Origin of the sequence: Candidatus Methanoperedens sp. BLZ2 (assembly GCF_002487355.1) — an archaeon.
Lineage (GTDB): Archaea > Halobacteriota > Methanosarcinia > Methanosarcinales > Methanoperedenaceae > Methanoperedens.
In genome coordinates this window covers 1-115,343 of record NZ_NTMG01000019.1, presented here as the reverse complement: position 1 = coordinate 115,343, position 115,343 = coordinate 1, and the positions used below count along the sequence as shown (strand labels likewise).

Genomic DNA, 115,343 nt, shown 5'->3' with positions numbered 1-115,343 from the left:
AAATATTTCATGCGGAGAATGTTCTGATATATATGAGTTTCAATCCTCATTTTGCGAGGAAGCGCTCTGAAATGTAAAAACCACTATATCAAGCAAGGATTATCTATCCAGTTTCAATCCTCATTTTGCGAGGAAGCGCTCTGAAATAATGATTCTCTTCCAGCAAGTACCAATCATTCAGCAGGTTTCAATCCTCATTTTGCGAGGAAGCGCTCTGAAATCGATATTTCTTGACTCTTGCACAGTGTGGACACTTCCAGTTTCAATCCTCATTTTGCGAGGAAGCGCTCTGAAATCATCAATCGTTTTGGTGGGACTGGTGGGAAGCCTGCGTTTCAATCCTCATTTTGCGAGGAAGCGCTCTGAAATAGTCACTGAGGATTGATGATTTATGAACAAGACTGACAGTTTCAATCCTCATTTTGCGAGGAAGCGCTCTGAAATTGCAATCAAGAAGAGACCATTGTAAGAAAAAGAGCAGTTTCAATCCTCATTTTGCGAGGAAGCGCTCTGAAATTTTCTGGCCCGGGCACTCAAAACCCCGGATTCGGAGTTTCAATCCTCATTTTGCGAGGAAGCGCTCTGAAATTCTTACATATTTGTCTTTACAAACAATTATAATTTTGTTTCAATCCTCATTTTGCGAGGAAGCGCTCTGAAATCATCTTTAATTTTATTGTGTCATAATTGTCATACAATGTTTCAATCCTCATTTTGCGAGGAAGCGCTCTGAAATTGTGCGCTATCATCATGAGCGCCTCCGGTTCCTCCAGTTTCAATCCTCATTTTGCGAGGAAGCGCTCTGAAATCTCCGGCTGCATTCACAAAAACACAATATACTTGCCCCGTTTCAATCCTCATTTTGCGAGGAAGCGCTCTGAAATTCCATCAAAATTCTCAGTTTCTGGTCCTTGAAATCTGTTTCAATCCTCATTTTGCGAGGAAGCGCTCTGAAATTGCAGCGTATTGAACCCAGCTCAACGAGAATGTAGTTTCAATCCTCATTTTGCGAGGAAGCGCTCTGAAATACTGAGTACACATATGATAAGGACATTTCAAAGCTATCGTTTCAATCCTCATTTTGCGAGGAAGCGCTCTGAAATAAGCACAAACAAGGAGAATAAATTATGAGCAATATGTTTCAATCCTCATTTTGCGAGGAAGCGCTCTGAAATTATGTCAAAAACAATGTCCTCAGCCACAAATCTTTCGTTTCAATCCTCATTTTGCGAGGAAGCGCTCTGAAATAGAACAAAAACAGGAAGGAAAAACTAAAGGTGACAATAGTTTCAATCCTCATTTTGCGAGGAAGCGCTCTGAAATCGTATTTCCTGGGTCAGGTCTTCAGGCAGTTACCCAAGTTTCAATCCTCATTTTGCGAGGAAGCGCTCTGAAATCTGTCATATCAAAGACAAATCTTCCCAAAAAGACCGTTTCAATCCTCATTTTGCGAGGAAGCGCTCTGAAATAATAACATCAAAAGACTTAAAGAAAGTACAATCAAGTTTCAATCCTCATTTTGCGAGGAAGCGCTCTGAAATGTTGGGCGTGTTACCGTTGTATCTAAGCTCACCGTGTTTCAATCCTCATTTTGCGAGGAAGCGCTCTGAAATTAAATCGAGAGGGCAATTCCAGGTAACTCAACGGTGCTGTTTCAATCCTCATTTTGCGAGGAAGCGCTCTGAAATCTTAAATGTTCATCCTGCTGATTGGGTGTATTGTTAGTTTCAATCCTCATTTTGCGAGGAAGCGCTCTGAAATCCGGAGAGATCTTGCGGCAAGAGTCGAGGCGTTCAGTTTCAATCCTCATTTTGCGAGGAAGCGCTCTGAAATCAAAATTCACAAATGGCGCATGGATTCCAATTCTGAGGTTTCAATCCTCATTTTGCGAGGAAGCGCTCTGAAATTGGCCGCAAATGAACGTCGATTCAACCTGCGTACTCGTTTCAATCCTCATTTTGCGAGGAAGCGCTCTGAAATAAGAAAATCATGCTGAAACGCAAAGAGAAACTCGATCGTTTCAATCCTCATTTTGCGAGGAAGCGCTCTGAAATGGTAGTTCAAGATGTTGGCACAGGAAGCCAATTTGGTTTCAATCCTCATTTTGCGAGGAAGCGCTCTGAAATTGGATCTTGCGCGATATTGTGCATATCCGATGATGTAGTTTCAATCCTCATTTTGCGAGGAAGCGCTCTGAAATTTAGTTTTGGCTATCCCATACATCTTGAAACAGCTAGGTTTCAATCCTCATTTTGCGAGGAAGCGCTCTGAAATGAAACAGCTAGTGAAATCAAGCTATGAGGCGGGAAAGTTTCAATCCTCATTTTGCGAGGAAGCGCTCTGAAATGTTATTGGCTGGTAGAAGAAGGTAGCCAAGAAGAAATGTTTCAATCCTCATTTTGCGAGGAAGCGCTCTGAAATAAAAGATCTAAAGAAGTGTTTACACACATAATATCGTTTCAATCCTCATTTTGCGAGGAAGCGCTCTGAAATAATGGAGAATGCCCGCATCGTGGTTGCTCAGTAAAGGTTTCAATCCTCATTTTGCGAGGAAGCGCTCTGAAATCGCATTCACAATAATAATGTATTCAAAAGAAGTGTTTCAATCCTCATTTTGCGAGGAAGCGCTCTGAAATTTCACAATTCCTTACGCATGGAGATAATTATATATCGTTTCAATCCTCATTTTGCGAGGAAGCGCTCTGAAATTAAATGCTACGGAAAAGAATTTGTAGATCGTGGGTATGTTTCAATCCTCATTTTGCGAGGAAGCGCTCTGAAATGATACAGCATCATCCCCGACAAGTACAAGCAAAACGTTTCAATCCTCATTTTGCGAGGAAGCGCTCTGAAATCGTTGAAGATCATAAAAAGAAAGTGGTACATCTTTTGTTTCAATCCTCATTTTGCGAGGAAGCGCTCTGAAATAGCCAATAAAAGAAGGCTTTATTGAGGTTTAAAGCTTCCTATTGCCTCGAATTCCAGGGTCATTTGTGAAGGTCTAAAAGTCGTAAGGGTATTTATCAAGGTCTGCACAATCTCAGGTACAGAATTTCTTCATCTCGCAGTAACTACACTGATTTCCCTTCGAAACATGTGGCATCTTTTCGCTATCGATCAGAGCTTTTATCCTGATTATATCCTGTTTTAATACGGCCTTGGCTTCATCGGGAATATTAACCTGTATTTGCCGGTGTTTTGCGGGTAAATAAACAAATCCTCTTCTTACTATTGTCTCAAATCTGGAGTCCAGGAGGATGGCATAAGCTATTAATTGTTTTTTCCAATTTGTTCTAACGCTCTCTGCATTTGTATATTTAACATCTACTGGAACTACCTCTCCACTTTTCATTATGATCGTCGTATCCACCATACCGTAAAGACCTGTTTTAATATCCTCCACAGCAAGGTCATGGATAACCTGAGCTATTTCCTCTTCTGGAAAGCCATATACTGTGTTTCTCTCTTTGACGCGGCGATGCTCCTTTTCATGTTCTTCTTTGCCCATATCCATCTTTGGTTTAGCTTTGATCTTAATGCCAAGCGTTTTCATAAAATACACCTTGCGGGGACAATAAAAATACTGGGTAATATCGCTTACTGCAAGCATCTCCTCTACCATCGCAGCCAGAACCCCTTATATGTTTTAGAATCTCCTCTCAGGAATTGAGCAATATCCCGGGCCTGGTTAAGGATAAGATCAGTCCATTTAAGGTTCTTATCCTCATATCTCACCTGGCTCTCAAGCTTGGTCAAAAGTTCATTCAATAGCAGCTTGCGTGCGCCATCAGCCATTTTGCATATCCCATTTTCGATGGTGAAATCATCAGGCTTTACCTGTCCAAGTGAAAAAATCTTTATAACCGACTTATCTACTATCTGCTGCCTGAACTCTTCCATGATATCATAGACAAGGCTGGCTTTGCCCGGCCGGTCCACATGCAGGAAACCGCCATAGGGATCAAGACCTGAGTAATGGACTGCGCGCCAGCATTCGCCTTCAAGCACTCCATAGCCATAGTTCAGCATGGCATTGACAGGATCAGCAGCGTATCTTCCGCTCCTGTCTTTAAAACCGAATTCATCCGGGATTATCGCCAGGATAGACTTCCAGTAGGAAGCAGATGCATTGCCCTCATAACCCATGATGGTCTCTCTCATATCACTGCATGATTTGCCTTTGATATTTAGCTTTTCAAGTTTATCTATCCAGACATTGGCCGCATCCCTGGCTATTTTTAGCGCTTCTGCTGAATCCGGGAATGTATCTTTTCTGGATTTTGAAAGTGTACCAAGAGTAGCGGACATGTTGTGCAGCTTTGCATTAATGAACTCCTTTGCAAGCACTGCGCCAGCAGGAGTATCGAAAGCACGGTACTGCTCGCGCCGGGTGTTCACAGTCCTCATCTGAGGAGGGGAAATATAGGCTGTGACCTGGCCGCGCCAGTCTATCAGAACCACATCCACGCCGTGTTCAGCCAGAAGCTCGATGGCATCGGTGCTTATGCTGCCCCTGCCTGAGATCACTACCTGGCGCAGGTTCTGGGGGATGCATCTATGGATGACGGTATTTACACCATCCTTTTTTTCTTTTACGATTATCTGTTCATGGTCCGTGCCGATGAACTTTCCCCAGCCGTCGATTACGAGGCGATCCATGATTTCAGGTTAACCTCCTTTCATACTTGAAAGTTCTTTTATGGCTTCCTTTACCATCCCAAGAAACCGTTCCGAATACTCAATTACACTCTCGGCTTCTTCGTGTGTGAATTCATACCCTATCCCATAGTCAGCCCTTTCACGTATCTCTCTTGCAGTGCTAATTGCTTTCAGATAGTATTCCTCAATAATACCTTCTTTTACAAATTCCAGACCAAGCTGTGCAATGACCCCTTTGTGGGTTTTTGGGAAAATATTCCTGGTACTCAGCAGTGCCCGCGCTGAGTAGTGCATGCTGTAGTATGCCCTGCTAATGGCATCGCTATACATTCTTTTTTCAAATAAGAATGTTGCAGAAATGAGTTTTGATTCCGCTTCTTTTATGAGAAGCCCGGCTTCATCCAATCGCCACACCCTCTCTTGCAATGTTCTGGTAAAATCCGGTGTTTATTTTTTTCATGAAAGAATACTCTTCAACTGATACGGCTTTTGCCGAGATATACACTCCAGTCCGAAGCAAAATCCCGACTGTTATTTCTGAAAGGTTTTTCTGCATTTCAAACCTGTTCCCGCTCGTAATAACAAGCACATCTATATCGCTTTCTTCTGTGGCTTCTCTTCTTGCATAGCTGCCGAAAAGGATGATCTCTTTAGTTTGATCGCTGTATTTTTTCTTTACTGAGGAAATGAATTGTTGTAAGATTGGTTCTTTGTTAATGGGATTTTTAGGGAGGGCACTAGCATCTATCATAGCGGTATTGCCTCCTTCAGGATGCTGTTGCGGATTCGTTCGCGGAGTCCTTTCTCTGTTACAACATCAACTTTACAGTGCAATAATTCCTGCAGGTCCATTAAAAGCCCGCCCAGGTCAAAGAGGCTGCGTCCGGGCTCCATATCTACCAGAAAGTCGATATCGCTGTCCTTATCCGCTTCTTTGCGGGCGACTGAGCCGAAGATGCGGACATTGCGAGCGCCGTGCTTCCTGGCGATGCGGAGGATGGCAGGGCGGTATAGAGAGAGGGGGGGTGTTGCGTGGGGCATAAGTTTGGTCAATGTGGATTGTTCAAATTATTGATCTTAAATTGACATCTTTGAATATGTTTACTTCCAAAATCCAATAGAAATTTTTCCAGAATGTCATCAACAAATATCTTATGGAATTCTTCATATTGCTCTTTCAAAATCGGAGTTAGGCCGTGTGCATACAGTGAATTATTTCTGACATTCAATGAGTTCCACAGATATTTTTCTTTTTCAGTATATATTTTAGCCAGAGGATCTTCACGGTTCTTTTTTACAAGTAATTCATAGCTTTCTTTTAGACCGATTTTGATTTTGTTATCTTTTTTATCTCTTTTTGCTTCATATTCATTTTTATAAACATCAGGAAGTTTTTCCACATCAATATTGGCAGTAAGGATTGAATACTCTAACCGTAATCTCAATTGTATCAACAGCTCTAACGCCCTGTAAAGCCTTCCAGTGGCATCATCATATTTACCCTGTTTTGCTCTCCTTTGGGCATTTAAAACAATATCTTCAACAATCTCATAACCACATCCCTTTTGCGATAGACTCAAGCCTTCTATTGCAGTTTTATCAAAATCTTCATCAAACTTTTTATGGCTCCATAGTACAGCCTCCAAAAACATCACATTTTTTACATACCACCTGCGATAATTATGCAGTAATCTCCATGCTTCAAAATGATCGAAACGATCCCATGCAAGATATGCTTTTGAGATATTAAGATATTTACCAATCTGTGCATCGATTTCATCAGGTATATTTGGAATCTTTGCAGTATCTTCAAGAATACTTATGGCGCCGTCATAATCATATCTGTCCATTAGATTTTCAGCAATTTCTACCTGTCTTTTCAGAAAAACCATGTTCATTTGAGTGAGCCGTATCCTTTGAGTTCCATTTTGAACTTTTATCAAATCAGTTCGTGTTCCTTTAACAAGACAGACAGTTATTCCACTTATATCCATAGCAGCTGCCCCAAGTCCAACGCTCATGGATTTTGTTCCGCCTGTATAATCAATAATGATTTCTGCACCGGGATTCTTATCTTTAATAGTTTTGAGTAAGCTCAGACTTTCAATATAGCACTCATTAAGATCGTCAAAATTCTTTATTTTATGTATGTGCTCCTTCTCCCATTCGTTATCCTTATTTAATCCGACTTGTTTAAGAATATTTACTTCATCCGGATTTTTTGGGTCTTTTCCACATACTTTTCCATCACCAACCACTGTATTATAGCTGCCTTTGACTATATCTAAATCATCAGAACAGATAAAATATACATCATCCGGAAAATTCTGATTGATTGATGTAATTATTGGTGCACAGGAGCCGCCGACGGTAAGAACGAGGATTTTCATTTTTCCTCCATAACTTTCACTTTCACCCATCCCGGTGGGAATTCTCCTTTAATGAGACGGCGAGATATTTTATTATCAGGTCGTTCTTTTGCTAAATTTATGGTCACAGAATTATATCCTGAACCCCATCCAAGCCTTAAAATAAATGAATTTGCATTTTTTAAGGATCCCATATCTTTTGCCAGTTGTTCATATTTTTCATAAGCATAACTTGTTTTTGAGCTTCCATAAAATTCTAATTCTTTATTTATGACCATTCCATAAAATTCGTTACATGATGAAATTATTTTTTTTATGTTAATATCAATGAATTCACTTTTCTTCTTCAGATCTTCATCTATCCAAATATCATGAGATGCAACTGCTGCCCTGTCAAAATAATATGATTTTGTTCCTTCAAACATCATATTATACCCTGATGCAGAAAATATATCCTTTTTTGAAAATGTTTTTACATTATAAATCTTCATATCGTCAAAAGCTAAAGGTAAAGAATCAGAAATTTTCAAAACTCTGAAAGGGTCATCCTGTGGATTTCTATATCCGAAAACATCCTTTTCGATATTTTCGCTTCCTGTCAGCGGTTTAGGAGTCATTGAATAAAGTAATGCAGTCCTTATTGCACCCTTTACGGAACTCCCTGGAATAAACGGTCTGCTTGATGTCTTTATGAACGTCTGTATAGATAACTGATTATTCGGATCGTTCTTTTTATCCTCATATACTTCCAGCACATCAGAATCAATTTCCATTGAATATTCCTGAACTTTTGAAGTATCTGCCATCTCTTTAATGAAATTACGTGTTTTTATCATATCAGAGGTTGAGATTTTTAAAAACTCCTCTTTATTCGCTTTATCAAGAGATAAAATAAATTTTGGAAGATTTATTCGATAAAACCTGTCTTTAATAAAATATTCATATGGTTCAATGGTTTCGCCATTTCCTATAAACACCGGGGTCAGAGTCTCCAATATCATTTTCATATTTTCATTCCCACCGCAAAAGCATAGCCATATTGTTTGATCTTCTCGTCAGAATGGACATTAGAAACCAATTTGCCATAATATTCCTTAACATTATTTGTTTTGAAAACAGAACCTGCCTGAAACATACGAACCGGTTTCTTAAAAGGTGTTCTTGAATTCCCGGAAGCATAATGTCCTCCAAGTTTTCCATATTTCACCTGCATATCATACCATCCTTCGACAGGATCATTTTCGGATGGAACAAATGAAGAAAGAGAAACAAAAGTATTCGGATTTTCAGGAGAATTAAACTTATATTCTTTAATATCAATTAATTTGAAATGACCTTTTCCAGTAGTTTTCTTCTTTCCAAATCCATTCAATGAAATGAATTTGAATATCTTTTCGATAAATTCTTTATCGATCCCATTAATTTTTATGAAAAATGAAATGTTTGTTTCATTTGAATAAAAAGTTTCATCCTGTGTAAAAAGACCTCCTTCTTCATTAGTATGAGAAGTTACACGATTGATAGCATTTTTATAAAGTGTAATGTTTTTTTCTGGATAATAAACTTCATGTTTTTCGTCTATCTTTCGTTTCAAATAATCATTTTCAGATAAACCATTTATTATTTCTTCAAACACATCTTTATTGATCAGCTTTTCTTTCTTGAATTTTTTTAATTTTTTCAGGATATCAATTATTTCTTTTTTCGAATCATTTTTGATTTTTCCTGATTGTTTTACGATTTCAATAAGCTGTTCTCTGGCAACAGGTTCACGTAATGGCTTAGGAAAAAATCCTGTGGGAAAACCATTTGAGATTATCAACGGTGGTGAAGTTTGATATTTTGAGAGAAAATCTTCAAGTTCTTTTTCCCCATCCATGTACCTTATCGCCCAGCAAATTGAACCGAATATAGTATCTGCTTGAAAGGGTGTCAAGAATGATGATTCAGGATGAAGAATTATTTCATATGTTTTCATATATTAAAATCCACTTCTGATGTAAGACCTGAGCTATCATACATTTTAATATTGTTGAACTTCACTTTTCCTGAGCCTCTACTTCCAGAACCGCCAAGAGCGTCATTTTCTATTAATTTCAACCCTTCTTTGACATATTGAAGCAAATCAAGATCAGTCTTGCCTGCATCATCCATATCGAATACACGATATACAAGTTCGAAATTAAATATAATTCCGGCAGGGACACGCTCAATTGACCTTGGAGTTGCACTTGCATTAATTCGTTTTATAGTGTTTTCAAATTTTTCTTCAGAATAAGGCAGTCCTTTATCTATTTTCAATTTCTTTAATTTCTCAACAGATTCAGGGTCAAGATGTGCATCTCGAACTAACAGCCTTCCAGGTCCAATATCAGATGTATTGGCAGATGTCCCAAAGATTCTGCAAACAGGACAGGTTGTTACTTTACAATTATGTCCCTTAAAGCGATGCACTTCACCCCCATTTTCATACATTTCATATTTCAATTCCAATAGCGAGCGCATCCGCCCCTTAATAGATGAACCTGGAATATAAGGAAAACCTGTAATAGGATGTTTTATGATTGGATTGTCCATTCCACCTATTTCAATAGTTTCAGACGAACCGCCTATGTGAAGACCGGTCATACACTCGATTTCTCCCCTGATTATTTTATGGGTAATCAATTTCATCTATGTTCCTCCTGGTTTATAATAATAATAAAAATAACCAACAACCGCTTCAAAAAATTTTACAAACCCCTTGAAATCCTTTTCATCAATGATTTTGTCAATACATGCATCAATAAAATCTTTAAATTCAGCAGGGGTTCTACTTGTTTTTTTTCCAACAGAATAAGCAACCTTGGATTTTAGCATTAAAATCAAAGCTTTTTGTTCATCAAATTTTCCATCTATTTGTGCTTCAATGGAACGAACTTCATTGAAAAATTTTCTTAATTGTGAACTGGTTAATTTCAAATCTGCAAATTTTTTCCCTAATGTTTCTGCTTCAACTGTAATTAGTACATCTTTGATTTTTTTCTTTTCTCCATCTTGATAATATCCGGTGGAAAGAAAACTCATATTCAAAGGTTGCGAAGGCGGTCTCTGATTAAAATTTCGTCCTCTATCATTTCTGAAATTTGTCCTGTCATAATCTCTCATTTCTTCTCCTCCCTGTTTTTGTATAATGCATAAGATACTGGAATTATCATATCTGACATTTCATCCCTCATTTTCAAAAGCCTCCGAATTATTTCATTTTCATTTGTTCCCATATTTTTATTTATAATATTTCGCCCAATATCGTATTTTATTCTTGAAAGATACATTATATCCCCTTCCTCAGCCATCCTGCAATATTTCAAGAGCCTGTTTACAAACGACGAATTGATTGGAGACTCACCGTTTTTGTTTTTCTTTAGTTCTGCATCAAGAAAATTGCCATAATCTATTAATTCAGAAAATTTTTGCCATTGGACAGTTTTATTAAACAAAGTTATCTGATTTTTATCCCCTTTTTTGGATTTCTCCAATTCTTCATCAGCAAGGTTTGAACTTCTTGCGATTGGAAACTTTGATTTTGACAGGAATATCCCGGCAGATAACGTGATATTTTGATTATTGCAGGTATAGCTCCTGAAATCCTGGTTTATTTTTTTAGATAATTCTATTATTTCATTCCAGGGACCTGCTATCAGGAGGTCGTCTCCCCCTGAATAGACAATGTAGCAATGAGGATAAAGCGTTTCCACCACATGATGTATCCACCCTGTAAAAAATAAATCAAGCATTCTGCTAAGCATGGTGACTCTGGAAATTGTGTCCCTGTCGCTATCATCTTTGTTATTTTTCTTAAGCCCCATACTAAATATGAGACCAAGATTATCAACATCGGCTTTTAAAATACCTAACAAAGATTTGCCCTCACTCAATCGAACTACACAATCAAAACTTGCTGTTTTGGGAAAACTGCCTTCTTGTATGAGACTACAATCATCTATTTTCTGGCAAGTTGCACATTGAGTGTTGCGATCTTTCAATTGATAAACATAATTTGCAATAATTTTGAATCCATCAGCTTTTCTGTCTAAATCCAGATTATTCAATCTGAGAATCAAATAGTAATCAGAGTCATCTAATTTATTCCGGACTGAAACATAATATGGAACATCAGAGAAAAATGAAAGACAATCCTGATGTTTTGGTTTTATTTTTGAGAAAGCAATATATTTAGCATCAAGCAGAGAATTGCCGATTTTTGCATCGAATTCACATTTTTTACACAATTCCTGATTTTCATTTACAGGTATTTTGACGCAGCTTTTACAGACATTATTTATTTCAATATCCGATAAGAAACTATCATTCCATTTGTTTTCTGAAACAAGATTTTCGTTGAATTTATGCAACTTTGCGCTGTCAAGTTTATCGCTTATTCTATCAAACACTCTTGAAAAACCTAAATCGTCGCCACTTTTCTCTATTTCCAATCCTTTTCCTGAGAATTCAATGTATTCCAGATTTAAAGATAAATTTCCCTGAAACTCATTTAGCAGCCATTCAGATACATTTTTCTTGATATTTATGAATTTATCTCTGGTTGCTTCTGTATTTGGAGCAATAATGAAAAATCTGCCGCCAGAAGAAATAATATTGCATACTGAAGGTAGATTTAACCCATCCAGAAGTCTTTGTGGAACGACTTCAGAGATCATACTGATATAAAAAGACCTTGCACGCAATCTTTTTGCAACTCCGCCGACTCCCACTGATGCTATATCGTAGATATATTTCTGGATTCCGGAAATATCTCCCCCTATTAATAAAAATTTTTGTGTATTTCTGTCATTAATAGATTTACCATCCCATTGATTAATCGAATCATGGAATTTGTATAAACATGCTGAAATTGCACAAGTTGTTTTCAAATGGTCAAACAATGAAATATCCGGTGTATTTTTATAAACCGCAGAGGGGATGCACCACGCATATTTTTGGAGAATATAATATAAACTATTAAAATATTTATTAAAATCCGATATTCCCTTTATTGTATCTACTTCGCCAATGAACTTATTCCAGAGATTTCTGTAATCAGATTTTAAATCCACCTTTCCATCTTCGATTTTAGGGAATAGACTATTTTCATCAAGAGATAATGTTGTTAGAGGTATGCGCCATTTATTATTTTGTTGGTCAATACCAAGATTGATTTCTGAAAATATCGATATCAAAGGTTCGTTGATCCTTTTCCCCAAATCATCTTCATCCCGATCATCTCGTTCTCCTGAAGAAAGCCAATCGCTGACCATTAAAATCTTTAATAATTCGTATCCTCCCGAACCAAGTTTGCCAGTTTCATGATGCATTGAAATAATTCCGGCTGCATCCTGCCACTGCTCTGGAATATGTTTCCTTAGAAATTTAGCTCCAAGCTCTTGATGCGTTCTCTTCTCCCCTGTCCCCTGCCAGAACTTCCCAACATCATGCACCACCGCCGCCAGCATCAGTTTCTCATAATCCTTATTATCACCCATACCGTTATTCATGTGACATTTCTTTATATATTTTTCTCAATATTTTCAACTTCAGTAAAAGCATCCTTTCACAAAACCACTTTGAACTCCTTCCTCACCATCTCTATCAGCTTCTTCTTACTCTTATTCTCAGCAGCGAACTTCCTGATGAACTCCTGCCATTCAGGCTCATTTCCTGCATAGATTTCCCTCACAGCAGATAGAAGACTGACCGCTTTATCATAATGAACGTGCGACTGCAAAATATCCTGATTGATGCGCAATCTGCAAAGCAAAGCCCCCTCATCAGGTGACTTCTGCGCTACTGAAAGTGCGACTTTAATCACCATCTCCACTGGAATATCCTTCATGAAGTTCTTTGCAAGCAAAGCCGAAAGCTCGGGTGATTTTTTCAAAAGATATGGCATCAATAAGAGTGCAGTTCCTCGATCTTTATTTTTCAAAATGCGATCACAAAGAGATTGCAGAACGGGCACCTCAGAAACATCTATCATAACCTTAAGCAGTTCTCCCACCTTCAGTAAGTCATTGATCCTTCCACGCTCAAGCGCCGTTCGCATGAGCATGGCTGATTCCTGTTTCATACCCTTATCCAGCGCTGCTCTTGAAACCGCAATTGTAGTCCCCTGAGAAATATTTGGCTCTGTGCGGACTGTATCTATTGCAGCCTGTAATTCGCCATCCTTCAACATTGCAAGAACAGCACTGCTCCTGTTCTTGATGGTTTTATAAAATGCTGATCTGAAAGCCCCGGAATTTCCGATCGCTTCGAATACCTCTTTTGCTGCTATGTATTTTTCTTCATCAAAACATCCTGACATAAGGTCAAGAGCCACATTAAGAGAGATATTGAAATCTATTATCTCAGGTCTCAAACCGATCAGCGCGCGGGCAATATCAAAATAGAGATCATTCAAATAATGCGATTCACCCGGCATAAGCAGTCCTTTTTTGGCAGCATCAAAGGCTTCCTCGAATCTCTTTTTCTCAAACAGTATTTTTGCCAGCCTGTAATAGTCCTCTTTATCCACAAGCGCATACATGGCAAGGCGCAGCCTCTCATCTGGCTTTCCAAGTTTTTCATAAAGCCCGTTAAGTATCCCCAGCGACTTTTCTTTATGATACCTGTAACTTGAATCTGATGCGATCTTCCTTGTCTCTTCCAATTTTTCAAGAAAATATTCTTCTACCCTTTTGATATTCTCATCATTGATCAAAAAAAGTAGCATGTCGCTTGCTTCCAGACCGTAATCCTCGATACGGGCAAGATTCATTATCTTGCCAAGGAGTGTGTTTTTATAAGCAGGATCGTTTATCTGCTCCACACATTCATTAAAATCTTTTATGCAGCTTATTGCAAAATCTCCCATGCTGCCGTTAGAATCGTCAGCGCCTTCATCAAATGCATCGACGCATCCTTCAACCAAGACAAAATATATATCAGCAGCATCTTTAAAAGATTTCTCTTCTTTCAGCCTGTCAGCGATATTTTTAATCTCATCAAGTTTGTCTATGGCATCGTCGATATGGTAGTAGTCAAGTTCTCCACTTGTTATCCAGGCTATCTTTTTGGAAATAGCATCTATATTAATTCTGGGTTTTTCTCTTTCCTCTCTGGTAAATTCAATGACAAGAGACGGATGTTGTTTTATTGCTCTCCCAATCATATTGATTATTTCATCTTTGCTTATCCCATCCAGAGATTCCAAGAATCTATCAGCATCAATAAATGAAGAAGGTTCAAACACCCATTTCAGGAGAAGCGCTGTTCCATGTTTGCACATATTTCCTACAGGGCATGTACATTTTGTGCTTATCTCTGAATCTTTGATCAAAGCTCTCACTTCATATGGTTCGTGAGAACTTCCCATCACCTGAGCAAAAAGAGTGTCCTCTAATTTTACAGTTCCCCGGGCATGACCGTTTTTATAATAATCCTGTCCCTTGAAGAACGTTGTATTTCCAAAAATTTGTTTAATTGTATCTTCTGTCAACTCTTTCATATTTCACCGGAATATTCTTCTGCCATGCCTCAAATCAGACCGTCATGCACTCTGCCGCATACATGCACCTTCTCTCGCATTCAGCCATTCCAGGGTCTTTCTCCTCGTAGACCATTTCTAACTTTTTATCCCTTTCCTCAATCCACCAGCTTCGCAGGTCGTCGCTTATATGGAAAAGGTCGCGCTCAATCAGAAGGCGGTCATCTTTAAAATTAAGGAAAACCGTGCATCCTATATCAACAGGAACCTCGTATATGCTTTCAAAAACAAGAGCATAGCCTGTTGCGTAGAGCTTGTAGGGGTTCACTTCTTCTTTTTTTATACCGGTTTTAACATCGAACATGATATTGTGCAAATAGTCGTAGCAGTCCACGCTGAGGATGCCGCTGCATCCTATCAGTTCACCGCTGATCTTATGTTCGATAAGGAAGGGCGCTGAAGTTGCGATCATATCTTCCTCTGTAGAATACGGCTGGCTGCTTGAGGCATCTGTGAATTTCGATTCGGCGTTAGTGAGAACATGCTTCCAGACCATTCCTGCATATTTTTTTATAAGTTCAAGGTTTCCCTGGATATGCGTCTCAAACTTCTGCGCATTATACCACTCTTCAAAAGCTGGATTGAAGTTTTTCCGCCGCACCTGCCTGTATGCTTCATTTATTGAGGCATGTGTGACAGAACCCAGAGATACAGGGTATGTCATCTCGCCTTTCTTTTTAAGCACATGCCTCAAATAAACATCCCTTGACGTTGGGCAGTACTTGCTGCATATAGAATACATTGGCAGCTTTACATCGTAATAGGGTTTCAATGGGGAATTGTCCCAGCTCCAGCCACGAAGTTCCTCTGTTACGCCGACACTCCTTGAAAGCGGGCGGAGCTTCTTTAAGAGCTGCTTATGTTCGATATCGTTTAAGTAGTATACCATAATATCACACTCATCACACTATCTGTACGCTTGAGTCCTTAACGAGACATGCGCCGCTGTTACTGATAATCTCAGCTGTGCCTGTACACCGGTCACACAGGGGAATGATAAAGATGCTGTCATGTCCATCGTTCACGAACTGGCTCACTCTTCTGGCAAGTACGGCCCTGTCATTAGCATTTAACTCACCCCTGAAAGCGCTGTACTGGATGCGGGCAAGACCAAAGGTCTGGAGCATGGTAGCAAGTCTTTTTCGCTGCCCGTCATCAGTTATATCGTACACTACGAGGCAATTCATATTATTGCGATCCTCCCCGCGCTGGTTATTTTGAAGCCGTTCCCCTCGCTCACATAACCCATTGCTCTGAGTTCCCTGAGATGGCTGTAAGCCATCCCCTTTGAGATGCCGATCTTTACAGCAATCTTGCTTACAGAGGTCTCACCGCCCTCAAGCCGTTCAAGTACCGCGCGCTTTGTATCCGAAATACCGAATCCAAGCAGAGGGAACTCGATCAAGAACTGGTCTTCCTCTGTAACATAGACCACCTGCTCTACCATTTCTTTCCTTGCATAGGATCCAAAGAGTGCGCCAAATGCCTGGGGCTTCCTGCCTCCAGAGACGTTCACGATTACCCGCTGCCCTTTTGCGTTCTCTTCTTCGATTATTGCAGCAACGTCCCTGGCAACTTTTACAACATCGTAGAGAGAGGTATATTTTTTCTCTACCTTAAGGACCGAGCCGAGGGTGTCAGTGATCATCTTCTCCGCACGCTCCTTCTCTTCGGGCGCCTTCTCCTCGGTCAGCAAGAGGATGCGTGAGGGTGAGAAGCGGGTGGCACAGACGATAACAGGCTCGATGGAATAGATGGTTGAGATGAGAGTGAGGGTGGTTGTCATTGATATGTATTTTGAATATAAATGTATATATTCTTTACTGAGTTATGAATATATATGATGTATTTGTGAGGAGTTGAGGTGTACAAATAGAACCTTCACGTTCATATCAGCAATAAGAAAAGCCATATCGGAATAAACAATACCCGGCGTCCTCCGGATTCTCCTTTCTTAAAGGTATCTTTTGTCACGACTATCCCGGTGTTCAGATCTTCCATCTTCATGAATTCTATGAGTCCTTTCAGGTCGGTATTTGTAGGATGCTCTCTGTACTTTATTTCGATTGGGATTACTTTTTTCGAGTCATCATATACGAAATCAACCTCATGTTTATTCTTCCAGTAGTAAGGCTCAAAGAACGGTTTTGACTCACGACCTTTTTTAATCAGGTGCCATGCCGCTATATTTTCTGCAGCTTTACCATCGTCCCTGTCCAGGGTTAGCGCTCTCCTGAGACCTTCTTCCCAGAAATATAGTTTCTTTGCCCGCTTCTCAGCCGCTTTCTTAGAGGGCGCAAAAACATCTGCTACGAACACCATCATTGAACTCTGCAGGTAATAAAGGTAGAGTTTCAAGGTCTCCCGGTCAATATCGAGCCTTTCGGATAATCCTTTGTAGGTGAACCTGTTGGTGGAAACGGCAGCAATATCCCGTACCATCTTTTCAAGAAGTATGGGGTCCTTCACTTTGAACACGCTTACGATGTCCTTGAACAGGATGAGGGCGAAATAATCCTCCACAATAGTTCTGTACCACTGCTCCATATCTCTGATCTTGAACCATTCAGGATACCCTCCCGTATCGAAGTACTGGCTAAGAAAATACAATATGCTCTGTTTATGTTCTATAATGCTGTGGTATGCTTTTTCAATATCTTCAAAACCCTCAAGGTCGGGTTTTTGCGGAAGCATCCCGGAAAGATCAATATTATTGAATTCCAGGAACTCCCGGAACGTCAGAGGAAAAACGTCCAGGAACCTTATCCGCCCTGCCAGGCTTTCTGAAGCGTCCAGATACAGGAGGGTTTTAGATGACCCTGATATTATGAACCTGCACTTTGCATGTGCATCTATGTAATATTTCAACTGCAACTGCCACTCTTTCATGACATGTATCTCATCAAGCAGGAAGTATGTTGATTCCCTGGACGGGTCTATGCCTGTAAGTTCATGGTATGTGTTCAGGATATCGTGGACGCTATCTATTTTTCCGATGAGGTCATCTATTTTCGCATAGACGATCTCTTCGGGTTTTTTGGTTTTGAGAAGAAGGTCTATGTACTGGTATAGTATGGTTGTTTTTCCGCTCCGCCTGATCCCTGAGAGGCAGATGATCCTTTCAAGTTTGTCGGATTGCTGTATCTTTTTGATATAATCCTGTCTCTCTGTTCCTCTGTCCAAAGGTGCGACGTTTTTTGTTTGCCACCAGTAGTTTCTTTTTTTGAGATAGCTTATCAGGAACTCTTTATCCATGTGCAAGTATAGTCAGCAGAATAAATATAAATGTTGCGGTTTATGTTTGCATCTAACAGTTTCAGCTAATAAAATCTTCTATCTGTTTGATGTTTACCTCTCTGATTAAAACCGAGCCAACGCCAATTTCTTCTGCGTGAAAGTGCTGTCCCCCATCATCCGTAAGTAATACAGCATTCCTTATCCGTGCTAATGCAATAAATTATGAATTCCTTAAGACCCCGTTGATGTCTTCCTTGGGTTCTAATTCACCCAGTTCATCGAGCAATTTACTGAAGCTTTTCCTGATTGTTATCTGTACTTCAGTTTTTTCTTTTAAGTTCAATTTTTTTAAGGGCTTCAATACGTTATCTTCGTATACTGCTTTTATTTGCATACTGAGATTAAGTTGTTTCTTAAACTTAAAAAGATATTGTTCCGGGTTTTACTGCATAAACACAGCCGCTTAAGCTGCAATCTCTTACGTATTTTAGAACAGATTACAAACATTTACGAAAAGCGGCGCTGTAAATAGCGATTTGTGTGCTGATTGATAGTATCAGTGAGGGGTTATGGTGCACAGGTGCATAGTAAAACAAAAGTATTATATATACAGTCTTACATTGAAACAATCATGAACCAGGGGAATTTATATGGAAGGATAGCGGCTGGCGCAGGGATGAGGAGGGAAGGGAGCGAAAAGAAAAATTATGTTAGTTTCAGCTTCAACACCAGATTTTTCGAGTAGTAAAATATCGAATTTTCCTTATGAAAATGCATTTAAACATCAATATGAGTTTTATGAAAAGCGTCGCTCAGACATTATTTTGAAATCTCCAACATCGTCTGGTAAAACTGATGCCTTTCTTTTTAGTTTTATAAACGATTATCTGGATGCAAAGAGCAAGGGGAAAAGGTTAAAAACGCTCTATCTGGTCCCCACGCGCCTCCTGATGCATTCCCAACTTGAGAATATAACCCCGCATTTAGATAAATTCAAAATTCCATATAAGATTTTAGAGAGCGGCTATACGTATGCTGAATTATTTAAATATTTATTAGAGAATGATTTCATAATTTCCTCTCCTGATATTATTTTTTATATTCTTCTCAGAAGGAAAAATACTCAACATATTAACTTTCTATACCAAGAATTTATTAAGTCCCTACATAGCATAATCTTCGATGAACTTCACTTATTCGATACATATATACTTTTCAATATTAATAATCTGATTAAAATAATGAAAAATATTAAAATAGACACTTATATCTATCTTTTAAGCGCAACCATAGAACTGAAAGACGTTATCAACCCCTCTGAATATGTCATAATTGATGGAGTAAGCAAAACAAGAGAAATACAGGTTTCTGGGCAAGAACTCGATTATTTTAATTACAAAAATGTCATAGATTTTTTAGAGAAGAATAATTTAACGAAAGATGTTATTTATGTCTGCAATTCTGTCGATCGTGCAATTAGATTACATAAATTTTTTGAAAACTCAGCAATTCTAATTGGTAAAACATGGTATGAAGAAGAGGATGATTTATCGCGAGAGGAAAAGATAAAAGAAAATTTAGATAAGTGTAAAAAAGGGGCGCTAACCTTTACAACCTCTGTTTTTAGGCAAGGTATCGATATCGGAATAAAGACATTGGTAACTGAAGAACCGCCAAATCTCCAAGATGCTATACAAACATTTGGTCGCTGTGGTCGGAGAGAAAATAGTACTTTCATTATGCTAACAAATAGAAGTCCTTTACTTGTGGAGTTGAATTCGAAGACCAGTGTTTCGCGAAAAGAATTCGAAGAGCTTTTCTCAAAATATTTCACACCACATGAATATGAGAATCTTAAAAAAATGATGAATGCCATGTGGTATAAGCTTTACAATACTACCAGACTAAAAGAGTATGTTGAGTTTTTACTTAACGATATAATGAAAAACGATTTCGAAGAATTTAAAGAATATTTACCGGATTTGAGTTTCAGAGAACCTGTTCCAGCGGTGCAATATGATGACTTAGCAATAAACCTTTTCGAAATACTCAGATTTAAAGATGCTTACAAAAACATTTATCCCAGCAACGATTCATTTATGGTGGGTGAATTGAAGGATGGAGGGAGATTTATAAAGAGAGAATATAAAAAAGCTGCCAAGAAAGACTTTCCTACGTTTACATTAATAGAATCCAAACGATACAAGGAAACTGGATTATATAATTTAACCCTAAAATTAATAAACATAAAATTTAAAGTAAACGCAAAAGTAGGGAAAGTAGGAGAGTTTCCTTATACATTTTTTGATCCACATAAGTTAATCCCGATTCAAAAATCATTTGAGTTAAAAACATTTTTTGAGTGATAACATGGAAGAAAATTTGTTATTTAAGCCAGTAAAAGATGATGGAATAAACAAAGAGACTTTTATTGAGCATGCAATCAAAACGTATCATGTAGGAAATTTTTTATTCGATAAATTGAAATTAAATATTGATATGAAAAAATACCTCTACGCTTGCTTTTTTCATGACGCAGGTAAATTGGTAATAGAATTGGGAAAAGTAGGGCATACTCCAAAGTCCAAAGACGGATTAGATTTATTAAAAAATTTGAATGAATATCAAATTTTGTTAAAAAACTTTGAGTTGGGCGATTATTCAGATGATAAAGAAGTATTACATGCTATTGAAAAACACCACGATTCTGATAATGAATTAAGTGCTTTTACTTCAATTGCTGATCAAATAGCATCATCTTCAAGTAATGATGACCTTAAAAACCGATTGAAAATGCTGCCAATTTCTTCTTTGATTACTTATTTAAATGAAATGCATGGATTTAATAAATATAATTTTTATAGTATAACTATTCAATCATTCTCAAAAAACGAGCTGAACGCGATTGGAAAATTAATTCTATTGAAATTACTTTATGAATCAATCGGAGAATTAAATGATATTAAGCTGCTGTATGAGACTTTGAACGGATGCAGAGTTGTAACAACATTAGAATGGGGAGAATTACGTTTAAAGATTTCAGAAAAGTTTTATAACAATATCGTATCATTCATACAAGAACAAGACCTGAGTCAACTTCTACGTGGTGCGCCAGATGCTTATTGGCAGTGCAATGTTTTACCTGAAGAAGTTTTATCTAAAATAAATCTATTCACTGTCGATAAGTATATTAGTGACATTCTAAGAGACATTAAAGATAAAAGTATCCAGAAGATCGAAGATGTAGGATTTACTAAACAGAATCTCATTGATTTTACGGAACTACGTGAACTTAAAAAATATAAATCAAATATCAATAATACAAAGAAAAAACTGTTAGCTGATGAAAATGGTAAATTTCCCGAATGGATAGTTTTAACTTTATATAAGGATAAAGAGAAAATCCAATCATCGCCAGAAGCTGGAGAACCTATTTTAGAGAATCTACTTAAAAAGGTGGGGGTAAATACAGATGCGATAACTAATAAAAAAATTGTCTACGAAAAATTGGTTTCTTTAGCAGTCGCAATCAACTCATTAAAATCATATAAATCAACTTTTAGTCTCAATTTGAATAATTTTATCACAATAGATGGTAGAGTATCAATAGATGCGATTGCAAAAAATCAGGATTATGTATGTGCAAATTGTGGTACTTTTGCAGGCAAAATTCCTCTTTCCACTTTTACACTTGAAGAAAAGAAACACTATCGTGAAGTGTTATTCAGAAAAAATAACGCAGAGATAAGAAATGAGAAAATTTTAATATGTGAAATGTGTCATGTAGAGACATTACTAAATGCATTTTTATGCGGTGTAACTTATGACCGCCGACAAGCAAGAGTAGACACAAAAACGCATCTTGTATTATATGGTTTAGATATCGATAAAGACCTTATTAATAGTATAACTGATAAAAAATTGATTGATAGACTTCTTAAGGACTTTAAAATCACGAGCGAATCCATTTATGTAAAAAATCGGACCGATTTACAGATTATTTTGTTATCATTATCAGAGTTTAATGTTGGTATCAAAAATGAAATTTATAGGCAACTTCTTTTTTCACTGTTGGCGTTTAGATTAAAAGAAAGGAATCCACTGATAACATCGTTCAGCATTAATTCACTACCTAAGAGCCTAAATAACGAAATTGTACAATTTGCAGAAGGCGATTTGAATATCAAGCATGGAAAACCTATTGATTATTTTGAGTATGTTTACGCTTATGTTAACGCTAAGTACGATCAGAAAAGAGACTATATTCTGGAATACTATAATAATCCATTCATCGGTATTGCACAAATTTTCAAGCGAGAGTTTTTGCTATACGATGAACAAACTGAAAAGGTGGTGAAAAAATTGGCTGAGAACGATATATTGCATGAAATAACAGATCAAATATGGGAAATGGCAAAACTCGGAGGTGGACTGGAAACAGGAAAAAACGTGGGTTCTTTTTTGGGAATGTTCAAGGGAAGAGCCGAAGATGTTGATAAGCTCGTAAACAAGCTACTGAAAAATGAAAAACTTTCAGCAGAGCAAAGAACGAAAATTATTGAAATCCACCAAAGAACGAGAGAGATATTAATAAATTTGACCGAAGAAAAAAGGAAAGAATTAAAAGATTATGTCCAAAAAACAAAGTATCTTTTTAATTCTAAAAAATTTTATGAAATAAAGAAAGGTAAGGAGGCAATTTAATGACAGGAAACGAAATAAAAATTTTGAACAGTTTATCTGAATTTGAAAATTTTGGGAAAATAATAAAAACCGCAGTTGGTGCAGAAATAGAAAAAGTATATCTAAGAAATAATAGGTATCTGGCAATTATAGGATACAAGGTACTAAAAGATTTTGCACGGTTTACAAGCCATGAAGATTTCAGCATGGACAAAATAGACTACAATGGAAAAACAAGGATATACTTAACTGGCCTGAAAAGAAGAGCTGTAATGCGGAGAGCGAGTGAGGCAATTTTAAGAGAGTACAACCAAAATTATGTTTGTGCAACGCCTGATCATCAATGCATGGAGTGCTATAATTGCTATGCATATGGAGGAGTTATTGCAATTAAAGATAAAACAAAAGCAATAAAATCAAGAATCAAAACAACTACTTCGTTTTCCATTCAGACTGATGAGGAAGCTACTATTGATGAGCCGGAATTTCATAATATAATTCGTAAGGATTTGAAAATGGAACAGGCTCCTACAGGTGAACAGAAAAAAGCAAGCTTATATGAAATGGTTTTGATTAAACCAGGTACAGTATTTCCCTTTATAGATATTATATTCAATCCCACAAAGTTTGATCTATCCATGTATTTGGAAACTTTAAAAAGGGCTGATGCTGAAGGCTATGGTTCACGAAGTTCTCTACTTGGGACGATGGAATCCAAAATACTGACTGTTACGGATAATTTAAATATTTCGCAAAAAGAATTGCTTGAGGGGATAAAAGTAGATGAGAAAGGGAACATCAATGAGAATCAGATAAATAGTTTGCTAAAAGAAAATTTGGTGGATGAAGATAAGTTAGAAGCATTACGTAAAGAACTACCGACTCTAATCGAAGCGCATAAAAATGAACTTTATGGCAAAACTACGTGATTTCAATGGAACTTTTCGCGTTGGAATTCGAATTAGAGGAGTTTGGACAGAATGTTTCACATCTGATTAGAAAAACATACTATACGCATGATTTTTTCACAGATAGACAAGTCCATGCCTCTATAACTAAGGAATTTGATCTGCTTGGAAGGGACAAATATGAATATAAAATAGTTCCCTGTACATTGGCAATTCCCTTGAAGGTTGATAAAAAGAGAATCTGGTTTTCTACAGTAAATGCGGATTTTCAAAAAGAAAAAACGGGTGGGCTAACATATATTACAGAAGGTTATCAGGAATATTTAGCGCCTGGTTCTAGATTTTTAGCATTTTCTTTTATTAAACCCGAACATAAAGCCATTTTTATAGGTAAAAAAGGAGCCTTAGCAATCATAGATAAGGTAAGCAAAGTAAATTATAAAATAGTAAATAATTCGTGGACATCATTAGACCTTGTATACCTAAATGATTACGAAAAGTTTTCAGGGTCAGATATTCTTGAAGTGAAGCTAAAGGATGCATCTCAAAGATTTTTAATCGGACAATTTAGATGCGCAAAAACGTTAGAAATCGAGTATAATGACCAAAAGTTTAGCTTTTATACCATTCTGAAATCCCTTGAATAGGGATAATCTTTGATATTGAGTTGCTTAGTTTGGGTGAGTCTTGTTTGACTCTTAAATCCTCATTTTACGAGGATTTCTGAAATTTTAGAAGACTTCCAGATCTATCTTTCAATCCTCATTTTATAAGGATAATATAACAATGTTTTAGTAAGCATTCATTATAGATAAAAGCTTTGTTCTATAGAACTGGAAGTCCAAAAACTTAAGTACAAAGAAAACAATTTTACCTGTAGCTGGGCTGGGCAGGTTTCCGGCAAGAAATCACATGCCTCAGTCCAATACAGGAGGTATTATGTATGTATTAAAACCGCAAATAACTTGCGGTCGTTTGATGAAGATCATCAAAATAGGAGGAGAAAGGACGCACAGATCTTTCCCAGTTTTATGTACTGAACAAGATAAAATATATAAAGTTAGGACTTGGGATATTGATATCGCCATGAGCATTCAAGTCGGAGATCATGTGCTCGTGAACCAGGATGAAATAATAAAATTATATGACAATAAAATTGCGGCGGTGGTGTAATGACGAAACCCTCCCGAATAGTCTTTGAATCGTTTTGTGATATGGCGGTAATGCTGGGTTTTAAAATTGAACGGCACCGCAATAAACTGACAATTTTATTTAATAGCGACAATGAACCCGCTGATATACTGCGATAATTTTATCTTAAAAAATCATTTTCAAAGGCTATCGATGTAAAGACCTAAGCAGGTACTTGCAGATTAACTCTCATGCTCCCCCTCGCCAAACCCCCCGCACGCCTCTCCTTCCCCACTTCGGTCACCTTCCCCTACTGGATGGGCAACACCTTCCGGGGCGGCTTCGGCATACACCTGCGCCGCGCCTGCTGTCCTGCCTTTGCTGCGATCCCCCCGCATCGGTTCAACCAGCGGCGCCTGTGTGAAAGAGAAGGCTGCCCGGGATTTTGTGGAAGCGCCACAGATTTATCGCTTCCGCCCCTATTTCTTCGGATCCATAATGACAAACTTTAACTTGTTATAAACATAAAAAGTACATCATGCCTTTTGAAGAGTCTGGTTCAACGGTTGCGGTAGAGCTTAGCCATGCACTTGGCTTACCTGAGGATGAGCTTATCCACAGAGGCTTGATTTCTTTCATCGAGAAGGAGATGCGGCTTGCTGAGATGGATATAGCTGACATGAGGGACAGGTATAACGTAGCCTCAAAAGAGGAGCTGTATGAGGCGATAAAGTCAAAAAAGATACCGAGCCATCCGGCGTGGGAAGATTATATCGTCTGGAAAAATAAGGAAAAATACATAGAAGACCTGAAGACGCGCCTCAGCAGGGTGCTGTAGATGTTTTTGACCTATCAGACGCTTAAACAGATTTCTGAGGATGAGTTTTCGCATATTGTAAGGAAAACGAGATTTATTGGAGGCAGATCGGCAGAGCCTAACAAGTTAAGGATGTATTTTATTGATGGCAGTTTCCTCGATGTCTGGTTAAGCGAGGAGAGTGACTATTCGTATCACTGGGAACAGAGGGCTCAGCGAGGATTGATTCACCGCTGGGATAACGCGCCCGATCATCCTGAAATCGAATCGTTTCCAGACCATTTTCATGATGGCACAGAGAATAACATTCTGAGCAGCGAACTGGATAGGGATAGCACACATGCTTTCAGGCAAGTTCTTGGATTTATTGAGAAGAAATTAAAAGAGCTTAAAACTAGCGGCGACTGAAGTTAGCTTCTTTTTTTGTAGAAGATCACAGACTTAATGCAAAGACTTGAGGATTTACCTGCATATCTGCTCAATATGCTTACCCCCCGCCCGCCTATCCTTCCCCACTTCGGTCACCTTCCCCTGCTGGATGGGCAGCACCTGCCGGGGCGGCGTGCACCTGCGCCGCGCCCCATCATTGCTGCGCCTGAGCGCCAATAAGAACAAAGGCTGGATGCGATTTGCGAACACACCGGCGCATTAAATCTGCTTTCATCTGTGTTTATCTGCGGTTTTATTTTTTCTGCACTCATCACACACAAAATATACCATCGTCTCTGCCATCGTACCGCAAACACCCGCAGCGACATCATGCCTGGTAATTTCCTTGATCAACTCAACCTCATCGTCTGAGATTTCACCCTTTCCGCACTTGAAGCATTTGTACAGAGAACCCTCCACCTTTACGTCAGCCATGTCGCCGAGGATATACCCGTACTCTTCAAATTCCCTGGGGATGCGTGTCTTAACTTCTTTCGCTATCCTGAGCCCGTATTTAACAGTCCACAGCGCTTCAGCCAGGCTTATTTCAGCAAAAATGCTGAGATTACCCCACATTTTTATGATTTTCCTTTGAAAATCCTGCTTCGTGATGCTGTGGCTCCCAAAGCAGTCTTTAAGCCCCATCTTCCAGACGTCTATCAGCAGGGTGATGTACTGGAGTTTACCATTCGTTCTTTCCCGCGACACAACAATGGCATAACTTCCCTCGCTCTTTGATTTCAGCACCTTATATACAGGCAGTGCTTCGTTCACTTCCTTTCTCACAGTCACTGGTCTGTAATAATCACAGTTCTCATCACATCCATCTGATGCTCTATTCAAACCGCAGCACTTAGAACATATCTCTTCTCCCCGGACAGGACAGATCCTGTTCGGCAATCTTCTATTACAGAGCGGGCATAATTTTTTCTTTGTCATCAGCCACCTTAAAGTACTGCAATCTCTATGGTTTAAGTAAACTGTCGCCTATTAAACATATCGATGATAGAAGACGTCAAAATCTCAGCTTAAAGATATGAATAAAGAACCGTATCTCAACGAAAGAAGGAAGCAAATACAGCTTGCTGTCGAAAAATTTGTATCATTGATTCGGGATGTTAACGGGGTTATCGAAGTCGCTCTTTTTGGCTCAGCAGCTTCAGATAAAGCTGTTCCAGGGGACTTTGATCTGATGGTTTTCATAGAGAATACAGACTGCATATCGCAGGTCTCAAAAAGCATAAGAAAGACCTCTCATATATTCCATGCCCATGATGTGTTTGTTTTTGATAAGAACAGGAACTATCTTGGAAGGATATGCCAGCGGGGCACCTGCCCGACATCTTCTGTGGAATGTTATGTCAGAGATTGTGGAAAGATCCAGTACCTGAAGCAGATAGATGGATTCGTGTTCAAAGAGAAGGAGGCATTTATCGGAAAGCCGGTCATTGTCTGGCTCAATCCGGGACAGAATGAAAGTATAAGTCAGCAGTGGTTCAACGAGTTAGTGAAAATGCAAAAGACTTAAGGATTCACTTGCATATCTACATTCATGCTCCCCCTTGCCAAACTCACCGCCCGCCTCTCCTTCCCCACTTCGGTCACTTTCCCCTACTGGATGGGCAACACCTTCCGGGGCGGCTTCGGCGTGCACCTGCGCCGCGCCTGTTGCCCTGATCTAAAGAGGGATTGTTACTCATGCGATGCCAGGGAGGACTGTATCTTTTATTATACTCACATGAAAAAAGACTCAAAGGTGGGTTACGGTGCTCCTCCCAAGCCCATTGTTTTTATTCCCCCGTTTTTCGGGAAAAGCTTCATCGTTCCTGAAAACGGTTTCCTTGATGTGGGTATTCTTCTGTTTGGCAGGTTTACCCGTTTCCTTCCCCATGTGGCACTTGGGCTCTCCATGCTCGGACAGAGCGGCATCGGTTCTGAGAGACATTATGACATTAATAAGTTCAGGCTGGATGAAATGAGATGCAGCTTCTCTGGAGATGTTGTTTATGATGGCAATACGATAAATATCGGTGCAATGAGAACAATTGATCTGGCTGATTATACCAGTGATGGCATTTCTGTTACTGACAGACTTTCCATCGGCTTTGAGACACCCATTATGGTTAAGACCGGCAAATTCCCGCCTGGATTGGAGAAGCTACTTGGCATGATTCGCCAGCGACTGATTCTTTACGTTAATGAATATGGTGATGGCGCAAAGATTCCTGATTTTGAATGCAGCGCATCCATAAAATCTTCAAGTATCCATTTTCATAACATTAAGAGCAGATCGCAAAGGGAGGGTAAAAGGGACTTCTTTACATATACAGGGACTGCCGAATATTCCATTCAGAAAATAGACGAGAATGCGATTCAATTACTCCGCATTGGTTTACTCATAGGTGCTGGCCCTAAACCATCATTTGGGCTTGGATTTATAAAAATGATTGATTAAAAGGAAGTCTTACAGGATAACCATGTGCTTCCAACCGACAAACCCCTTATAACTTAGTCTGGTCTTTGGGTCTGCCCAAACTTAATTTTCTTCGCATTGACTCAAAGCTTATCTTATTCTTTGTAGTCAGCAGATAGATAGCGATTATCCCTAAAACTGTAACTATTACTACTATCAGGATCAATCTCCAGATAAGAGGCGCCGGTTTTACTTCTAATAAGCCTTTCTGTCCAAGGATCTCTACAGTATAGTTCCCTGCCCTGGCTTCTTTTCGCGTGAAATTAATTTCTTTTATTTCTCCCGGAGCCAGAGTAACAGACCCGTTATCCACGGCAGTGCCATTAATTATAAGCTCTACAGGGAGCGTATCTTTTTTCGTACCTGCATTTGTGATATTGGATTTAATTATAGCATCTTCGCCTGTAAAAACCACATTGGGGGTGATATTTATATCAAGCGCCTTATACTCGGAGAAAGGCGCCCTGATGTTAATTTCCCTGGCAGCAGTGATATACCCGGTCTTTGATGCGGATAAGTTATGAATGCCGCTTGTATTCAGCGTGTAATTCAGGGCACCATTAATATTGGTAAATCCGATTGTCGCATTATCAAAGCTCACAGTAGCGTTGCTGAAATTTGTGTTATTTGAGGTGACTATTATTGTTATGGTTTCAGACTGATTAGCCATGATTGGGGCATCTATGTTCAGCTTGCGTTCGATATATTCCAGTACTTCTATATTCTTGATTGCATTATCATACCCGGACCTGGTTGCAGTTATATTGTAAGTACCTTTCATAGTTCTTGGGAGAGTGTAATTAAGAGTACCATTGATGGAAGTCTGACCAATACCAGAAGAATTAATTGCCAGGGCTGCGCCATCTACCGGGTTCCCTCCGGCAGTAACACGTATCATTATATTATCACCAGCGGTTGCCCTGGCCGGAGCATCTATTATAAGCTGGCTGGCAATCATCTCCGAAGTCACGTCGACAGCAAAGTAAAATCTCAAAGAATTATCAGTAGTATCGCCAACCTTCACTGTGATATTGCCCATAAGGCTTTCATTTGTACCTTTAGAAAGGCTGATACTTCCATCATTACTCATCTGTATGTTATCAGTTCCCACACTCCGGACTACCATCTTGCCGAACCTGTTTCCAGCATTAATAGTAACATAACTCTCAGATATCTGGAACAAGCCTTTAATAAATGCAGATTGTATTTCCTGTCCTGAAAATACATTATCAAACCTCACCAATATTAAAGGAATATCTGAGCCGCCTGTATCCTTTGTGTAGACATAGGTCTGGCCTGCTGAAAGCGGAGCTACATCCACCTCGGCGCCATCTTTTAACAGGGATAAGAGTATTGTCCTTGCATTAAGATCTATATCTGTTGCTTTCAGGACATATCCCTCTTTCAGAGCTATATTACCACCTACAGAGAAAGTGCGCTGGGCATCATCGTCGATCAGTATCTTATGTAATTGACCACTCGCAATAATACTTATCGGGTCAATACTTGTGGTCGGACCAGGCGGTCTGCTATTGGTAGTGTAGCCTGCAAAATATTTGTCTGCCATGAACCCGATCACATCATAGCTTCCAAACCCATCGTATCCGAAGCTTACTTCCTGAGGTGTGGTCCTGTACAGCAAGCCTCCATCAGGGATGGTTCTGCTGCCAGCCAGCGGCGCTGCAAGCTGTAAAGTTTCCTCCCCGATACCCTTGTCCAGGTCATAATAAAACCCTAAGACTGTCTTCCCTATGTTCATTCCGAAATTATAGGGAGTCCATGTATCAATAGGATCGCTTTCTTTGTAAACACTGCTTCGTACTTCAAATTCTCCTGTTCTTTGAACAGATAAAGCAAAACGGACATCCGGGTCATCTGCTACGATTATCTTTAGATCTCCCATCAAATCTATTGTGTTCCCGGCACCGAGGCTTAGAGACGCACGGTTTCTCATCATTATATTTTTATCGCTGATACTGGTTATTTCCATAATGCCAAAGTCATTCCCGGTACTGACCGTATCATAGTTCTCAGATATCTGGAATAATCCTCTCAGGAACGCAGTTTGTATTTCCTGTCCTGAGAATACATTTTCAAATCTCAGCATTATTAAAGGAAGGTCATCTTTTGTGTATACATAGGTCTGACCTGCAGATAGCGGAGTTGAGTCCACCTCTGTCCCATCTTTTAAAAGAGATATTAACATTGTTCTGGCATTGAGGTCGATATCTTTTGCCTTTATAACATAACCGTCCTTAAGAGCAAGAGTGCTTCCAAGGGATATTGTACGTCGTGTATCATCATCAATAAGCACCCTGTAGAGATGCCCCTGGGAAATTGTATTAACGGGATCAATGCCTGTGGTCGGTTCCGGAGGTTTTGTATTTGCGGTGTATCCTGCAAAGTACTTATCTGCCATGAACCCTACGACATTATATCTCCCAAAACCGGAGTACCCAAAGACTACTTCCTGGGAAGATGTAGTGTAACTGATGTTGCTGCTGCTTATTGTTCTATCTCTATAACCATTCATTGACATCGTAATACTTTCATCACCAACATCTTCGTTAATATCATAATAGAACCCGGAAAAACTCATAGAATCCCAGGTATAGTTAAGGGAGAATTCATCCGGTTTGCTTCCATCCCAGATGCGATTTCCTTTAAAGAATGTTACCGGATGTACTGTAACGTTCCATGATCTTGAGCTTGTCCCATTTATGTTTTCAGCCTCTGCTGCTATTGAGTAATTTCCCATCGCAGTTGAATTAAAAGTGAAGTTGGAAACTCCTCCTGCAGGAACAACCAGGGGACCCAATGACGTATTTCCATTAACAGTCCAGTTAACAGTAGCGGCCTGATCAATACTTATATTGAAGACGATAGAGTCCCTTACAGTGATCTCTGTAGAAGGCTCCCGGATTATTGTAATATTTGGTGGCGGATATATCCCGGCGACGACAAGCGGAAGACCGGATACAACTCCAGTTACGATATTCTCGTTCATGTTAGTGGTCATGTCTTCCCAGGCAGAGTTGTTCAAACTATACAGGCGAACGTTGCTCCTATTAAACCCATCAGGAGGTTGTGTATAGTTCAGGGTTATAGTTACAGGACCTGTGAAGTTTGCAGTTGTTGTTATGTTTATGTATGGCCCGAGTGGCATAAAGCCTGGAGCCACAGGAGGGGTTTTTTCGGATGATACTGTCGTAATCCCTTCTTCCGTAATGTTTGCAAAAGTGACTGTGACCCCTGAGGGCAATTCCAGAGGTGTTACCTCGTTCCCAATCGGGGTATTTGTCGTGATACCTGTACTGGTAGGCCAGGGCGGTATTGCTTTATTGCCAGGAGTATCAACCGCAATCACAGAAATGTTATGAGATGTGCCCTGAATAAAGCCTGTACCATTATAATAATTTAATGGCTCTGGAAGAGTATCTTTTAAGGCTCCGTCTATCAGTATTTGTGTACCGTTAAAGCTTTCATCCGCCGGGGCATCCCATGTCCAGTTTATATATGTTGGCCCTGTAGCTATTATTGTTAAATTAGTGACATTCTGCGGAGGATTCTTCACATACCATGTCCAATTGCTTGATATTGTACCATAAATGCTTGTGAATACTGCTGTAATGTTAAATGTTCCAGGGACTGCGCTTATGTTAGTATAGTTTGCAGTAGTTACATTTGAATTATTCTGAACCACAGAGTCATTCATTAGCCAGGCCACGTCCCCGGTCTGATTTACAGTAATGCTGAAAGCTCGCGGCGTACCTACAATATCGTTCACAGGGCCTGGTGGATCTGATGCTAATATAGAAGGAGGACCTGGTACAGTCACAACCCAATCCCAGTTCTGAGTGGCAGTACCATTGTCATTACTGGCTACAACTGTTACATTCCATGTTCCCTGGGCTGCACTTGTGTTGGTATAGCTTGAAGTAGTTACGCCTGTATCGGTCCCAGCCTGAACACCGTTGATCAGCCATATCACGTTCACGGTCTGGTTTACCGTGATGTTGAAGGCTCGAGTGGCTCCAATAATATCGGACACCGGCGTTGGTGGAGAGTATGATGTTATACCGGGTTCTCCAGGCGGCACAGGAGTTGATGTGGCGTTCGCTGTGGGGCTGACAGTAGCGTTAGCGGTAGCATTTAGCGTTGGAGAAGGGGTAGCATTAGCTGTTGGTGCAGCAGTAGCGTTAGTGGTAGCATTTGCCGTTGGGGGAGTAGCCGTAGTATTTGTTGGCGCAACAGTAACATTAACGGCAGCATTTGCTGTTGGTGCAGCAGTAGCGTTAACGGCAGCATTTGCCGTTGGGGTAGGGGCAGGAGTTGTAGTTACCGTGTTTGTTGAGGTTGCTCCAGGTACTGCTTCTATGGCTTTGGCACCATTGAAATCAGTTTCAAACATGTATCCGGCAGCGGTATATACTAAGCTCAAAAGCATCAACACAGAAATGATTCTGTTAATATCTCTTTTAGGTATCATATTTCCCGAACCAATATTCAATTATCTTCATTTTCAGTCCCACGATTTGTTTTTGTTCGGTTTAGTATTATGAAGATCGCTATCTATAACTTTATTACATGTGTTATATAAGATTTTCTAAGTCATATTTTATAAATATCTAAAAGATACAACTAAAGTCTGGCTTCGAAAAATTGATATTGAAGCACTATACTTTCAAGCAGTAAAGTAAATAAAAAATATATTAGAATTAAGGTTAAGTCATTTTCTCAAACATATCTTTCGTTACCCCGCATACAGGGCAGACCCAATCATCAGGAAGATCTTCAAAGGCTGTTCCCGGCTTCGCTCTCGGCGGATCACCTATTTCAGGGTCGTATATATAACCGCATACTGTACATCGATATTTTATCATTTACTCACCACTGGTAAATGCTTCTGTAACAACAAAAAGTTTTCTGTCAAAAAAGTTTTTCTGAATGGAAGTAAAGGAAGGGGAGGATTTTTCTTTAAAAATCTATACCAAACATTTATCAATAAAGCTTTATAATCTTATCAGTAGGAGTGATTTTCAATGGACAAAGTAGTACATTTTGAAATTCCTGCAGATGACCTTGAAAGGGCTAAGAAATTCTACAAAACCATTTTTGGCTGGAAGATGGACACCGTGGAGGGAATGGAATACATTCTTATCGAGACTATGCCTGTGGATGAAAACCATATGCCTGAAGAGCCAGGTGCAATAAATGGCGGCATGATGAAGCGCCAGCGTCCTCTCACTTCTCCAATCATTACCATTAATGTTCAGAATATCGATGATGCCTTGAAAAATGTGAAGAAAATGGGAGGTGAAGTGGTTAAAGGAAAAATGCCGGTTGCAGATATGGGCTATACAGCATATTTCAAAGATACTGAAGGTAATATAATTGGTCTCTGGCAGAATAAATAATTGATCGCTTTTGTTATAATGAGTGCTATTTTGACGGTTTGGACTTAAAAATAAAAGTGAAATTCAACAGGGAAAATATGCAAAAGACAAAACCCGACTGGCTTAAAATAAGACCCCCATCAGGGAAAAAGTTCGTGGATATAAAAAAAATCCTTGAGGATTTAAAATTAAACACGGTCTGCACGGGTGCAAGATGCCCGAACCTTGGGGAATGCTGGACTCATGGCACTGCCACTTTTATGATACTTGGTTCGATATGCACAAGAAACTGCAAGTTCTGCGCTGTTATAAAAGGAAAGGAAGGAGAGACCCTCGACTCTTCAGAACCCGGAAGGGTTGCACAGGCTGTGGAAAAGCTGGGTTTGAAATACGTTGTTCTTACATCAGTAGACAGGGATGACCTTCCGGATGGCGGAGCAATGCATTTTGCAAACTGCATCAAAGAAATAAAATCTCTTGATGAAAACATTACTGTGGAAGCCCTTATACCCGATTTTGGGGGAAATGAAGAGTCCTTGCGCAAAATTGCAGACGCTCACCCTGATGTTGTCGGGCATAATATTGAGACTGTTCAGGAACTTCAGGTTCATATGAGGGATATTAGAGCCGGGTACACTTTGTCCCTGGAGGTACTCAGTAAAGTAAAGCAGATGTCTTCTTCAATATATACCAAATCTTCCCTGATGCTTGGTCTTGGGGAAACGGAAGACATGATCATCCGAACTATGGATGATTTGAAATCCCGGGGTGTCAGTATTCTCACACTGGGCCAGTACCTGAGACCTTCAGTAAAGCAGCTTGAAGTCAAAGAATACATATCGCCTGAAAAATTTGCATACTATAAAAAAATAGCAAGTGAGAAAGGATTCATCAAGGTTATGAGTGGACCATTTGTGAGAAGCTCGTATATGGCCCATTCAGTAAAGATTAAGAAGGTTAAGAACTAATTTATAAATGGGGTGCAAAGTTGCCAAGGCAAAAAATTCTGGATATGAGTGTGGATTGGCTTTCGATTCTTGACGCACAAGGTAATGTGGATGAGAGCCTGGAACCAGAACTGGATACGGAAACACTTGAAAAATTCTACAGGACGATGGTGCTTACCCGTATGTATGATGATAAAGCATTGAAGCTTCAACGCCAGGGGAGGATGCTTACATTCGGTTCTTCTCTGGGACAGGAGGCGACGGCAGTAGGAAGTGCTTTTGCCATGAAACCGGATGACTGGTTTTTTCCGGCTTTCAGGGAGCATGGCGTCCAGATAGCAAGAGGTATCCCTCTCTCGCTTCTTTACATTTACTGGATGGGCTCCGAAGACGCAAACCTTACGCTTCCCCCGAAGAACTTTCCTGTGGCAATTCCTGTTTCTACCCAGGTGCTCCATGCCGTAGGGGCAGCATGGGCAGCGAAGCTTAAGAAACAGAATATAGCTTCAGTCGTTTATTTCGGGGATGGGGCAACCTCGGAAGGGGATTTTCATGAAGGTATGAATTTTGCGGGCGTATTCAAGACCCCGACGGTTTTTATCTGCCAGAATAACCAGTATGCCATATCCCTTCCCAGGGAAAAGCAGACTGCATCAAAAACACTTGCACAGAAGGCTTTAGCATATGGTTTTGAAGGCATACAGGTTGATGGTAACGATATCCTGGCAGTGTATAGCGTGACTTTAGCCGCACTTGAAAAAGCCAGGTCTGGCGGCGGTCCTACGATGATAGAGTGCTTCACTTACCGCATGGGCTCTCATACAACATCCGATGATCCCACCAGATACAGACAGGCGGCAGAGGTCGAAGAATGGAAAAAAAAAGATCCCATAAAACGTCTGCGCATATACCTTGAAAAAAAAGGTATATGGGATCAGAGCCGCGAAGGTGCCATGATAAAAGAAATTACTGATGAAGTTGAGAAGGCTGTAAAAGAGGCTGAAAGCTATAAGCCGGTGGTTGAGAACATGTTCAAATATGTATATGCCGATATGCCCCTGCATTTAAAAGAACAGATGGATGAACTCCAGGGCTTCATTTCAAAAAGAAGGGGGGATGAGTCTGGCTAAACTCAATATGGTACAGGCGATCAACCTTGCTCTCTTTGAAGAAATGGAAAAGGATCCCACCGTCCTGGTCATGGGCGAGGATGTGGGTGTGGATGGGGGCGTTTTCAGGGTCACAGAAGGTCTTTATGATAAATTCGGAAGCGATCGCGTGATCGATACGCCTCTTGCAGAGTCCGGGATAGTAGGGACAGCAATAGGCATGGCAGTTTCGGGTCTCAAACCCGTTGCTGAAATACAATTCGAGGGATTCAGCTATATGACCATTGACCAGCTTGCAGCCCATGCTTCCAGGATAAGGTACCGATCACGTGGGACATACCATTGTCCCCTTGTAATAAGGGCGCCTTATGGGGGAGGTGTGAAGGCACTGGAACACCATTCAGAGGCTGTAGCGACTTTTTATATCCACATACCGGGCTTAAAAGTGGTTATTCCTTCAACGCCTTATGATGCCAAGGGGCTCCTGATTTCCTCTATCAGGGATCCTGATCCGGTTATGTTCTTTGAGCCTAAAAAGCTTTACCGCGCTTATAAGGAAGAAGTACCGGAAGGCGAGTACACTGTCCCTCTTGGAGTAGGAAAGAAGATCACGGAAGGAGAGGATTTGACACTTATAGCCTGGGGTGCCATGGTCAGGGTGTGCCAGGAAGCCATGGAACAGGTCAAAGATCTCAGTGTTGAGCTTATAGATTTACGCACGCTCTCGCCCCTTGATGACAGGGTCATTATAGATTCTGTAAAAAAAACCGGCAGGGCGGTCATTGTCCACGAAGAACCCAGGACACTTGGTTTCGGGGCAGAGATCATCGCAAGAATTAATGAAAAAGCCCTCCTTTCCCTTGAAGCGCCGGTCAAAAGGGTAACAGGGTTCGATGTTCCTGTGCCGCTGCCCAGACTTGAGGATTATTATCTACCGAATGCAGCAAAGGTAGCTGATGCTATAAAAGAGGTTGCGGCTTTTTGAGGTGAAAAAGGTGAAAATATGGTCGATGTAAAATTTCCGGATGTTGGCGAAGGTGTGACTGAAGGCACGATTGTCAAGTGGCTTGTAAAAGAGGGAGAAGAAATTAAAGCTGACCAGGCAGTGGCAGAGATAGAAACAGATAAGGCAATAGTTGAAATACCTTCATCGGAAGCAGGGAAGATATTGAAACTTGTTGGAAAAGAGGGGGATGTGATAAAAGTCGGCAGCACTCTTGCTTCACTTGCAGTACCCGGAGAAACGGTAAAGAAGCCTGAAACCGGGGCTCCTGAAAAACCAACTGAGGCTAAACCAGCTGAAGCTAAACTACTTGAGGAACCAACTGAGGTTAAACCTCCCGAAGTAAAACCTCAGGAAAGGCCGGCCGAGATGCCGGGAAGAGCCTTAGCTGTGCCATCCACAAGGCGCCTTGCAAGGGAACTGGGGGTGGATATATCAAAGGTTAAGGGTACAGGGCCAGGGGGAAGAATCACTGATGAGGATGTCAGGAAATCCACAGTAACTGAAGCTAAAGTTGAAGTTCCACAGGCGCCTGAAACCAGGAAGCCGGAGGCTGCACCTGTTGAAATTGCGCCGGAAATAAAAGCACTGGAAGAGAGGATCCCGATAAAAGGCATCAGGAAGACCATAGGCGAAAGGATGGTTCTCTCGCTATTTACGGCTCCGCATGTTGTTTCCATGGATGAGGCAGATGTGACTGAGCTTGTCAAACTCCGGGAAAAAGAGAAAAAAATGGCCGAAGAGAAAGGCATCAAGCTTACATACCTTGCATTTATTGTCAAAGCAGTGACAGTTGCGTTGAAACAGCATCCATATCTTAATGCCTCCCTTGATCAGAAGAAAAATGAAATAGTTCTTAAACGATATTACAACATAGGGATAGCAGTAGACACTCCTGAAGGTTTGATGGTTCCTGTTATCAAAGATGCTGACTGCAAAAGCATCATGGAACTGGCACAGGTGAGCGAAAAACTCGCTGATGAAGCAAGAACAAGGAAGATAAAACTCCCGGATTTAAAGGGAAATACTTTCACGATAACGAATATAGGGAGCATCGGAGGGATTTTTTCTACTCCCATTATCAATCCTCCTGATGTTGCCATACTCGGCATCCACAGAATAAGGGACATGGCTGTTGTAATAGGTGGAGAGATAAAGATAAGAAAAATACTGCCCATTGTCCTGTCGTTTGACCACAGGGTGCTTGACGGTGCGCAGGCTGCAAGGTTTATGAATACCCTGATAGAACACCTTAAAGATCCGGATCTACTTCTGCTGGACGGGGTATAAATGGTAATGGGAGACATCGTCACTGGTTGTGAAGTTCTTGTAGTTGGCGGGGGACCGGGTGGTTATACGGCTGCAATCAGGGCATCGCAGCTTGGCAAGGACGTAATACTCGTTGATAAATATGACCCTGGCGGCACATGTGTTTACCGCGGCTGCATTCCTGCAAAAACTTTAATTCATGCGGCCAATTTCATTTACGATATAAAGAATCCGGGAAACATAGGGATCAGGGGTTCGGTCGAATTTGATTATAAAAATATCCAGAAGTGGAAGTACGAGGTAATTAAAAAACTAAGGGACGGCATAGTAAGCCTTTGCAAGAAATATGGCGTGGCGATAGTAAAGGGCGGGGTTTTTTTTGAGTCCCCTGATAAGGCAAGAGTTACGTTATCAGATGGGGAAATCTCAACCATCCGGTTTGAGAATGCAATAATCGCTACGGGTTCGTATCCGCAGGAGTTCCCGGGATTTCCTTTTGACGGCAAATTTGTTATAAACTCAAATGAAGCTCTCGGCCTTATGAAGGTACCGGAGGAATTGGTAATACTGGGTGCAGGTCATATCAGCGTTGAACTGGGGACGATGTTTGCCAAGCTTGGAACTAAAGTAAAAATCGTGCAGCGTTCTTCCAGGATTCTTTCAATGTTTGATAAAGAACTGGTTGAAGTAGTAAGCCGGAAAATGAAAAAGCTGGGTATAGAGGTATATTATAATTCCACGCCGCAGAAGTTGAGCATAGAAAATAATAAAGCAGTGATAACAATCGTTGACGATAAAGGAAAGGAAACGCAACTTAAAGCTGATAAAATACTTGCAGCCGTTGGTGTAAAACCGAACACCGGGAATCTGGGGCTTGAAAATACAGGGGTTGGACTGGATAAGAACGGTTTTATCAAGGTGGATGAAAAACTGCATACTACAGATCCGAAAATATTTGCGGTAGGCGATGTTGCCGGACCGCCACTTGTTGCCCATAAAGCTTTCAGGGAAGGCAAAGTTGCGGCAGAAGTGATAGCGGGCAGCCCGAGTGCTTTTGATAACAGGGCAATACCGCTGACTGTATTCTCAGACCCCGAAATAGCCGCAGTTGGCCTTGATGAAGAAAGTGCCAGAAAAAGCGGTTTTGAAATAAAAACAGGCAAATTCCCTTTTAAAGCATCGGGAAGTGCCCTGACAATGGACAGGACAGAGGGATTTGTGAAAGTAGTAGCAAAAACAGACGGAGAGATACTCGGTATACATATAGTAGGGGCAAACGCCTCAATGCTGATAAGTGAGGCATCGCATTCCATAGAGATGGCTGCTTTTTTAGAAGACCTGGCAGGAACGATACACCCGCATCCAACTCTTCCAGAAGCGCTCGCTGAGGCGGCAGAAACAGCTCTGGGAAAAGTGATTCATATATGATTATTTTAATTGAATTGGGCTTTACCCCGGAAGCTCATATTTTGTGGGTTTCGGCCTGTGGTCATCTCTCTGGGGAACCTGTTCCCCACCCCCGAATGTCACATCACTGGCATGGATAGGACAGGCACAGTGGATTCTGGTTCTCTGGGGCTACTGGATAGACCGGCATCGCCGTCTGGCAGTCATTAATGATAGGCGAGAAGTCCATACTTTAGAAAAAGGAATGTAGTGAACCTGAAAGAGTAGACAAATTCCTAAGATTAAAACATCATCAACAACATATTTTATATGATATATCCATTATTTCTCAGTATATTTATCCAATGTGTTGAGCAACAACATAAATTATTTTCTATTTTTGTTCCTACTTTCCATTTGTCCGATATCTTTTCATGAACACCATGGTCTGTTACCACAAAGTCTACATTATCATGTAGAAACAACGAAAGTTTGGTAAAGTCTATATCATCTTTGAAATCCTGAACTTTATACGACTCTCCGAAAGCATAGACCTTTATATATTCACCTATATCTTTATTAAGTTCTTGGATTTTCCGAATAACCTCTGATCCACCCCTTGGATGAACAATGTCCCCTCGTTTATTTATACTCTCAATACCAACGAAAATACTTTTTATTTTAAATTGTATTTCCTTTTTTTCGATTGCTTCAATAGGCAGAATATGGCATTTTAATCCTTGAAATCCATAATCTGCCAGTAGCTCAGCTTTCAAAATCTCCTCGTCACCTGGAGCTTCACTACTCCTTATCAATATTATGTGCAATCCTCTTATATTCTGAATATTATCATCTATTATCCGTTTCAAAATGATTTTCAAAACGGCGCTGTATCCAAATGTAAGACCTACAGCAATGGATCCACTAAAGTCAATTCTACTTTGTGACCTATTCCACCCTATAAATTTATCACCTATCTCTCTAAGAGCATCCTCTCTTAATCCCTCCCAATTCCCTAAATATTTTTTTTCTCTCAACAGGTCAGATGATATTTGATTTCCGTAACATTTCAAAACTTTATTGTAGATATTTAGCTTACCATTCTCCATTTTGAATTCGCCAATACTGATGTTATTGATCGATATATTTACCAATGTTTTATCAGGATTTAGTTTTAGAAAAATGGAGTTCTTTTCATCAGATATGTTGATGGTTCTACCGTCGTTGCTCTTATTTATTTTATCCATTCTAATCATTCCACATTAAAATTTTGTTTTAGAAATTCTATTAAACTGTCGCCATCTTTTCCTGGAATTTTGTCCAAACTAAACAAATTTTCATTATCGACAAACTTTAATCCTAATAACTCACTGATTGAGAAGCCCTTTCTTGAGTTTGCAAATTGAATTAACCACTTCATATCTTCAATATTTTCTACTCTTGCATCTGATAACAATTTGGTTAGTTTGGAAAGAGCATTTCCCGTAGAAGATTCTTTAATTATTTCTATAAGCATAGGTATAGCCCATTTTCTTCTATCAAGCTCCTCGATCCATTTAATCTGGTTTTCAACACCATCTCCTTTTTTAAGGATTTTATCACAATTATCCTGTATTTTTTTCTCATGACGACGCTTTCCAACAACGTCTCTATCTTTTTTGGCCGCTACAAATCCCTCTATACTAACCTTGATTTGGTCATATGAAGAAATTAGTTCTTTACTTATTTTTTGATTTATGTCAATTCTGGTATTAATCAGATCTTCAAGCGATTCGCGAGGTATTCCAAAAGAATCGCTTACTCCCGTAATCAGAATATCCAAGTAATTTCCCCTCCTCTCATTCTTTTCTGAGTTTTTCTTATTTATACTTGATATCAAGAATAATTTTTTGCGTAATTTTTCAAGCATATCAATGTCTTCTGACCTGACATAACGTTGAATATCTGATATCTTTTTTTGTTGTTTTATTAAACCAGGTGTATTTTCTAACCACATTTTGACATCTTTTGCGATGAATGGTATAATTCTTGGATTACTGCCATAAGCATCGACTATAATTTTTGCTCGTTTGGCTGAAGGGTACATCAGTTTGATTGTAGAAAAAATGATTAAGAAAAATAGTATAAATATTATACCAAAAATAACATTTATTGGATTGGTAAAAAATTCACGATTTAATTGAAAGTTTGGTCTAAAATTTGTATAGATACCCCAAAGTATAGTGCTTATTGTGAAAATTAGAGAAAAGAGTGTTGAAGGGGTACTGATATCTAACCTTAAGTAAAAAATGAAAAGACGAATTCTATCAAGAATTGAAAATACAATTTTAGATACAAAACTTCTATATCCATAACTCAAAGTCTACATCTCAAAATTATTTTATGTTGAAGTGGTATTAATAATTTGTCTTTTTGTTTTCGCTTTGTTATTAATAGATCTCCAAGTATATCCTACCTTGCTAAAAGCTTTTATAGCATCTAAATCGAAGTTACTTGTAATTTTGTTAAAAACATATCCTCTCACTTCTACAACTTTCCTCGCAGTGATTGCTTGCCTTGAAGCACAGGAAAGAAAGAATGAACAAAAAGGATATCAAAACACGAATGTAACGGCACTATATCCACCGGGGTTAAAATCCCACCGTACAGGTCTGCTCCTGTACGAAGAGAACGGGAAGTGCGATGCTGCGAAGCATTGTGCAGAGTTCCCAAGTATCGGAAATCACAGCCCTGAACAACAAGTGAACCAGAAGTGGCCTTATCGTGATGTGACGCTCCAGTCACAAGCGGAAACTTGAGCAGAATAGTGAACGATGGGGTGATCATGGAAGGGATGATTTCGAAAGCTCTCCTGTGTGACCAAGGGAGACCTCTTAACGTCTTCCCCGATGTTGAACCATGACCCTACACGTTTCTGGGTTGCTGGACTCAATTGAAAAGATAAAAGTAGGCGAGGTATAACCTGATGGGAAAGCCAGACCAATGCGTTAAGAGGGGTCGGATGAACCCATAGTAGCGAGGAAGATCAGGCTGATGATATACAGAACCTGTATCGGATAGTAATATACCAGAAAGGTAAGCCGCTGAAAAGAGTAAGTGAAAACGCCATCTGGCAAAGATCGTGAAGATTGTCGAATAACTGTTGAAGACCAAATCTGGCGGATATATCGATATGATATATCAGCCTCCTGCTATGGGATATGCCAGATGAAAGCCGAATACGGGAAATCCGTTCGTTCGGTTTGATGAGGAGGTGGAGGTTGAAAGACCTCTGCTTTACTCTACGATCGCGAACTGAACCCTATGCTCTCGAAAGGCTATAGAAAATTAAGACTCTTAAAGAGGTCCAAATATTCAGCACTCATTGCTCGAAGGTTCGAACCCTGAAGGATTGACCCTAAGATGTGAAGAATACTATACAGAACAACTAATCAAAACATGTAGCTATCCTGCAAAAGTAGTTGAAATTCCTACTGACATGTCTTACTCTGCCAAAATCAATAAGTAATTCAGTTCCATGTTTGATAATATGTATTTTTTAAGCGTAATTTCATTATCAAAAATCGAATCTATCGTTGTGAAGAACCCTTTATTATAATTGTAAGTTTTTCCTTCAAATCATAATATGTTCATCTAATTTTGTTCCGACTCTATAAAGCTCTAACGATACTATTTTTGGATTCGATTTCGCATTGATAAACAAGACTTTTATGAAATATCCATGGCCCATATACCAAGATTCGCCTTTTCTCAAAATTTTCATACTGTTATTAGTACAACAAAATTCAGACGCCCACCAATAGAAGAGTATAAATATAAAAAAAAAAAATAAAAAATTTTAAAGCAGTTCCTTACGCTTGAAAGAAACATTAAGAAGAAACAGAATCGAAATGTTATTAACTCATAACTCCAAATAGAAACAGTAAAAATGACAGAAGATTTGCGCCGTTATATATATTTGGACTCTGAAGGAATTCGTAGTTTGTATGCTCAGCTCAGCGAATTGAGTGAAAGAGAACGGAGAGCTTCTGAACAAAAGAAAAAATCAACTAGTGGTAAAGGGCAGCTTAATTTGAAAGGAATTGCAGCTATTTTTGGAGGCAGTGTAGATAGTGAATTAACTCATACTCGCGATTCAGAAGTCCTTACAGAACGAATATTGGTCAAAGAAGGCGAACAGAAATTAGCAGAGATTGAAACTGCTCTTTCTGAAAAGGGTTCTCTATTAGAGGTAAATTCAGTAAACATACTTGCCTACATACATATTGACCGCCTTCCAGCCTTTATAAGAGGAAAACTACCTTTAACAACGAGAGGATTCTATGATAAAGATGTTGTAGAAGAAGTTATTGATTCACAGACAGTTACCTTAAGATTATACATAACAGATTCATATTGTTTATGGCCAGATATTCGTATTGGAGGCAGCTTATCAAAATTCGTTGGTGTGGGAATTAGAGAGAATGGAACTGCAAGTATGGGTTATACTTGTCATTTGGCAATTATGTTAAGGGCACTTGAGAGTGGTCCAGAGAATTTGGGTGTTTTAGGTCAGATTCATAAAACTGGCTCCTTTCTTTACATAAAGCCTTATGCAATCTGGCTGTAATTAATGGAGTAGTATACAAATTCGATCACGATTCTACACAGCCGTTGTACGCATATTCAGCGCCTGAATTTGATAACAAAATTTCCAGCAACCTTCTTATTCAAACAGTCCCAGCATCCATAAGATGCCCCACGTTCACGGCGGGGTAGTGAAGTAAGGTTATAACATATCTATCGCCTTTTGCTGGACGAGTGATTTCTCCCTGTATTTTCCGGATATTCTATCGAAAGTGTTCATTTATTTCACAATAAGGTAGTTCTTGGCTGCCCGTTCTCCGTCCAATCAAACTTGATCATTATATTTACATCCGTTTTTGGCATGGTCTTCTCTCTTGTGTATTCTGAGTCAAATTCCATTACTGATCCTTTGTCCGGAGGCAGATCTCCACTTATTGGAATATTTTTCCTGACAACTTTATTATGTGCCGCATCTGTATATATTACTACACCACTCAAATTTTTGGCAATTTCATTTCCATCATTCCAGAATGTTCCATGCACTTTTATGGTTTCCATATTTGAATTATTTTCTGCTGCTCCCTGTGAAATACCGACATCGCTAACAATATGTACAATCACAGCTATACCGCTTAAATAAATATATATGGTGCGCCTGGAGGCCGGCACACCATTTATTAATCTGTGGATGTAACTGTTACGCAGGCAGTCCCAGCGCCGATCGTTTCTTCATGATATGTGCCTCTATGCCTTTTGCCGCTTCAACCATGTCTGTCTCTACGGCAATTTTTCCGCCAGTGATTCCTTCAAGGTCTACAGTAAGGAGTTTCACGAGGCGTGGAGCGCCTGTAACCGGAGGCATGGGCGCTACATGGGTATAAAGTCCGAAAGCCAGGGCAAATAATGCATCGATAGTGGCTTTCTGTTCCATATATTCCGGCGCTGTCACTGCAACTGGAAGCTGGGATGGGTCAACGCCAAGAGCATCAGCAACCGCTGTCACAAGAAGCGTGATTCTTCCTGTATCAGTGCATGTACCAAAACTCAGGACAGGCGGGATCTTGAGTAATTCACATACTGCTCTGAGGCCAGGCCCTGCTTCCTGTTTCGCTTCAAGAGTTGTAAGCCCGCCGACCTGAAGTGCAGCATTTCCGCATCCTGCGCTGATTACAAGTATGTCCCGTTTGATGAGTTCGCGGGCCATTTTCAAAGTATTGACATCCTGGCCGCTGTCACGCAGCGTTGTGCAGCTGACAAGTGCCACAACTCCTTTCAACGTTCCTTTCTTGATAACATCAAGAAGCGGGGTAAGTGTGCCGCCAAGTGCCCCAAGGCATGCCTCAGTCGAGAAACCGATCACAGCGTTCTGCTTTTTGCTTGATGGGTTTGTAGCCTTTCCTTTTCTCTTCTTGAAGCTTTCAATAGCGATATCTATGAGTTTCTGTGCCTGGGCTGCTGCATTTTCCGGTTTATAGATCATCTGGTCTTTCATACCCGGAACATTGACGAGTTTTGAAACCGAAATAAGGTTAGTATTGTATTTATCCTGGTATTCGCCCATTCCCGGAGGAGAGCAGTTCATATCCATGGCAAAAACATCGATACCGCCTGTTGCAAGCGCGGGTTCGACAGACAGCCAGTTCCCGATCATTCCCACGAATACATCATCTATCGGGAATCTCTGGATGAGTTCCTGGCCTGTTTCGATTGAGCCGATAATGTGGAGTCCATTAGCGCCAGCTTTCTTTGCAGCGTCCTGGTTTTTTGCCTCATGGGCAGCTTTGATAAGAGCCACGCCGATAAAAGGTTCATGACCATTTGCCGCAATATTCACATAAGTTGGGTCGATAATTCCAAGATCCACATTGACCGCATGAGGCTGGGGTGTCCCGAATAGGATGTCCTGTCCCATCTCAAGCGGTATCTGTGAGCCGTAAATACAGGAAATGCCAAGACGCAATGCCTTTTTTGCAAGCGATACATAATCACCGTCGACATTTGTCATCGTGCTTGAAACAGAATCCATAACCTCATGAAGTGGTCCTCCGGGGAGAATGCCAAGTTTTCTCCAGAGTTCTATTCTTGATTTTGGAGCAAATCGAAGAACATTTGAAAGCTCAACATCAGAATCAGAGTTTATTTCAGCAGTCATTGCATTTGCCAACGCAATTGCAGTGTCTTTTGTGCTGCCATCAGTCTTTACCCCCATCTTCCCTGCAAAACTTTTTAGCTTTGCTTCATCCTTTATCTGGAAAGGCGTTTTACCCAATGCTGTCGCTTCGAGTGTTTTGGCAACACTCTTTGCATGGTAAGTATATATTGCCGTACCCATGGTATTCAGGAACATCAAGTTCCTCATTGCCATGGCATCAGCATCTATGCCGCAAACCCCGCGTTCTGCTCCTGGCTTTATCCTGCATGGGCCATTGCTGCAAAGCTGGCAGCTTATACCCTGTTCGCAGAACGAACAGCGTTTTCCCTGGGCCTGGGCCCTATCAAAAGTGTTCGTTACATTATCTTTATGCAATATATTATGCATTTTTATTACTGATTCATGCGCACTAACCGATTCCATAATATTCCTCCGAAATTTTTATTGTTGTCTCTTGTATAAATCTGTTGTTGTTTTGCATTTTGTGTTCATTTCGACCATTCATATTACCTTTTTAAAGGTTATTATCAAAAAGTATCCCATAACGTATAAACATAATCACTATAAATTATAGGATAAATTTGAAAATAGGCTATAGAATAAAATTTAACTGGATTGATTCAAGCACGAAGCATGGTGAGCAGCATTTTGAACCTCTGCCCTGCCCTGACTGCGTGAGGCACATTTGCTGGCATTATTATTAATTGTCCCTCCATAAGATTATGATCTTCTCCTGCGATTATGAAATGTCCTTCTCCTTCAATAACCTGGACTACAGCATCAAAGGGCGCAGAATGCTCACTCAATTCTTGACCGATATCAAAGGCAAATAATGTTATTGTGCCCGCAGGATTCTGTTTCAAGGTCTTGCTGACAACTGAACCAGAACTGTATTCGATATAATCTTTTAAAATAATGGGTTCAACCATAGGATTCACATATTAAATGGATACCTGGTTGTAGAAATAGTCTTTGATTCTGCAGGGCGCGGTGGCTCTGGAATCAGAGTTTCTCTGTTGAACTATTGGAAGGCATCCGGATATCATTTTGTACCTCTAAAATTGATCTGGAATTCAGTTCCTTTTTCTCTATTTATGATAATCTCACCGTCAAGCTGATTTTCTGCAAGAGAGGTAATCAGAGTTAAACCCAATGTTTTGGCATTTCGAATATCCAGATCTTTCGAAATACCTATTCCATCATCACCTATTGAAAGTTGAATCAGATTATTCTCTTTTGATTTAACTGAAATTTGAATCTTTCCCCGTCTTCCTTTCGGAAATGCATATTTCAAGGAATTAGTGATAAGTTCATTAATTATTAATCCGCAGGGAACTGCATTATCAATGTTTATCGGAATGTTTTCTACATTAATATCAATTTTTATATTGCTATTTAATCCATACGATGAAGATATATTTGAGACTATTTCGTCAATATACTCTTTGAAGTTAATGTGCGCAAGGTTCTCGGAATGATAAAGTTTTTCGTGGATAAGGGCCATTGCATGTATCCGGTTCTGGCTGTCAATAAAAATATCTTTATATTTTTTATCTTCGATATTCCGGGTTTGAAGACTCAGAAGACTGGAAACAATTTGCATATTGTTCTTGACACGATGGTGAATCTCTTTAAGAAGCGTTTCTTTCTCTTTCAGGGAGTCCTCGATTTGTTTCTCAGCCAGCTTACGGCGTTGATCATTCCTGTAAGCTTCTATAATGTTAGCACATGTACTTAGAAGAGGAGTCAGATACTCAAGAATATCTTCGTCATAACCCGCCGGGTGGTTAGCAATACCAATCATGCCAATAAGTTTTTCCCCCTGATAAAATGGTATACCTAAAAATGTATTAAGAGATGGATGGCCTTCAGGAAGACCTCCTCGTCTTGGGTCTGCCGAGGGATTATTAGCAATAACCGGTTTTCCTCCAGTTATTACTTCACCGAATAGCGTTTTAAGGTTAAAGAAGTCCATCCCTTCCGGAGTATTATTTTTATAGAACTCCCGGGTCTTTTTATTCCATGCAATGTTTGTGAAAGCATGCACTTTTAAATAAGGCTCACCTTCCGCAGTATAGAGAATCTCACCGATAAAACCATATTCACTTTGGGTCAATGAGAGAAGATTGGCTAAAATCTCATTAAATGTAATCTGCATATTGGAATCCACAATATAATTATCCTGGACGCTTTTTATAGTATCTAACAGGTTGCGACTTTTATTCAATGCTTCTTCCATCTCTTTTCGCTGCGTAATATCACGAAATATAAAGGAGAGACCAGTTAAATTATGATTTGAATCCAGCAATTGAGACATTGTCAAATCCACAAATATCCTATTGCCATCCTTATGAAAGCGCACCGTCTCAATCCCGGAAGCAGATTTACCATCTAAAGTATCGCTGATAAGTCCTTCCTTCTGGACCTGCAAATTTAGCGGAACTATTAAGCTGGAAAGTTTCTTTCCGATTACTTCCTGCGCCTCCCATCCAAAAAGCTTCTCAGCACTGCGGTTCCATGATGTAACCCCATCTTCAAGGTCTGTTGTAATAATTGCATCACTTGCATTATCGAATAGGGTAATATATTTATTCTCTACTCCTTTTCGAAGCTTTTCTTCTGCTATGGCCAGCTTTTCATAAGGCAGTTCTACAGACGATTTATACAAGCCAAGATAAAAATAGAAAAAACCAGTGATTATAAGAAAATGTCCTGAGAATTCATGAAAAAAGTAGACCAGATTACTTATTAGCACGATGAGAGAACCGTATATTATATTATTCAAGTTATTCTGCCCTGTTTCTTTAGCTCTTTTTCTATAAAGATAGGATGCAGTTAAAATAATAGTTGTAATTACGAATAATAAAGCTATAGTTGCGGTGGAATAAGTATCAATATTATATGCCATCAAAAGAAAATTTTCAGGAAAAAACAAAGAGATCATGGGAACTGACATTATTGCTATTGTGAACAAAACCATGACATATTTGTTAATCAATTTAGGAAGTGAATCTTTATGTATATATGCACTTGCAAGAAGTAGAAGGGCCAGGAAGAGTCGGGATTCAAGAAAGAAAATGGCTGCTTTATAAGATGAATTGGGGTTGATAAAATCAGGCATGAAAGGATAGGATAGTAAATGAAACAAAATCAAAAGCCCGGTAATAAGAAAAGTTGTACCTAAAAAAAGAGAATGGTTATCCCTGCTTTTATTATATGCATACCATGTTATGGAAAAAATTGAAAGAGCAACAAAAACAGAGAATAATTCAGATATTATCTCAAATGTTTCTTCCAGTGATTGTGGGTTATTTAATCCTGATAGATCTATCATATTTTCTATTGTTCAATATAGTATTATTATTTTTAATAATAAAGTTTATTTATGATATTTAAATTATTGAATAAAATATATGGAAGTTTTCTTTCTGGTCTGAACTATAATATTAATTTAGTAAGTTTATAAACAGATTTGTGAAAATTGTGTGAATGGGGATAAAGCTAGTATTTTGTTGATCTAATGTTCTGAACTTCACACCTCAGTATATATTAATGTGACTTCTAAATATAATTATATAATGAAAATTCAGAGGCAATATAATATGGGGCCATTCGATAGTTGGATAAACAGTGCGCAGGTTTCTCCGAAGAAAAGCACCCATCGATTTTCTGAACCGCGTTCCATTATAATAACCAACCAGATTAGAACTCTGCCTCTCCACCTCAAATTCATATTATACGCATATATCAGGCTACTTGACAGGGATAAAAAGGATACAAAGGTGACTGTGGGAGATGTCTTTGAGGAGTATAAAAAATTGACTGCTGAATTTAATACATATAGCTTATCAATTGATAACGTAATCAATTGCATCAAAGAGCTTGAATTGCTTGGGTTTTTAGAGTGCATGTATATTTGTAAAGTTCCGGGGCGAATAAGATATATTCGCATATTTGATCCATCTCAGATTCCAAAATACGTCTCCATACTGAAAGAAGATTTAGATAAAGATAAAATTGCTGCGATCCCATACCATTTATAAGAAGCAGTATCAACCATCCATCTTCTTGATTTACTTGACAATCACCCTTAACTGCAAAAGTGAGAGATTGGAAGTCCGGGAAAAGTAGAGAAGGGACACAACAATTTCAAAGCGAGAGTTGGTATAGTCCCGGGCGGATTCGAACCGTCGTCTCCGGCTCCAAAGGCCAGAAGGATTGACCACTACCCTACGGGACTGAACCCTAAATCGCAACTAAACTACTTATTCTTTATGGGAGCTTTATATATACGCCCTTCTGAGCCTGTCCTTATGTTCCTTATATTTCCTCCGGAAAGATGCATCCTCTGTCATAAGATCAACCTGCTGCTTAAGTTTCTGTTCAAGCTGGGCCTGTTTGCTTGAAAGATGTTCCTTACACAAAAGGTTGGATGAATCCGATGAAAAAGTCTGGATCCCGGCCATTATAACAGATATTTTTTTATCAATGGGAGTAACAGTCCCGAAAGGTACGGGAGATCCGTTTTTCATTATTTTTTCAAGATCTTCATCAAAATTTGATATTTTCATACCAACAGCTATGGATTCTCCCGGGCTTACCTCTTCCGATTTTACCTGCCATAACTTTTTATCGCCTGCAATGAATGTGTCGTTATATTCACGGTTAATGCCGCTTAACACGCGCCATCCCGATTTATTCTTGCTCTTATCGTAGGTTTCTTTAATATTCCCCATCAGGGAACTTACGCTTTTTATCGCCATTATGCGAACATACCTCTTGGCGGTTCTGATCTCTTGCAAAGCGATTCTGAAAGTGCTGCCTCAAAATGTGCCATCTTTACTTTGCCGCCTTTCAGTATGGCTTTATGCAATGCGTTCTTTAGCAATTTTTCAACAAGGTCTCTTCCGGAAAAACCCGGTGTGAGTTTTGCGAGAGCTTCGAGATCTACATCCTTTGCCAGTTTCTTCGGGAACGTTGCAGTATAGAACTTCAATATTTCAACCCTTTCTTCAACTGTTGGCAGGGAGAATCCAATTTCCTCCTCAAAACGGCTGCGTATTGCGGAATCAAGCGTATGGAGCATGTTTGTCGCTGCAATGGTGCATATCCCTTCATGCTCATCTATTCCATCCAGTTCGGTGAGGAGCGAATTGACAATTTCTGATACATCACCGCGGATCTCCTGGTAATTCCTGTTAAGGGCAATAGCATCAAATTCATCTATGAATATAATGCATGGTGCCATTTCGTCAGCTTTTTCATATAACTGGTGGATCTGTCGCGCCCCGTCGCCGACATATTCCCCTATGAGTTTTGTGGCTCGTACTGGCAGGAAAGTGACATCGGTGGCAGTTGCTAATGCCTTTGCCATCATGGTTTTTCCTGTTCCTGCAGGTCCATGGAACAGAACATTCCTGGGTACCCATGTCCCGAATTTCTCAGGGTTTTTAAGATAACTCTCAATAAGCTTACATTTTTGTTTTGCTTTCTCCTGTCCTATGATATTCTTGAAAGTAACTTCTTTTTTCATTTCAGGGACGAAGAAATCAATCTCATAATCTTCAACTGTGAATTTTGTATTTTCTCCTATCTCAGAGTTATCAGGTTCAACTTCAATTACTTTAAAAGCAAAATCCGGGAACATTCTCCTGTCAAACAGGAAGTCTCCTTTTTTTATTATGAATCCATTCCACTGCTCTCTTGCATAGAATTCAAATACATCAAGCTCCGAGGTTTCAGGATATTCATGGAACATTCCTTTCAAGGGGTAACCGGCCGGTTTTACTGTTACTGTTTTTGCTCCTTTGCATTTAATGCCGGGCTCGTATTTTGCGCCTTTTTTACTATTTACCCGTTGTTTTGCTCGCATAATTCAATTATTGTCACTCATCTATTAAACGGTTACCCTGTTTATTGATTCTTCTGGAATTCTTTTATACCTGCGCCTGTGTTTTTCAAAAGGTTTGATGCTAATTCCTGGGATGACCATGAACCAAGCCCGCAGTCAGGACCTGCATATTTGATCCTGTCCCCAAATATCGAATATGCCTTTTGAAGCCTTTTTGCGATAATCTGAGGCGTTTCCATCTGTGTTGTAATTTCGTCTAATTTTGCAGGTTCTTTCCAGACATTTGTGTTGTATTTTTCATTAAGGACCGCGGCCATTCCGAAAATATCAGTACGCGAGACCCCTATCCTTAAGAATTTGTCGTAATCTTCAAGGTCTTTTTTATCAATAAGGTCAAGATATGATGGATTGGCAGCGGATTCAACGCCGATTATCCCGATTGATGGCACCCTGCATATGAGTTTATAATGAAGCGGTGAATGAAGATGTATCTCCGTATCAATTTTATTTGAACCGGATGTTTTTGTGGCAAGGGTAAGTGCCTCTATCATATCGTTATCACTGAACATGATCTGCGGGTTTATCCCTATACTTGGCTCATCTATCGAGATAACCGCAATCCGGAATTGTTTTGCATTATCAATGGAATTACTGACAAAGCGGTCAATGCTTGCCGCAAATGCATTCAGGACATCTTTATAGGCAGTCCCGCCGAATTGCTTCATATACAATTCTATTGGACCTGTAACGCAAAGCCTTATATTTAATTTCTTTCCGGTTTTTTTTAAATATTGGGCGCCTACGTCTTCCATTGCCGAAAGTTCCATTATCCTTGCCCTGTCCTTGCGGACAATGAGCGGCTCTTCCTGGGCAGATTCATCATTTATGATTTCAAGGAACATCTGGTTCATGTCCCGGAACTGGGGATATGTAGGCACATCCACGCCGGCATCGATTTTCTGCTGCATCGCACCTTTAAGAAGGTCTGGCAATTTCGGGTCATTGCTTTTCTTTGCCTGTTCTACCCATTCCCTGTTTATGCCTTTTGGCAGCGGGAAGCTTCCGATATCATCAAAAAGTATCATATGACTATTGATTTCTTTCTATCAGTTTATAGTTATTGAATAGGGTGCTTTGGCATAAAGAGAAAACTGATTACATGGTCTTGTGAAAATAGCAAAATTTTATTTTATAAATAATATAATATTATTAAACAAAACGCTTATATAGAATTACAAACAACGAGAATCACTCGTACAATCACTTGAATTTGTACAGATTATCAGATAAAATTTTAACGGAGGCTTATTATGGCAGGACAATTAGGAGGACAGCCGATCTTTATTTTAAGAGAAGGCAGTCAAAGAACAAAAGGAAGAGAAGCACAGAATAATAACATAATGGCAGCTAAGGCCGTAGCAGCAGCAGTAAGGACCACCCTTGGACCAAAGGGAATGGATAAAATGCTCGTTGACTCAATGGGAGATATCGTAATCACAAACGACGGTGCAACCATTCTTAAGGAAATGGATATCGAACATCCGGCAGCCAAGATGATCGTTGAGGTCGCAAAGACCCAGGATGACGAGGTCGGAGACGGCACAACCACGGCAGCAGTTCTTGCAGGCGAATTCTTAAAGAATGCAGAGGAACTATTGGAAATGGGAGTACATCCAACAGTTATCGCAAGCGGATACAGGCTTGCTTCAATAAAGGCAAAGGAGATCCTTCAGACACTTGCAAAAAAAGTGACAAGTGATGATAAAGACCTATTATTAAAGATCGCAGCAACTGCAATAACCGGAAAGGGCGCAGAAGCATCAAAGGATGTTTTCGCAAACCTTACAGTAAATGCTATCCTTGCTGTAGTTGATATTGAAAACGGCAAAAAAGTCGTTGATGTCGATGATATAAAAGTCGAGAAGAAAGTAGGCGGAAGTGTTGAAGATTCACAGTTGATCGAGGGCATGGTAATTGATAAGGAAAGAGTCCATACCAACATGCCAAAGAAAATCACTGATGCCAGAATACTGCTTATAAACGAAGCACTTGAGATCAAGAAGACCGAAGTTGACGCAGAGATCTCAATAAAATCACCCGACCAGCTCCAGTTATTCCTTGACCAGGAAGAGCAGATGATACATGACATGGTGACAAAAGTAATTAACTCAGGCGCTAACGTCTTGTTCGTGCAAAAAGGAATTGATGATATTGCCCAGCATTATCTCGCAAAAGCCGGAATATATGCAGCAAGGCGCGTAAAGAAAAGCGATATGGATAAACTTGCACGCGCAACAGGCGCCAAGATCCTGACAAGCCTCAAAGAGATAACTGATTCCGATCTTGGAAAAGCAGGCCTTGTCGAGGAAAAGAAGATCGGTGACGAAGCAATGACATACGTAACAGAATGTCATAATCCGAAAGCAGTCTCAATAATACTTCGCGGCGGAACAGAACACGTAGCCGATGAAGCAGAACGCGCGTTACACGATGCACTTCGCGTTGTGGGCGTTGCAATAGAAGATGAGACACTTGTAGCAGGCGGCGGCTCTCCGGAAATTGAGCTTGCATTGCGCCTGCGTGAATACGCAAGCACCTTAAAAGGCAGGGAACAGTTAGCAGTTGCCAAGTTCGCTGAAGCCTTGGAGGTTATCCCGAGAACACTTGCAGAGAATGCAGGTCTTGACCCCATAAACATGCTCGTTGAAATGAGAAGCCAGCATGAGAAGGGCAACAAGACAGCAGGTCTTAATGTGTTCACAGGTAAAGTCGTGGATATGTGGAAAGAAGGCGTTGTAGAGCCACTCAGAGTAAAGACCCAGGCCATCAGCTCTGGCACTGAAGCAGCCACAATGATACTTCGCATCGATGACGTGCTGTCCAGCAAATCTGCGCCGGGAGGCGGCATGCCACCAGGCGGAATGGGCGGCATGGGTGATATGGGCGGTATGGGTGGAATGGATTAAAAGCGGGTATTTCCCGCTTTCTTTTTTTAGTGGTTCTTATGGATATTCTTGATACTTCTGCACATTCAAAGGAAGAATCAGTCAGGATTCTCTCCAGAGAACTTGAAAAAAATCCTATTTTAATGTTAACAGGTCCCCAGGGAGGAGGAAAGACCACTCTTGCTATAAAACTACTTTCGGAGAATGTCGGGGCTTATCTTGAAGGAAGAGGTCGGGCGGCCCAGCCTGTTGTTCTTATAAGAAAAGATTTTGTGGAAAAAATGAAAAGTGAGCTTTATGAAAAAAGAAAGCTGCCTATATTTGAAGGCGATGAGCCTGTTTACGTTGATGTCTCCGTTTATGACCAGATAAAATTATTAGTTGAAAATATTTTTGATGTAATGGAACTTGGGGAGCCTGAACTTATCAAGGAGATCACCCTGCTAACTAAAAAAATGGGTGTTGTTCCAAAGGCGATCGAACTTGTGGCAAGTGACGAAGAGCTTGTTAAAAGAAGGCTTGCAAGGCATCTTGATGCAAAGGAACGTCTTTCGGCCCTGATCGAAAAAGAGAAAAAGTATGGTATTGAATCAAACCTATGGGGTATCCAGGGAGCAAAAATCACAGATGTCATTAATCGTGAAGGTGTGACGGATTATGATGAAGACCAGATATCAAGGACTATCAAGGATTTTGACAGGGTAATCCCAACGAAAGATATGACCCTTGAGGATTGCCTGCAAAAGATGATCGAAATATCAAATAATGAAAATAAAGAGAGTGGTTTTCTTGTCGAACACTCGGATGAAGGCGAAAGGATAATAAGCGATCTTATTGTGGGAAAAGGTGCAAATTCCATAATTGGGGTAACGCTTCTTGAAATATATGTGGGTTTTCGCCAGAACAGGTCTCTTTATCGCGCCTATAAACATGCAAAGGAAGGAAAACTTGAAGTCATTCATTCATACACACCAATGCTTCAGGAATTTGAGTACAATGCAAATCCCTGGAATCCTCCTTTAAGTATTGAAATTCCGGTATTGTCCTCGGCTGATATTGCAGCTTCGGAAAGGTTTGACATAATGGTTTCTGTGATCAGGCCAGATGGAATTGTGGAATCCTCAAGTAAGAAGAGGAAAAAGGAGTTAGAAGAGATGTTATTTATCTAATAATGTTAATCTATTCATATACTTGAAGTCATCAAATTAATAAAAGAATCCATTAATCGGCAAAAAGAATATGATTTTGAAATTAAATCCGAATTTAAAGAGTGGGATTCTCTAAGTGATGAAGCTCTGATTAATTTCGAGAGTAATTTATAATGCAAGAAGGAGATATTTATTTAGTGGAGATTCCTGCTTCGAATGGGCATGAACAAGCAGGATTCAGACCTGCTATTATAATTCAATCAAGTGATATAGAAAAACTTCCAACTGTTTTAGTAATACCTCTTACTTCAAAGATTAAAGCAAAAAGAGGATTAAAAATAAACGAGGCAAAATATCGTCTTCCAAATTAAAACATATAAAACAAAAAATATGCGAACTTATGGGATTAATCGAATAATATTTATATTATTGTTTTTGAGTTTCAGACTTCTTAGAAGCTGATGCACATCCTTAAAGTGGAAAACACAAAACGTAGACGCACGCAGATTGATTACACTGAAACTTATAATTACAGTTTCGGCGCTTCCCCACAGCCCAAAACAACCAAAAAGCGCACAGGCTGCGACTACTCCTGTATCATCACGCGCATAAGCATCCGCTTTTGATATCGTCGCAGATGCGGTGTTTGGCAATGTTATCAAAAATCATTCTTGGGACAAGATTGCAGAGTGTGGAATGTGAATATTTAAGGATATGACCTCAAATATTTCATGTCACATTCACCCATAGATGCAAATCCCTATATGGTGCTGTTAAATTATTCTCTTTATAAAGCAAAAAATCAAGTTTCAGGTTATTGCCTATTATTTCCGGTGTAAAATATGTTCTTTCTTCCCATGTAGAATTATGCTTAAGTTGTACATTTTTTCTACTTAAAGTATTATTTTCAAGTGAGATCAAAAGAGTATAATTCACAGGACTATATTCATGATTTACTATGCCAACTATCAGACTACTGTTATTTCCTGATTCAATGGTAGTGGGATAATTGTCAGCCTTTCCTTCATTTCCAAGAATATAAAATTCAGTAAATTTTTCTCCCTGTATGGGGGAAACGATCACATACACCAATACAATTACCGAAAAAATGATTGAAAGAACAAGTATTACCGAGAGAATTTTATCCAGCTTTGTATCTCCATTAAACATCGCTTTAGCCCTGGGGTAAATACTCGTTATGTTTAATCCATAAACTTCGTCCTCAGGTAATCTCGACCGCCTGTAATAAGCGATCAAGCACATTATCAGGGTAAAAACAGAGATACTGATAAGAACAGGAAATAGTCGTATTCCGAAAGGAGTAAAATTCAATACCAGACCTATTAGCGGCACTACGGCAATACTCAGGCCAAAACTTAAGGCGATCCTTTCTATGCCGTCAATATCCTTCTTTCCTGGAAAAAGAGCAGCGATCAGGGCATAACCTGGAAGAAACAAGACCACCGGAATTCCAAGTATTGTTCTGATAGGGGTCGTATTCAGAGGGGGAAGCAGCACGAACAAAACTGTCATGATCAGCAAAAATACAACTATCTTAAGATCACCAAATCTTATCATGTCCGCTAATAGGACTTTAAACCATTATTATCTTTCTGTTGCCGACAACACAATATTTTTCCCCAAATTCCTGGGGAGTTATAAATACAACTTCTAATTTCTTTTTTCTTGCAATTTCTATAATATTGTTTAGATTTCGCTCAAAATTATTCAAAGAAAATAGCCTGTCTTTTTCTCCGATATCACAGGGATGGAAATATGTGTTTAATAAAGATTCCTGATTCCAAATGATATTATTAAAAATATTTCTAAAAAATATCGGATGTTTTGCGATATTTGCAGCCATATTTCTTTTACTTATAAAGATCCGCCAAAAAAATGGCACTGTGTAATTTGTTATTGGAATTTCCATGATGTTATGATTGTTAGAAGGATTATCGTCCCTGATCCTGTAATCCTTTTTTGAGGGGAAATAAGGGTCTGCTGATGTATTCTTCCAATCATAAATATTACAGGTATTCCCGCTGTTCATAAGGCCGGGAATGGCTGACAGATCATATTTGATGCCAAAGGAATCTACTAAATTCATTGTATAATTTTTATGGAAGCACCAGCCCATTTTTACACTATTTATTCTAAAAAGTTTTGAAATTTCATGATAGCCATTTTCAAGGCATGAGGATATCCAATCATTATCGTTGATTTCTTGATACCATATATTTTTTAGTTCATCATATCGCCATAGATGAGGATGCCATCCAATTTCATCACCTGATTTTATTTGCTCATTCCATAATGATATATATTCTCTGACAGGATAGCACCAGTCATTCCATTGTATATTGATCTGCTGATCCGACCTCAGGAACCAGGTAATTTTAGGAGAAAGTCCCTGTTTATCTTCAAATATTCCTATTTTTTCTTTTAATCTGACAATAGACTGGATAGTCTCGTCCCATACATTTTCTTTAATAAATGCGTTCGGTTCATTTATCTCAATTAGAGGATCGGTATCGCATCCGATTACTACAAATAACTTTTTTGTCATACTATTTATTATTTATAGAATTTAAGAGCAAGTTCCGTAATTATATTTTTAATATATACGATCGGAATTCTATAAGTATATAATTCCCTGTATTCCCCGCCAAAGCTCTTTTTGAACTCGGTTGGTCCATGGTTTTTATTTATGATCGCGCCTCCCATATCATAGTAAGCGTATCCCTGATCTTTTCCCCATTTTATAATTTCCCATTCCAGAAGATTATTCGGACGATATCTGCCAGCATTTGAATCCATAGCGGATAACCAGCTGAGAATCCCTTTATTAAGTAACAGAAACATCCCGGATAATATTTTATCCTCACATTTTGCCAAAATTAAACGAGATATATCAGAATTGTTGAATAAATCATGTACCAGGCCATATTTTTGTGCCTGAAATTCTTTAGTTCTTGCGGCAACTTCGTATAATTTCCACCATTCATTAAAATCATTTTCATTTTTTGCTTTCTCAATAAATACACCATTCTGGTTCGCTTGATTAATTTTTTGCCTGACATTTCGATGAAAATTTTTCCATATAGCTTCATAATTTTTAATATTATTATAATTTATTATATATGTGCCATCTGATTTTATCATATATCTTTCAATTGCATCATCTTTATATGGTGTTACTATTTCCAGAAAGGCCACATTCTTTTGCGCAGATATCTTTTTTGTTTTTTGGATAATAGATAAAATATCTTCTAAATCGGGTGAATGAATTTTCATGAATGTATATCCAAAAACAGGAAGTTTGTGCAGATAAGCAATTGTGGTATCAATTTTGAAAAGTTCAAAGTTCTTATTTTTGCAATATGATTCCATAAAGATCTCATTTTGCATTATATCATAGCCATTCCATTTTATTGCTTTTTTATCATTCATATTTTTTATCATCCGGAATATAAATCCATTAAATTTTCTATCCTTATATAGCTTGATCACACTTTGCATGATGACAACTAAATAAACAGACAGCCTGTATCTTTAAGGCAACTTCTATCATATTCCACCTAAACATGATTTATAATTTTATCAAGAAATACCTGGGGAATCCTCTCTTGAAAAATTCTTTTTTCCTTCTCATTGGCAGTTACTTTAATGTAGCATCTGGTTTTTTTTTCTGGATTATCGCAGCAAGATTTTACTCTATTGAAGACGTGGGCGTGGCAACAGCACTTATGTCTTCATTGGGCCTCGTAATGCTTTTTTCAAATTTTGGTTTTGATCACTCTATTATTCGCTATCTTCCTATTAATGATAAAGACAAGGTTTTCAACTCATGTTTGATCATAACTGTGATTTCCACTATTATTGTAGGATTTATTTATATATCAAGTATAAATTATTTTTCATCAAGTCTATCTTTTATACAAGATTTTAAATTTATGATGATTTTTCTGTTATTTGCAGTTATGAGCTCAATAACTTCAATAATGGGAAACGCTTTTGTAGCTATGAGAAGCGGAGGTCTTTTTTTCTTTCAAAATGTTTTGCAGGGTGTAAGAGTGCTCCTTTTAATTCCACTTGTCTTTCTTGGAAGTTTTGGTATATTTGGATCTGTAGGCATATCATATTTGATTGCCACTTTGTTTTCATTTTTAATCATAAAAAAGCATATAGGGTTAAATTTCAAGATAGATAAAGCATTTATCAAAGAATCTTTGTCATATTCATCAGGCAATTACATATCACATGTTCTAATGGTATCTCCCACATTAATATTGCCAATATTGATCTTAAATTTATCCGGAGAGATCGAAACCGCCAAATATTATATCGCATATGCTATCGGGAATCTTGTTTTAATTATCCCGGATTCGCTGGGTACGTCACTGTTCGTGGAAGGAAGCCACGGCGAAAGTCTTAAGAAAAACATAAAAAAGTCACTAATAGCAGTTTATTCTTTCCTTATTCCCTCTGTAATATTTCTTTATTTTTTTGGAGATATTCTTCTTGGTTTTTTCGGAAAGAATTACATAGAAGCTTTTGAGCTTTTGAGATATTTTGCACTATCAAGCTTTTTCGTTGTTGCATATTCATTATTTGTTCCTATCCAGAAAGTAAGGATGAAAATTGAAAGCATTGTGAAACTGAATTTGTTAAGGTTCCTGCTCCTGCTGGGATTGAGTTATGCTTTTATTTCAATATTTGGAATCGTAGGGGCAGGGTATGCCTGGATGTTAACACACATAGTTTTGGGGATATTGATTTATCTATTGGTAAAAAAGAATGAGTGGATTTAAGATAAATACATTTCTATATTTCCAGAATAATATATTTTTTTTATTCCCGGATTACTATTGATTTTATCTTCAGAAAATTTCCATGTTTTGATGATTTTCCAATTCTGAAGACTCATTCTACTTAAATCATAATTTACAATGAAATATTTACTTTCTGAATTATTTGATTTTTGAAGTAGAAATGCCACATCATCTATAGATAAAACTTTCATATGCTCACGTATATTGGTATAATTAATATCTTCTACCTGTTTTTCATGATGCATAATAAAGAAATTTTTTGTTAACTCATCAGATACTGATATTGATGACTGGATGGTATTTTCTAAATACCAGTATGTAGGATATTCAATATATTCATATTTATTCTCATCCATATCAATTAAGTTATTGCTATAATTTTCATAATAATAAACCGGCACCACGACCATTAATAGCAAAAAAACAAAAATTGCCCAGTTTTTTAATTTATTTGAGAATCTATATAACCAGATAGTGCAAATTATCCCGGGAAGATAAATCTGGGTAATTGCAAATTGAGCTAAAAAAAACCTTATTGAAGCATATGAAATTGCAACAAGAATAATTGAACATACGATAGTATCATAAAAATTAATAGGATTCTTTGTTCTTAATTTTCTGAACGTTATTATTGAAAAAGCTAATATTGAAATTAATAATGCCGAATATTTTATTAAACTAATTATAGAGATAATTCCGGGATAACTTATATATAATTCACTTAAAGGAGTTTGTACGCTTTCGGTAGAAACGTATGATAATAAAAATTTATCAATAGCAGTTACATCCCGTAATTGTTTATCCATAATTGTTGGGATAAAAACATCATAAACGAATTTTAATAATCCAAAATCAAACACTATCAGTATAATTAATATATTTAGATAATTTCTCCTGATGTTTTCTTTTCTGATCTTTGATATTAACTTCAAAAGAAAAAGTAACAATGATATAATAACCAAAAATAACAAAGATACGGCAAATATATCATAGGAAATGATAGCCAATGACATACCAAGGAGTATTAAAAGAATTCGAAATTCCCACTCTTCTTCATTTTTTCTCTCTGCGACTTTGAAAACAATAAAAAGCATCGTGTAAAATATGATCCATCCTAAAGCATGGGGCCAAAAAAAAACTTTATCAGTACCATTTGTGCTTGAGATGAGTTCTATTAAAGTAATTGAACTTGACAGTAAATAACTCCCGGATATTTTATATATAAAAACATAAAAAACAATTAGATACGGGACAAATTGAATCGGTAAAAAAACAAATTCTTTTGTAGGAATTTCAGTAAGAATATTTATTATAGCACCAGTTATATAAAATCCCGGTGCAATTTGTTCGGCTTCTTGAGAAAATAGATGTCCATGTTGAACGGTTTCGGACATTACCAGCATATGTTTTGGTGCAAAACCATCTAATGTGCCATTAAAAATTATCAATGGCACAATAAAAGCCATAGATAGGATTATTAAACTTATTTTGTTTTCGTATCTCATTTTTCATTAAAATCTCTTTTAGCAATCTCATAAACTTTAAGGATGTCACTGGCAATATTCTGCCAGCTAAAGTTTTCTGCATAACTCCTGATTTTTTCTTCATTCCATACTCTATCCAGAGCAGTTAATATGTTTTCAGATAAATATCTTGAATTCGCTGGCTCACACAATAAACCATATTCTTCAGATGTAATTATTTCGGGAATTCCCCCAACCCGTGTTCCAATAAAAGGCTTTCCGCAAGCCAGACATTCCGGCAATACTGTGGGATTGCCTTCTTTCAAACTTGGTAAAATAAATATGTCGCAGGCATTCATCCAGATTGGAATTTCTTCATGCGTTTTCCTGCCGACCAGTTTCATTTCATTTTCCAATCCCATTGTACGAATTTGTTTTTCCAGATTCTTTCTTAATTTTCCAGTTCCTATTATAATACACAGAACGTCTTTTCTATGCTTTTTAACCTCATTAATGGCTTCAATAAGATACTTATGTCCTTTTATTTCATCATACATATTCCCAACATTCAATAAAATTTTTTTATTGTTAATTGGTAAATTTAATTTTTCCTTACACCGGGGTCCATCAAGCGCCATAAATTTATTGTGATCAAATCCATTAGGTATATAATGCACTTTATTTAAAGAAATACCAACACTGTCAAAAAATTTAATATCACCTTTTCGTATCCGGATAATAGCATCACATGATTTCCAGGATTTAATGAATATCGGATCTTTATTTTCAATAGCTTTTTTAAAAGTAACTGAAGTATGTTCCGTAATTGTTACAGGAACATTAAATTTTTTCTTTAATTCAATTGAGACTGCCCCGGATGGCCAGGTATAATGAGCATGGATCAAATCAAATTTCAATCCTTCTTTCTGGATTTTTTTTATTATCGCCCTTTTTTCCAGGTATATCCAGTTCTTTCGTCCATATGAATAGAATACAGGAAAATTCAAATATTTTAAAAAATAAACATGGATATTTTCAAATATATAATCTTCTTGCTTTATTTTCCTGACATATTCAATTCCATAAGGAACAGGAGAGATCACATAGATGTTGTCAAAAAAAGATCTTAAATGCTTTACCTGTTCTTTAATGAAAATGCCACCAATATAGATGTTCTCCCTGTCCGGAAAATTATTGCATATTACAAGTAAATTCTTTGTCATTCTTGTATCTCATTTATTACATATTTATATTTACCAGCCTTTGTCTTATCTATTTTATCAACAAACTTAAATTCCACATTCCATCCTTCACTTTTCAATCTTACTTCCTGTAATATCTTATTTAACTGCTTTTCATCAAAGTATTCATCTGTAACTATCTTAATAATGATCTTATCTAATTTTTCCTGGATGATCTGGTATTCTTTTATTCCCTGGCAAAATTTCCAGAATATATATATAAAGAACCATCCATTGACATTCTTTCCTTCCGGGGTCAGAAGGAAATCTACGCTCCTTCCAATTACTTCTTTTAATAACTTATACCCTCGACCGCAACTGCAAATATCATCAGTAAGATTTCCCAGATCATTTGTATCATATCTTATAAAAGGCATCGAATAATTATAAAGACTGGTTGCCAATATTTTTCCGGAACCAGTCTCTAACTGATTTCCTTCCGGATCTGCAATTTCCATAATTCCTCTCTCAGTATCAATATGCAGTCCGGCATGTTCCTGGCATTCATAGGCACTGATGCCGCCATCATTTAATCCGTAAGTATCCAGTACCTCACAATGAAATATTTTTCCAATCTGTTCCTTCATGTGGGGATACAGCTTCTCAGAAGTTGTGAATATCAATAAAGGGTAATCTATTTTCAGATTATTTTTCTCAATCCAGTTAGCAAAGAAGTAAATTGAAGATGCATATCCCCTCAAAAATTTAGGCTTGAATGAATTTATGATATTAACATATTTCCGCATTTCCTTTTCTCCCATATCAAATGAGGAGAGTTTCATAATATTTCTGGCAATTTCATGAACTCTTTTAGCCAGGTACGATTTTGTTCCGATATCTAACGAAGAACCTGCTAAGAATACCATCTTATCCCCGAGCCCATAACCACCATATCCCCATCCTCTATATAGCAAAGCGCCACTCAGGAATCTATCAAACTTGCTTAACCTGTATTTTAAGGGATTACCTGTTGAACCTCCCGTAACCCCTTCATAATAATGTAGTTTATTCAGATTAACAGGTTGAAAATCCTCCCAATTTGATTTTATATTTTCTTTCGTAAGTACAGGAAGTTTCTGCAAATCTTCAATTTTTTTTATATCCCCTGGAACCAATCTCAAATCATTAAAAAGTTTATGATAATAAGGAACATTTTCATAGGCAAAATTGACCATATGCCTTAATTGCTTCTCTTGTTCCTCTTTTAATTCATCATAGGATTTCCATTGATTTTGGATCAATTTTTTGTAGATCGAATAAAAATTTCTATCTGCAGCCTGATGTGCTAATATGAATAATTCTCTATTAAACATGTTTTCATTCCTTATCAAGCATGTTTTTTAATTCATGGAAACTTTCAGGATAATTCTCTATAAACCCGATCATGAACCCAGTTGGATCAATTTTATCTTTCATTAAGATCTCCTGTTTATTTTTCCATTCATTTTTTATATCAGATTTTTTGATAAGCTCGATTCCTTTTTTAATCGCTTTATCCTGGTCTTTATAGCTTAACATCAAACCATATTTTTGTTCAAGTTCAATGAAATTGCCCATTGTTCCGGCAAGTGTTGAAACATATATCGAGGGGGTCCCTAATATTGCGCTTTCAGTTGCCATGGTTCCTCCTTCACCTAAATATAACGTGGCAAAAAATAATAGATCATGTATTTTTTCCGGAGAAATCGTTATGCGATATCTCTCAAATTCATAGGGCAACGGACTTTCAGAGGAAATAAGCACCCGCCCGTATTTACTGAATTCTTCCACAGCTTTTCGTTTTGCATCCATTGAAAGCCCGCTTTGTCCAATATCATGGTGTGCATCCCATGCAACAAAACGTAAAATAAAGAATTTGTCTCCTGGTGAAAGATTTAATTCAGATAATACCATCGGATTCGGGGTGAAATAATCCGGATGAAGATAAAAATTTTCTTTATAAGCGTTAAATCTTAACTGTTTTCTTCCAAGATCGTTTTTAAAACAATTTGGAGTAATGATAACATCTGTAAAAAGCTTTGCTATAAATAGACAAAATGTGGAATGTTCCGTATCTTCAAAAATAATATGCTCTTTTCTAAATAAAAAACTATTTATTGCCATCATTGGAGAAGCTCTGCCTATATATATATCAGGTTTGAACTTTTTACTGATCTGAAAAATCCTGATCAATGTCTTTAAGAAAATAATCCCTTTATCAATTATGGTTTTTCCTGAAGTATCTGAGATAATTTCATAATCAATATTGAAAATATCCAGCAATTCCAGATCCCTGTCTTTATTTATCGCAACAACCTTTACATTATGACCTTTCTTTTCAAGCTCCCGGATCATGTATTTGAATTGATGTACCCAGGAAGGATGTTCAATAGATAATAAAAATTTCATTTATTTCCCCCATTTCCTACTTTGAAACCGGGTCTGTTTTCGTATATCCCGGGTATTGAGTTTATAATTTCTAACGTTTCATCGAAATTAATGCCAATAGTATCGCAATACCATTTTATCGATTCATATCTTGGTTTATTTTCATCTTCAACTAATTCTAAAGCTTTCTCTCTTGTTATCATGCCTTCCCTTATTTGATTACTGCGAAATGTATCGTTCTCGGTAAAGCCTGTAATTGCTCTATATATATAATTATAAAAAGCGGCTGTGCCATCTCCGATCCTCCATGTGGTGCGTGTATCTGGAGCCAGTTCCCACTCATATTCTCTTATTAATGTCGATTCTATCTCCAATTCATTCCATTCAATATATCGATATAAATTCAGATATTCATGGGGCATCATATAATACGAAAAATAGGCGCTCATTGTATCAAATATTGAAGAATTAATATATGAGGGATTTCTTATATACTGGTTCAAATAATACGCGGCTAACTTTATTTTGTTAATACCTGCAAGGGAATATGTGTGTTCACCTCCAAATCCGGGTTTGATCCCGCAATATCCGGATTTGAAAAAGGTGTTCTCCAGCATATTCTCACATAAAATAACTAATTCGATACCGGTTTCTTCCATTAGCTTGTTGGCATAATAGAAATATTGCTTATCTCCGGCCATGAATAAAGGGATCATTCCCAGATCCGGTTTTTTAAGCCATGCATTTACATTTTTCCGGATGTTTTCTCTTTTTTTATTTATATCGGCAGACACCAGTATATTCTCAACACCCAATTTACCACACATCCTGGCAATATTTCTTCGTGCAAGATCTGTTACCATACCCCAGTCATATGTATAAGTGATGGGATTCATGTTTAAAACATTTTTAACATAGTGTAATCCATAGCTGCTGTCCCTCCCACCACTAAAAGCAACGATGCAATCCGGATCTTTTGTTTTACTCCGGTATTTTGCAGCTATTTTTTCCAGGGCATCCTTACCCATTACTTCAATTTTTTTATGATTTCTACAATAATTGCAGACGCCTTTAACATCATATTCTATAAACGGCATTGTTTCAGGCAGAAGACACTTTGTACAGCGTTTTATAGAGGTTTTAAACGATCTTACCTGAGGGAAATTGTTATTATTTTTATTAGTATTACCATTATTATTTTTACTAGTATTACCGTTGTTATTTAATATATTCTGTATTTGATTGATCGTATTTTTTTCTAATTCCACATTTCGGATATTGGGAAATAAGATATTAATATTTTTCAAAGAGTTACATTTTTCAATTGAATAATTAACAAATTCTTTCTTATTTAATTCTATTTTTACTAAATCCGGATTATGAATATTTATGAAATAACCGGTTCCCGGCCTGACCTGTAATATTTCATAATCTCCTAAAATTTTCTGCAATTTTTGTTGTTTTATCAGTCTATTTAATATATAACGTTCAGATGCAAAAATATAGATATTACCTTCTGAGTTCTTACATAAATATAAAGAACCATTATTTGTAGCCAGTAACAAATGATTAATATCATTGAATAATAACGCTATTGATGCAGTGCCTTTTATGAGTCTGAAACTTTCTTTAATGGCATTTACCAGCGAATTCTGGTGGTTATAGAAATAACGAATTAAACTTAATAAGATTTCAGTATCCACTTCATATTTTTTGTCTAAAAATGGAAATTTATTCCAGATTTCTTCATTATTTACAATTATACCATTATGAATTCCCACTATTCCATCTTTTATGACCGGTTGATTATTTTCGATAACCTGTCTGGCGCCATTTGTCACTAATCTGGAATGCCCGATTATAGTAACAGGTTGAGCATATTTAAGTTTTTTATTTGAAATATTTAATGCAGAATCGAGAATTTCATTAAATTCTTTACTGTTTATTAAAACAGATGCCGGAACAGGGCCTTTGTAAACCTTTATATCTTTATCAGAATTTATTGCAACTCCTGCTGCTTCTTTACCTCTTGATTCGGAAAGTTTGAATAAGTCAGTTACTATTGATTTTAATTGCTTGCTATCAATATTTGAATCATTTCTTACCGCTATTCCGAAAATGCCACACATATATATTCCTATATTTATTTCAAAAATCCAACATTTCCGCTCCTGCTCTTATCAGCCTGCATGTCAAAGTGCATTGCAAATAACAGGAACTGGATCCCCATAAGTGTTATAAAAGCCGAAAGTAACGGAAAATTTTGAGAGACAGGGATCTGACGCCATTTCTGCATGAATATCCAGAAGCCAAAAAATACTCCGGACGGCACAAGCACAATGCCTGCTATGTAGAAAAAGACAAGCGGATGGAAATCAAGCACAACATACTTTGTTTTCAATCTCCATAAAAATCCTCTGAAATTCATTGGAGCAACCTTCATGATATAATTGATGTATTTGATCTTTGATTTCTCACAACCGTAACGCGCTGGCATCACAACATCTTCAACCCTGATACCAAAGGCATTCAATTTTATAAGCATATCATTACAGTATCCATAATATGGGAAGATTTCATCCAGATTCAACACTTCAAGCGCCTGCCTGGATATAGCCGTATATCCATTTTGCGGATCCATTATATGCCAGTATCCGCTGCCGATCTTTGTGATTATAGTAAGCATTGCATTCCCCAGGAATCTCCATCTGCTCATTCCCTTACGGAAATCTTTGCTGATCAATCTGTTCCCTTTAGTATAATCCGCCCTTCCTTCAATTATAGGGATAACCAGGCGGGGAAGCTGATTCGGGTCCATCTGGTTATCTCCTGCCATTACAGCAACAATATCCATTCCATCTTCAAGAGCCAGTTTATACCCCGTAACTATTGCTGCGCCTACTCCTTTATTAGTCTTGTGACATACGGCAACTATCCTTTTATCAGTAATGCCCATTAAAATTTCAGGAGTTCTGTCATTGCTGCAATCATCAATAACATATATCCTTTTAACATAATCCGGTATGCCTTTAAGTGTTTCCTCTATCAAAAGTTCTTCATTATATGCAGGAACAACTACACTGATATTGTAACCTTTGAACTGATGAAAGCTGGATTGATCATCCTGGCCAATATATTTTATTTTCAGATTATTTTTCTCGGCTTGATATATGATATCTTTTGTTGTTGATCCATTCAAATCTTTCAAAACAATACTATTCAAACATTTTGTTGAGAAACCAATACATACTTTCTTTTCATCTCTTTTATTTAAATGGACATGTAGCCGGGAATATGAAATATTGGTTTTTTCTTTTGAATTTACAACAATATCATAACCTTCATTCCTGATTGGCTCGATAATTTCTGGTATAATATCGGGTTCTTCATCAGTACTCATCATGACTATGATTTTTGCATCTTTCTGACTGGCAATTTTAAGATCGTTCACTCTTCTTTCGCCATTTTTCATTGGATGCTGATAAATCTCAGCACCTGCAAGCTCTGCTATTTCTACTGTGCTATCAATGCTGCCATTATCGATAACGATGATGCGATCAGCATACTTGTGACCTTTAATAATTATACTGCCAATAGTCGCTTCTATGTTAAATGTATGAAAAATAATCGTTATTGCCCTGGTATTGTTATGGTTATTATTTTCCAACATATCAGCTCTATTTATGAGAATATGTTAAATCTGACTAAATGCATATAAGGCTTTATATAAAAAAATAATTATACTAATTATAATCATAATCATTTATTTGAATTTTGAATGAATAAGTATATGCGTTTATTTTTTCATTTATTAATAGTGTCAATTGTACTATGGGCTTATCCTGCTGGCAGCTCACTATCAAATGCTATCCCGATGAGTATGGTCACAGGACTGGCAATAGGTGGTGTCCCTGCAATAATTTTATTGATTTTACTGATATCTTCAAAAGACATTATTTTATCAAGCAAGTACAAGGATGATACAAATGCGGATTTTTTAAATATAATGATATTGCCTTTACTTATTGTTTTTACTTCTATTGTGATCTTTAAGATTATTGAGATTATGTAACAAAAGGTAATATACCGAACAAAAATATATTATTTACTCCATGCGCCATTACAACAAATGGAAGACTTCTTGTTTTTTGAAAGCTAAATCCCAGTATTAAACCTGCAAAAGATGCAAAAAAGATCTCATAATAACTGGAATATCCTGAACTCATGAAACCGGATATAACACTTGCTATAAGTAATCCAACTATTGGCCCTGAATTTTCTTCTATGCTTTGCTGGAGAAAGGACCTGAATATTATTTCTTCACAAAGGGCTGAGAAAAAAATCACTATAATCGCCAATATAAATAAATTAAGTAAATCCGGTTCCGGGATCAGAGGATCCGGGACAAGAATATTGTATTCGAATAAGGCCAGTCCGATTCCCAGGAGAATGGAAACTGGCAATAGATAAAGATTTTTGTACGTTAATCCGATATGACGATTGCTTAATCCCTGTTTTTTTATTAATAAAATTATAGGAATAAACATTATTAAATATAAAGATGCAAGCCAGTAAATAGTAAAGGAAACAAAGACAGGCAACGATAAATTAAGAATGCGAAAAAGTGAAATCAGGGAAAGCGATTGAATGATTTGATGTTTCTTTTTTGAAAGTAATAATATTAATATTAAAATAATGTTAAATGAATGCACTACTATGGTGAGGAGTCTTTGTTCTGAGAAAAATAAGATTTCCGCTAATATAATCAAAAGTATAGATATGATCTCATATTTTTTTAAGTTATATTTATCCATAAAACAAACCACAAGGGGGTGTTTCAAAATTATTTTTTACCCCATCTGGAAAGGCACCAGAGTAAAACTCAGCAATCCCAGGATAAAAGTAATTACACCTAATGCCATCCTTCCCTTCCCGAGCGGTATATCATCATCAAGAGGCTTGGGATGACCTGCCGCTGCAAAAAATGAAAGGAAGATACCCCATAAAACCCATATAAAACCATCGCGGTCCAGTACATATGTGACATAGAAACCAAGAGAAATAAGGATAAATGGAATTACTCTTGATGCTTCTTTTGCTTTCTCACCAATCATTGCTCGAAGAACATGACCACCATCAAGTTGTCCTGCCGGGATCAGGTTAAGAGCTGTTACAAGCATCCCTACCCAGCCTGCAAACGCTATCGGATGCATCATCATTCCATCTCCGGTAGGTATAATGCGGTTTATCAGTTCAAATAGCAAAGGAGTGCCGAGTTCAATTTTTAATCCCTGGGTCGCCTGTGGCAATTGGGGCTGGAGAAGTCCGATTATTGTTACAATCACAGATACAATAAGCCCGATAAGAGGGCCTGAAATACCTACATCAAACAGGGCTTTCCGGTTAGGTATGGGTCCTCGATGTTTTATCACGGCTCCCATTGTGCCTATCATGTTCGGGAATGGGATAAAATATGGTAATGACGTTTGCATACCATGCTTTTTTGCGACTATGTAATGTCCTGCCTCATGTGAGCCAAGCACTGCCATGATCGCGATAGTAAAAGGTAATCCTTTCATGATATCAGCAGCGGATATGTCCGGATGACCGCCAAAAAGAAGAGAGCCCACTATCATCGTAGTGAAAATAGTAGCAATTGCAAGAACATAATTTATCCAGAGGCGCTCTTTTGCAGGTAAGAGTGGCGATGCTACGAGAATATGTTCACCAAGATCATATTTTATTGTGAACTGGAAACCTTTTTCAGAAAGGAGCGGCCATAGCTTCTGGAAGATAATCTTTATATCTTCCTTTGGAGTTCCAAAAAAATAAATATTACCATCCGCATGCTGGATATCATAGATAGAAAAAACCTGGTTTATTTTCTCTCTAAGCTCCTGTTCTGTTATGGATGCATTTTCCGGATTATTCATTTGTACTTATATACTCTATTCTATATAATAAATGTATTCTATATAATAAATGTAACGAGTAATTTAAATAAATAAAATGAAAATCAGGCTTTTTCTTCCATCGGGACAAATTTTGTCCCGTAATATATCATTCCTTTATCGCTTTCCTCACCAAGTTTCCTGAAAGCTGACTTGACCCTCATGCCAATATGGATTTGTGAATGGTCGCATATTACCTGGGACGTAAGACTTGGACCTTCATCCAGTTTTATTATAGCAAGAATATAAGGCGTAAGCTTGGAATAATCTTTCGCAGCAGTATGCACGATCGTATATGTTACAACAACACCCGCGCCTTTGAATTTGAACGGGTTTATTATACCGTTCCTTCTGCATTTGGGGCACATGTTCCTGGGCGGATAGAAAAAACCACCGCATTTTTCACAATGCGTTCCTATGAGATTATAAAGATTCTTTAATCTTCTCCAAAATCTTGGGACTGACATACTTATTTCTCCCTCCCGAAAATATGAACGACAGCAGTTCCGCCTGAACCTCCGACATTATGCGTGAGACCGATCTCGGCACCATTTATCTGCCGCTTCCCGGCTTCACCACGCAGTTGAAGTGTTATTTCAACAGCCTGTTTTACACCCGTAGCGCCAACAGGATGGCCGCAAGCTTTTAATCCTCCGGAAGGATTTATAGGGATTTTACCCCCAAGGGCTGTCATGCCTGATTCAGTTGCAGGCCCGCCTTCCCCTTTCTTAACAAATCCAAGGTCCTCGATAGCACATATCTCTGCAATTGTGAAACAATCATGAACTTCTGCAAAGCCTATATCCTTTGGTTTGAGTTTTGCCATCTTATATGCCCATTTCGCTGCTGCGACGGTGGCATCAACAGTTGTAATATCAGGCCTGTCATGAAGCGAAATTGTGCCGCTTGCCTGGGCAGATGCCTTTACATAGATCGGAGTATCAGAATATTTCCGGGCAATTTCAGCCGGGGCAATGACCACAGCCGATGCGCCATCTGTGATCGGGGAACAGTCAAAGACCCGCAAGGGGTCTGCGACCATCAGGGAATTAATTACAGTTTCAATTGAAATTTCATTCTGGAACTGCGCTTTTGGATTCATTGTGCCGTTGTGGTGGTTTTTCACAGCCACTGCTGCCAGCTGTTCCTGTGTTGTACCATATTTATGCATGTGAAGCTTTGCGATCATAGCGTACAGGCCCGGAAATGTTGCGCCCATAATACCTTCCCATTCCCTGTCAGCAGCCGCTGCAAGAGCATCCGTTGTTGTCTCAACACCCACATCGGTCATTTTTTCAGCCCCTCCTGCTACCACAATATCATGGTAACCCGATGCTACCGCAAGGATACCCTGGCGCAATGCAAGCCCGCCAGATGCGCATGCTGCTTCCACGCGCGTTGAAGGGACGTTAAGGCTTGCAAGACCGGAGTAATCCGCAATAAGCGCCCCGAGATGCTCCTGTTCAATAAACCGCCCGCCGCTCATATTTCCCACATAAAGTGCATCGATCTTTCCGCCCTGGACATTGGCATCTTCTATCGCGCTCACTCCAGCTTCCACAAATAACTCCCTGAAGGATTTATCCCATAATTCGCCGAATTCAGTGCATCCGACTCCGATAATTGCCACATCTCTCATTTTTTCACCTTTATTTGATTTTATAATTTGATCTTACCTTTATGTCTCGCATAAGTCGCATAATTGATATATACAGGATTTGCCAGCAATGTTTCAACGCCTGGCGCCCCATTTCGTATTTCATCGATCCTGTCTGTCACCGTAAAGCTGAATGCATCGCTTCCGGCGCCTGAACCGAATGAAGTCATGAATATCCGGTCTCCTGCTTTTGCAATGTCAAGAGTTGCTGCAAGTCCCATCATGCATGAGCCCGAATATGTATTTCCAAGACGCGGAACAACAAGCCCGGGTTTTATCTGCTCACTGGTAAAACCAAGCATTTTTGCCACGCGGGTTGGGAACTTGCCGTTTGGCTGGTGGAATATCGCATAATTGTAATCTGAAGGTTTTGTGCCCATTCTTTTCATAAGGCCCTCCGCAGCAGATGAAACATGTTTGAAGTATCCCGGTTCTCCCGTGAATCTTCCCCCGTGCTCCGGATAAGGCATTCCTTCCCTTCTCCAGAAGTCCGGTGTATCTGTAGTGTATGAATATGTGGATTCGATATTTGCAACCTGGTCTTTCTTTCCGATTATATAGGCTACTCCGCCTGCAGCAGCAGTATATTCCAGTGCATCCCCTGGCGCGCCCTGGGAAACATCTGAACCAATTGCCATACCAAGCTCGATCATTCCTGTTTCTACCATGCCCATGCATGTCTGGATAGCAGCAGTTCCTGCCTTGCATGCGAATTCAAAATCCGCGACAGTGAGGTCAGGTGTAGCCCCGATAGCTTCAGCTATAACGGTGCTTGAAGGCTTGACCGCATAAGGATGGCTTTCCGAGCCTGTATATACCGCTCCGATTTTTTCCGGATTTATATTTGCCCGGTTAATTGCATAACGTGCAGCTTCTACTGCAATTGTTATTGTGTCCTCATCAAGATCAGGCACTGATTTTTCAAAAACCATCAGCCCATCAATTATGCTATTTGCATTTGCGCCCCATACCTTTGCTATCTCTTCAACCCGTATCCTGTATCTGGGTATGTAAGCACCATATGAAACGATTCCAACATTCATGTTTGTACCTCTTTTTTGTTAAATATTAAATTATATTGATAATAGTGATAATATTAATGTTTAAGATCATGGGACGCAAGAGCGCGGATCAGGTCTGGCATTGGCATAACCGTCGCAATAAGCGGAACATGTTCGATCTCTGCTATCTTTGCTGCTATTTTGTCCACCTGTGATGCCGGGATTCCATGAATTACCACCAGTGCAGGTTTCAGGTTTGTTACCCTCAGGGCAACCATAGGCGACCTGCCTGTTGATACCTGGGTGAAGATCATGGCTCTTTCAGAGCTCCACCCATATAATTTCTGGAATTCATTGTAAGATAATTCGAGGATCGCTCTCAGGCTATCCACAATTGTATAACCGTATAACGGTTTTATTTGTTCGGATGGTGGGCTGTAAACCACTTCCCCATTCACGAGCTTTATGAGTTCTTCTATGGACATCGGGGAAAGATACTCATGAATATCATATATAGCGTCAGCGTTAAAACCACCCCTGAGCATTCCTTCATAAGAACGTATTTTGGCGCCACCGCGTGCAGTATCCATTTCAAGTATTGCTTCCACGATCTTACTGACAATGAAAATCCCGGGGGATTTTCTCCTTCCGCTTTCATAATCACTTATTACTGATGGTGAAACTTTAAGAAAAAAGGCCAGGTCGGATTGGGGTATCTCAAAGGCTACCCGCCACTTCTTTAATGTTTCTCCCGGATTATCAGACAGGGTGATCTCACCCGCCATTTTCTCAGCGAGTTTGTTCTTCAGGTCATGATAAGAGCCGTTCATTACAGGAGGATTAACAATACCAGAAGTAGTAGAGGCAGGAGTCGAAGCAATATCTGCTTTTTCAGTCATATGAGAGCGAGGTATAGATTTGATGGGATATAAAACTAACGAAACGGCCATCGTCAAATAACGAAGTGGGTTATAATTACAACTCCATTCGTAGTTATAGCAATCTCTTTTAATATCCTTGTCTATTAATAATAACAATGCCAGAAAATGAAAAATATCCGGGTGAAGAGAAGCTCATCATACTGCCGCTGGGGGACGAATCAAAGAAGATAACGCAGGTAATCTCAAATGACACAGCAAGGCAGATAATCGAGCTTCTGGCTGATGCCCCGCTTTCTGCTTCGGATATTGCACAGAGTCTGCATGCGCCCCTTACCACCGTTGCTTACAACCTTGAGAATCTGGAGAGCGTGGGACTGATCAAGGTTGATAAGATAAAATATAGCGAGAAAGGGCGGGAGGTCAGGATCTATGCCCCTGTGAGAAAACTCATCATTCTGGTGCCGGAAAAGACAGACAGGAATTCTGTTGGTGATATACTCAGGAAGTACCTGGGAGTAATATTAACAGCAGTATTTGCTTCAAGCATAATTGAATTTTTCATGAGAAGCACTGGAAGGAACTCAAATGATTTGCTTATAACAAATGATTTAAAATCATCACCTGTTCCCTCACCAGCCATTCAGGATTTATCGAACACATCCATGCCTGCCAGTATAATTAATGAGACAGTAAAAAGTGACGAGGTCGGTAGAGTAGTTCCAGCTACATCAATAAATGCCTGGGATGCAAATGCAACTGCTGCGATCCCTGTGCAGCCGCAAGCGGTGGATAATGGTGCAATAAGCAAGGCTGCGCCTGATATATTCACAAACCTGGCGAACGCGATCAATGCACACCCCGGACTTGTATTTCTTCTCGGATGCCTGTTTGTAGTTGCAATACTCGTAATTATGGATTACAGGAAAAATAGGAAAAATGGATAATGGTACAATATCGATGGATATGGCAGCTACAGCAGTAATTCTGGTTGCTGGCAACCAGGTAACAATATACGAAGGCGGTAAAGTGATACAAAACTTCACCCTGCCTGAGGGAGAAGAATACACCTGGAATACTTCAAATGGTGGAGTATACATTAGTGGTGGTATTGGTAGGGGTGTTGGTGATGGTAAATTGAATGGAAGAAGTCAAGCTGAACGTGAAACAGAGCTTAATAAATCGATTAATATCGCCAGGAACGATAGCAGGGTTCAGGATTTACTGGAAAGCAAGGGTCTTGTTGAGAGAAGAAGGAGAGGAATGGGAAACATCGTTTTGTTGAAATAAAAAACAAAATGTCTCTATTGCAGGTTATGAGTCGAAAAGCTTATCTTTACATATGTAAATAATAACAAACACATGTTAAAGCTCACAACCAACTCTATCTCAGAGCTTTCAAAACTTCTCGGATTCCTCGGAAACGAGCAGCGCCTTTGCATACTCAAAGCAATTTCAGTACAGGAGAAGTATGCAAGGGAAATTTCAGAGGAACTCGGTATCTCACGGCCTCTCGTGAACATATACCTGAAGCAGTTCGAAAAGCTTGGACTTGTAAAAGGCAGAAGCGATGTCTCGGAAGAATCGCCATATTTCAGGAGATATTATAAATCAGTGCCATTCGAGACGGTTGTGAGCCTGGACATGATCCAGAATCTTAAGGAGGAATGAAAAATGAAAATTAGATACAATACCTGGGTACCACTCATTGTTGCATCCCTTATTCTTGCAATAATCATGGCATTTAATTTAGGAATTATATATGGAAATACAAATGAATTTGTGATAATCCCGCTTGGATTTAAAATAAACGCGTTTTGGTTTTACGTTTTAATTTTGGTGCTTATAGTATCCGCATTAGCAATAATAATAGATTATTTATTGAGTGGATTGCAATGGGTTAGCCGTATAGCAGAGCAAAAGGTTAAACAACAGCCATTAAGAGGAGATGAAGTAAAAGCTCAGATAGAGTTATTAAATGATCGAAGCAGAATAATCGAAAACAAGATAGACAAAATAGACGAAATACTCAGAAAAGTATCGGATTAGAGGAGGAATCGGAAATGGAAATAAACAGGATAACTGCGGCTGTAACTCTTGTTCTTGCAATGGTGGTATTAAGCAGTATTGGAATTAATATTGTGATAATATTGTATTATGCAATTATCGTTGTACCTATCGTGTATCTGTTAATTCTGACAAAACGCTACGTGGATGCAAAGGAATCACAGTCAAAAATTTCTACAGATTTGACTACCAAAATAGTCTTGTTAAAAGAATCTATGGGTAGAATTGAGAAAAAAGTTGAAAAAATAGAGAGTATACTTGAAAAAGTCTCCGAGTAGCTGGGTGGCCAAATGATACAAACCACCATCCTGTTCGTCATTTTAGCCCTCACAATCATCTATACCACTTATACCACCATAAAACAACTACGCACCCTTGAAATATCCCAATCGCGGCGCATTCTTGACCTCATGGTCATAGGGGCAATCCTTTACCTCCTGGATTTCCTCATGCCTTTTGAGCGCGGCGGGCAGACTATAATACTGAGAACAGCAGGCATGTTGATTTTCCTTTACGGGTATGGGATTCTGTTGCTTGAGAAGTACCGTGAGGGCAGGAGAGAAGTAAAATCATGAAAATAAATGTAATTCTCTCGGATCAGCAATCTCCCCTTTCAGCGCGCTTGCCGCCGCTGTTTCCGGTGATGAGAGGTATATCAGCCCTCCGGCCCCCATCCTGCCCTTGAAATTGCGGTTGGATGTGGAGAGGCATGTTTCACCCTCACATATTACACCCATATGGGCGCCAAGACACGGTCCGCATCCGGGTGGCGCAATAATGGCGCCGGCTTTAAGAAGCGTTGAAATTATACCGGATTCTGTTGCTTTTATCAGGACAGAACGTGAAGCAGGAAGCACAATTGTCCTGACTTTTACTTTTTTGCCTGCAAGGATCTTTGCCACAATTTCCAGATCCTCAAATCTTCCGTTCGTGCATGAGCCTATGAAAACCTGGTCAAGAGGCGTGCCAAGAAGTGTTCCGACCCCTGATACATTATCTACCTCGTGCGGTTTAGCAATTTGCGGTTCAATGTCTCCTGCATCAAAATTATATTCCTCGCAATATTTAGCATCCTTATCAGCATAAACAGGCTCGAATTTATCACGCGCCCGCCCTTTAAGATATTCGAGAGTTTTTGCATCAGCCGGAACGATACCTGTTTTTGCCCCCATCTCTATTGACATGTTGCAAAAGGTCATACGTTCGGCCATTGATAATTCACTGATGGCACTGCCGTAATATTCGAGAGCTTTATAATTAGCGCCGTCAGCGCCTACATTCTTGATTATGAATAGTGTCATGTCCTTTGCTGACACGCCTTTTGCGAGTTTCCCTTCCACCGTGATCTTTATTGTTTGCGGGACGCGCAGCCACAACTTGCCGCTTGCGAAGATTTCAGCCATATCAGTAGCCCCGACCCCCGTGGCAAAAGCCCCGAAAGCGCCGTAAGTGCATGAATGCGAATCTGCCCCGATTATAAGTTTTCCGGGCATGGCAAAACCCTGCTCAGGCAGGACCTGATGACAGATGCCTTCGCCTACATCGAAGAAATTTATGATCCCCTGCTCTTTTATCCACTGCCTTGTGCTTTTGTGAAGTTTTGCCGCAGTTTCATTATTAGCTGGAGCTATGTGGTCAAATGGAATAATGATCCTGTCAGGGTCCCATACTCTCTTTACACCCATTTCCTTAAAGGCCCTCACAGCCAGGATGCTTGTCCCGTCATGAGCCATCGCATAATCTACTTTTGCTAAAACAAAATCACCGGCATTTGCGGGTTTACCCGAAGCGCGGGAGAGTATCTTTTCACTTATGGTAGGCATTTGTCGATAATAGGTTTTTAAGAAATAAATAGGTAATTGCCCCGAATCTTAAGGATAAAGCAATAATATCTACATTCAAGCAATTCTAAATCGTGGGGGTTATTTCCTTTTTTCCATCATCTCATCCAGCAGTTCCTTTGCCCTGTCAGCCCTTACTTTCTTTTCCCTGACCATAATATCGGCAATTTTATCAACCAGATCACCTGTGGCGCCTGCCTGGATGGCTACATTCCTTGAATGAAGCCCCATATGACCCCTCTGGATGCCTTCCGTAGCAAGTGCACGCATTGCTGCGAAATTCTGGGCAAGACCAAGGGCTGCAAATACTTCACCCATTTCTGTAGCTGACTTTACTCCAAGGATCTTTACAGCTGCGCGCGCTATAGGGTTTGTCTTCGTCGCCCCGCCTACAAGACCTACGGCCATTGGCATCTCTATTGTTGCAACAAGATCGCCGTTTGCGTTTTTCTCATAGCATGAAAGGGGGCGGTAAATTCCGCTTCGTGATGCATAAACATGTGCTCCGGCTTCTATTGCCCTTGTATCGTTGCCTGTAGCAAGCACTGCTGCTGAAACCCCGTTCATTATACCTTTGTTGTGGGTTGCCGCCCTGTAAGGGTCGCCTGCCGCAAAATGATATGCTGCAAGAATACCGTCTACAACTTCTTCTCCTCCGATAGTTTCTTTTGGGAAAACCGCTTTTGCCCTCATCAAGCGTTTATCTGCAAAATTTGAAATAATCCTTAGGTACACGCGCCCCCCGGTAAGTTCCTCAATATAAGGCGCCACAGTTTCAGCCATCGTATTCACGGCATTTGCGCCCATGGCATCCCTGCAATCCACTACAAGGTGCGTGATGAGCATTTTCCCGGAAGGAGTATCAATTACCCTGACTTCCACATCCTTTGCGCCGCCGCCGAACTTTACAAGTATCGGGTCAACTTCATTTGCGCGCCTGATTATTTCATCTTTTTTCTCAAGGATGTTCAATCTCGCACCGTTCGGGTCTTTTATCCCGACAGCCTGTATCTGGCCCATCATTACAGGACCTGTGCTGCTCGTTGTGAAACCTCCGCCTTCCCGCGCCATCTTCGCTGCATTGCTCGCTGCGGCTATTACTGATGGTTCTTCGATAGCCATGGGAATAAGATAATCCCTGCCGTTGATCTGGAAATTCACGGCAATGCCCATCGGCACTTCCATTATTCCAATGAGGTTTTCCACCATCCGGTCAGCGGCATCAAGTGAAAGCGCGCCAGTTGCGCCTATGCATGATGCTTCTTCTTCAGAGAGACCTGAGAATTCGGATACGATTTTGAGCCTTTCTTTTGGGCTTTGCTTATAAAAACCTGATATCTTTGATGTTTTTGCCATTTATATTACCCGCAAGAGGATTTTAGATGGCAGGAGGGTATAAATAGGTATCCAAAAGCTTTATCAATGTATCAAGACGTACAGGGTATTCCAATTCTAGATCATTCGGTGAATTCTTATGACTCAAAGGACAAAAGCAAAGAAGAAAAGACTGGCAAAACACCAGAATCAGAACCAGCGCCTTCCGGCATGGGTTATCGTAAAGACCAAGAGAAATGTAATGACCCATCCGAAGAGACGCAACTGGAGAAGAAGCACACTCAAGGTTTAAAGTGATTATTATGGCAGATATTGAAAGAATTTATACTATTCCCCTTTCGGATGCACGGAAAGTTCCGCGCTGGAAAAGAGCAGAATGCGCAGTCAGGAAAGTAAGAGCATATCTTGGAAAACACCTGAAGACCGACCTTGACGAGGTCAAGATCGATAAGACCATCAACGAGAAACTCTGGGAGAGAGGCTCAATGAAACCGCCATTGAAATTAAGAGTAAGGGCGGTCAAGTTCGAAGCCGGCGGCGTTCAGGCTGAACTCGCCCCGGAATAACTTTTTTTGGGGCCTAATTGAAACGTAAATTGAATATTTCAGGGAGCCCCGTACTGGGCGTCTTTGCAACGTGTACAGATGAATTTGTTTTCGTACCTTATGATGCATCTGCTGAAACAATAGGGGAATTGGAAGAATCACTTGGTGTTGCAGCCTGCCACACTGCTGTAAGCGGAAGTTCGATTATAGGTTCGCTGATGCGGGGAAACAATAACGGGATGGTGGTAGCAGGTTTTGTCCTGGAAAGAGAAATCAGGGCTATAAGGAAACATATCAAGGCAGCAAGGTTAACCGAAGAGCACAACGCAGCAGGAAACCTTATTTTAGCCAATGATACAGCTGCCCTTGTTCATCCGGATCTCTCTGAAAAGTCCATTAAGATAATTCAGAGAACTCTTGGGGTCGAGGTCCAAAGAGGCACTCTTGGCGGTTTAAAGACCGTTGGAATGGCAGGTATAGCTACGAACAAAGGTGTACTCGTGCATCCTAAATCCAGCCCTGCTGAGATATCGGTAGTTGAAGAACTGTTCAAATTACCAGTTAATATCGGGACTGTTAATTTTGGCTCACCTCTTGTTGGTTCCGGGCTTCTTGCCAATGTTAAAGGCTATGTTGTGGGCGAAGAAACCACCAGCCCTGAGATAAGCCGTATAGAAGATACACTGGGATTCCAGTAGGTTTAATAATTTTTCCGTTTTTGTAAATTGTCTCAATACTATAGCTTTGCTATTCTTTCTTAAATACAAACCTGATGTATTAATAATTAACAACCAAAATACTTATATAGTATTATGCTTATCATAAGTATGAGCAGGCATATTTTTTATGTCACTCCCACACACACCTATCCAACGCCTGCTCTATCCAATCATAAAATCTTTATGCAATCACTTTTATTGAAGCCTGTATGGCGTTAACTTATGCAAAAGCAGGCGTTGATATCGATACGGAAAACCGGGCAATAGCTGCCCTTGCAAAACATCTTACCTATAAACGCAAAGGCATTGGCGCCCCAATAACAGATGTTGGCCACTATGCAGGTCTTATCGATTTTGGGGAACATGCTCTTGCGCTGACTACAGACGGTGTGGGTTCAAAGGTCCTGATCGCAAATGAAATGAAAAGATGGAACACAATTGGGATTGACTGCATTGCCATGAATGTGAACGACCTTCTGGCCATGGGGATAGAGCCTCTTGCATTTGTGGATTATATCGCCATACATGAACCCAGTCCGGAGATCATGGGACAAATCGGGGAAGGACTTGCAAAAGGCGCCGGGATATCAAGGATGACCATCGTAGGAGGGGAAACTGCGACCCTGCCGGACATTATTAATGGTTTTGACCTGGCAGGAACATGTCTGGGGATGGTCAAAAAAGACAGGGTGATCACAGGAGAGAAAATCGAAACAGGTGATGCCATTGTCGGGATACCATCAAGTGGCGTGCACAGTAATGGATATTCTCTTGTACGAAGGATCATAAAAGAGGCAGGCCATTCATATCATGACCCGTTTCCATACAATGAAGAGACGACCATAGGGGATGAATTACTGGTGCCTACCAGGATCTACATGGAAATACTGGATGCAGCAAAAGAGTTCGATATTCACGGTCTTGCCCATATTACAGGAAGCGGGCTTATGAAACTTCATCGTATCACAAAATACGGATTTGACATCAATGACCCATTGGAACCCCAGCCGATATTCAGGTTCTTGCAGGAAGAAGGAAAAGTGGAAGACCTTGAAATGTATAAAACATTCAACATGGGTATGGGTTTTGTTGTTGTAATTCCCAGAAAAAATGCAAAAAATGTGGCAAAGATGTTAGGTGGAAAGGTAGTAGGGGAAATTGTGGATGAAGGGATATATGTGAAAGGGTTAGAAATTAAATGAAGTTCACGAATTTCCTGATAATATTGTGCATATTTTTAAGCCTTTATTATTGGGGCTCAACAGAGAATCTTGCATTCAGTGAATATGCCCTTTTTCATGGAGCATTTTATACTTTATTGACCGGGCTTTTTGTTCATGCAAATCTTATCCATCTTTCCGGGAACATGATTTTCCTTTATGTTTTCGGGAACAGCCTTGAGGATGAAGTAGGAGCCTTCAATACTGCCCTTGTTTTTTTTACAGGAGGCATATTATCTTTCATAGTCAGTATACCATTTTATCCCGGAGCGAACATGCTGGGGGCATCTGCCGCCATATTTTCAGTGATGGCCGCACTTTTGCTTGTCCGGCACCCTGGATATTCATTCCAATTTCTTTCGCCAATCGGGCCACTTGCGCTTTTGTATTTTATATTTAATATAATGGCTGTTAAAAATGCTACGGGCGGGAATGTTGCGTATTTTTCACACATATTCGGGTTTATTATAGGAATGTTTTTCGGAGCAAAATGGAACCAGAAGTGGAAGGAGAGCCTGTTTCTTACTTTTACATTGTTAATCGTTTATTTCATAGTATATATTTATTTGAGTAAATGGATTTAAGGGATACGATTGATTTAAATTTGATAAATAAAGATTTGATAAATAAAGAAAAGATTAAAATAAAAATAATATGTAATAGGATTAATCTTGAAAAATAGCCAGATTAAGAAAAGGACCAAATTATGAGAATTTCAGTGATAGGTACAGGTTATGTCGGAACTGTAAGCGCAGCATGTTTTGCGCAACTTGGGCATGAAGTTATTTGTGTGGATATTGATAAATCAAAAATTGATATGATAAATGCAGGTATTCCTCCTATATATGAAGAAGGGCTGGCCGAACTTCTGGAAAAGCATGCCGGGAAAAAATTGAGCGGGACTTCTGATTACAGGTATGCGGTAATGAATTCCGATGTTTCATTCATATGTGTGGGGACACCATCGGGTCCATCAGGAAATATCGAACTTGGTATCGTTAAAGCGGCAAGTGCGAGCCTTGGCGATGCGCTAAAGGATAAAAAAGATTATCATGTTATCGTCGTAAAAAGCACAGTAGTGCCTGAGACAACAGAAAAAGTGGTATTGCCAATAATTGAAAAATATTCAAAGAAACGTTCCGGGGATTTCGGTATAGCCATGAACCCTGAATTTCTCAGGGAAGGAAAAGCAATTTATGACTTCATGCATCCTGATAAAATAGTCATCGGATCACTGGATAAAAAAGCAGGCGATCTCGTAGCATCCCTTTACAGCGGTCTTGATTGCGAGATAACAAGGACGAATCCGAGAACCGCTGAAATGATCAAATATGTTAATAATGCATTCCTGGCAACGAAAATATCCTTTTCAAATGAAATAGGAAACATTTGTAAACAACTGGACATCAATACCTACGAAGTAATGAAAGCTGTAGGAAAGGATTTCAGGATCGGGCCGCATTTCCTTAACTCTGGCGCGGGTTTTGGGGGTTCATGCTTCCCGAAAGATGTAAAAGCGCTTATCGGGAAGGCAAAATCCATAGGATATGAACCTTTGATTCTTGAATCGGTTATCAAGGTGAACGAAAAGCAGCCCGGACGGATGGTGCTATTGCTTAAGAAAGAACTTGGGGATCTTAAATGCAAAAAAATTGCGGTCCTGGGATTGGCTTTCAAGAATGATACCGATGATATAAGGGAATCAAGAGCAATACCGGTGATAAATGAGCTTCTTGATAATGGCGCAGAAGTTAGCGCTTATGACCCGATGGCAAACGAGAATATGAGCCGGATTTTCGGGAATATTAAGTATAATTCAAGCGCTGCTGATGCCCTGAAAGAAGCAGATGCTTGCCTTGTAATGACAGAATGGGATGAGTTCAAAAAGCTTAATAAGGAATTTGACATGATGGAAAACAAACTTATTATCGATGGACGCCATATGCTTACCCCGCGAAAAGATACTAAATATGTAGGACTTTGCTGGTAAAATGAAGAAACTGATGACAAATAAAATCAAAGTTATTATTCCTGCGGCAGGAGCGGGAAAAAGACTTTTTCCCCATACTTACACAAAACCAAAGCCGATGGTGTATATTGCGGGGAAACCCATCATCGGCCATATACTTGACAGGATGAAGGATGTCAAACCTGATGAAGTAATAATTATTGTAGGTTACAAGAAAGAACAGATCATATCTTATGTAGATGCAAATTATTCAAATCAATTCAATATATGTTATATTGACCAGGATGAGCAGTTAGGTCTTGCTCATTCTATTTATGTGGCAAGGGAAGAAATTGGCGATTCTGATATAATGATCGCTCTTGGCGATATGATATTCAAGGCAGGATATATTGAATTTTATAATCATCACATGAAAAACGGTAATACATCAGGCTCAATCGGAGTACGGGAAGTAGAAGATCCCACAAAATACGGAATAGTTGAACTTGACGGACATTGCATTAAAAGCATGGAAGAAAAGCCGGCTCATCCGAAATCCAATCTTGGCATAGCAGGTATATATTTTATTAAAGAGATCAGAATTCTTATAGCTATCATAGAAGAAATGATAATGAAAGATACCAGGACGCGGGGTGAATACCAGCTCACAGATGCATTACAGGAAATGATAATAAGGGGTTACCGTCTCAAGACATTCCCTGTATCAAGCTGGTACGATTGCGGGCATTCTGAATCTCTCCTGGAAACAAACCGTGTGCTGCTTGATGAAAAAGAGAATATAGATCATATACATCAAATAAAAGATTCCGTGGTTATTCAACCTGTCGCAATCGGGGATAATGTTACGATCATTAATTCGGTTGTTGGGCCGCATGCTTCTATTGCAAGTGATTCTTATATTGAGAACAGCATAATCTCAGATAGCGTTATAGGTTCGCGCTCTCATATATCAAAAGTTAATCTTCAGAGGTCTATAGTAGGAGATGACGCCAGCGTACACGGTAAGCATAATTCCCTTAATATAGGTGATTCATCATCAATTGAATTCTAAAGTTTGAAGAGTAATCTTTGAGGTACAGATGAAAGCATTAATTACAGGCGGGGCAGGATTTATCGGGTCGCATCTATGCGATCTTTTGCTTGCAAAAGGACATGAAGTTATTTGTGTGGATAACCTTGTCACAGGAAATAAAAATAACATTATTCATATTGAAAATGAAAAATTCTCATTTATTGAACATAATGTCACAAAACCTCTTTATCTTGAAGAAAAGATCGATTATATATTTCATCTTGCAAGTCCGGCCAGTCCCATAGATTACCTGGAGCTGCCGATCCAGACACTCAAAGTTGGCGCTCTTGGAACTCATAACATGCTGGGTCTTGCCAGGGAGAAAAATGCGAGGTTTTTACTGGCTTCAACATCCGAGGTTTACGGTGACCCTCTTGTGAATCCGCAATCTGAGGAATATTGGGGGAATGTAAACCCTATAGGCCCGCGCGGAGTTTATGATGAGGCAAAAAGATTTGCTGAAGCCATTACTATGGCATATCACAGGTATCATGGGACGCAAACGCGGATAGTACGCATTTTCAATACATATGGCCCACGCATGCGTTTAAATGACGGCCGGGTAGTGCCAAACTTCATCGGGCAGGCTCTCAATGGAGAGGACATCACCGTATACGGGGACGGCTCCCAGACCAGAAGCTTTTGCTATGTAAGCGATGAAATTGAGGGAATATATCGCCTGATGATGTCAGATTATACCAATCCTATGAATGTCGGGAACCCGGAAGAGCATACTATACTTGAGTTTGCAAAATATATAATAAAGTTAACCGGGACAGATTCAAAGATCATTTTCAAGGAATTGCCAGAGGATGATCCGAAACAAAGAAGGCCCAATATCACAAAAGCAAGAAAAATCCTGAAGTGGGAACCAAAAGTTTCTCTTGAGCAAGGATTAAGAAATACGATACAATACTTTAAGGGTGTTCTGGATTCGGGAAAGTAAAAATTGTAAAACTTTCGAATTCAGGCGGGTTATGGATTAATCAACGGTAAATAATCTCCGCCGTATGTGATGTTTCCAGAGCTATTATAGGGGATCAAAGTATCTCCCAGACCATCCCCATCAGTATCATGACCTGCATAGTCTGACCAGTGATTCCCACCAAGATAGGGTCCACCGATAATATTCGTGCCTGCCTGTTTTGGAATATTCCAATAATTATTTTCATTAGCCCAGGCATTATGTACATTGTTGAAGTTGTTATCGTAGATGGTATTATTTCTGGAATATTGCAGAATCATGCCATAAATCAGGTTCGAGTTGACAGTGTTGCTGCTCAGTATGTTGTTGCTGGATTGCGTTAGATCGATACCATTGCCGTTGTTCGAGGCGTTGTTGGCAATAAGCCTGTTATTGCTCGAAGATATAAGAATGATGCCAAAGCCTGCATAGTAGGGGAAGATGCTGCCGTTCACGGCATTATTGTTGACCAGCGTATTGTTTCTGGAATATCCCACATAGATGCCGATGCTGTTGTTCGTAGCGTGATTGTTCCTGATAATATTGTTACTTGAAGAAACTCTTATTCCCGCGTTTGTCCAGAATATCGACGCTGTGCTGTTCCTCACAATAAACCCTTCAAGCTCGTTCCATCCATTGCTTAGAGGAGTAAGGAATATGGCGCTCCCGTTTCTCCGGGCATCTACCACTGGCTGCCCTCCACCGTTATCAATACCCCGCAGAATAAGCTGCTTATTAACAAAAACATTCTCGTAATATGTGCCGCTATAAACGAGAATGGTATCTCTTGAACTCGCATTATTTATCGCATCCTGAATCTTCATAAAATCAGCGCTGCCGCTGTCGTCTACGGTCCATGTTTTTCCACTCACACTGCCTGCAAGCAATAGGGCCACCAGCGCAGTTATTCCAGCTATTCTATAGACATAGCTTCTGCAAGCTTTTAAAACCATATATAATCACTCAACCTATCCTATCATGTGTAAGCTGATAAAATTAATTGATTGTGCCTAATTTGGTTGATCTTCAAAAGATTTTATCCAGGATCACATGCAGGGTATTAGCTAATATTATTCCTATTAAGAATATAATCACATAAATATATGAAAAAGTAAATTCCTGTGGAAGCGATTTGAATATGAGATAATAAAATCCCAGGATTATTACGCTGATATACAATATCCTCACGATCGCCCCATAAAAAATATTATGTGAACTTTGCCTGTGCTTGAATAACCATTTGTAGGGAAGCATAAGGATTTTTAGCCTCCCCCATCGCTTATACGCTGCGCTATCGACATCAAGGTCAGGAGTTACAAATTCAGTGCCAATGTAAAATCCCAGGCATATCGCAAACAACATCCCCGGACTGAAACTAAAGATATTTTCAAAATAAAGGATAAGGGCAATAACAATAAAAACAATGTAATTGAATATCCTGTGTTTATTATATCCCGGCATTACTTTGAATTCAGGTCAATAGCTACATCTTTTGCAAAATATGTCAATATCATGTCTGCGCCTGCCCGCTTTATCGATATCAGTGATTCATATATAGCCCTTTTTTCATCGATCCAGCCATTCTGTGCTGCCGCTTTTATCATCGAATATTCGCCGCTGACATGGTATGCAGCAGTTGGCATCTTGAATTTTTTCTTTACCCTGTAAATGATGTCAAGATAAGTCATCGCAGGTTTGACCATAATTATGTCTGCGCCTTCTTCGATATCAAGTGCAACTTCGCGAAGCGCCTCATCGGAATTACCGGGGTCCATCTGGTATGAAGCCCTGTCGCCAAAAGAAAAGCCCGAGCTTGCAGCTTCACGGAACGGGCCATAGAAAACTGAGCAATATTTTGCAGCATAGGACATAATTGGAACGTCCTTGAAATTATTCTCATCAAGCGCGCTGCGGATCGCTCCCACCATGCCGTCCATCATTCCCGAAGGCGCAACGATATCTGCGCCAGCCCTGGCATGGCTTACTGCTGTCTTTCCCAGGATATCAAGCGTGGGGTCGTTGAGTATTTCATGTTTCTCGTTTACCATGCCGCAATGGCCGTGGGATGTGTATTCGCAAAGGCAAAGATCAGTGATCACGATAAGGTCATCTCCCACCTTCTTTTTGATAGCTCTCACAGCTTTCTGGACAACATCATCGTCACCATATGCGTGGGTTCCTGTTTCGTCTTTTTCAGCCGGGATACCAAAAATAATTATTGCGGGGATACCGAGCTTTGAAATACTTGCGGCTTCATCGGCAGCAGTTTTAAGAGACTGCCGAAAAACGCCTGGCATTGAATTAATTTCAAGAGGTTTTGATATTGTTTCATCGACAAATATGGGACATATCAAATCCCTGACATCAAGAGTCGCTTCACGGACCATGGGCCTGAATTTTGATGAGCGCAATCTTCTCATGCGCATCGTGGGGAACATACGTGTTATAATTGGATGGGAAGTACTTAATTATTACCGATTCGGTTTGTTTATTTGACAAACATTTATTCGGAGTTAATCGATTTCAAAAAACCTCTCTCGGCTCAATCCCAGCCCGCGCCTGCGTGTATAGATGAGGGCGCTGCACATGTCAGGAAGGGCGCATGGGAATTGCGGAAAGGGGGCGGGATAATAAGCATGGTTAATTTAACTTATTAGGCCGTTTGGAGCGAACCGGATTAAAACAATGCAACTATGGGATCTCATACTTACGAAACAATGCTTAAATATAGATTAAGGTAATAATGACTATTAAATGAGCAGTGAAATTGAAGCTTTTACAGAACATAAAGCACACTGGGTAACCATTTCCAGTGATGAATATGAATCTATGAAATCTACTCTGGAAGTTCTTTCGGATTCCGAACTCATCGACCAGATCAAAGAGAGTAGAGAGGATTACAATTCTGGTAAATTCAAGAAGCTCCGTGATTTAATGAAAGAATAGCTCCTCAAGCCATTTCATCTTTATGCTTGAATCCAACAATAATGATCATCTTTTCATTTTCATTTATTTCAAAAAGCACGCGCCATCTTTTTTCAAAATAGATTTCCCAGATGCCGGCGAGAGGGACGCGCAATGGTTTAGCGTATGATTGTGGGGCGTTTTCGAGTTTCAGTAATTTTGTATACAACCGCTTTTTTAGGTGATTATCGCACTTCTTATCGATTATCCTTTGAATCTTCTCAGGGATAATGATCTCATAAGGCATGTTTCCTACATTGTTTCAGGATATATTTAATCAATCCCAGCCCGCGCCTTCGCGTGCAGATGAAGGCGCCGATGCAGATCAAGGAGGGCGCATGGGGATTGAGGGAAGGGGAGTGAACTGGAGGGCAGGGTGAGCAGAGACTTTAATTACTTAATTAACATATTTTTATTATTGTGGCATAGGCCGAAGCCTATAAGAATTATCCAGTCACTCTAAAAAAATATAAGTATGACTGAATACTTATAAATCTATTAAAAAGTAATGCTGAGGAGAATTTGAGCAAAGATCTTAATGAATTTTTAACTAGAAAACAAAGGATCGATGTCATACTCAAAGAGCAAGGATGGATCGTAGGAGATAGGGGGAAAATAATTGTAGAGGTCGATACAAAACAATCGGATTTTCGCGCACAGAACTATAAAACAGTCTCTGAGACCATGAAAAACGACATGGAGAGTAAATATGTCGATTATCTGCTTCTTGACAGGTTCGGTGCACCCATAGCTATCATTGAAGCAAAACGTACATCAAGAGACCCGATTCTCGCAGCACAAAAACAGGCACAAGAGTATGCGAATGATATTAAAGCGCAGACTGGAAGGGATGTTTTCATCTTCTTATCAAATGGATACGAGATATGGTTCTGGGACAGGGATCATTATGGGCCAAGACAGGTTAAAGGATTTTTTTCACAGAGTGATCTTGAGAGGCTAAAATTCCAGGGTATAGAAAGAAAAAAAATTGACTGATTTTGCGATTGATAGGAGAATTATTGACCGCTCTAAAAGTACCGAATCCGCAAAAAGGGTTCTGGAACATATTCAGAAAGGAAACCGCAAAGCGCTTATCGTAATGGCAACCGGGACAGGAAAGACAAGAGTTGCTATGGCGATAATCGATGTGCTTTTAAAAGCGAACTGGGCGCAGAAGATACTTTTCCTGGCTGATAGAAGGGCGCTTCGAAAACAGGCGTGCGATGATGGATTTAAGCGATTTTTCCCTGAAGAAGCAAAATCCATGATCCACTCCGGTGTTTTTAACAGGAATTCGAGGCTTTATGCATCAACGATCCAGACATTTATGGAGATCTACAATCAAAAGGATAGTTCAGGAAAATATATGATATCGCCTGGGGAATTTGATGTTATTATCTCTGATGAAGCTCACCGTTCCATATACAACAAATGGAAAGATGTATTCACGTATCTTGACGGGATACAAATTGGTCTTACTGCAACACCTGCTGATTTTATCGAAAGGGATACCTTCAGGTTCTTTGGTTGTGAAAATAAAGTTGCGACAGCGCTTTATGATTATGAGGAAGCTGTAAGGGATGGCGTGCTTTGTGATTTCAGAAAGAACATATCAGGCGCCCGGACTCATTTCCAGATCGAAGGTATAAAAACACCGGATCTGCCTGTTGGTGAGATAAACAGGTTATCCGGAGAGGGTATTGATCCGTATGAGATCAATTTTGAAGGGACTGACCTTGAGAAAAAAGTGGCTGTAAAAGGAACAAGTGAAGCTATTGCCAGGGAATTCATGGATAATTGCCTTGTTGACCAATCGGGAAATCTTCCTGCAAAAACAATTGTATTTGCTATTTCAAAAATGCATGCAAAGAGACTGTGGGAAGCATTTGAGAGATTATATCCAGAACATAAAGGCCGTCTTACCCGTGTGATAGTATCGGAAGACCCAAGGGCTCAGGCTTCGATCAAAGAGTTTAAAGAAGAATCGCTGCCAAGAGTTGCGATTTCTGTGGATATGCTGGACACCGGCATTGATGTCCCGGAGGTATGTAATCTTGTTTTTGCCAAGCCTGTTTTTTCAAGGATCAAGTTCTGGCAGATGCTTGGAAGAGGCACACGGTCTGATGATGCCTGCAGGCATAAGGATTGGCTACCGGATGGGAAAAAAGTTTACTTCAAGGTATTTGATTTCTGGGATAATTTCGAGTACTGGGATATGCATCCCGAGGGCGATCAGAAAGAATCCGGGGAAGCGATTACGAACAGGATATTCCTTATCAGGCTCAGGCAGCTTGAGCATTGCCTGAATACTGGCGATGTGGAGAAAGCGGAAGGTATTAAAAAGAAACTCCTTGAAGATATTGCATCGCTGCCAAAGGATTCGGTGAGCGTTCGGGAGAGCCTGAGGGATGTAGAGAAAGCACTTTCCCCGAAACTCTGGGATAATGTGGGACTTGACCCTGTTGAATTCCTGAAGAAGAAAATCACTCCGCTTATGAGATTCAAGCAGGACGTGAACCTGAATGAGGCTTTTTTTACCCTTAAATGCGAAAAACTGGGTGTGGCAATCCTGCATGGGAACAGGGAAGAGGTGGAACGGTTAAAACCAATGATAGGGGAGATGGTGGACTGCCTGCCTGAAGAGCTGAATGTAATCAAACCAAAGCTTGCATTTAAAGAAAAAGTGCTTTCAAACAGGTTCTGGGAGAACATTTCTTTTGGGGATTCGCAGATGCTGATATCGGAACTTGCAAAACTGATGAAATATATGGCGTCAGAGCCTCGAAAGACTATTGTTCTTGACATGGATGATATGATACAGCAGAGGAAACTTATTGAATTCGGACCTGATGCGAAGCAGGAATATGTGAAGGTGTATAAAGAGAAGGTAGAAGACAGGATAAAGAAGCTGGCTGATGAGCATCCTGCTATATTGAAGATCAAGAATGATGAGGCTCTGACCGAGTCTGATCTTCACGACCTTGAATTGACGCTTAATAATCCTGAATTGTATATTACTGAGGATGTATTGCAGAAGGTTTATGCTCAAAATAAAGGCACGCTGGTGCAGTTCGTCAAGAATATCCTGGGATTATATAAATTCCCTGACCCGGCTGTGAGGATCAAGGATGCCTTCGATACCTATATAATCGAGAATAGCAGGCACTACAACGCCGACCAGCTTAATTTTATCAGAACTGTGTAGACGGTCTTTTCGAAGAAAAAACACATAGAGTATTCAGAGCTATATGATGCGCCGTTCACGAATTTTGGTATTAATGCGCCAATGCCTATGTTCACCGAGAATGAATTGAATGATTTTATTAACATCTGCGGTGTATTAGAGAAGGAAATATTCGCGGAGGCTTGAGGATTATATCAAAACCAATTACTGATATAAATAAGAGTAAGAGCAATTTACCGGGAGAAGATATTGAAACCAAAGAAGAAATTGGCCCCCACCGAAGGGGAAGAGGTTATTATAGAAATACGAAAATCTAAAGTGGACACGCTTGCGGGTCTTCTGGGAGATATTGACATTGATTCAGTCGAATTACAACACAGATTAAAAGAAGTATGGTCAAAGAAAAGTTTATCATATTGACATGAATGTTGAGCGGCGCACGCTGCCGGAGGAAGAGAAACATTATTGATACAGATACAAAATAATACTTTCACACCGCTTGGCAATAATATATATTATCTTAAATCAGATATTAAACCGTGTTTGAAAATAAATATGAAATATAAAAAAATATTGGATATAAAATGAATATCACGAAAATCGAATGGACTGACTATAGCTGGAATCCGATAACAGGCTGTAATAATGGATGTCTATATTGTTATGCAAAAAAGATGGCAACTCGCCTTAAAGGACGCTCTGGATATGATAAAGAAGCTCCTTTTAAACCCACTTTCCATCCACAAAGATTGGGACAGCCTCTTACAAAAACAAAACAGTCAATGATATTTACATGTTCGATGGGGGATTTTTTTGATATTGAGGTAAAAAGCAGCTGGCGTGAAGATATTTACAATGTTATGGATAAGGCAAAATGGCATGCTTATCAGATTTTGACAAAGCAAAAAATAATTGAGCCAGAATTTAGAGACAAATTTCCAAAAAATGTGTGGCTTGGAGTTTCGATTGATGGAACATCGAGATATTGGGAAGAGCCGCTTGAGACACTCAAAAAATCATCCGCAATAATGAAATTCATTTCATTTGAACCTTTATTGGGAAATTTTTTGCCAGATGACCTCACTGGCATTGATTGGGCTATAATTGGCGCACAATCGGGCGTTGGCGCTAAAAGCGTAGACCAAAAAATAGTAAAAAGAGTTGTTGATTTGATATCCTCTTATGACATACCGCTCTTTGTCAAGCCCAATATTCGAGGGCAAATCCCAAAAAACCCGGGTTCAGAATGGGTTTTAAGAGAAGAATTCCCCCAGTCATTTTATAGAGCAAGAAAAATTATTGAGGCTTAGTAAATGGGCCAAATAATAGATCAAGAAGGCAGGGTATGTGAACAAACAAAATGGCATTCGAGACAAAAACATGCCTTTTTGGAAGCGTACCTGGATATCTGGTCTAACCAGGTTGGAAAGGATGGAAAATCGAAACTGCCCACTTTAGATATATTTGATTTATATGCTTCATCTGGATTGTGCTATTGTCCAGAAGAGAAAAATACTTGGAAGGGGTCCTCTTTGCTAGCTGCTGAATGTCTTAAGAAATATCAAAGTGGTAGATTATTATTTTTGAATACATTTGGCCAGGATCAGGAAGAAACAACATCTCAAAAATTAGCTCTGGAAACAAGTTTAATCAATTTACAATTGCCCAAAAGAATCAACTATTTGATCAAGACTCTTCCAATTGATTTCGCAGTAGATGAAGCAATAAAAAATGTAAATCCCAACTTTCCAAACCTGTGGATTCTTGATCCATACAAACCCCAAGATCTTCCTTGGAGTATTGTAGAAAAAATATGTAAATTGGAAGGCTCTTATAAAAAAGGAAAGTATACTGAGATTAGAAGACCGGAATTATTTATCAATTTAATGACCAGCACCTTGCAAAGGGAGACCGGTATCGATTATTTAAAAGATGATTGGGTGGGTATTTCTTTGGGTATGAAAAAAGAGGAATGGGAATCCAAAATGAAAAACTATATTGGAATGGGGAAAAACACACGAGAAGCTTTAATTCTTCTGTATGCTGAAAAAATATCAAAATTCTATAAAAAACCGCCAATAATCTTGGAAGTTCCTTCAAACGATGGAGCTATTGTTTACACTATATTCTTATGTACTGATCATAAGGCCGGTTACTATGTCATGAAGCTGCAAAAGCTCCCACAATATCAAAAATGGAGAAAGATAGAATGGGAAAATAGTGCTGAAACTATTTCGGCTAAAACCAAAATTCAAAACAAAGCTGAAAAGTCAGGACATAAACAATTATTCTGGGAATAAAAGAGGAAATGTATAATGAATGGATTATCTGAGATGTGGGGGTTGCCTGTTTTCATTAAGAAAAACGAACCGCAGATAAACGCAGATGAACGCAGATTTAATAATCGGGTCTCATCGTTCGTCCACGCCTTAAAATCAGTCTTTGCGCCCTCTGCGTACTTTGCGGTGAGATTAAAATATGCACCGCAAAGAGCGCGAAGAACGCAAAAGAAGGAGCAATAAATGGAGGCTCATGAGCGGCGCACGCTACCGGAGGGGTGGGAATGGAAGAAGCTGGGGGAAATTGTAGCAATTGGTTCAGGAGGAACACCGAGCAGAGGAAAGAAAGAATATTGGGAAGCGGGGACTATTCCATGGGTCAAAATATCAGATATTTCTGACAAATATATCTCAGAAACCTCTGAGAAAATTACAAATGAAGGTCTTGAAAATTCATCTGCAAAGATATTTCCAAAAGGAACCATTCTTATCTCAATTTTTGCGACTCTCGGGGATGTTGGAATATTGAAAATAGATGCAGCATGCAATCAAGCATTAGCTGGCATACAAATGACTAATAACAATTTAAATCCTGATTTTCTCTATTATTATTTAAAAATGCTTAAGAGCTATTTTGAGAGCATAGGCAGAGGAGTAGCACAAAATAATATCAATCTAACAATTTTGAAAAGTACCAAAATCCCCCTCCCCCCTCTCCCAACCCAGCGCCGCATCGTGTCGATCCTTGAAAAAGCCGAGGAAACAAAGAAGCTCAGGGCGCAGGCGGATGAGCTTACGGACAGGCTGCTGCAAAGCGTTTTTCGGGAGATGTTCGGGGTCCTTGGAATTAATGCAAAAGGATGGGATAAAAAAGCACTTGGAGAATGTCTTGAGATACCATTAAATTCAGGTTTGTCTCCCATATGTACAGATGAAACTAGGGGATTTCCAGTCTTATCGTTGGCAAATTTAAGAGATAATGGACTTTCTAATGTGATTACTAAATATTACCAGGGGGATAAACCTTCTAAAGGCATTGATTTAGAAATAGGAGATATTTTGATTTCAAGGTCTAATACAAGAGAATTAGTCGGAAGAGCTGGAATGTATAAAGGAGTTCCAGAAAAAGTGATTTATCCAGATTTATTAATCAGAATCCGTGTAAATAGATCAATTTTAAATCCAGTATTTTTTGAAAAATATTTACAAACAAATAGTATAAAAAAAATTCTGCATACTTTGGCACATGGAAGTAGCGGGAGTATGGTGAAAATTTCTCAAGAAAATCTAATGAATTTATCTATAATTACTCCACCTATTTTTCTCCAGCAAAAATTCGCCCGCATTGTTGAGAAAATCGAAGCCACGCGCCAATCCCAGAACCAATCAAAGCAGCAGATAGATGACTTGTTCAGCGCCCTGATGCAGAAGGCGTTCAGGGGGGAATTATAAGACATTGGGAAGGAAATTTTAATCACGTATTCTGTTGTTCTATTCATGGCAATAAGTGCGGATAATCTTCGATAGTCGCCAGACATACCTACCACAGACGAGATTATCATGGCTAATGTTCCAAATAACTTAATAAACCAGTAATCATATTTTATATTTAAATATATGTCAGAAGCCATACGTTTTACACCACCGCCTCATATTGCGAAGGAATTAGATGTAATCGATGAACTTGGATTGTACAAAGACAAGAAAGACTTCATACTTGACGCAATAAATACAATGCTTTCTGCGAACAGGAATTTGCGAATTGCAATAGCCTGCAAACTATATGAAAAAGAAGAGATTTCACTTGGAAAAGCCGCAGAGATCGTTGATACAAGTATTGAAGAGATGAAAAAAATCCTATCTGATCACGGGATAAAACGTAAGGCTGGCGCATCAATTCCAAAAACAAAAGGTCGTACAAAGGCTGTGCTCAAAATACTTCGGGGCAATTAATGCAAACTGTCGTTGATACCGACTTTTTAAGTGCTTTTTTCAAGATCAATCGTGTTGAACTTATTTACAAAGCTCTGGAAACAGATAAATTATGCGTCACTCAAGCTGTTTTTGAAGAACTCACAAAAGCTCCGTTTTTCAATCGTTTAGCTGAACTTATGGAAAAAATTGAGCTCATTAGTATAGATAATTTACATAAAAAAGTTCACTCATCAAAATTGGGAAAAGGAGAACTCGAATCGATTTCATATGCTTTGGAAACGAATTCAGTTATTCTTACAAACGATAAAAAAACGGGTGAATTCGCTGAGGATTTAGGAGTTAAAGTTCTTGACATTGTTTCGTTTTTACTTCTTTGTAAGGAAATAGATTTAATTAGCGTGGACGATATTAAAAACATATTGGCTTCATTAAATAAATATGATTATATGGAATTCAGCCAGGAACAAAGAAGACTACTGTTAAAATGAGGATTTGAAGATGTTTGCTAATCGCTATGCTAAGAGCTATTTAGGATTTAATGGGGCAATTTTTTCGGATATCATTATCCTGTCAAGGACATTTTTTGCATAAGAGTCCACTGAATTGACAAGTTTATTAAGCCTGCTTTTTGCCATAGTTCTCACTTTTTCAGGTAATTCTTCTTCATTCAATCCATCGCCATGAACCATGTCCCTCACAATCCTGTATAACTCATAGAGCTCCTCAAAATTATGATTAAAATACTTTCTGAATTCCATGGAAAGCTCAGGCACATCGCTATGATACAGCCGCTTGATCGAATATGCCTGCCTCAGGCGCAGGATGGCAGAATGAATGACACGGGCTTTAATAAAATCATCAGGTTCATTCTTCAGCATCATTTTAAGATAGTCAAGCTGTCTTATGCAGTCCTTGAGTTCAACCTGAAGAGCGATATCATTCATCTTCTTTCTTACCAGTTTTTCCCTCAATTCGGCTCCGATCAAGGGCACGCTTTCCCTTAGAACTGTCAGCAGATACGATGGGGTCAGATCAAGCTGTTTTTTTAACTGACTCAAAGTAAAAACTTCCACCTGGATATTATGTTCCTTCAGCTCGGACTTTAATTTATCATCTATTTTTTTACCGGTAATAAGCACAAGGTCGTAATCGGAGTCCTCCCTGTGGTCTCCTCTTGCCCTGCTTCCATGAAAATATAGTCCCCTGACTGTATCCATGTAAGGCTTCAATGCGATTTCCACATGCTTTAAAATTGGAAATTTCCTGACAAAATCAGTAAAGGCTGGGTGCATAAGTCTTTCTATCTCAAACCGCCTGCATCGTGTGCAGTACAGTCCTACCTTTTCTATACCCGGCGCCGATCTTCCATGCCTGATATAAGCTGAGACCATCATAGAGCCGCAGCAGCGAGGTCGCCTGAATCTGTAGTTGCCTTTTCTCATTGAAGGTTATTAGGTTTCTATAGAATAAAAGTGTATACACCCTATTATAATAATAGTGTCGCTGCATATGAGTTTATATTTAGTTTATCGGATACCGACGCCAGGTTCCATTTATGGCAGGAAATGCGAGTCATCTTTGATAGCTGCCAAACATTCATCCACAGACAAGCCAGAATAAATTTCAAGCCATTGCCCTGTGTGTCTCATGTACGAGAGATTAAAAAGACCATTCCCTGCATATTCAAGACGTGCAAACTTTGTTTCAAAAAATGGCGATATAGCATGAGGGCCGGGGGAGCGGTACCTGGCGCAGAAATGAAAGTAGTTGCGATAAGATAAGCATAGAATATAAATGTTAATCTACCATATCTGATATGCTGGAATAATATTTATATCGTCTGTATCATACTATTCAGTCATGGAGTTTCAAAATGCAGAAAAAATTGATCATATCCGATCCCAAAATAATGATGGGAAAACCTGTCATAGCAGGAACACGCATCACGGTTGAGATGATTCTTGAAAAACTTTCCGCTGGTGAAACCGTGGAACAGATACTTGAAGCTCATCCCCGCCTAACTAACGAAGCAATAAGGGCGTCACTTGCATTTGCTGCTCAGGCTTTGCGCGCTGACGTAGTTTATCCGATTGCTGAGGCGTTTTCTTGAATTTACTCGCAGACGAGAATGTGGATCGACAGATCGTTGAGCGGCTCCGTCATGAGGGTTTTGATGTCAGGTATATTGCTGAAACAGAATCAGGAGAAAAAACACAATGCGACTTGCCCCCGAAATCAAATCCAAAATAGACGCCCTCTGGGACAAATTCTGGAGCGGCGGCTTATCGAATCCCCTCTCATCCATCGAACAGATGTCATACCTGATTTTCATGAAGCGCTTTGAGGATATGGATGCTATGGAGCAGAAGAAGGCGCTGCATATCAGGGATAGCGCATGGGATTGAGGAAAGGGGCGGGCTGGAAAGCAGAAAGAACTTAACTTGTATCTTTTTAAGTTACTTTGAATGAATGTATCCCATAAAACCCCTATATTCTGGATAACATTCAACATAATGAGATTCTATTCCATTCCATGCTATCGTATCAAAGATATTCTTTACATCCTCTATTTGTGCGGATTGAGGCAATCTAAATGAATAAAAGTACTTTTTCGTTTCATCTTTGAAGTTTATTGCATGGGTTAATAGTTTATTACAATCTTTTCGGCATTCAGATTCAAATTTTGCCAGACTTTTTGGACTTAAACCAGTTTTCCAGTCTCTAACAAATTTTAGTTCAATGGCATAATCAATTTTCACATCTAGAAGAGAGAAATTATTTGAGCATTCATCAGTTATTGCTAAATCTAACATTCCAACCCAATTGCGTGGAGAGTGAGAAACAATAACCGGAAACTCTCTATGCAATCTGTTCTTGAGATTTGGCTCAAGAACTAATAATCGATGGTATAAGAAAGATTGCAAATCTTCTTCTTTCCAAATTACATTTGGTTGAATCGAGAAGTATTCAAATAATTCTTTTTTTGCTACTTCTATAATTTTAGAAATATCCAATGTTTTTCCTCTTTTTAAGATGATTTTTATTAAAAATATTTAATCTTTTAATGAGCACAAGAACTTCAATGCCCCGCCCCACCCTCAGCGTGCAGCGCCGCATACCTCTCACTTATCAGCGCCCGCTTGAGCTTGAAAATCACCCTCTGCTTATCGAAATTGAACTGCTCGGCCAGCATCTTTATGAGCCTCTTCTTTGATCCGCCCTTCAAGCCCATCTCTGTCATGATGCCATCCACGAATTCCTTGCTGGGGTCAGCTTCCTTCTTTACTTCTGCTTTTGATGCTTCTGTTTTTACTTCAGGTTCTGCCTTTACAGCTTCTGCTTTTGGAATCGCTGATTTTTCTGTTTCTGCTGGGGTCGGTTTTGTTGGTTCAACCTTTACAACTTCAGATTCAGGCGTCGCAAGTTTAGCTTCTGGTGCAGTTGTTTTTACAGGTTCTGCCTTTGCAGCATCAGGTTTTGGAATTGCTTTGACAGCCTTTTCCTCTGCTTTTTGCACGGGCTGGACTGCTGACGGCGCCTTGACTGCCGCTGCCTTCTGAGCATCAGTTTGAGCAAGCGCCTGCAATGTGGCCTTTGCGGCTTCTTTTGCTGCCTTGTCATCGATCTTTGGCTTTTCCTTTTTAACTGCTTTCTTTACTGCTTCTGCCATTCCCATCACCTCGATATCTCAACTGGCGTAATAATTCCCTTTTCTATCCCGAACCTTTTCCCTGTGAGCAAAACATTATCCTGCACTGGCGCCACTCTAAATTTCTTTTCAATAGCGCTGCCATTTGATTTTATCTTTAGCGTCCCGCCCTTAAAGAGCTTAAGCGCCCTCACAGTGTTCAAATTCAGTTCCACAAAATCATTGTCATCTGCTAAACTATTCCACATGAAAGGATTATACACATCAATAAGCACAGGTTTTGCCTCCAGTGGTTTTGGTGCTGCCTGTATCGTGCCATATGCGGGTCTATCGTATTTCGGTATCGTAAATTCATCGACTGCCGTAATGCCAATAGCCTTTTTCACTGATTCATGGAGTACATTAAAATCAAATTTGGCACCCGCAATGATCCCGAGCGCATCAAGCCCGTTCGTCCCTGCGCCGCCCAGTGCCTGAGCCCTTCCCTCGTTGTTAATAAGCGTACCTTTTTTCTTATACAGGGGCTCGTGGGCCAGAATTACGTTCGCTTTTGCAGAAACCTCCTGTCCTGTCTGGATTATCAGGTTCGTGAGCTTTGAAAGGGTCTCAGGCGGCATCAACACTGATGGATCGGATTCAAGGGCAAAAAGCGTCTTGATCGTTCCTTTATTGATATCATCAATAAGCTGTGCAAGGGATTTCTGTTTTGCATCCTTTGAAAGGATATACGCGCCAGTTGAATTCGCAAATGGTTTGAGGAACGTAACCTTTGCTTCTGCATTCCTGGCAAGTGAAAGGACACTTTTAACCTGTTCAATATCAGAGAGAGGATGGAAATCAGCAATAATCACTGAATCTTTTGTTAGCTGCAATTTTGAGACATCGTTCGGCCTGATGTTTTCATCTGCAAGAGGCAGGTCTTTCCACCAGACTGCTGTTATTTTTGCGCCTTTATTTTTTGCAAGAAGCAGGCGCCGTACGATCAGGGGGTACTGCTCATATGGGTCAATGAACAGCATGATGTGCTTTGCAGCCTCGATTTCGCTGTAAGGAATTCCCACGCTAACAGTTTGATAAGTATCTTTCGGAAGCGCCTCAAAATTCGCACCTGTGCATAAATATGATTCAGCTATCTTCTGGAATGCAAGAATCTCTTCACCTGTGGTATTGCCAGTTGAGAGAAATGCAACAGAACCCTTACTTCCTGAAATTCTCTTTGCAGCTTCCTTTGCAGCCTCATCAAGCGTTGTTTCCTTGCCGTCCACGATTGACTTTACCGGCTTATAGAACCGCGGAAGACTCATCCCGAACCTGCATAGTTTTCCAGCATTAGCAGGTGATGATTTCCTGAAATCAACTTTCAGGGCGTCATTTTCCCTAATATATAATCCGCATCCGAAATTGCATCCTGTGCATATTGTTGAATAAACATTATCGCTCATTCAATCACCCGTATTCTATTTATCTTGCTTCCAGGACGCAATGGAATCAATCCTGAAGAAGTTCTCCATGCCCTTTCTGCGGACGGAAATCCACGGCGCGCAAAATCACGATCCGGATTCATATCATGAATTTCAAATGGATGTAAAGTGTTTAATCCTGGCGAATTTTTCAATATCTCGCCAGTGAGAGGCACAGAAATTTCTGAAAAGCTTTTTTGTTCCTTGCTTCCATCTACGGCTGGAATTTCTTTAATTTCTTTATCAGCAAAATCATTTTTAATATGTTCATCCTGATTAATAATCTCATCCTGAATTTCATCAAAAAGAATTTCATTAACAAATCTCAGGGGATTTAATCCTGGAGCATTTTTTATAGCCTCTGTACTCAACATTCCTTCTCCCGATCGTGAATCCAGTCCACATCTATATTTATCAGGTTTTATTTGTGGCTTGTATTCAATAAATTGATTATATTCACTCATTTAACTTCACCTCGAAATAGGGGGGCTTTCTCATATCCATCCCCGGCTCATACTTTAACTGCTCCTGCACAGGATTTGCAAACCTCCTGTATAATCTTGTAAGCGGAATATCAACCGGGCATACGTCACTGCACTGGCCGCACCCGATGCATGCATCTGCAAGGTGCAAAAAGCGAACGAGGTGATACATCGACATCTTATAAGCATCGCCACGGGAATGGTATTCGGTACACTTTGAAGCATCACCGCAGGAACATGTTGGGCATACGGCCTTGCATGCGCCGCAGTCAATGCAGTTTTCAAGTTCTTTCCTGAAATACTCCAACCTGTTATTTTCGATCGGAACGAATATTTTATCTTTCCATTTCTGGCCAAGGCCTTCCATCACGCCTTTTATCTTGGCGCGCATAGCAACACCTTTCTCATCCGGCTTCTGCACCTGCACATATCCGGCATCAACCGCATTCTGCAAGAGTGTGGCGCCTTTTTCCGAGTTAATCTCAACAAATGTGGCTTTTCCTGCAAGGTCTCCGATAACACCCCAGTTGCCGCATGCAATATCAGAATTATTTGGGATCTTTATCGTGCAGTATCGGCAGTTTTCGCGTCTTCCATACCCTTTTTCTTCAAGTTCGTCAATGGTAATGGCGTTCTCTTTCCCGTCTTTTGTCTCAAAAATTAATTTTCCTTTCTCGATCTCTTCGCCATGGACATCTTCCGGCTTTATCTTGTACATTACTTCAAGCATCTCGCGGGTAACAACCGGATGCATTGATCCACCGCAGTTCAATCCTACGATAAAAGTATTATCAGGGTTAATAGCGTTGCGCTTTCCCTGCTCGATTATCCCCCTCACATCGCATCCTTTTGCCGGGAGTGCAACTTTCAGGTTCCTGTTAGCGATCAGCTTTGCAAAGTTGCTCGGGACTGAATGCAGTGAACCCGCTGAATTCAGTACTTCATTCACGTCAGAAGTGATGATAGGAACAGCCTCGAACTCATTTATTTTCTTTAATACAACAACAGCATCAACAAGCTTCTTTTCAAGCGCAGCTGCCAGCATTGAGGTTACAAGACCGCCTGAGCCTCCGCATTTTCTCACATCCTCTTTTGTTGACCATCCAACATACATTTCACCTTTTTGCATTACGCCACCCCCTCAGGTTTTAAGGGACTGGGCCCAAGCTTCTTTATCTGGGCAGTAACATCACGGATAAAATTTGCGAACTTTTCGCCTTCGCTTGCCGATATCCAGTTAAGCTGGAGTCTCTCTTTTTCAATACCAAGCTCATGCGCCACGTTTTCAAGATATTTGTATTTTATTTTTGTTTTATCATTACCGTTAACATAATGGCAATCGCCGATGTGGCATCCTGTCACAAGTACAGCGTCAGCGCCTTCCAGGAATGCATTGAACACATGCAGCGGGTCGATCCTGCCTGAACACATGACGCGTATGATCCTTGCTGAAGCCGGCTGCTGGAATCTTCCCATCCCTGCGCTGTCCGCGCCTCCGTATGAACACCAGTTGCAGCAGAAGGCCACGATTTTGGGTTCCCAGCCATCGGTCTTTGTAGTTGTGGCAGCTTCTGCGCTCATACCGCTACCTCCTGGAACTTGAATACATTCTTTACCTGGGCCAGTATCTGGTTATTCTTGAAGTGGCTCTGCTCAAGCGCACCTGTCGGGCATGCTGCCACACATGTTCCGCACCCTTTACAGAGCGCTTTAACAACATTTGCCTTTCCGGCTTTTTCATCAAACTTGATAGCCTGGAATGGGCACATCGGAATGCACACATTACAACCCACGCATACATCCGGGTTCACAACCGCGGTTATGCCTTCTGTTATGGCTTTCTTGTTCTTGAGAAGAATAGTGGCGCGGCCTGCGCATGCGCTGCCCTGGGATACTGCATATGGAATATCCTTGGGTCCTGAAGCGCAGCCAGCAAGGAATACGCCATCGATAGTGGTATCAACGGGTTTTAATTTCGGATGTGCTTCCATCAGAAGGCCGTCTGCTGCTTTTGATAATTTCAATAATTGCTGTATCTGGCCTATTCCTTCGTTCGGGACAATGCCAGTCGCAAGTACAAGAAGATCAAATTCAAGATTCCTCATTTCACCGGCAAGTGTATCCTCGACCCGCACCTTGATATTTTTGGTGACGGGGTCTTCCTTTACTTCCACAGGTCTTCCGCGCAGGAATTTAACACCAAGATTGCGTGACCTGTTGTATGATTCCTCATATGCCCTGAAGGGTGTCCTGATATCGATATACATTACAGTATGGTCTGTCTCAGGGCGCTTCTCTTTAAGGAGCTGCGCGTTCTTTATTGTGTACATACAGCACACACCTGAGCAGTAAATATTGGTAGCCTTATCACGCGAACCCACGCAGTTCACAAATCCAACCCGTATTGGCTCTTTGCAGTCCGATGGGCGCACAACATGACCCCCGGTCGGCCCGGCTGCATTAAGAAGCCTCTCAAATTCCATAGCAGTAATAATATTATCATACAACCCGTATCCGAAATCATGCCTTGGCTCCGGGTCGTATGTCTTGAAACCCACTGCTCCAATTATTACACCAACATTAAGGTCAGTATATGAAGTCTGCATATCATAGTTTATTGCCCCGCTCTGGCATGCTTTTGCGCATGCCTTGCAGTTGATGCAATTATCTTTGTCAATAAGGGCGCGAAGGGGTACAGCCTGCGGGAATGGGACGTATATCGCTTTGCGTGTGCCGAAGCCTTCATTGAAATCATAAGGCACTTCAACAGGGCATACTTCGCTGCATTTGGCGCATCCTGTACATTTCGCGACATCGAGATACCTGGGTTTATGCTCGATCTTTACATTGAAATTACCTACATACCCATCTACTGCTTTCACTTCTGAATAGCTCATTATCTTGATATTCTTATTACGCGCGACTTCTACCATCTTGGGACCAAGGATACATATTGAACAATCATTCGTTGGGAATACTTTGTCAAAGCGAGCCATCCTTCCGCCTATTGAAGGCTCCTTCTCCACAAGATATACCTGGAAACCCATATCAGCAAGGTCAAGAGCTGATTGCATTCCCGCAACACCTGCGCCGATGACAAGAGCCTTATCAGTTACAGGTACCTCGCTTGCCTGAAGGGGTTCAAGAAGCTTGGCACGTTCAGTTCCCATGCGGATAAGGTCTTTTGCCTTCTCAGTGGCTTTCTCCTTCTCCCACATGTGGATCCATGAGCAATGATCTCTGATATTTACGAATTCAAGGAAATACTGGTTCAAGCCCATCTCTTCAATACAGGCACGGAATGTTGGCTCATGTGTTTTTGGAGAGCACGCAGCCACAACAACACGATTAAGGTTGTGTTCTTTTATCTTCGACTGGATATCAGCCTGGCCTGAGTCAGAACATGTGAACTTGTTAACGGATGTTACTTTTACGCCAGGCAGTGTTCCGATATATTCGGCTACTGCTTTAGTATTTACAACACCTCCGATATTTACACCGCATTCACATACGAACACTCCAACCCGTTTTTCTTCCTGATCAACCTTTGATTCAACAGGTTTCTCATCGCCTTTATTATCACTCATTTAACTTCACTTCCTTGAACATTAGCAATAGAACGCATATTAACGCTGATATCCGATGTATCCAATCTGCGTTCATCTGCGTTTATCTGCGGTTTTTTCACTGGATTTTGTCCCAGTTTCTTTATTTCTTCTGTAAAATTTCGAATAACTTCTGAGAATCGCAATCCTTCGCTGGCAGATATCCACTCAAGCCGCAGCCTCTTATCGAATCCGAGTTTTTCCAGCGCTTTTTTTGTATTATTTATCCTGACCTCTGCATTCTTATTTCCATCAATATAATGGCAGTCCCCGATATGGCATCCAGCCACAAGAACGCCGTCAGCTCCGTCTTTCAATGCTTTTAAAATGAATGCCGGTTCAACCCTGCTCGAACACATAACACGCAGGACTTTAACAGTTGGCGGATACTGGAACCTGCTCACGCCTGCCAGATCTGCGCCTGCGTATGAACACCAGTTACAGCAAAAAGCAAGGATATTTGGTTCCCAACCCTCTGATTTTGGTGTTCCTGCTGCCGCTTCCGTGCTCATACCGTCACCTCCACGACGCCTTTTTCAATTGAAATGCTCTTAACGCCCTTATCGAAAGCATCAATCGCTTCGCCAATCTCTTTTGAGGAGAAATGCTGCGCAGTGATAGCTCCGGCCGGGCAGGCGGCTGCGCATGAACCGCAACCTTTGCAGGATGCTGCGTTTATTTTTGACTTCTTTGCGGTGTATGTGACTTCTTCTGCTTTAACAGTCGCATCATACAATGAAGGGGCATTATAGGGACAAACTGTAACACACGTGCCGCAGCCAATACATTTAGCTTCGTTCACGACTGATACCGCACCTTCTGTTTCAATGAATTTCCTCGAAAGAATCGTGCAAGCGCGGGATGCTGCGGCGCTTGCCTGCGATATGGCTTCATCCATAAGCTTTGGCGCCTGGGCGCTTCCGCAAAGGAATATGCCATCTGTTGCGAAATCTACCGGCCGCAGTTTGGGATGTGCTTCAAGGAAGAATTTGTTCTTGTCAAGCGGTATCTTGAAAAGCTGGTTTATTTCTTCGTTTTCCCCGGCCACAAGCGGCGTACTCAGTACCACAAGGTCTGATGCTAATTCGATATCCTCATTCAGCATCTGGTCATGTACTAAAACTGACCCGCCCTGTACTTTCGGCGGATTATCAGCTTCGTATTTAATAAATATTACGCCAAGGTCCCTGGCATCTTCATATAGTTTTTCCATCACGCCATACGTCCTCATGTCCCGATAAAGGACATAGACATTTGCTTTGCTATTTGCTTTCTTTATTCTTATTGCGTTCTTGACCGCATCCACACAGCACGTTCTACCGCAGTATTCCCGTTCTTTATTGCGGGCTCCGACACACTGTATCATTGTTATATTATTCGCGCTGACGCCGTTACCGAGCATTTTTTCAAATTGCGCCTGCGTAACCACATGGGGATCTTTGCCATAATTGAATAATCCCGATGGTTCAAGGTTCCGGGCTCCGGTAGCAACCACAGATGCGCCAAAATCAAGTGTTAGCTCCTTGCCGTTTGCAAGGACAACTCCTTTAAAGTTGCCAAGATAACCTTCGACCTTGAGGAGTTTTGCCTCATTTATTACGTTGATATTTTTATTTCCATTTACTTTACCTATAAGTTCTTTTAGCACATCAGCAGGCTTCTTACCATCATACAATTCCGTCATTTCACGAAGCATTCCGCCAAGTTCTTTTTCTTTTTCAATGATTGTAACAAAATAACCATTATTGGCAATATCAAGTGCAGCAGTCATGCCAGCAACACCGCCGCCAAGAACTATAGCCTTATTAATAAGCGATACTTGCTGTTTATAAAGCGGCTGGAATAAAGCAGCTTTTGCGACTGCCATCTGCACGATGCCTTTTGCCTTCTCTGTAGCTCTCTCTTTTTCCTTCGAGTGTACCCAGGAGCAATGTTCGCGGATGTTGGCAAGTTCGAATAAATATGGATTAAGTCCCGCCTCGCGGCATGTATTCTGGAATAAAGGCTCATGTGTGCGCGGCGTGCATGATGCAACTACCACGCGGTTCAGGTCATTTTTCGCGATCGCATCTTTTATTGCGGCCTGGGAATCGGAAGAGCATGCATACAGCATCTCCCTGGCATGCGTTACACCAGGCAGGGTTCTGGCATATTCCACAACACCGGGGACATTGACCACGCTTCCGATATTTATTCCGCAGTGGCACACGAATACACCTATGCGCGGCAGAGGTGAAAGCTGTTTTTCATCAGGGAATTTTCTCTCTTTGATGAGCGTTCCGCGCTCACCTGACAGGAGCGCTGCTGCCTTTGATGCGGCTGCACTTGCCTGTGCCACGGTATCAGGGATATCCTTTGGTCCCTGCGCCACGCCGCATACATATATGCCTGCGACGCTTGATTCAACAGGGCTCTCGATGCCTGTAGCGATATTCCCGAAATCATCAAGCGCGATACCCGACGATTGCGCAAGTGTGCGGGTTGAATCAGCAGGATCAAGCCCGATTGAGAGGACGATAAGATCAAAATCCTGTGTCACAAGGCCGCCTGTCTTGAAATCCTCATATTTCAGGGATAGGGCATTATTTGTGCCCACGATCACTTCGGGCGGGCGGGAGTTGATGTATTTGATACCATATTCTCTCTGTGCCCTGTTGTAGAATTCCTCGAAATTCTTGCCATATGCCCTTATATCGATATGGAAAATAGTAATATTAAGTTCGGGGTCATGCTCTTTTGCTATTATGGATTCTTTGGTTGCGTACATGCAGCACACTGAAGAGCAGTGCTTCCTGTCGATATGCGGATTTCGTGAACCCACGCACTGGATGAAAGCAACATTTTTCGGAACTTTGCCGTCAGATTGTTTCGTAACATGTCCCTGTGTCGGACCGCTTGCGCTGAGCAGGCGCTCGAACTGTAATGATGTGATCACATCAGGATGATCAAACCGATAATTCTTGAGAATGGAGGGGTCAAATGGTTTAAAACCTGTGGCAAGCACAACCGAGCCCACATCTAATTCGATCTCTTTATCTTTTTGTTCATAGTCCACAGCTTTTGGGCCGCAAACTTTCTTGCATACCCCGCATTTGCCTTTCGTCAGATATAAGCAATGTGCAGCATCTATCGTTGCAATCCTGGGTATCGCCTGTGCAAACGGGATATAGATGGATTTGCGCTTGCTCATCCCTGCATTATATTCGTCCTGGACTTTTGAGGGGCATTTTTCAGTGCATGATCCGCAGCCTGTGCATTTTGTTTCATCAACGTAGCGCGCTTTCTTTACTACTTTAACTTTGAAATCACCTGCTTTTCCGCTGATGGATTTAACATCGCTATACGAGAGTAATTCAATATTAGGGTGCCTTGCTGTTTCCACAAGTTTCGGAGATAAGATGCACATGGCGCAATCGTTCGTGGGGAACGTCTTATCAAGCTGTGACATTACTCCGCCAATGCTTGGCCTTGATTCTATGAGATACGTCTTAAAACCACTGTCAGCAAGGTCAAGAGCTGCCTGGATTCCGGCGATGCCCCCGCCCACTACAGCTACCGAGCCTTTCATTCTGCAGCCTCCGCTTCTTCTGGTTTAGCCACTTCTGTAGTTGCGCCTTTTACTTCCACTTTCATTTCTCCCCTGCCGATAGAGCCAATAAGTTTTGAGGTTGGCACCATATTCTTATCAAGCTCAAGCTCTTTTTCGCTAATACCCAGAGCCATCCCGATAAGCTGGGTAAAATAAAGGACAGGCATATCAATAACAGTATTATGCGCCTTTTCGATCATTGTCTGCTGGCCGTCAAGCAGCATGTGGCACATAGGACATGCCACAACAACGCAATTTGCGCCGGCTGCTTTTGCTTCATCGAATAACTTCTTCGTGAGGAGGAATGCGTAGTCCTGCTTGCTCATAAGGAGGTTCCCGCCGCAGCATTTTGTTTTCTGGGTGAAAGGAAGACAATCTGCGCCTGTTGATTTGATCAGGTTATCAAGAGACATGGGATTTTCAGGATTATCGAATTTTGAAACCTCAGAAGGCCGCACAAGAAGGCAGCCATAATAAGCAACAGCTTTTATGCCTTTTAATGATTTTGTGAATTTCCTGGATATCGCATCTGTTCCGATATCATTTACCATGACATCGAGCAGATGTTTTATCTTTACACCGTTGTATTTTTCACCAAGAGCTCTTTCGATCTTTGTCCTGAAGGCTTCATCATTTTTCATCGCTGTGTCTGCTCTTGAAAGATTATGTGAACATATGCTGCACGGGATCACAAGGTCAAGACCTGTTTTTTGTGCTTTGAAGTTGTTGCGTGCGGACAAACCCATCGATAGCTCCTTATCAAATATAGCTTCAAGGGCGCCGCAGCAGTTCCAGTCATCTATCTCGACAAGATCAACGCCTGCTGCCTTACAAACAGCTTTTGTGGAAGCATCGTATTCGCGAGCTGTGCCGTGAAGCGTGCATCCGGGATAATAAGCAAGCTTCATTTTTTCTCCACTTCCTCAAAAATGCGCTTTATTTCTTTTGTACCTTTGATCTTATGAGGCAGAATGCTCAATTTTCCCTTTTTGAATAATTCAAGCCCCATCGGAGCATAGCCAATAGCCCCCCCGATACCTTTTGTTTTTAGCATGAACGTGCCGCTGACCCCTGCTTCATACCATTTGCCATTACTTTTTACCGAATCAATGAAAAGATGATCGAACAGGGGTTTGTCATTTGTGATCTTAATTTTCCCGGCTTTTGCCTCGCGCTGTGCGATCGCCCGGATTGCCCCTATCACTTCGGTTATTTTAACATCCTGCGGGCAGCGCTCATAGCAGATATAACATGATGCGCAAAGCCATAATGAATCATCAGTCAGGACTTCTTTTCTCATACCAAGAAGGGCTTTTCGAAGTATAATCCTGGGATTATAGGATTTATCTATTTCCGCAAGCGGGCAGCCAACCGTACAACCTGTACAGTTAAAGCATTTCTTTATATTTTCACCGCCGGGTTCATTTGATATCTCATATTTGAAATTCGGATCAAGATCGCTTGATTTAATCATTTTCCCGCCTCCAATTGTCTTGCGAGGAATACGCTAAGGTCAACAACATCAAAATCATACTTCTTTACCGCATCTTTTTCATTCTTCAGGCAATTAAAATGAGCAAGGCATTTCGAACATGTGGTGATCAGGGTCTTTGCGCCTGTAGCTTCGGCTTCATTCATCCTTGCAATCCGAAGCGCTTTTGTCTGTTCATTGCAGTTCATGAAATTACTCACACCGCAGCACAGGGCCTTTTCCTTTGAATGCTCCATCTCTTTTAGTGTAACACCGTTCGCAGTGAGTGCTTTTCGCGGCGCATCATATTCTCCCATGTGCCTTCCCAGCCTGCACGGGTCATGGTAGGTCACATCCTGATTTATTTTCAAGCCCAGTTTATCCCATAACTGTGATGTATGAATAACTTTTATCCCCAGATCGTAATCCTTTGAAAAAGTGCGGTAGCATTCGGCACAGCTTGTTACAAGGGTATCTATACCGCTTTCCTGTATGTATTTTTTATTATATTCCTTAAGGCCATTGAAAACATCCTTTTTTCCCTGCCAGAGGACATCATGGCCGCAGCATTTCATATTTAAAACCTGGGGTTTCATACCCAGTTTATCAAGAAGCCTGACAGATGAGGTTGTTATTTCCCCAAAATTGGTTTTAACATCATGCAGGAATAAGTCAAGTGAGTCCACGCATCCGGGGAAGAAACCGATTTTTGAATCGCCGGACTTTTCAGCAATGTTCCCATTGAGCCTGGAACTCAATTCAGCAAGCTCTGTGAAAACACCAAGATGCGCAATAGCCAGAGGCTGTTTTCCCTGGCGTTCTTCCCTGATAAAGCTCAGGAAATCCACCTGCTGAGGACATTCCTGGGGGCATAACCCGCAGGTCAGGCATGTCCAGATATCCTGAGTCTCAAACCCATAGATATTAGCATTATAAATGGAGCTTCGAGGAGATGTTTTTGATACTCGGCGCATGGGGCATATGGATGTGCATTTGCCGCACTGATAACATGATTGTACGTTACTCATTTTGTACCCATCAGATTTAATTTGTTTGTAACGTTTTTTAATATTTAGAGGGATTGATTGCTTTTAAATCTTTCGTTTTTTAGCGATGCGTAGATGCATTATTATTAATATAACATCATTATTAATAATGGAGCATAATTATTAATCATGTTACTTTACCCTGTAACCCCTGTTGCCATAGGACAATATGAAATCATTAACTTCATGGCTCGTGGGTTCCCTGTGGTTTTGCATCTCAAATATATCAATAATTGCGCTGAACGTGCAATGCAGCCTGTCAGTTGTTTTTCTCCTGCTTTGTCGGGTCATATTTACAATTGATGTAAACGATATGCAATATAATAAAGATATTGGTTCGTATAAGTACGAATGAAATGATTGATTATGATGAATTATGAGTTTGCGGGAAGGCATCCAGAAAATATTAATACTTCTCAAAATCATATAATATATGAGAGATATAATATTTGACAGGTCAGCAAAAAAGGGTGTCATGGGTGTCAGTTAACTTAAAAATTCGGTATGCGAGTTGGAGGACGCAGTAGTAATAAAAGAAAAAGGAATGATGTACTGACTGGATATCTCAATCCCGGACAACTTGAACCATAAAAATGATAATGATAAACAGGTGACTATATGGCGATTCTGGATAATTTCAATATCAATATCACGGACATCCTGTGGATACTCGTATTTATTTCATTCTTTATACCTGTGATACAAAAGCGGATACTTTTGTCAAAGCGCCAGCTGATCATGCGTTCAATTGAGACAAAGCGCAATAGCAGGGTAATAAGCATGATACACAGGCAGGAAATCATGAGTTTCTTCGGGTTCCCACTTGCCAGATACATAGACATTGAGGATTCGGAGGCCATACTTCGGGCTATACGCATGACACCGCCTGATATGCAAATCGACCTTATTCTGCATACGCCAGGCGGACTTGTACTTGCTGCGGAACAAATTGCCTGCGCCCTTAAACGCCACAAGGGAAAAGTAACTGTTTTCATCCCTCATTATGCAATGTCCGGCGGTTCGCTAATAGCCATGGCAGCTGATGAGATTGTCATGGACCCAAACGCAGTCCTTGGCCCGGTCGACCCGCAGCTTGGCGGGCCTCAGGGGTACTATCCCGCGGTCTCCATACTTAAGGCACTGGAGCAGCCAAACCCTCACAGGGATGACCAGACCCTTATTCTTGGTGATGTGGCAAAAAAGGCTATTGACCAGGTATATGAAGCCGTATATTTTCTGCTGCTTGAACACAATACTCCTGAAAAAGCGTCAGAACTTGCAAGGATGCTCAGCGAAGGGCGTTGGACGCATGATTATCCGATTGATTTTGAGCAGGCAAAGGAACTGGGTTTGCCAGTAAATGACCAGATGCTCATGGAAGTCTACGAACTTATGGAACTATACCAGCAATCGGGTATGCGCCGGCCTTCTGTCGAGTTCATTCCCATCCCATATGTGCCACATGCTCCGCCTGGCAAGGGAAAGTGAACCATTGCAGGATTCACGATCCGCAGATGATCTTTATAACGTTGGGGTATAAGCGTAGAGAAAAACACTGGATCACTGAAAATTTACTCAACACAGCATATTCTCATCCACATGATATGCCCTCATACTCACAGCAAGCGGCAGCTTAAATCCACGCGATAGGAACTTTACAGCATCCCTGTTTGCCTGCTTAACATTTCCAAATAAAAATCGTTTATTTTCAGGATCGGCTCAACTTATCTGCGCCTCCAGCGCGAGGCGGCAAGCAAGGTCGCCAGCGTAAACATCACTGAAGGGAATGGCGTCTCTTTTGTCTGAGCGCCTGTTTCGGTTATTTCCGGCGCGGGAGTCGTGGCGGCGGCACCGGTGTACTGCTCGTCAAGGATGTAGGGGTTGGCGATGGTGATCTCTTCAAGGGTTAGAGCATAGTGTTAATCGTTTCAGTTTTCAAGATTATTCCCGTAATCTTGCGTCAACCTATAACCAGGAACCAGCGCTATGTCAGCAAAAAGTTGGGTTATATTTTATACAATATTTTAATCCTAACAGATCAGTTATAATATACGCTACCGACGCCAATCGCTAATTGAGCCTCTTAATTGCATGTTTAAATTCAAGAATTGCTCTTGAGTATGCTATAGACAGAGACCAAAAAAATTAACTGAAATAGACAATATTATTTTGATTTAAAGTTACTTACTCCATCTATCTAATGTCCCCATTGGTTTTTTAGGGTCCATCTTTTTATCTTCAGATACAATTCTAGCATTTATTCCCATATCTCCTAAAAAGGTCACTAAATCTTGTTTCACATCATTTTTACCAAACTTTTTGTTATCGTTATGAATAAAAATTTTTCCTTTAATATTTGTCAATTTATTACTAAATTCCGAAATTTCTGTATACAATTTTATCTTTTCATTTCTTTTAACAAATAGATTCTTTAATTCCTTTTCCCTTGGTAAATTGACTATAACAGGCTGTCCCAAAACTTCCTATTTTTAAAAAAAATCACTAGTTCTACATT

General features: G+C 39.9%; 119 protein-coding genes, 1 tRNA gene and 1 CRISPR repeat array (1 of these 121 running past the window's edge). Of the genes, 52 read left to right on the top strand and 68 right to left on the bottom strand.

What is annotated here, in order from left to right:
• Positions 1-2,928: a CRISPR direct-repeat array (repeat unit 37 nt; unit sequence GTTTCAATCCTCATTTTGCGAGGAAGCGCTCTGAAAT); it reaches 1,575 nt to the left of the window's first position.
• Between the two features lie 112 nt (positions 2,929-3,040).
• From cas4 to CL181_RS02570, 17 genes are all read right to left on the bottom strand, one after another.
• Entirely contained in the window at positions 3,041-3,622 is a 582-nt protein-coding gene (cas4, locus tag CL181_RS02650; RefSeq protein ID WP_097297695.1) for a CRISPR-associated protein Cas4, read from the bottom strand.
• A complete protein-coding gene (cas1, locus tag CL181_RS02645; protein WP_097297694.1) occupies positions 3,616-4,659 on the bottom strand; it encodes a CRISPR-associated endonuclease Cas1 in 1,044 nt (347 codons plus the stop codon). The genes cas4 and cas1 overlap by 7 nt, the downstream gene beginning before the upstream one ends.
• Before the next feature lie 9 nt (positions 4,660-4,668).
• Positions 4,669-5,064 carry a HEPN domain-containing protein gene (locus CL181_RS02640; protein ID WP_097297693.1) on the bottom strand — a complete coding sequence of 132 codons (396 nt, stop codon included), beginning with the start codon at positions 5,062-5,064 and terminating at the stop codon, positions 4,669-4,671.
• Positions 5,057-5,410, bottom strand: coding sequence for a nucleotidyltransferase domain-containing protein (locus CL181_RS02635; protein ID WP_097297692.1), 354 nt, complete (start codon positions 5,408-5,410; stop codon positions 5,057-5,059). Before CL181_RS02635 ends, CL181_RS02640 begins: the two co-directional genes overlap by 8 nt.
• Complete coding sequence (locus tag CL181_RS02630; protein ID WP_097297709.1) at positions 5,407-5,700, bottom strand: nucleotidyltransferase family protein; 294 nt, start codon at positions 5,698-5,700, stop codon at positions 5,407-5,409. The genes CL181_RS02635 and CL181_RS02630 overlap by 4 nt, the downstream gene beginning before the upstream one ends.
• An 8-nt stretch (positions 5,701-5,708) precedes the next feature.
• On the bottom strand, positions 5,709-7,049 hold the full coding sequence (locus CL181_RS02625; protein ID WP_176505022.1) for a TIGR02710 family CRISPR-associated CARF protein: 1,341 nt from the start codon (positions 7,047-7,049) through the stop codon (positions 5,709-5,711).
• A complete protein-coding gene (gene csm5, locus CL181_RS02620; protein WP_255251373.1) occupies positions 7,046-8,029 on the bottom strand; it encodes a type III-A CRISPR-associated RAMP protein Csm5 in 984 nt (327 codons plus the stop codon). Before csm5 ends, CL181_RS02625 begins: the two co-directional genes overlap by 4 nt.
• A 2-nt stretch (positions 8,030-8,031) precedes the next feature.
• A complete protein-coding gene (gene csm4, locus CL181_RS02615; protein WP_097297689.1) occupies positions 8,032-9,006 on the bottom strand; it encodes a type III-A CRISPR-associated RAMP protein Csm4 in 975 nt (324 codons plus the stop codon).
• The gene (gene csm3, locus CL181_RS02610; RefSeq protein WP_097297688.1) at positions 9,003-9,701 is read right to left on the bottom strand and encodes a type III-A CRISPR-associated RAMP protein Csm3; all 699 of its coding nucleotides are present in this window, start codon (positions 9,699-9,701) and stop codon (positions 9,003-9,005) included. The genes csm4 and csm3 overlap by 4 nt, the downstream gene beginning before the upstream one ends.
• Positions 9,702-10,175 (bottom strand): type III-A CRISPR-associated protein Csm2, encoded by a 474-nt coding sequence (gene csm2, locus CL181_RS02605; protein WP_097297687.1) that lies wholly within the window; start codon positions 10,173-10,175, stop codon positions 9,702-9,704.
• On the bottom strand, positions 10,172-12,550 hold the full coding sequence (gene cas10, locus CL181_RS02600) for a type III-A CRISPR-associated protein Cas10/Csm1 (RefSeq protein WP_176505020.1): 2,379 nt from the start codon (positions 12,548-12,550) through the stop codon (positions 10,172-10,174). Before cas10 ends, csm2 begins: the two co-directional genes overlap by 4 nt.
• Before the next feature lie 68 nt (positions 12,551-12,618).
• A complete protein-coding gene (locus CL181_RS02595) occupies positions 12,619-14,553 on the bottom strand; it encodes an SWIM zinc finger domain-containing protein (protein ID WP_097297685.1) in 1,935 nt (644 codons plus the stop codon).
• Between the two features lie 34 nt (positions 14,554-14,587).
• Positions 14,588-15,481, bottom strand: a complete 894-nt coding sequence (gene cas4a / locus CL181_RS02590) for a type I-A CRISPR-associated protein Cas4/Csa1 (protein ID WP_097297684.1) — start codon at positions 15,479-15,481, stop codon at positions 14,588-14,590.
• A 13-nt stretch (positions 15,482-15,494) separates the two neighbouring features.
• The gene (gene cas2 / locus CL181_RS02585) at positions 15,495-15,779 is read right to left on the bottom strand and encodes a CRISPR-associated endonuclease Cas2 (protein ID WP_097297683.1); all 285 of its coding nucleotides are present in this window, start codon (positions 15,777-15,779) and stop codon (positions 15,495-15,497) included.
• Positions 15,776-16,378, bottom strand: a complete 603-nt coding sequence (csa3, locus tag CL181_RS02580; RefSeq protein ID WP_097297682.1) for a CRISPR-associated CARF protein Csa3 — start codon at positions 16,376-16,378, stop codon at positions 15,776-15,778. Before csa3 ends, cas2 begins: the two co-directional genes overlap by 4 nt.
• Before the next feature lie 101 nt (positions 16,379-16,479).
• A complete protein-coding gene (locus tag CL181_RS02575; protein ID WP_097297681.1) occupies positions 16,480-17,847 on the bottom strand; it encodes an ATP-binding protein in 1,368 nt (455 codons plus the stop codon).
• 202 nt (positions 17,848-18,049) lie between these two features.
• On the bottom strand, positions 18,050-18,223 hold the full coding sequence (locus CL181_RS02570) for an antitoxin AF2212-like protein (protein WP_097297680.1): 174 nt from the start codon (positions 18,221-18,223) through the stop codon (positions 18,050-18,052).
• A gap of 313 nt (positions 18,224-18,536) precedes the next feature.
• Between CL181_RS02570 and CL181_RS02560 the strand changes: the two genes are divergently transcribed.
• The 5 genes from CL181_RS02560 (at position 18,537) to CL181_RS02540 (ending at position 24,593) form a co-directional block, all read left to right on the top strand.
• Entirely contained in the window at positions 18,537-20,195 is a 1,659-nt protein-coding gene (locus CL181_RS02560; RefSeq protein WP_097297678.1) for a DEAD/DEAH box helicase, read from the top strand.
• Positions 20,196-20,199: 4 nt separating this feature from the next.
• Positions 20,200-22,533: an HD domain-containing protein gene (locus tag CL181_RS02555; protein ID WP_097297677.1), complete on the top strand. Its 2,334-nt coding sequence runs from the start codon at positions 20,200-20,202 to the stop codon at positions 22,531-22,533.
• Positions 22,533-23,441, top strand: coding sequence for a type I-D CRISPR-associated protein Cas7/Csc2 (gene cas7d / locus CL181_RS02550; RefSeq protein ID WP_097297676.1), 909 nt, complete (start codon positions 22,533-22,535; stop codon positions 23,439-23,441). The genes CL181_RS02555 and cas7d overlap by 1 nt, the downstream gene beginning before the upstream one ends.
• 5 nt (positions 23,442-23,446) lie before the next feature.
• Positions 23,447-24,067 carry a hypothetical protein gene (locus tag CL181_RS02545; RefSeq protein WP_097297675.1) on the top strand — a complete coding sequence of 207 codons (621 nt, stop codon included), beginning with the start codon at positions 23,447-23,449 and terminating at the stop codon, positions 24,065-24,067.
• A gap of 331 nt (positions 24,068-24,398) precedes the next feature.
• Positions 24,399-24,593, top strand: a complete 195-nt coding sequence (locus CL181_RS02540; RefSeq protein WP_141398771.1) for a hypothetical protein — start codon at positions 24,399-24,401, stop codon at positions 24,591-24,593.
• 268 nt (positions 24,594-24,861) lie between these two features.
• On the opposite strand, the gene CL181_RS19675 is transcribed toward CL181_RS02540, so the two are convergent.
• Positions 24,862-25,056, bottom strand: coding sequence for a hypothetical protein (locus CL181_RS19675; protein WP_141398770.1), 195 nt, complete (start codon positions 25,054-25,056; stop codon positions 24,862-24,864).
• Positions 25,057-25,089: 33 nt separating this feature from the next.
• Between CL181_RS19675 and CL181_RS02535 the strand changes: the two genes are divergently transcribed.
• Together CL181_RS02535 and CL181_RS02530 are read left to right on the top strand one after the other, a co-directional pair.
• On the top strand, positions 25,090-25,389 hold the full coding sequence (locus tag CL181_RS02535) for a hypothetical protein (protein ID WP_097297673.1): 300 nt from the start codon (positions 25,090-25,092) through the stop codon (positions 25,387-25,389).
• Complete coding sequence (locus CL181_RS02530; protein WP_097297672.1) at positions 25,390-25,776, top strand: DUF6516 family protein; 387 nt, start codon at positions 25,390-25,392, stop codon at positions 25,774-25,776. It begins immediately after the preceding gene.
• Between the two features lie 54 nt (positions 25,777-25,830).
• Here CL181_RS02530 and CL181_RS20035 read toward each other — a convergent pair whose 3' ends face one another.
• On the bottom strand, positions 25,831-26,007 hold the full coding sequence (locus tag CL181_RS20035; RefSeq protein WP_176505019.1) for a hypothetical protein: 177 nt from the start codon (positions 26,005-26,007) through the stop codon (positions 25,831-25,833).
• A 21-nt stretch (positions 26,008-26,028) separates the two neighbouring features.
• Positions 26,029-26,736, bottom strand: coding sequence for a hypothetical protein (locus tag CL181_RS02525; protein WP_097297671.1), 708 nt, complete (start codon positions 26,734-26,736; stop codon positions 26,029-26,031).
• Positions 26,737-26,833: 97 nt separating this feature from the next.
• Between CL181_RS02525 and CL181_RS02520 the strand changes: the two genes are divergently transcribed.
• Both CL181_RS02520 and CL181_RS02515 read left to right on the top strand, forming a co-directional pair.
• A complete protein-coding gene (locus CL181_RS02520; protein WP_097297670.1) occupies positions 26,834-27,325 on the top strand; it encodes a nucleotidyltransferase domain-containing protein in 492 nt (163 codons plus the stop codon).
• 24 nt (positions 27,326-27,349) lie between these two features.
• On the top strand, positions 27,350-28,252 hold the full coding sequence (locus CL181_RS02515) for a hypothetical protein (RefSeq protein ID WP_141398769.1): 903 nt from the start codon (positions 27,350-27,352) through the stop codon (positions 28,250-28,252).
• Positions 28,253-28,298: 46 nt separating this feature from the next.
• Here CL181_RS02515 and CL181_RS02510 read toward each other — a convergent pair whose 3' ends face one another.
• Positions 28,299-32,711 (bottom strand): S-layer protein domain-containing protein, encoded by a 4,413-nt coding sequence (locus CL181_RS02510; RefSeq protein ID WP_176505018.1) that lies wholly within the window; start codon positions 32,709-32,711, stop codon positions 28,299-28,301.
• A 283-nt stretch (positions 32,712-32,994) separates the two neighbouring features.
• Positions 32,995-33,153: a rubredoxin gene (gene rd, locus CL181_RS02505; protein ID WP_097297667.1), complete on the bottom strand. Its 159-nt coding sequence runs from the start codon at positions 33,151-33,153 to the stop codon at positions 32,995-32,997.
• A 159-nt stretch (positions 33,154-33,312) separates the two neighbouring features.
• Between rd and CL181_RS02500 the strand changes: the two genes are divergently transcribed.
• From CL181_RS02500 to CL181_RS19670, 7 genes are read left to right on the top strand one after another with little or no spacing between them, the layout of a single operon-like run.
• The gene (locus CL181_RS02500; RefSeq protein ID WP_097297666.1) at positions 33,313-33,687 is read left to right on the top strand and encodes a VOC family protein; all 375 of its coding nucleotides are present in this window, start codon (positions 33,313-33,315) and stop codon (positions 33,685-33,687) included.
• Positions 33,688-33,725: 38 nt separating this feature from the next.
• Entirely contained in the window at positions 33,726-34,634 is a 909-nt protein-coding gene (gene lipA, locus CL181_RS02495) for a lipoyl synthase (RefSeq protein WP_217993068.1), read from the top strand.
• Between the two features lie 20 nt (positions 34,635-34,654).
• Positions 34,655-35,743: a pyruvate dehydrogenase (acetyl-transferring) E1 component subunit alpha gene (gene pdhA / locus CL181_RS02490; protein ID WP_217993067.1), complete on the top strand. Its 1,089-nt coding sequence runs from the start codon at positions 34,655-34,657 to the stop codon at positions 35,741-35,743.
• Positions 35,736-36,707: an alpha-ketoacid dehydrogenase subunit beta gene (locus tag CL181_RS02485; protein WP_176505025.1), complete on the top strand. Its 972-nt coding sequence runs from the start codon at positions 35,736-35,738 to the stop codon at positions 36,705-36,707. The genes pdhA and CL181_RS02485 overlap by 8 nt, the downstream gene beginning before the upstream one ends.
• Before the next feature lie 18 nt (positions 36,708-36,725).
• Positions 36,726-38,015, top strand: a complete 1,290-nt coding sequence (locus tag CL181_RS02480; protein ID WP_097297664.1) for a dihydrolipoamide acetyltransferase family protein — start codon at positions 36,726-36,728, stop codon at positions 38,013-38,015.
• A complete protein-coding gene (gene lpdA, locus CL181_RS02475) occupies positions 38,016-39,422 on the top strand; it encodes a dihydrolipoyl dehydrogenase (RefSeq protein ID WP_097297663.1) in 1,407 nt (468 codons plus the stop codon).
• A 43-nt stretch (positions 39,423-39,465) separates the two neighbouring features.
• Positions 39,466-39,651 carry a hypothetical protein gene (locus tag CL181_RS19670; protein WP_141398768.1) on the top strand — a complete coding sequence of 62 codons (186 nt, stop codon included), beginning with the start codon at positions 39,466-39,468 and terminating at the stop codon, positions 39,649-39,651.
• A 55-nt stretch (positions 39,652-39,706) separates the two neighbouring features.
• Here CL181_RS19670 and CL181_RS02470 read toward each other — a convergent pair whose 3' ends face one another.
• Both CL181_RS02470 and CL181_RS02465 read right to left on the bottom strand, forming a co-directional pair.
• Positions 39,707-40,627: a hypothetical protein gene (locus CL181_RS02470; protein ID WP_141398767.1), complete on the bottom strand. Its 921-nt coding sequence runs from the start codon at positions 40,625-40,627 to the stop codon at positions 39,707-39,709.
• Positions 40,628-40,632: 5 nt separating this feature from the next.
• Complete coding sequence (locus tag CL181_RS02465; protein WP_097297661.1) at positions 40,633-41,739, bottom strand: hypothetical protein; 1,107 nt, start codon at positions 41,737-41,739, stop codon at positions 40,633-40,635.
• Positions 41,740-41,881: 142 nt separating this feature from the next.
• Between CL181_RS02465 and CL181_RS02460 the strand changes: the two genes are divergently transcribed.
• Positions 41,882-42,178: a hypothetical protein gene (locus CL181_RS02460; RefSeq protein WP_141398766.1), complete on the top strand. Its 297-nt coding sequence runs from the start codon at positions 41,882-41,884 to the stop codon at positions 42,176-42,178.
• A gap of 1,130 nt (positions 42,179-43,308) precedes the next feature.
• The gene (locus CL181_RS02455) at positions 43,309-43,989 is read left to right on the top strand and encodes a hypothetical protein (RefSeq protein WP_097297659.1); all 681 of its coding nucleotides are present in this window, start codon (positions 43,309-43,311) and stop codon (positions 43,987-43,989) included.
• Positions 43,990-44,231: 242 nt separating this feature from the next.
• Here the strand turns inward: CL181_RS02455 and CL181_RS02450 are convergent, their stop codons facing one another.
• From CL181_RS02450 to CL181_RS02435, 4 genes are all read right to left on the bottom strand, one after another.
• Positions 44,232-44,567, bottom strand: coding sequence for a hypothetical protein (locus CL181_RS02450; RefSeq protein ID WP_141398765.1), 336 nt, complete (start codon positions 44,565-44,567; stop codon positions 44,232-44,234).
• 76 nt (positions 44,568-44,643) lie between these two features.
• Positions 44,644-46,521, bottom strand: coding sequence for an anaerobic carbon-monoxide dehydrogenase catalytic subunit (gene cooS, locus CL181_RS02445; RefSeq protein WP_097297657.1), 1,878 nt, complete (start codon positions 46,519-46,521; stop codon positions 44,644-44,646).
• A 197-nt stretch (positions 46,522-46,718) separates the two neighbouring features.
• Positions 46,719-47,027: a cupin domain-containing protein gene (locus CL181_RS02440; RefSeq protein WP_097297656.1), complete on the bottom strand. Its 309-nt coding sequence runs from the start codon at positions 47,025-47,027 to the stop codon at positions 46,719-46,721.
• Positions 47,028-47,140: 113 nt separating this feature from the next.
• A complete protein-coding gene (locus CL181_RS02435) occupies positions 47,141-49,432 on the bottom strand; it encodes an MASE3 domain-containing protein (RefSeq protein WP_097297655.1) in 2,292 nt (763 codons plus the stop codon).
• 244 nt (positions 49,433-49,676) lie between these two features.
• On the opposite strand from CL181_RS02435, the gene CL181_RS02430 reads away from it, so the two are divergent.
• Positions 49,677-50,141, top strand: a complete 465-nt coding sequence (locus CL181_RS02430; RefSeq protein WP_097297654.1) for a hypothetical protein — start codon at positions 49,677-49,679, stop codon at positions 50,139-50,141.
• Between the two features lie 124 nt (positions 50,142-50,265).
• Here the strand turns inward: CL181_RS02430 and CL181_RS02425 are convergent.
• The 4 genes from CL181_RS02425 to CL181_RS02410 form a co-directional block, all read right to left on the bottom strand.
• A tRNA-Gln gene (locus CL181_RS02425) sits at positions 50,266-50,338 on the bottom strand.
• 43 nt (positions 50,339-50,381) lie between these two features.
• Positions 50,382-50,861, bottom strand: a complete 480-nt coding sequence (locus CL181_RS02420) for a hypothetical protein (RefSeq protein ID WP_097297653.1) — start codon at positions 50,859-50,861, stop codon at positions 50,382-50,384.
• On the bottom strand, positions 50,861-51,970 hold the full coding sequence (locus tag CL181_RS02415) for an AAA family ATPase (protein WP_097297652.1): 1,110 nt from the start codon (positions 51,968-51,970) through the stop codon (positions 50,861-50,863). The genes CL181_RS02420 and CL181_RS02415 overlap by 1 nt, the downstream gene beginning before the upstream one ends.
• Positions 51,971-52,011: 41 nt before the next feature.
• Positions 52,012-53,034, bottom strand: a complete 1,023-nt coding sequence (locus CL181_RS02410; protein ID WP_097297651.1) for a methionine synthase — start codon at positions 53,032-53,034, stop codon at positions 52,012-52,014.
• A 225-nt stretch (positions 53,035-53,259) separates the two neighbouring features.
• On the opposite strand from CL181_RS02410, the gene thsB reads away from it, so the two are divergent.
• The 3 genes from thsB (at position 53,260) to CL181_RS02395 (ending at position 56,413) form a co-directional block, all read left to right on the top strand.
• Positions 53,260-54,915 carry a thermosome subunit beta gene (thsB, locus tag CL181_RS02405; protein ID WP_097297650.1) on the top strand — a complete coding sequence of 552 codons (1,656 nt, stop codon included), beginning with the start codon at positions 53,260-53,262 and terminating at the stop codon, positions 54,913-54,915.
• Positions 54,916-54,953: 38 nt separating this feature from the next.
• Positions 54,954-56,063, top strand: coding sequence for a hypothetical protein (locus CL181_RS02400; RefSeq protein WP_097297649.1), 1,110 nt, complete (start codon positions 54,954-54,956; stop codon positions 56,061-56,063).
• A 152-nt stretch (positions 56,064-56,215) separates the two neighbouring features.
• Entirely contained in the window at positions 56,216-56,413 is a 198-nt protein-coding gene (locus CL181_RS02395) for a type II toxin-antitoxin system PemK/MazF family toxin (RefSeq protein ID WP_097297648.1), read from the top strand.
• Positions 56,414-56,771: 358 nt separating this feature from the next.
• Here the strand turns inward: CL181_RS02395 and CL181_RS02390 are convergent, their stop codons facing one another.
• The 3 genes from CL181_RS02390 to CL181_RS02380 are packed head-to-tail and all read right to left on the bottom strand — an operon-like array spanning position 56,772 to position 59,492.
• Positions 56,772-57,620, bottom strand: a complete 849-nt coding sequence (locus tag CL181_RS02390; RefSeq protein WP_097297647.1) for a DUF1616 domain-containing protein — start codon at positions 57,618-57,620, stop codon at positions 56,772-56,774.
• Positions 57,621-57,636: 16 nt separating this feature from the next.
• Entirely contained in the window at positions 57,637-58,608 is a 972-nt protein-coding gene (locus tag CL181_RS02385; RefSeq protein WP_097297646.1) for a hypothetical protein, read from the bottom strand.
• A gap of 8 nt (positions 58,609-58,616) precedes the next feature.
• A complete protein-coding gene (locus CL181_RS02380) occupies positions 58,617-59,492 on the bottom strand; it encodes a GNAT family N-acetyltransferase (RefSeq protein ID WP_176505017.1) in 876 nt (291 codons plus the stop codon).
• A gap of 134 nt (positions 59,493-59,626) precedes the next feature.
• On the opposite strand from CL181_RS02380, the gene CL181_RS02375 reads away from it, so the two are divergent.
• Complete coding sequence (locus CL181_RS02375) at positions 59,627-60,853, top strand: oligosaccharide flippase family protein (RefSeq protein ID WP_097297644.1); 1,227 nt, start codon at positions 59,627-59,629, stop codon at positions 60,851-60,853.
• Here the strand turns inward: CL181_RS02375 and CL181_RS02370 are convergent.
• Genes CL181_RS02370 through CL181_RS02345 form a run of 6 tightly spaced genes read right to left on the bottom strand, consistent with a single transcriptional unit; the run spans position 60,850 to position 69,615 of the window.
• On the bottom strand, positions 60,850-62,379 hold the full coding sequence (locus CL181_RS02370; protein WP_141398764.1) for a hypothetical protein: 1,530 nt from the start codon (positions 62,377-62,379) through the stop codon (positions 60,850-60,852). The genes CL181_RS02375 and CL181_RS02370 overlap by 4 nt on opposite strands.
• The gene (locus CL181_RS02365) at positions 62,376-63,560 is read right to left on the bottom strand and encodes a glycosyltransferase family 4 protein (RefSeq protein WP_097297642.1); all 1,185 of its coding nucleotides are present in this window, start codon (positions 63,558-63,560) and stop codon (positions 62,376-62,378) included. Before CL181_RS02365 ends, CL181_RS02370 begins: the two co-directional genes overlap by 4 nt.
• Positions 63,557-64,891: a phenylacetate--CoA ligase family protein gene (locus CL181_RS02360; protein WP_097297641.1), complete on the bottom strand. Its 1,335-nt coding sequence runs from the start codon at positions 64,889-64,891 to the stop codon at positions 63,557-63,559. The genes CL181_RS02365 and CL181_RS02360 overlap by 4 nt, the downstream gene beginning before the upstream one ends.
• Before the next feature lie 4 nt (positions 64,892-64,895).
• The gene (locus CL181_RS02355; RefSeq protein ID WP_097297640.1) at positions 64,896-65,966 is read right to left on the bottom strand and encodes a DUF354 domain-containing protein; all 1,071 of its coding nucleotides are present in this window, start codon (positions 65,964-65,966) and stop codon (positions 64,896-64,898) included.
• Positions 65,963-68,074, bottom strand: a complete 2,112-nt coding sequence (locus CL181_RS02350) for a hypothetical protein (protein WP_097297639.1) — start codon at positions 68,072-68,074, stop codon at positions 65,963-65,965. Before CL181_RS02350 ends, CL181_RS02355 begins: the two co-directional genes overlap by 4 nt.
• Before the next feature lie 14 nt (positions 68,075-68,088).
• Positions 68,089-69,615, bottom strand: coding sequence for a glycosyltransferase family 2 protein (locus CL181_RS02345; protein WP_097297638.1), 1,527 nt, complete (start codon positions 69,613-69,615; stop codon positions 68,089-68,091).
• A gap of 147 nt (positions 69,616-69,762) precedes the next feature.
• Between CL181_RS02345 and CL181_RS02340 the strand changes: the two genes are divergently transcribed.
• A complete protein-coding gene (locus CL181_RS02340) occupies positions 69,763-70,017 on the top strand; it encodes a hypothetical protein (RefSeq protein ID WP_141398763.1) in 255 nt (84 codons plus the stop codon).
• Here the strand turns inward: CL181_RS02340 and CL181_RS20030 are convergent.
• The 6 genes from CL181_RS20030 to CL181_RS02310 form a co-directional block, all read right to left on the bottom strand.
• Positions 70,010-70,408, bottom strand: coding sequence for a CPBP family intramembrane glutamic endopeptidase (locus CL181_RS20030; RefSeq protein WP_176505016.1), 399 nt, complete (start codon positions 70,406-70,408; stop codon positions 70,010-70,012). The genes CL181_RS02340 and CL181_RS20030 overlap by 8 nt on opposite strands.
• A 387-nt stretch (positions 70,409-70,795) precedes the next feature.
• Positions 70,796-71,878, bottom strand: a complete 1,083-nt coding sequence (locus tag CL181_RS02330) for a site-2 protease family protein (protein WP_097297635.1) — start codon at positions 71,876-71,878, stop codon at positions 70,796-70,798.
• 83 nt (positions 71,879-71,961) lie between these two features.
• The gene (locus CL181_RS02325) at positions 71,962-72,363 is read right to left on the bottom strand and encodes a Zn-ribbon domain-containing OB-fold protein (RefSeq protein WP_097297634.1); all 402 of its coding nucleotides are present in this window, start codon (positions 72,361-72,363) and stop codon (positions 71,962-71,964) included.
• Positions 72,364-72,365: 2 nt separating this feature from the next.
• The gene (locus CL181_RS02320) at positions 72,366-73,535 is read right to left on the bottom strand and encodes a thiolase domain-containing protein (protein ID WP_097297633.1); all 1,170 of its coding nucleotides are present in this window, start codon (positions 73,533-73,535) and stop codon (positions 72,366-72,368) included.
• A gap of 20 nt (positions 73,536-73,555) precedes the next feature.
• Complete coding sequence (locus CL181_RS02315) at positions 73,556-74,596, bottom strand: hydroxymethylglutaryl-CoA synthase (RefSeq protein ID WP_097297632.1); 1,041 nt, start codon at positions 74,594-74,596, stop codon at positions 73,556-73,558.
• Between the two features lie 53 nt (positions 74,597-74,649).
• The gene (locus tag CL181_RS02310) at positions 74,650-75,453 is read right to left on the bottom strand and encodes a helix-turn-helix domain-containing protein (RefSeq protein WP_394336509.1); all 804 of its coding nucleotides are present in this window, start codon (positions 75,451-75,453) and stop codon (positions 74,650-74,652) included.
• Positions 75,454-75,590: 137 nt separating this feature from the next.
• On the opposite strand from CL181_RS02310, the gene CL181_RS02305 reads away from it, so the two are divergent.
• The 6 genes from CL181_RS02305 to CL181_RS02280 all read left to right on the top strand — a co-directional run bounded on the left by CL181_RS02305 (position 75,591) and on the right by CL181_RS02280 (position 78,074).
• A complete protein-coding gene (locus tag CL181_RS02305; protein WP_097297631.1) occupies positions 75,591-76,379 on the top strand; it encodes a transcriptional regulator in 789 nt (262 codons plus the stop codon).
• On the top strand, positions 76,372-76,722 hold the full coding sequence (locus tag CL181_RS02300) for a hypothetical protein (protein ID WP_097297630.1): 351 nt from the start codon (positions 76,372-76,374) through the stop codon (positions 76,720-76,722). The genes CL181_RS02305 and CL181_RS02300 overlap by 8 nt, the downstream gene beginning before the upstream one ends.
• A gap of 72 nt (positions 76,723-76,794) precedes the next feature.
• Positions 76,795-77,103 carry a winged helix-turn-helix domain-containing protein gene (locus CL181_RS02295; protein ID WP_097297629.1) on the top strand — a complete coding sequence of 103 codons (309 nt, stop codon included), beginning with the start codon at positions 76,795-76,797 and terminating at the stop codon, positions 77,101-77,103.
• Between the two features lie 3 nt (positions 77,104-77,106).
• Complete coding sequence (locus CL181_RS02290) at positions 77,107-77,481, top strand: hypothetical protein (protein ID WP_097297628.1); 375 nt, start codon at positions 77,107-77,109, stop codon at positions 77,479-77,481.
• A gap of 14 nt (positions 77,482-77,495) precedes the next feature.
• Positions 77,496-77,777 (top strand): hypothetical protein, encoded by a 282-nt coding sequence (locus tag CL181_RS02285; protein WP_097297627.1) that lies wholly within the window; start codon positions 77,496-77,498, stop codon positions 77,775-77,777.
• A 12-nt stretch (positions 77,778-77,789) separates the two neighbouring features.
• Positions 77,790-78,074, top strand: coding sequence for a hypothetical protein (locus CL181_RS02280; RefSeq protein WP_097297626.1), 285 nt, complete (start codon positions 77,790-77,792; stop codon positions 78,072-78,074).
• On the opposite strand, the gene CL181_RS02275 is transcribed toward CL181_RS02280, so the two are convergent.
• Positions 78,069-79,322 (bottom strand): 3-isopropylmalate dehydratase large subunit, encoded by a 1,254-nt coding sequence (locus tag CL181_RS02275; protein ID WP_097297625.1) that lies wholly within the window; start codon positions 79,320-79,322, stop codon positions 78,069-78,071. The genes CL181_RS02280 and CL181_RS02275 overlap by 6 nt on opposite strands.
• 99 nt (positions 79,323-79,421) lie before the next feature.
• Positions 79,422-80,696 carry a hydroxymethylglutaryl-CoA reductase, degradative gene (locus tag CL181_RS02270; protein ID WP_097297624.1) on the bottom strand — a complete coding sequence of 425 codons (1,275 nt, stop codon included), beginning with the start codon at positions 80,694-80,696 and terminating at the stop codon, positions 79,422-79,424.
• A 118-nt stretch (positions 80,697-80,814) separates the two neighbouring features.
• Here CL181_RS02270 and CL181_RS02265 point away from each other — a divergent pair, with 118 nt between their 5' ends.
• The 8 genes from CL181_RS02265 to CL181_RS02230 all read left to right on the top strand — a co-directional run bounded on the left by CL181_RS02265 (position 80,815) and on the right by CL181_RS02230 (position 87,146).
• Positions 80,815-80,967 (top strand): 50S ribosomal protein L39e, encoded by a 153-nt coding sequence (locus tag CL181_RS02265; protein ID WP_097297623.1) that lies wholly within the window; start codon positions 80,815-80,817, stop codon positions 80,965-80,967.
• A gap of 10 nt (positions 80,968-80,977) precedes the next feature.
• Positions 80,978-81,241 carry a 50S ribosomal protein L31e gene (locus CL181_RS02260; protein ID WP_097297622.1) on the top strand — a complete coding sequence of 88 codons (264 nt, stop codon included), beginning with the start codon at positions 80,978-80,980 and terminating at the stop codon, positions 81,239-81,241.
• Between the two features lie 17 nt (positions 81,242-81,258).
• Entirely contained in the window at positions 81,259-81,918 is a 660-nt protein-coding gene (locus CL181_RS02255) for a translation initiation factor IF-6 (RefSeq protein WP_097297621.1), read from the top strand.
• 230 nt (positions 81,919-82,148) lie between these two features.
• Positions 82,149-83,141, top strand: coding sequence for a phosphoribosylformylglycinamidine cyclo-ligase (gene purM, locus CL181_RS02250; RefSeq protein ID WP_097297620.1), 993 nt, complete (start codon positions 82,149-82,151; stop codon positions 83,139-83,141).
• Positions 83,138-83,743 (top strand): rhomboid family intramembrane serine protease, encoded by a 606-nt coding sequence (locus CL181_RS02245; RefSeq protein WP_097297619.1) that lies wholly within the window; start codon positions 83,138-83,140, stop codon positions 83,741-83,743. The genes purM and CL181_RS02245 overlap by 4 nt, the downstream gene beginning before the upstream one ends.
• A gap of 122 nt (positions 83,744-83,865) precedes the next feature.
• On the top strand, positions 83,866-85,149 hold the full coding sequence (locus CL181_RS02240; RefSeq protein ID WP_097297618.1) for a UDP-glucose/GDP-mannose dehydrogenase family protein: 1,284 nt from the start codon (positions 83,866-83,868) through the stop codon (positions 85,147-85,149).
• A 13-nt stretch (positions 85,150-85,162) separates the two neighbouring features.
• Positions 85,163-86,179, top strand: a complete 1,017-nt coding sequence (locus CL181_RS02235) for a sugar phosphate nucleotidyltransferase (protein ID WP_255251370.1) — start codon at positions 85,163-85,165, stop codon at positions 86,177-86,179.
• Positions 86,180-86,207: 28 nt separating this feature from the next.
• Positions 86,208-87,146: a UDP-glucuronic acid decarboxylase family protein gene (locus CL181_RS02230; RefSeq protein WP_097297617.1), complete on the top strand. Its 939-nt coding sequence runs from the start codon at positions 86,208-86,210 to the stop codon at positions 87,144-87,146.
• 29 nt (positions 87,147-87,175) lie between these two features.
• Here CL181_RS02230 and CL181_RS02225 read toward each other — a convergent pair whose 3' ends face one another.
• The 3 genes from CL181_RS02225 to hemB form a co-directional block, all read right to left on the bottom strand.
• Positions 87,176-88,117 (bottom strand): nitrous oxide reductase family maturation protein NosD, encoded by a 942-nt coding sequence (locus tag CL181_RS02225; protein WP_097297616.1) that lies wholly within the window; start codon positions 88,115-88,117, stop codon positions 87,176-87,178.
• Positions 88,118-88,190: 73 nt separating this feature from the next.
• A complete protein-coding gene (locus CL181_RS02220; protein ID WP_097297615.1) occupies positions 88,191-88,625 on the bottom strand; it encodes a DUF2227 family putative metal-binding protein in 435 nt (144 codons plus the stop codon).
• A complete protein-coding gene (gene hemB, locus CL181_RS02215) occupies positions 88,625-89,602 on the bottom strand; it encodes a porphobilinogen synthase (protein ID WP_097297614.1) in 978 nt (325 codons plus the stop codon). Before hemB ends, CL181_RS02220 begins: the two co-directional genes overlap by 1 nt.
• Positions 89,603-89,918: 316 nt before the next feature.
• Here hemB and CL181_RS02210 point away from each other — a divergent pair, with 316 nt between their 5' ends.
• Entirely contained in the window at positions 89,919-90,110 is a 192-nt protein-coding gene (locus CL181_RS02210) for a hypothetical protein (RefSeq protein ID WP_097297613.1), read from the top strand.
• Positions 90,111-90,114: 4 nt separating this feature from the next.
• Here CL181_RS02210 and CL181_RS02205 read toward each other — a convergent pair whose 3' ends face one another.
• A complete protein-coding gene (locus CL181_RS02205; protein WP_097297612.1) occupies positions 90,115-90,375 on the bottom strand; it encodes a type II toxin-antitoxin system RelE/ParE family toxin in 261 nt (86 codons plus the stop codon).
• A 275-nt stretch (positions 90,376-90,650) separates the two neighbouring features.
• Here CL181_RS02205 and CL181_RS21010 point away from each other — a divergent pair, with 275 nt between their 5' ends.
• The 9 genes from CL181_RS21010 (at position 90,651) to CL181_RS02165 (ending at position 98,014) form a co-directional block, all read left to right on the top strand.
• A complete protein-coding gene (locus CL181_RS21010) occupies positions 90,651-91,124 on the top strand; it encodes a type I restriction endonuclease (RefSeq protein WP_255251369.1) in 474 nt (157 codons plus the stop codon).
• Positions 91,117-93,333 (top strand): DEAD/DEAH box helicase family protein, encoded by a 2,217-nt coding sequence (locus tag CL181_RS02200; protein WP_255251368.1) that lies wholly within the window; start codon positions 91,117-91,119, stop codon positions 93,331-93,333. Before CL181_RS21010 ends, CL181_RS02200 begins: the two co-directional genes overlap by 8 nt.
• A 195-nt stretch (positions 93,334-93,528) precedes the next feature.
• Entirely contained in the window at positions 93,529-93,732 is a 204-nt protein-coding gene (locus tag CL181_RS02195; RefSeq protein ID WP_097297611.1) for an antitoxin family protein, read from the top strand.
• A 164-nt stretch (positions 93,733-93,896) separates the two neighbouring features.
• Positions 93,897-94,622 carry a DUF5131 family protein gene (locus CL181_RS02190; RefSeq protein ID WP_097297610.1) on the top strand — a complete coding sequence of 242 codons (726 nt, stop codon included), beginning with the start codon at positions 93,897-93,899 and terminating at the stop codon, positions 94,620-94,622.
• Positions 94,623-94,625: 3 nt separating this feature from the next.
• The gene (gene tcmP, locus CL181_RS02185; protein WP_097297609.1) at positions 94,626-95,612 is read left to right on the top strand and encodes a three-Cys-motif partner protein TcmP; all 987 of its coding nucleotides are present in this window, start codon (positions 94,626-94,628) and stop codon (positions 95,610-95,612) included.
• 15 nt (positions 95,613-95,627) lie between these two features.
• Positions 95,628-95,834, top strand: coding sequence for a hypothetical protein (locus tag CL181_RS02180; RefSeq protein ID WP_097297608.1), 207 nt, complete (start codon positions 95,628-95,630; stop codon positions 95,832-95,834).
• Positions 95,835-97,043 carry a restriction endonuclease subunit S gene (locus tag CL181_RS02175; protein ID WP_097297607.1) on the top strand — a complete coding sequence of 403 codons (1,209 nt, stop codon included), beginning with the start codon at positions 95,835-95,837 and terminating at the stop codon, positions 97,041-97,043.
• A gap of 165 nt (positions 97,044-97,208) precedes the next feature.
• Positions 97,209-97,544: a UPF0175 family protein gene (locus CL181_RS02170; RefSeq protein ID WP_097297606.1), complete on the top strand. Its 336-nt coding sequence runs from the start codon at positions 97,209-97,211 to the stop codon at positions 97,542-97,544.
• Positions 97,544-98,014, top strand: a complete 471-nt coding sequence (locus tag CL181_RS02165) for a hypothetical protein (protein WP_097297605.1) — start codon at positions 97,544-97,546, stop codon at positions 98,012-98,014. The genes CL181_RS02170 and CL181_RS02165 overlap by 1 nt, the downstream gene beginning before the upstream one ends.
• A gap of 36 nt (positions 98,015-98,050) precedes the next feature.
• Here the strand turns inward: CL181_RS02165 and CL181_RS02160 are convergent, their stop codons facing one another.
• Entirely contained in the window at positions 98,051-98,968 is a 918-nt protein-coding gene (locus tag CL181_RS02160) for a nucleotidyltransferase domain-containing protein (protein WP_097297604.1), read from the bottom strand.
• A 431-nt stretch (positions 98,969-99,399) separates the two neighbouring features.
• Between CL181_RS02160 and CL181_RS02150 the strand changes: the two genes are divergently transcribed.
• From CL181_RS02150 to CL181_RS02145, 3 genes are read left to right on the top strand one after another with little or no spacing between them, the layout of a single operon-like run.
• Positions 99,400-99,636 carry a DUF433 domain-containing protein gene (locus CL181_RS02150; RefSeq protein ID WP_097297603.1) on the top strand — a complete coding sequence of 79 codons (237 nt, stop codon included), beginning with the start codon at positions 99,400-99,402 and terminating at the stop codon, positions 99,634-99,636.
• Entirely contained in the window at positions 99,633-99,776 is a 144-nt protein-coding gene (locus CL181_RS20025) for a DUF5615 family PIN-like protein (RefSeq protein ID WP_176505015.1), read from the top strand. The genes CL181_RS02150 and CL181_RS20025 overlap by 4 nt, the downstream gene beginning before the upstream one ends.
• Positions 99,743-99,931: a type I restriction-modification system subunit M N-terminal domain-containing protein gene (locus tag CL181_RS02145; protein ID WP_255251365.1), complete on the top strand. Its 189-nt coding sequence runs from the start codon at positions 99,743-99,745 to the stop codon at positions 99,929-99,931. Before CL181_RS20025 ends, CL181_RS02145 begins: the two co-directional genes overlap by 34 nt.
• A 51-nt stretch (positions 99,932-99,982) precedes the next feature.
• Here the strand turns inward: CL181_RS02145 and CL181_RS02140 are convergent, their stop codons facing one another.
• The 13 genes from CL181_RS02140 to CL181_RS20015 all read right to left on the bottom strand — a co-directional run bounded on the left by CL181_RS02140 (position 99,983) and on the right by CL181_RS20015 (position 113,119).
• A complete protein-coding gene (locus CL181_RS02140; RefSeq protein ID WP_097297602.1) occupies positions 99,983-100,540 on the bottom strand; it encodes a hypothetical protein in 558 nt (185 codons plus the stop codon).
• Positions 100,541-100,605: 65 nt separating this feature from the next.
• Entirely contained in the window at positions 100,606-101,196 is a 591-nt protein-coding gene (locus CL181_RS20020) for a hypothetical protein (RefSeq protein WP_176505014.1), read from the bottom strand.
• A 5-nt stretch (positions 101,197-101,201) separates the two neighbouring features.
• Positions 101,202-102,617 (bottom strand): hypothetical protein, encoded by a 1,416-nt coding sequence (locus CL181_RS02130; RefSeq protein ID WP_097297600.1) that lies wholly within the window; start codon positions 102,615-102,617, stop codon positions 101,202-101,204.
• On the bottom strand, positions 102,614-103,099 hold the full coding sequence (locus tag CL181_RS02125; RefSeq protein WP_097297599.1) for a hypothetical protein: 486 nt from the start codon (positions 103,097-103,099) through the stop codon (positions 102,614-102,616). Before CL181_RS02125 ends, CL181_RS02130 begins: the two co-directional genes overlap by 4 nt.
• Complete coding sequence (locus CL181_RS02120) at positions 103,092-104,246, bottom strand: Coenzyme F420 hydrogenase/dehydrogenase, beta subunit C-terminal domain (RefSeq protein ID WP_097297598.1); 1,155 nt, start codon at positions 104,244-104,246, stop codon at positions 103,092-103,094. The genes CL181_RS02125 and CL181_RS02120 overlap by 8 nt, the downstream gene beginning before the upstream one ends.
• Positions 104,246-104,698, bottom strand: coding sequence for a hydrogenase iron-sulfur subunit (locus tag CL181_RS02115; RefSeq protein WP_097297597.1), 453 nt, complete (start codon positions 104,696-104,698; stop codon positions 104,246-104,248). The genes CL181_RS02120 and CL181_RS02115 overlap by 1 nt, the downstream gene beginning before the upstream one ends.
• On the bottom strand, positions 104,695-106,704 hold the full coding sequence (locus CL181_RS02110; RefSeq protein ID WP_097297596.1) for a CoB--CoM heterodisulfide reductase iron-sulfur subunit A family protein: 2,010 nt from the start codon (positions 106,702-106,704) through the stop codon (positions 104,695-104,697). Before CL181_RS02110 ends, CL181_RS02115 begins: the two co-directional genes overlap by 4 nt.
• Complete coding sequence (locus tag CL181_RS02105; RefSeq protein WP_097297595.1) at positions 106,701-107,234, bottom strand: hydrogenase iron-sulfur subunit; 534 nt, start codon at positions 107,232-107,234, stop codon at positions 106,701-106,703. The genes CL181_RS02110 and CL181_RS02105 overlap by 4 nt, the downstream gene beginning before the upstream one ends.
• Positions 107,231-110,290: an FAD-dependent oxidoreductase gene (locus tag CL181_RS02100; RefSeq protein ID WP_097297594.1), complete on the bottom strand. Its 3,060-nt coding sequence runs from the start codon at positions 110,288-110,290 to the stop codon at positions 107,231-107,233. The genes CL181_RS02105 and CL181_RS02100 overlap by 4 nt, the downstream gene beginning before the upstream one ends.
• Complete coding sequence (locus CL181_RS02095) at positions 110,287-111,219, bottom strand: CoB--CoM heterodisulfide reductase iron-sulfur subunit B family protein (RefSeq protein ID WP_097297593.1); 933 nt, start codon at positions 111,217-111,219, stop codon at positions 110,287-110,289. Before CL181_RS02095 ends, CL181_RS02100 begins: the two co-directional genes overlap by 4 nt.
• On the bottom strand, positions 111,216-111,785 hold the full coding sequence (locus CL181_RS02090; RefSeq protein ID WP_097297592.1) for a 4Fe-4S dicluster domain-containing protein: 570 nt from the start codon (positions 111,783-111,785) through the stop codon (positions 111,216-111,218). Before CL181_RS02090 ends, CL181_RS02095 begins: the two co-directional genes overlap by 4 nt.
• A complete protein-coding gene (locus CL181_RS02085) occupies positions 111,782-112,810 on the bottom strand; it encodes a (Fe-S)-binding protein (RefSeq protein ID WP_097297591.1) in 1,029 nt (342 codons plus the stop codon). Before CL181_RS02085 ends, CL181_RS02090 begins: the two co-directional genes overlap by 4 nt.
• A 150-nt stretch (positions 112,811-112,960) precedes the next feature.
• Positions 112,961-113,119, bottom strand: coding sequence for a hypothetical protein (locus CL181_RS20015; RefSeq protein WP_176505013.1), 159 nt, complete (start codon positions 113,117-113,119; stop codon positions 112,961-112,963).
• 327 nt (positions 113,120-113,446) lie between these two features.
• Between CL181_RS20015 and CL181_RS02080 the strand changes: the two genes are divergently transcribed.
• Complete coding sequence (locus CL181_RS02080) at positions 113,447-114,316, top strand: SDH family Clp fold serine proteinase (RefSeq protein ID WP_097297590.1); 870 nt, start codon at positions 113,447-113,449, stop codon at positions 114,314-114,316.
• 692 nt (positions 114,317-115,008) lie between these two features.
• Here CL181_RS02080 and CL181_RS02075 read toward each other — a convergent pair.
• Entirely contained in the window at positions 115,009-115,305 is a 297-nt protein-coding gene (locus tag CL181_RS02075; protein WP_097297589.1) for a hypothetical protein, read from the bottom strand.
• Positions 115,306-115,343 lie beyond the last annotated feature (38 nt).

Coding starts and splice junctions, on each gene's coding strand:
- cas4 (WP_097297695.1), bottom strand. CDS start 3,622: ATGGTAGAGGAGATGCTTGCAGTAAGCGATATTACCCAGTATTTTTAT.
- CL181_RS02375 (WP_097297644.1), top strand. CDS start 59,627: ATGATTTATAATTTTATCAAGAAATACCTGGGGAATCCTCTCTTGAAA.
- CL181_RS02090 (WP_097297592.1), bottom strand. CDS start 111,785: ATGATTAAATCAAGCGATCTTGATCCGAATTTCAAATATGAGATATCA.
- CL181_RS02175 (WP_097297607.1), top strand. CDS start 95,835: ATGGAGGCTCATGAGCGGCGCACGCTACCGGAGGGGTGGGAATGGAAG.
- purM (WP_097297620.1), top strand. CDS start 82,149: ATGGCGTTAACTTATGCAAAAGCAGGCGTTGATATCGATACGGAAAAC.
- CL181_RS20020 (WP_176505014.1), bottom strand. CDS start 101,196: ATGGCAGAAGCAGTAAAGAAAGCAGTTAAAAAGGAAAAGCCAAAGATC.
- hemB (WP_097297614.1), bottom strand. CDS start 89,602: ATGTTCCCCACGATGCGCATGAGAAGATTGCGCTCATCAAAATTCAGG.
- CL181_RS02120 (WP_097297598.1), bottom strand. CDS start 104,246: ATGCAAAAAGGTGAAATGTATGTTGGATGGTCAACAAAAGAGGATGTG.
- CL181_RS02180 (WP_097297608.1), top strand. CDS start 95,628: ATGAATGGATTATCTGAGATGTGGGGGTTGCCTGTTTTCATTAAGAAA.
- CL181_RS02635 (WP_097297692.1), bottom strand. CDS start 5,410: ATGATAGATGCTAGTGCCCTCCCTAAAAATCCCATTAACAAAGAACCA.
- CL181_RS02300 (WP_097297630.1), top strand. CDS start 76,372: ATGGATAATGGTACAATATCGATGGATATGGCAGCTACAGCAGTAATT.
- CL181_RS02480 (WP_097297664.1), top strand. CDS start 36,726: ATGGTCGATGTAAAATTTCCGGATGTTGGCGAAGGTGTGACTGAAGGC.
- CL181_RS02440 (WP_097297656.1), bottom strand. CDS start 47,027: ATGGTTGAACCCATTATTTTAAAAGATTATATCGAATACAGTTCTGGT.
- CL181_RS02530 (WP_097297672.1), top strand. CDS start 25,390: ATGTTTTTGACCTATCAGACGCTTAAACAGATTTCTGAGGATGAGTTT.
- cas10 (WP_176505020.1), bottom strand. CDS start 12,550: ATGGGTGATAATAAGGATTATGAGAAACTGATGCTGGCGGCGGTGGTG.
- CL181_RS02145 (WP_255251365.1), top strand. CDS start 99,743: ATGCGACTTGCCCCCGAAATCAAATCCAAAATAGACGCCCTCTGGGAC.
- CL181_RS02535 (WP_097297673.1), top strand. CDS start 25,090: ATGCCTTTTGAAGAGTCTGGTTCAACGGTTGCGGTAGAGCTTAGCCAT.
- CL181_RS02625 (WP_176505022.1), bottom strand. CDS start 7,049: ATGAAAATCCTCGTTCTTACCGTCGGCGGCTCCTGTGCACCAATAATT.
- CL181_RS02435 (WP_097297655.1), bottom strand. CDS start 49,432: ATGATAGATCTATCAGGATTAAATAACCCACAATCACTGGAAGAAACA.
- CL181_RS02270 (WP_097297624.1), bottom strand. CDS start 80,696: ATGGCAAAAACATCAAAGATATCAGGTTTTTATAAGCAAAGCCCAAAA.
- CL181_RS02525 (WP_097297671.1), bottom strand. CDS start 26,736: ATGACAAAGAAAAAATTATGCCCGCTCTGTAATAGAAGATTGCCGAAC.
- CL181_RS02240 (WP_097297618.1), top strand. CDS start 83,866: ATGAGAATTTCAGTGATAGGTACAGGTTATGTCGGAACTGTAAGCGCA.
- csm4 (WP_097297689.1), bottom strand. CDS start 9,006: ATGAAAACATATGAAATAATTCTTCATCCTGAATCATCATTCTTGACA.
- CL181_RS02080 (WP_097297590.1), top strand. CDS start 113,447: ATGGCGATTCTGGATAATTTCAATATCAATATCACGGACATCCTGTGG.
- CL181_RS02555 (WP_097297677.1), top strand. CDS start 20,200: ATGGAAGAAAATTTGTTATTTAAGCCAGTAAAAGATGATGGAATAAAC.
- CL181_RS02360 (WP_097297641.1), bottom strand. CDS start 64,891: ATGTTTAATAGAGAATTATTCATATTAGCACATCAGGCTGCAGATAGA.
- csm5 (WP_255251373.1), bottom strand. CDS start 8,029: ATGATATTGGAGACTCTGACCCCGGTGTTTATAGGAAATGGCGAAACC.
- CL181_RS02395 (WP_097297648.1), top strand. CDS start 56,216: ATGCAAGAAGGAGATATTTATTTAGTGGAGATTCCTGCTTCGAATGGG.
- CL181_RS02500 (WP_097297666.1), top strand. CDS start 33,313: ATGGACAAAGTAGTACATTTTGAAATTCCTGCAGATGACCTTGAAAGG.
- CL181_RS02325 (WP_097297634.1), bottom strand. CDS start 72,363: ATGTCAGTCCCAAGATTTTGGAGAAGATTAAAGAATCTTTATAATCTC.
- CL181_RS02420 (WP_097297653.1), bottom strand. CDS start 50,861: ATGGCGATAAAAAGCGTAAGTTCCCTGATGGGGAATATTAAAGAAACC.
- CL181_RS02105 (WP_097297595.1), bottom strand. CDS start 107,234: ATGAGCACGGAAGCGGCAGCAGGAACACCAAAATCAGAGGGTTGGGAA.
- CL181_RS02220 (WP_097297615.1), bottom strand. CDS start 88,625: ATGCCGGGATATAATAAACACAGGATATTCAATTACATTGTTTTTATT.
- CL181_RS02400 (WP_097297649.1), top strand. CDS start 54,954: ATGGATATTCTTGATACTTCTGCACATTCAAAGGAAGAATCAGTCAGG.
- CL181_RS02385 (WP_097297646.1), bottom strand. CDS start 58,608: ATGACAAAAAAGTTATTTGTAGTAATCGGATGCGATACCGATCCTCTA.
- thsB (WP_097297650.1), top strand. CDS start 53,260: ATGGCAGGACAATTAGGAGGACAGCCGATCTTTATTTTAAGAGAAGGC.
- CL181_RS02540 (WP_141398771.1), top strand. CDS start 24,399: ATGAAGATCATCAAAATAGGAGGAGAAAGGACGCACAGATCTTTCCCA.
- CL181_RS02315 (WP_097297632.1), bottom strand. CDS start 74,596: ATGAATGTTGGAATCGTTTCATATGGTGCTTACATACCCAGATACAGG.
- CL181_RS02225 (WP_097297616.1), bottom strand. CDS start 88,117: ATGGTTTTAAAAGCTTGCAGAAGCTATGTCTATAGAATAGCTGGAATA.
- cas1 (WP_097297694.1), bottom strand. CDS start 4,659: ATGGATCGCCTCGTAATCGACGGCTGGGGAAAGTTCATCGGCACGGAC.
- rd (WP_097297667.1), bottom strand. CDS start 33,153: ATGATAAAATATCGATGTACAGTATGCGGTTATATATACGACCCTGAA.
- CL181_RS02430 (WP_097297654.1), top strand. CDS start 49,677: ATGAAAATTCAGAGGCAATATAATATGGGGCCATTCGATAGTTGGATA.
- CL181_RS02320 (WP_097297633.1), bottom strand. CDS start 73,535: ATGAGAGATGTGGCAATTATCGGAGTCGGATGCACTGAATTCGGCGAA.
- CL181_RS02275 (WP_097297625.1), bottom strand. CDS start 79,322: ATGCCTACCATAAGTGAAAAGATACTCTCCCGCGCTTCGGGTAAACCC.
- CL181_RS02115 (WP_097297597.1), bottom strand. CDS start 104,698: ATGAGCGCAGAAGCTGCCACAACTACAAAGACCGATGGCTGGGAACCC.
- CL181_RS02205 (WP_097297612.1), bottom strand. CDS start 90,375: ATGCCTTATGAGATCATTATCCCTGAGAAGATTCAAAGGATAATCGAT.
- cas7d (WP_097297676.1), top strand. CDS start 22,533: ATGACAGGAAACGAAATAAAAATTTTGAACAGTTTATCTGAATTTGAA.
- CL181_RS02110 (WP_097297596.1), bottom strand. CDS start 106,704: ATGAGTGATAATAAAGGCGATGAGAAACCTGTTGAATCAAAGGTTGAT.
- CL181_RS02085 (WP_097297591.1), bottom strand. CDS start 112,810: ATGAGTAACGTACAATCATGTTATCAGTGCGGCAAATGCACATCCATA.
- csa3 (WP_097297682.1), bottom strand. CDS start 16,378: ATGACAACCACCCTCACTCTCATCTCAACCATCTATTCCATCGAGCCT.
- CL181_RS02130 (WP_097297600.1), bottom strand. CDS start 102,617: ATGAGCGATAATGTTTATTCAACAATATGCACAGGATGCAATTTCGGA.
- CL181_RS02595 (WP_097297685.1), bottom strand. CDS start 14,553: ATGAAAGAGTTGACAGAAGATACAATTAAACAAATTTTTGGAAATACA.
- CL181_RS02190 (WP_097297610.1), top strand. CDS start 93,897: ATGAATATCACGAAAATCGAATGGACTGACTATAGCTGGAATCCGATA.
- CL181_RS02150 (WP_097297603.1), top strand. CDS start 99,400: ATGCAGAAAAAATTGATCATATCCGATCCCAAAATAATGATGGGAAAA.
- CL181_RS02575 (WP_097297681.1), bottom strand. CDS start 17,847: ATGGATAAAGAGTTCCTGATAAGCTATCTCAAAAAAAGAAACTACTGG.
- CL181_RS02165 (WP_097297605.1), top strand. CDS start 97,544: ATGCAAACTGTCGTTGATACCGACTTTTTAAGTGCTTTTTTCAAGATC.
- CL181_RS02570 (WP_097297680.1), bottom strand. CDS start 18,223: ATGCAAATAAAAGCAGTATACGAAGATAACGTATTGAAGCCCTTAAAA.
- CL181_RS02230 (WP_097297617.1), top strand. CDS start 86,208: ATGAAAGCATTAATTACAGGCGGGGCAGGATTTATCGGGTCGCATCTA.
- CL181_RS02455 (WP_097297659.1), top strand. CDS start 43,309: ATGACAGAAGATTTGCGCCGTTATATATATTTGGACTCTGAAGGAATT.
- CL181_RS02310 (WP_394336509.1), bottom strand. CDS start 75,453: ATGACTGAAAAAGCAGATATTGCTTCGACTCCTGCCTCTACTACTTCT.
- CL181_RS02630 (WP_097297709.1), bottom strand. CDS start 5,700: ATGCCCCACGCAACACCCCCCCTCTCTCTATACCGCCCTGCCATCCTC.
- CL181_RS02410 (WP_097297651.1), bottom strand. CDS start 53,034: ATGATACTTTTTGATGATATCGGAAGCTTCCCGCTGCCAAAAGGCATA.
- CL181_RS02370 (WP_141398764.1), bottom strand. CDS start 62,379: ATGAGATACGAAAACAAAATAAGTTTAATAATCCTATCTATGGCTTTT.
- CL181_RS02160 (WP_097297604.1), bottom strand. CDS start 98,968: ATGAGAAAAGGCAACTACAGATTCAGGCGACCTCGCTGCTGCGGCTCT.
- CL181_RS02305 (WP_097297631.1), top strand. CDS start 75,591: ATGCCAGAAAATGAAAAATATCCGGGTGAAGAGAAGCTCATCATACTG.
- csm2 (WP_097297687.1), bottom strand. CDS start 10,175: ATGAGAGATTATGACAGGACAAATTTCAGAAATGATAGAGGACGAAAT.
- cooS (WP_097297657.1), bottom strand. CDS start 46,521: ATGGAATCGGTTAGTGCGCATGAATCAGTAATAAAAATGCATAATATA.
- CL181_RS02415 (WP_097297652.1), bottom strand. CDS start 51,970: ATGCGAGCAAAACAACGGGTAAATAGTAAAAAAGGCGCAAAATACGAG.
- CL181_RS02390 (WP_097297647.1), bottom strand. CDS start 57,620: ATGATAAGATTTGGTGATCTTAAGATAGTTGTATTTTTGCTGATCATG.
- CL181_RS02345 (WP_097297638.1), bottom strand. CDS start 69,615: ATGTTGGAAAATAATAACCATAACAATACCAGGGCAATAACGATTATT.
- cas4a (WP_097297684.1), bottom strand. CDS start 15,481: ATGGTATACTACTTAAACGATATCGAACATAAGCAGCTCTTAAAGAAG.
- CL181_RS02520 (WP_097297670.1), top strand. CDS start 26,834: ATGAATAAAGAACCGTATCTCAACGAAAGAAGGAAGCAAATACAGCTT.
- CL181_RS02265 (WP_097297623.1), top strand. CDS start 80,815: ATGACTCAAAGGACAAAAGCAAAGAAGAAAAGACTGGCAAAACACCAG.
- lpdA (WP_097297663.1), top strand. CDS start 38,016: ATGGTAATGGGAGACATCGTCACTGGTTGTGAAGTTCTTGTAGTTGGC.
- CL181_RS02095 (WP_097297593.1), bottom strand. CDS start 111,219: ATGAAGCTTGCTTATTATCCCGGATGCACGCTTCACGGCACAGCTCGC.
- tcmP (WP_097297609.1), top strand. CDS start 94,626: ATGGGCCAAATAATAGATCAAGAAGGCAGGGTATGTGAACAAACAAAA.
- CL181_RS02350 (WP_097297639.1), bottom strand. CDS start 68,074: ATGTGTGGCATTTTCGGAATAGCGGTAAGAAATGATTCAAATATTGAT.
- CL181_RS02515 (WP_141398769.1), top strand. CDS start 27,350: ATGCTCCCCCTTGCCAAACTCACCGCCCGCCTCTCCTTCCCCACTTCG.
- CL181_RS02355 (WP_097297640.1), bottom strand. CDS start 65,966: ATGAAATTTTTATTATCTATTGAACATCCTTCCTGGGTACATCAATTC.
- CL181_RS02235 (WP_255251370.1), top strand. CDS start 85,163: ATGACAAATAAAATCAAAGTTATTATTCCTGCGGCAGGAGCGGGAAAA.
- CL181_RS02100 (WP_097297594.1), bottom strand. CDS start 110,290: ATGAAAGGCTCGGTAGCTGTAGTGGGCGGGGGCATCGCCGGAATCCAG.
- cas2 (WP_097297683.1), bottom strand. CDS start 15,779: ATGAATTGCCTCGTAGTGTACGATATAACTGATGACGGGCAGCGAAAA.
- CL181_RS02380 (WP_176505017.1), bottom strand. CDS start 59,492: ATGAATGATAAAAAAGCAATAAAATGGAATGGCTATGATATAATGCAA.
- CL181_RS02210 (WP_097297613.1), top strand. CDS start 89,919: ATGAGCAGTGAAATTGAAGCTTTTACAGAACATAAAGCACACTGGGTA.
- CL181_RS02290 (WP_097297628.1), top strand. CDS start 77,107: ATGAAAATTAGATACAATACCTGGGTACCACTCATTGTTGCATCCCTT.
- CL181_RS02285 (WP_097297627.1), top strand. CDS start 77,496: ATGGAAATAAACAGGATAACTGCGGCTGTAACTCTTGTTCTTGCAATG.
- CL181_RS02245 (WP_097297619.1), top strand. CDS start 83,138: ATGAAGTTCACGAATTTCCTGATAATATTGTGCATATTTTTAAGCCTT.
- CL181_RS02365 (WP_097297642.1), bottom strand. CDS start 63,560: ATGACAAAGAATTTACTTGTAATATGCAATAATTTTCCGGACAGGGAG.
- CL181_RS02295 (WP_097297629.1), top strand. CDS start 76,795: ATGTTAAAGCTCACAACCAACTCTATCTCAGAGCTTTCAAAACTTCTC.
- csm3 (WP_097297688.1), bottom strand. CDS start 9,701: ATGAAATTGATTACCCATAAAATAATCAGGGGAGAAATCGAGTGTATG.
- CL181_RS02330 (WP_097297635.1), bottom strand. CDS start 71,878: ATGAATAATCCGGAAAATGCATCCATAACAGAACAGGAGCTTAGAGAG.
- CL181_RS02560 (WP_097297678.1), top strand. CDS start 18,537: ATGTTAGTTTCAGCTTCAACACCAGATTTTTCGAGTAGTAAAATATCG.
- CL181_RS02470 (WP_141398767.1), bottom strand. CDS start 40,627: ATGGATAAAATAAATAAGAGCAACGACGGTAGAACCATCAACATATCT.
- CL181_RS02170 (WP_097297606.1), top strand. CDS start 97,209: ATGTCAGAAGCCATACGTTTTACACCACCGCCTCATATTGCGAAGGAA.
- CL181_RS20015 (WP_176505013.1), bottom strand. CDS start 113,119: ATGACCCGACAAAGCAGGAGAAAAACAACTGACAGGCTGCATTGCACG.
- CL181_RS02260 (WP_097297622.1), top strand. CDS start 80,978: ATGGCAGATATTGAAAGAATTTATACTATTCCCCTTTCGGATGCACGG.
- CL181_RS02545 (WP_097297675.1), top strand. CDS start 23,447: ATGGAACTTTTCGCGTTGGAATTCGAATTAGAGGAGTTTGGACAGAAT.
- CL181_RS02280 (WP_097297626.1), top strand. CDS start 77,790: ATGATACAAACCACCATCCTGTTCGTCATTTTAGCCCTCACAATCATC.
- CL181_RS02125 (WP_097297599.1), bottom strand. CDS start 103,099: ATGAGTGAATATAATCAATTTATTGAATACAAGCCACAAATAAAACCT.